Here is a 115,343-nt window from a genome sequence, read left to right as displayed (position 1 = left end):
ATCCGGCTGTGGGGGTAGCGCTGCCAGCCATCACGGGGGGTGAGAAAATGTTCGCTATCTACCTCGGTAGCAGGGATGGCAAGGCCAGCCGCCCAGTTTTTCAACTGGCTGGCGAGGCGCCACTCGTCCGGGCTCTGCCAGGCAAAGCTGTCGGCCTGATGCGCCGCGATTTGGGCTGCCAGCAGGCTGGGCAAGTCGGGCCAGCGGGCGCTCTCATCAAGGGTCAGGTAACAGACGCGGTGGCCCGCCTTGCCAAGGGCCGCCGTGAAGGTGCGCATGGCGGCAAAGAAGGCCAGCACCTTCTGACGGTGGTGGCGGCAGTAGTCGGTCTCCTGACGCAGCTCCGCCATCAGATAGCAGATTGCCGGATCCGGGGTGCGAAACCAGCTGTGACCGGCATTCAGCTGATCGCCGAGAATCAGGCGCAGCTCCATCACACTGGCTCCCCGTTATGTTGGCAGCTGCAGTGACGAGCGTGTCGACAGCGCTCGCTGCAGTAGCGAACCGCCTCCCAACTGCGCGCCCACTTGCGCCGCCAGTTGAAGGGGCGTTGGCAGACGGGGCAGATCTTCTCGGGCAGATGGGGTTTGCGATGCATGATGGCTTCCGGCCTTGGCTGATGGGGGATGTGGCGTGTGGGTAGGGAGAATAACGAACCGGGGGAGCTGGCGGATCAACCTCACTGCCAGTTTGCCGCGCAGATGCGCACTTTGTGAGCGGGCGCACAGCCTGTCAGAGCATCTCTTGTTTGCAAATTAACCAGCCGTTAACGTGGCGAGGCTGCCGTTGGCAGCACCCATCAATGGATCTTGTTGGCCATCGACTGTCTACAACCGATATGGAGGGGAGTGATGCCAATCATGACAGCTACGCCCCGGGCAGCTTGCCTGCTCGCCCACTGGTATACCCGGGATCCCATTCTCACCTTCGACTTTCCTCACCGCTGATTGGCGGCACCCGCCGTTTGAATTTGTCAGCCGGACGACCCTGATCGCCCCGGCCTCTTTGCCAATCCCGATTTCAAACACACTGGCCTTGCGCCGGTGAGGAGTCTTTTATGCGTCGTATACCCGAGCCGTTTCGTATCAAGATGGTCGAGCCCATAAAACAGACCACTGGCGCCGAGCGTCGTGCTGCCCTCGAGGCCGCTGGCTGGAACCCCTTCCTGCTGCTGGCCGAAGATGTCTATATCGATCTGCTGACTGACAGCGGTACCGGTGCCATGTCCGATCGTCAGTGGGCCGGCATCATGATGGGGGATGAGGCCTATGCGGGCAGCCGCAACTTCGTCGAGCTGGAGCGCACGGTACGCGACATTTTTGGTTACCGGCATGTGATGCCCACCCACCAGGGGCGCGGGGCCGAGCAGATCCTCTTCCCCGAGCTGGTCAAACGCTGCAAGGGCAAGGCACCTGTCTTTATCTCCAACTACCACTTCGACACCACCAAGGCCCACGTGGAGTTGGCTGGCGCACGGGCCATCAACCTGCTCACTCCGAAAGCCCTCGATACCACGGCCCCTTATGCCTGGAAGGGGGATTTTGATCTTCCTCGCCTGAGCGATACCATCGAGACCCTGGGGGCCGACAACGTGGCCGGTGTCATCATCACGGTGACCTGCAACAGCGCCGGTGGTCAGCCGGTCTCCATGACCAATATGGAGGCGGTCTCGGCGCTGGCCCGTCGTCACCAGATTCCGGTGGTGATCGACGCCGCCCGTTTTGCCGAGAACGCCTGGTTTATCAAGGAGCGGGATCCGGCCTATGCCAAGCACAGCATCAAGGAGATAGTGCGCCAGATGTTTGCACTGGGGGACATCTTCACCATGTCGGCCAAGAAGGATGGGCTGGTCAATATCGGTGGGCTCTGTTGTTTCAAAGAGGATCTCGACCTGTTCCGCGCGGTGCAGGTGCGCTGCGTGGCGATGGAGGGGTTTGTCACTTATGGCGGCCTCGCCGGGCGGGATATGGCGGCGCTTGCCATCGGCCTGCGGGAGGGGATGGATGAGGAGTATCTCACCTACCGCATCAGTCAGGTGGCCTATCTCGGCGAGCGTCTGGCCGAGGCGGGCATCCCCATCCAGACCCCCACCGGCGGCCATGCGGTCTTTGTGGATGCCAAAAAGCTGCTGCCCCATATTCCGGCCGAGCAGTTCCCGGCCCATGCGCTCGCCTGCGAGCTCTATCTGGAAGGGGGCGTGCGCGGGGTGGAGATTGGCTCCCTGCTGCTCGGGCGCGATCCCGCCACCGGCAAGCAGGAGGCGGCGGACTTCGAGCTTTTGCGTCTCACCATTCCGCGCCGGGTCTACACCCGGGATCACATGGACTATGTGGCCGACTGCCTGATCGCAGTGAAAGCGCGGGCCAGCGACATTCGCGGGCTCACTTTTGACTACGAGCCGCCGCTGCTGCGCCACTTCACGGCGCGGCTGAAACCTGTCTGATCAGCAACCGGTCAGACTGGGTGATCAACCGCGCTAAGCCCTGAGGATCACCGGTCGCTCCCGGTTAAACGGCCAAGTAAAAAGCCCCCGCACCAAGGTGCGGGGGCTTTCGTTTATCGACGCAAAGCAGGGGTCAGACCGCCTGATACTCCAGCTCGACGGAGCCCAGTGCCTTGAGGGTGGACTGGGCGGAGTCACGCTGGCTGATCTGGCCGTTTTTGTTCTCCAGCAGCACGGCGCGGCGGATGGTGGCGAGATCTTCGCCATTAAGCACTGCATGGGCGCAGGCCATCTGCATCGGCGGCAGGCTGGGGTTGAAGGCGGCGTTCTCGGCGTAGCGGCCAGAGAAGATGCGGCCATCGGCAAACTGCAGCGCCACCGCGGCATAGCCCTGACTGTAGGGGGCGTAGCTTTGACGGGCGGCGGCCAGCGCGGCCTGCCACAGCGGGTCTTCGCTTTGAAGCTGAAGCTCTGCGTGATCCTGCGGGCTCATCAGCGCATCCGTGATGTCGAGATCCGCCGGGCCAAACGAGTGGGGCAGGAAGGATTGCAGGGCGCTCAAGTCATCGGGCAGAGAGACTTTCAGGATCTTGGCGGTGCTCAGCTCGTTCATGAACTGACGGCAGTGGCCACAGGGGGTGTAGTTGACGGTGATTTCAGAGATCCCGGTCTCGCCACCCAGCCAGGCGTTAGAGATGGCGGACTGCTCGGCGTGGACCGAGTGGTACAGACCTTGTCCTGCAAACTCCATGTTGGCACCGAAGTACCAGGTGCCACTCAGGCCGCAGGCGATAGCACCGACATAAAACTTGGAGATGGGGGCTACCGAGCAGGCGGCGGCCAGTGGCAACAGGGCGAGGCGCAGAGCGCGATCATCGAGACCTGTGGCGGCTTTCAGGGTGGCGACTTGCTCCGGCGTGAAGCGGGCGTTGAAGTCGGCACTATCCAGCATGGGCTGCACGGCTGCTTTGAGCGGGGCAGAGAGGGTATCGAATGGCTTGGCAAAACGGGGATGCATAGTGTGTCCTCAAAGGCCAATTGGGCGGCCATTGTAGGGAGCAAGCTCGGGTAAATGTGTGAGCAGGCTCACGCCCTGACGGGCAAACGGAGGGGGATGGTAATGGAAACGTTTGTCTTGTGCAAATTGTGCGGCAGGTCGCACCCCGAGAGGCCAGCAGGCCCCCCGGAATAGTCAACAGGTGGTCAATGGGGTGATCAGATCAGCCAGTGATAGATGGCAAACAGCAGCGGCGCGACGGCAGCGGTGAGGATCCCGCACACCACCATGGCGAGCGATGCAAAGGCCCCCTGGGTGATCCCCTTCTCGGCGGAAGTAGCTGTGCCGATGGCGTGGGCACAGGCCCCCATCGCGAGCCCTTGCGCTTCCGGATCGGTCACTTTGAACAGTTTGAGCAGCGGGTAGCCGATCAGGGCACCGACAATCCCCACCACCACTACCACGGCGGCCGCAATGGCGGGAATGCCGCCAATGGACTGGCTGACGCTCATGGCGAGTGGGGTGGTGATGGATTTGGTGGCAAGGGAGGCGAGCAGCGCCGGATCTGTGCCCATAAAATGACCGATCAGCAGGGTTGTGCACACCGAGATCAAGACGGAGGCGAGGGTACAGATTAGGATGGGCTTGAGCTTGGCCTGGATCTGGCGCGCCTGTTGATAGAGCGGCAGCGCCAGCGCCACTACTGCGGGCTCCAGCAGCATGGTAATGGGGCTGCTGCCGCGCTCGTACTGCTCAAGGGGCAGATCAAACCAGAGCAGCAGGCCGATGATCACCGCGGTCGGCAACAGCACAGGGTTGATGATGGGCCAGGGCCGGCGGCGATAGAGGGCACGGGTGGCGAAATAGAGCGCCAGGGTCAGGGGAATGGCTAGCCAGAAGATCATTTGTTCATCCTCTGGTAGAGCCGGCCGACGGTGGCGAGGATCAGTACGATCCCGAGCACGATGCAGAGCATGATGACGCCGAAGGATTGGCGCAGGGGCTCAAGCCAGGCCACCAGTCCGACCGCAACCGGCACGAACAGTACGCCCATGTGGCGCAGCAGCAAGCCTGCCCCCAGCTCGACCCAGTGCAGCTTGATCAGTTGCAGGGAGAGCAGCACGAACAACAGCAGCATGCCGATGATGCTGCCGGGAAAGGCAAACGGCAGGATGGCTGCCACGGATTTGCCTGCCAGCAGGCAGGCGACGATGACCATAAAGTCACGAAAGTACAGCAAGGCGCGTTGCGCGATCACGTGAACCTCATCGACTGGGAAGAAAAATCGCAGTTTACCAGAGAGGCCGGGTCTCGGCATTAAAACAATAACAACTGAAATCAGTTCGTTTGAAGCTGATTTGTATGCAGATTATCTGTTGAACATCGTCTGATAGAACCCTTTTTCGAACTACAAGGAGTAGTGATGACATCCCTCTTGTCCAGAGTTCGCCAGCTGGCGAACGATAATGCGTTGCCACCCCAGCTGCTGCAAACCCGTCAGTGGGACGGGCCCCTGTGCCGGGTGCGACTCGACAACACCGGCGCTGATGCCACATCAGTTGACCGCTGGGTGCTGTTTGACGGCAAGCTTGGCCTGCCGGTGGAGAGCGCCATCTATGGCGAAGGATTCCAGATGCTGGCCCAGACCATGGGTAGCTGGCAATCACCACAACATGTCGGCCGTTGCCCCGATGCCAGCGTCTATCGCATCACCGATGACAATGGCTATCACACCATTCACAACCTGCTGCTGGTGGAGCATGGCAAGGGGTGGCTGCTGCTCGCCTTTGCCAGCTGCCACCGTTTTGGTGGGGAGTTTCGCCTCTACCCCGATGGTCGCTTGCAGATCCTGATGGATTGCGAAGGGCGGGAACTCGCGGCCGGTGAGCACTGGCAGAGCGAGGCACTGATCTGCCTCGAAGGGGCGGAGCGCGAGGATCTGCTGGCTGAGTTGGCACGGTTGATCGAGGCTGAGCACGGCTCGCTGATCGGCAAGGTGAGTGATCGCCCGAGCGGTTGGTGCTCCTGGTATCACTACTACGCCGAGGTGAGCGCTGCCGATATTCGCGAGAACCTGCAGGTCCGTGCCGAGCGTTTCCCGGCCCTGCGATATGTGCAGATCGACGACGGCTATCAGGCCAAGATGGGCGACTGGCTTACTCCATCGGCCAAGTTCGAGCAAGGTGTAGCCTCACTGGCTGCGGAGATCAAACAGGCTGGCTGCGAGCCCGCCCTCTGGGTCGCTCCCTTTATCGCAGAGCCCGGTTCGCGGGTGTTTCAGGAGCACCCAGACTGGTTTGTGAAGGGGGATGACGGCCTGCCGCTCCCTTCCGAGCGGGTCACCTATGGCGGTTGGCGCTGCACTCCCTGGTATGTGCTGGACGGTACCCACCCTGAGGTGCAGGCGCACCTTGAACAGGTGTTCCGAACCCTGCGCGAGCAGTGGGGCATCCACTACTTCAAGCTCGATGCCAACTTCTGGGGCGCAATCCACGGTGGCCGTTTCCACGATCCGGCCGCCACTCGGGTTGAAGCCTATCGACGCGGTATGGCGGCCATCCTGCGTGGTGCTGGTGAAGGTGCTTTCCTGCTCGGTTGCAACGCCCCCATCTGGCCAAGCCTTGGGTTGGTGCACGGCATGCGGGTGAGTGATGACGTGGAACGCAATGGCCACCGCTATCGCCAGATCGCCCGCGAGGCCTTCTGCCGCGCCTGGCAGAACGACAAACTCTGGGCCCTCGACCCCGACTGCATTTGCCTGCGGGATCTGCCAAGCCAGCAGGCAAGCAAGGCGGATTACAGCTTCCATCTGGCAGCGCTGGTGGCGAGCGGTGGCATGATGCTGGCCGGTGATCGACTGCAAGATCTCGATGAGGAGCAAGCGGCGCAACTGCGCAAGCTGCTTGAGCTTTGTGCGTCCCGTGCACCCTCTGCCCGTTTCGAGTCGATGGACTTTGCCTGCGGCGAAGTAAGCCTGCCCGAGGGCGGCACTCTACTTTGCCTGTTCAACTGGGAGGGGCAACCACAGGAGTTTCTGCTGCCGGAAGGGGGAACCGATTTTTGGCAGGGGCAGGCTGTCGGTACGGCCATGACCCTGCAAGTGGGCGAGGGGCGGGTGATCCACTACACCTGATCACAGCGTCACCATAAACAATTCAGGCTCCATAACGGAGCCTGAATTGTTTCAATCAGCAGTTATCAGCCACGTTTTTCAGTAACGCCACTCAAAACCGACGGCGTATTTGGCTGAGCCATAGCCCGGGATATCACTGCCGGAGGCGATCGCCTTGAGGGTCAGCAACGGGGTGATGGGCACCCCCAGACCAAAACCGATGGCCAGTTGATCATTGGGGTTCCCCATCAGATCGACCCGCATCACCCGATAGAGGGACATGTCCTCGCTCAGGTGCATATAGGCTTGCGATGCGCGGTTATAGACCTGACCAAACACCTCCAGCTGGAAACCTGACTGGGCGCTGATGGCCAGCGGTACCCCGACAAACTTGTAGAGATGGGAGCCGTTGAAGTAGCTGTTGGTGATCAGGGGAGTGAAATCAGTCTGCTGATAAAGGGTGTTGAAGTTCTGTTCTACGATGCGATAGGTCTGCTCGGGCAGGCGAGCAAGATAGTCCGGCACATCGAACCGGTATGCGGCGTTGGCTGCCAGCGGCAGCAGTGCCAGTAATCCGAGCAGTGCGTGGTGACGAGGCATCAGCAAATGGCTTCCGTTCGGCCAAAGAGATCTCTTGCTTGGGAGACATCCGCTCAGGATGTTGCAAGATATTGGTTTTTGGGGAAATCCCCTTCGTCATTATGACCTGAAGAAGGGGACGGGCGGGAAGGATTTATTGTGAAACTACTCACAACTCATAAATCTTCCAGATAGTGATAGAGACTCTTTAGAATCGCAAAGTTCCGTTCGTTACTCTGGTTCTGCTCGGCCAGCGCCTCGAGACGGGGCACATAGTCCGGCAGACGGCGGCTGAAGTAGTCGCTGCAGTGCAGGCGCCAGCGTTTCTGCTCCGCTTCGCTCAAGGTGTGCGGCCAGTTGCGGGCGCGATAGCGGAACAGCATCTCCGGCAGCCGGGTGTCGGTAAAGGCGAACTCCCGTTCACCTAGCAGATCCGCGGGGGTGGCACGCACCAGATCCATGGTGGACTTGTCGCCATGGCCAAAGAATCCTGCGTAGAGCTGGGTATCGGGGTCGCTCTCATTGCTGCCGGCGAACTCTTGATTGAACACTTCCACCAGTTTTTCCCGCACCTCGGGGTGGGCGCGCAGCAGATCCAGGCTCTTGCGGCACTGCTCCCGATTGATGCCGAGCTCGTCGGCCCGTTCCGCCGTCAGGGTGGCGGCCGGCGCCAGCACCGGGCACTTGTTGATGTGCACCAGTTTCACCGGAATGCCCGCCAGATCCCCCAGCTCCTCTTTTTTGGTATAGAGGCGCTCGCGGATCTCCTCACTGGAGAGTTCAATGAGCGGGGTGGGGTCACGGGTCAGATCCACCATGATCACCGCGTTCTGGTTGGTGGGGTGCCAGGCAAGTGGCGAGACCCAGCTTGCACAACCCTGCCAGGGAGAGAACATGCCGGAGACATGCACCAGCGGCTTCATGGTCACCACGTCAATCAGCGCCTTCACCTTGTTCTTGTTGCGAAGGTCAAAGAGGTAACCAAACAGCTTGGGTTGGGCTTTTTTCACCAGCTTGGCCATCTCGATGGTGGCCAGCACGTCCGAGAGTGCATCGTGGGCATTGGCGTGGGCCACGCCGTTGGCGACCGTCAGCTTCTCCAGCCGGAAACTCGGCTTGCCCTCATCATCAAAGGCCCACTCGATCCCCTCCGGGCGCAGGGCATAGCAGGCCCGCAGCATGTCGAGGATGTCCCAGCGGGAGTTGCCGTTTTGCCACGCGTAGCCATAGGGGTCATAGAAGTTGCGATAGAGGGTGTAGCGGGTCACTTCATCATCGAAGCGGATGCTGTTGTAGCCAAGCACACAGGTATTCGGCGTGGCGAATTGCTCGTGGATCTGGCGAATGAAATCCGCCTCGCACAGCCCATCCTTCATCGCCTTTTGTGGCGTGATACCGGTAATCAGGCACGCCTCCGGATCCGGCAGATAGTCCGCTGGCGGCTTGCAATAAATCACCAGCGGCTCGCCAATGATGTTGAAATCCGCATCGGTACGAATACCGGCAAACTGCGACGGCCTGTCCTTGGCGGGGCTGATGCCGAAGGTCTCGTAGTCGTGGAAATAGAATGTTAGCTCATTGCCCGGTTGTGCTGTTTTGCTCATGTTGCTCGAGATGAGGTATCCGATGACGGCGGCTAGCGCCTGGGTGGGCGGTGCCAGGCACCACAATTGTGTGCATGGTAAACCATAGCGCAGGCAGAACGAAGGGCGAGCCGTGCAGGTGGCGGTTTATTGGGCGGTTGTTCCCGATATCTTATGCACTTCTGTCTTGCTCACCGGGACTATACGACCAATTTATCTCGTAGGATGCGATGATTTTTTATGACATCAGAATGTTAGCCTGGTCCCATATCCGCTGGTTATAAGGGGTATAACCAGCGTGTGATAGCGGGAGCCTTTAGACTGCAGGCCTCAAAACAGCAATTTTGCAGGTGGTGCAGTTATGGTGATTACTCAGGGTCCACAGTTCAACGGCAAGGCATCCAAGCGGATGCATGTGATGGCCAAACCTATCGGGGCCGTGTGTAACATCGACTGTACCTACTGCTACTACCTCAGCAAGCAGGATCTGCTGGAATACAAGAAGGGGTTTTCGCCCCAGATGGACGAGCAGACCCTTGAGACCTATATCCGCCAATATATCGAGGGGCAGAATACCCCCGAGATCATCTTCTCCTGGCAGGGGGGCGAGCCGACGTTGCTTGGGCTCGACTATTTTCGCAAAGTGGTTGAGTTGCAGCGCAAATACCAGCCGCAAGGGGTGGTGATCGCCAACGACCTGCAGACCAACGGCATCCTGCTCAACGATGAGTGGTGTGAATTTCTGGCCGCCAACAACTTTCTCATCGGTTTGAGCATCGATGGCCCCGAGCTGCTGCACAACGCCTATCGGGTCAACCGAGCCGGGCGCGGTACCTTCAATCAGGTGATGACGGCGGTGGCGTTGCTGCATAAATACAAGGTGAAGTTTGCCACCCTGACCAGCGTCAACAACCTCACCAGCAAGAATGCGCTGGAGGTTTATCGCTTCCTGCGTGATGAGGTGAAGTCGCCCCAGATGCAGTTTATCCCCATCGTCGAGCAGAAAAGTTTTCGCACCACCGCGCCCCAGACTTGGCAACCGCAGGAGCAACTCAAGCAGGGGGACAAGCGCCTCAATCCCTGGCACAAAAATTCGGTGGTCGAGCCCTGGTGCGTCTCGGCCGAGGGGTGGGGGGATTTTCTCATCACCATTTTCGATGAGTGGGTGCAGCGGGATCTGGGACGGGTCTTCGTGCAATATTTCGAGGCGAGTGTCGAGACCTGGATGGGACGCAAGAATCCCCTCTGTACCTTGGGGGAGATCTGCGGCAAGGGGCTGGCGATGGAGCCCAACGGCGATGTGTTTGCCTGTGACCACTATGTCTATCCCAAGTACAAGATCGGCAATATCCACCATCAGCCGCTCAGTGAGCTGGCGTATTCGCCCGCCCAGCAAGCCTTCGGCTTTGCCAAATCGCGCAGCCTGGCCCGCCAGTGCCAGCAGTGTGACTACCAGTTTGCCTGCTATGGGGAGTGCCCGAAGAACCGCTTTATTCGCACTCACGAAGGAGAGGCAGGTCTGAATTACCTCTGTGCCGGTTGGTACAAGTTTTTCAGCCATATCGATCAGTCGATGGCCTATATCCTGCGCCGTGCCGGTTACCCTGTGGCCCATGGCAAGTATCGTGATGCGGGGATGAATAACGGCGTCATGACACATGGTCAGAGGAAATAAGCGATGCAGAGCATGTTGAGTCGCTGCGAGTTCCGTCACGCCCGCTACGGCACCATGGGCGCCTTGTGGCTGGCCCTTGGCATGACCCTGTCTGGCGCAGCGCTGGCGGTAGCCAGCCCTGAGCCGCCGGTCACCACATCAGCGAATGGGGCACCCACCGCATCCGTGGCAGTCACTGCGCCCTCAGCCGCCCAGATCCAGCAGTGGGCCTACCGTGCGCAGGATATCTCCCTGCCAGCGGTGGAGCGGGCCGATGCCCTGCGTCAGCTGGCGTCTTATCCGAACCAGAACAGTCTGGTGGCGGTGGCCAGAACTCTGCGCGACGAGAGTGAGCTGGTGCGAGAAGCTGCGGTCGTGGCTGCTGACCCTTATCAGTTTGCGCACCGCTGGCGGCTGCTCTCACCGCTGTTGGCTGACAGCAGTGCCGAGGTTCGCCGTGCCGCTACCCTCAATCTGGTGCGCGATTATGGCGCCATGAATGAGGGGCAACTGAGCGCCATTGGCCAGCCGCTGGCGGAGGTGAGCGAGTATCTCGCCCGGCAGCAGGACCCTGCGCAGCAGCTGTTGCAGGCAGATCTCTATCGCTGGACCCGGCAGTGGGACAAGGCGCAGGCAAGCTACGAACAACTGCTGGCCAATCAGCCCGATAATCCCCTGATCTGGCTTGGTCTCTCTGACAACTTGCGGGCCCAGCAACGGGATGCCGAGGCGCTGGCCTTGCTCAACAAGGGGATCCTTGTGCTGCCGCAGAATGCCAACCTCCATTACGCCAAGGCGCTGACCCAAGTGCGCCTCGATCAGAAGAGCGAAGCGGCAGTCACCATGGCACGGGCGGCGGAGCTCGCTGGCAATAACAGCTACTTCTGGTATCTCAACGGGGTGCTGCAAGAGCCGCTGGATCTCGAGAAAGCCATCGGCTCGTTCGAGCTTGCCTACCGGATCTCCGGCGCGCCGGAGCAGCTCTATGCGTTGTGCGATATCTACCTTCGCCACGCTCACCCCAAGAGCGACGCCTGCATGAGTGAACTTGGCAAGATAGCGCCCCCCGAGGTGCTGGCCGAGCTCAATAGCAAGCGTGCGAGCAAGACGAGCACGCCGCCGGTTTCCGCTGGCCAGTAATGGCTGCCACTTCTCTTACTGCACAGGTCAGGTTATGACGATCATACCGTTCAAATGCGCAATTCCATTGCTGGTGACCACCCTGTTGGTAGCTGGCTGCACCCTCTCGGTCAAACAGGGCAACCAGCCGCTCCATCCGCTGCGACAGAAGGTTGAAGCGGACATGGTGCTGGTGGAAGGGGGCCGTTTTGAGATGGGCTCCAACGACCCTAGCGCCAAAGCGAGCGAAGGGCCGCAGCATACGGTCTCGCTCAACAGCTTCTACATGGCAAAATTCGAGGTGACCCAGGCTCTGTTCGAGGCGGTGATGGGCCCCTCCATCAGCTATTTCCAGGCGCCGGATGTACCGGTCAACAACCTCAGCTGGCAACAGGCCAATCTGTTTGTGACAAGGCTCAATGAGCTGACCGGTGCTCACTACCGCCTGCCCACCGAAGCTGAGTGGGAGTATGCAGCCAGGGGGGGCAAGCTGAGTAAAGGCTATCGTTACAGCGGCTCCGATCAGATTGACGAAGTGGCTTGGTACAGCGGCAACGCCAAGAATCGCGCCTATCCGGTGGGGCTGAAAAAGCCCAACGAGCTGGGGCTATACGACATGACCGGCAATGTGGGGGAGTTTGTGGCTGATGCCTATGAAGAGACCTTCTATCGCCATAGTCCTCAAGAGAACCCGAACAATGCCCAGGAGAGCAAGAGCCACCTCGCCCATAAGTCGGTGCGAGGCGGCAGCTACGCCTATGAGGCTGAATTATCTGAAAATTTCCGGCGTGATTTTGCCAGCCAGTCGGTGATGATGGCTGACATGGGATTGCGACTGGTGCGTGATGCCCGTTAGGGCTGATCGATGGAGGTGGCCAGCCCCAGCTCGCTGACCACCTCGAACAGCTGCTGGCGCAGCCAGCGGTGGCCCGCCTCGGTGGTCCGGCTGGGGTGCCAGATGGCTGACAGGCTGAATACTGATTCCTCGAAGGGGAAGGGGAGTACCCGCACATCATACATGCTGGCAAAGGTATTTATGATGGAGGTGGGCAAAACCCCGATGATCTCGCTGCACGCAATGATGGGCAGCATCTCCATGGCGGTTGGCACCCGTACCACGATATTGCGGTTGGCCATTTGCGGCAGGTGCTCGGCGGTGATCATGCTGCCTCTGACCTGCCACTGGGCCAACGCCACATGCTCCTCGGTAAAATAGGCCTCCACCGTCAAGTCGCTGCCCAGTCTCGGGTGGTTGCTGGCACACACCACCTTCACCTGCTCGCCATAGAGCACCTCGCTCTTGAGCATGCTGCGCCCGCTCTGGGTCATGTCGATGATGAGATCATAACGCTGCATCCGCAGGTCACTCTCCATATCCTCGGTAAAGAGGGGATGCACCTCGAGCGAAATACCCGGAGCGTGTGCCCGGATCTTGCACAGCAGCGCCGGAACCAGTTGGGCGCTGACCAGTCTGACACAGGCGATGGAGAAGACTCGCTGGGAAGTGCGTGGATTGAAGGTGCGCGATGTAGATAGGGTCGAGCTGAAGTTTTTCAGCGCGGCCGCCATCGCCGGATAGATGTCGATGGCAAACGAGGTGGGCTCCATCCCCACGACCTTGCGATTAAACAGAGGATCACCGTAGATCTCCCGCAGTCGCTTGAGGGCCTTGCTGACGGCGGGTTGGCTGATCTCCATGCGTGTCGCCGCCCGGGAGAGGCTGCGCTCTTCATAGATGGCGACAAAGATCGGGATCAGGTTCAGCTCGGTACTCTGATGTCTAACAAGAGAGGCCTCGTTACATGTTTGTGGAAAAATCACACTGCCTTGGCACTGTCGGGTAGCCGGAGGGGAGAACCTGCTACGCCAGTCAGGTGGCGTGGCAGCCAGCTGGTATCCCACTTTGGCAGTGTAATGAAGTGGGTAAAGTGGGACAACCAGTGCAGGACTGGTTGCTGCGTGGTGCACTTTATTTATCTGTTTGCGTTGCTGGATGATTGACCTGCTGAGGTCGGTTTGCCAGTCAGGGGGGTCAGTTCCGGCAGGGCCGCTTGCCAGCCGATAATGTGGCCCAACCGTGAACGGATGTTGCCAAGACTGGCGCCCCGTTGCCTTTGCAGGCGCACCAGCAGGCGCCAGCCCATCCTGAGCGCATCAGCCCGATCAAGGGGATCTTGCTGGAATACAACCTGTTGTTGCTGCCAAGCCGGATCGGAACTGACACGGCTAAGTTCCAGCCAACCCCTCTTGGCCCGCAGATAGCGATAGGCCAGTACCCGCACCGCCCCCCACTGCCTGCTCCAGATGGCGGCCCCATATTGCCAGCCGAGCGGGCGAGGGTGGTGACGGTAGTAACGGGCTATAGCCAGGAGCGCCAGCACCAGCAGGGCTACACCACCGGCTACTCCAAGCAACCGATGCCAGTAGGCCGCCAGCCAGGAGGCGGGAGTGTGGCGCACTTGCAGGGTCTGCCCGGGGAGTGTCAGGGTCTGCAGCTGGCCAGTCTGGCTGTTCCACCAGGCAAGCTCCAGCGCGGGTAGGGTCAACTCACCACCGCGCTGCACGATATAGGTAGTCTGATCTTCCCGTGTCGAGAGGTACTCCCCCCGATCTTGGGTATCGTTCAGTCGGGCTTGCGCCGGATAGGCCTGTACCCGCCCATCGCTTGCAAGCGGAGTGATCAGCGGCGGGATCAGTACCGAGAGGGTATCCTGCCCGCTGGCGGTCACGGTGCGGGTGATAGCATCCCCTACCCGCAGCTCGCCGTCAGCATGGTCATCCGCAGAGCGCTGCCAACGCTGACTCAGGGTGAGATTGCTGGCGCTCAGCCAACGCCCGCCGACCGTCAGGGCTGGGTCGGGCAGAGCGGCGGCAAAACGCTGAGGGTGGGTGGTGAGAGTGATCTGCCGGGAGCCCCCTTCAGGGCGCGCCACGGTGGCCCGCACCGTGATGGCGGGGATCTCGAACTGGCCGGATTGCTGGGGATAGAGCGTCAGCTCCCAGCGCTGGTGCGACCAGGTCTCGCCATCGCGGCGCTGGGTGAAGTTGGTCGCCAGCTCGCTGCGCTGCTTGACCATGACCCCCGGCAGCTCGAACTGGCCGATGCGGGTACCCGCGGTAAACCAGCGGTTGGTGGCCAGCTCCAGATAGAGGGTGATCTGTTGGTTGACGGCATAGGGGCGCTTCTCCTCCCCCTGATCTTTCAGCCAGCTCTTGAGGGTCACCTGAGTGGCGTCAGTCGCATCAGCAGCCAGTGCTTCGACCGTGAGCAGCACGGCCCCGAGCAGGGTAGCAGTCACCATATATCTGCACAGCCAGTGGCGGAGTTTATTGTGCCGGTTGCACATGGGGAGGCTCCTTGTGGGTGGCAGAACGAGGACGGGCGGTTGCGCCCGTTTGCTGCGCGTGTAGCTGGAGGCGGAATTTGGCTTGCAGGAAGTCACCGGGATCAGACTCCACCCGGCGCAGCCACTTTTCGGCCTGCGCCGGATTGGCCAGGATCTGATCTGCGGTCAGGGTTTCGCGCGCCATCAGGGATGAAGCCACGGTCTCTTCCGCCCCGTCGGCACTGCGTGGCTCATCATCGGGCAGTTCACTGGAGTGATCAGGTCCATCCGGCGTGCCGGTCTGGCTCTGACTGGCGCGGTTGATCTCGTCAACAATCCCGCTCATCACCTGATAGTTATGGGCGGCTGATTGGCGCACGTTCGGGTCGCTGGCCTCGTCAGCCAGTTGTCGGAACAGCCGGCGGGCGGCCAGATACTCACGCTGTCTGGCGAGGGCATTGCCGGCATAGAGCAGAGCCTGTTCGGAGTCGGCTTGCAGGAATGCTGACTGAGCCAGCGTAAACTCGGCGCCATAGTAGTAGGCCACCCCCTTGTAGAAGGGATCTTCATAGTGTTTAGCCGCCTCCAGATAGTCCCCCTGCTGGAAGTACCACTGCCCCTGCTGATCCGGGGTGAGCCAGAGGTTGAACCACTGCTGTTTCAGCTCCTTTGCCCAGTGATTGATCGCAGGCGCTGTCGGCTCTGCGGGCGCCAGCGAGAAGGTGGTGGCCTGCGCAGGCGTCGTCTGTAACAGGGAGAGACCGATGGCTACCACCAGACCCCACTGCACCAGCCAGCCTTTGCGAAACCAGAGCAGCAGCAGGGCGACGACCGGAAAGAGCAGGTAGTAACCCATGTCCTGCCAGGGCATCAGGGAGTCGTTGTGGATCAAAAAGTTGCGTTCAATCCCCCGGTTGATGCGCTCTACATCGCCATTATCCACCGTCATGGTGAGCAGGGTGCCATCGCTGTCACTGGCCAGTCGCCGTAGTGAGGCAAGCTCCAGCGGGCGTTTGCCACTCAGGGCCGGGTCGCCAGCGGCCAGGATCAGCAACTGACGGGATTGACCACGGAAATAGTCAGCCAAGGGGGCGATGGCGGCGGGGCTGATGCCATCACTCACCAGCAAAACGGTGCTGCCGGTCTCATCGGCCAGAAGTTCGGTGAGCAGCGGGATCACCTGTTCGGTGCGCTTGCCCGCTTTAGGCATGATCTCGGGACGGATGGCGGCGAGGATAGGGTCATAGACGGCATTGTCACGGGTCAGCGGCATGGCGGTGTGGGCCGAGCCGGCAAAGACCACCAGCCCGTTGCGCCCGCCATCGCGGGTCGCCAGTAGATCGCTGATCTTCTGCTTGGCCCGCGTCAATCGGTTGGGGGCGATATCCGTTTCCAGCATGGAGTCGCTGTTATCGAGCAGGATCAGCAGGGCGCCCTGATCTTCGCCAAAGGGGGAGGGCTCACGGCTCCAGGTCGGCCCTGCACAGATCAGGATGGCCAGCCCCATCAACAGTCCCAGCACCTTGAGGGGCAGGTTCTTTTTCCAGCCGGTGTCCCCCAGCGTCAGCGCCTCGCGCAGATGGGGCGGCAGCCGCTGTTGCCAGCTGTTTGCTTCATCCATGCGCCAGCGCAGCAGCAGGATGGCGACAAGGGGGAGCAAGGCCAGCAGCCACCAGGGGCGTAGAAAGTGGGCATTCAGCCAGAGCTGTTGCCAGTAGAGAGGATCCATCATGGCGTGTCTCCTGAGAGAGCAGTGCGCAGGTGGTCGCGCCTGAGGGTCAACAGGGAAAAGAGGGTGAGATAGAGGCCAACGCTGACGGCGATGAGGTAATGGTGCAGGCTTTCGCGGGTCTGAAAGCGGGTGCTTTCGTAGCGTTGTGGCTCCAGCTCACCGATCACCTGATAGGCGCGCGTCAGCTGCGCCTCATCAAGAGCCTGAAACAACTGGCCGCCGGTCAGGGTCGCCAACTGTTTCAGGGTATCGAGATCGAGTGCCTGTTCGCCGACGGTTGCCGGATCCCCCATGGCGATAGTATGCAGCCGCACACCGTTGACCGCGGCTACCCGGGCCGCATCCCGCGGGGTGACAAAACTGCCGGTGTCGTTACCATCGGTAAGGATGATGGCGACTTTCTCCCGCTTGGCGCTGTTCTGGTCTTGTTGCCCGTGGCGATCACTGTTGTTGAACACTTTGATTGCCAGGCCGATGGCATCCCCCAGATGGGTACTCTGGCCTGCCATGGCGACATCGGTCTCCTGCAGCAGGGTTTGCCAGGTGTCGAGATCGGCGGTAAACGGCGCCTGGAGAAAGGCGGCATCCCCAAACAGGATGAGCCCGAGTCGATCTCCTTTACGCGTTGCAGCAAATTGTTTAAGCACCTCTTTGGCGGCGTCGAGCCGACTGAGGGACTTGCCGGGGTCGGGGGAGAAGTCGGTCTCGGCCATGGAGCCGGAGAGATCCAGCACTATCATCACATCCCGCCCGAACCGCTCGCGCACCTGAGGCGGGCCATAGATGGTGGGCTTGGCCAGTGCCAGCACTGCCAACAGCCAAACGGTGATCAGGGCGATCCGCTGCCACCAGCTGGCAGTCAGCTGGGTTGCCCCCTCACGCGGCGGTTCATCCAGCAGATAGATCAGCAGGTCGAAGAAGGGCACCTTGATGGCACTCTGCCGGGTGCGATAGGCCGGAATAAGGCGAAACACCAGCAACGGCAGGGGCAGCAGCCAGAAACAGTGGGGGTGGGCAAACTCGAGACCTGCATCAAGCATGATGAGCCTCCGTCGCCAACGAGGCTGTTTGTATTGGAGTCTGGTGGTGGGCAAGCCAGTCGTTGCAGAGGGAAACGAGGCAGAGCTGATCACTGACGCTTGACACCACCTGATCACAGACCAGCGATACCAGCCAGCGCTCCCCCAGTTCGGTCGCGAAACGGGGCTGCCTATCAGCCATGGCATTGTCAAGGGTCTGCAGCAACGCCATGCCAAACAGCTTGCCGTGCCGGGGATCTAGGTGGGTCAACACCTGCTTGATCAGCTGAAACAGCGCCAGACTGGCCCCGGCATCAGACCAGTTGATCGTGCGCAGGGCCGCCTGCGCTTCACGGCGGTAACGCTGTTGCCACCAGCGCTGTGCCCGGTGATAGAGCCAGAGCAGCGCCAGCGCCCCCAGGCTCAGCGCCAGCAGCAGCCAGCCTGCAGTTTGCGGTTGCCAGCTGATGGTGGGTGGTACGGTCACGTCCTGCAATTCGCGCAGCATATAGGTGCCGGGCAGCTTGTGGTTCATCAGTGATCTCCTCCCAATGCGGTAATGAGGCGGGCGAGGTGGTGGCCACCGGTGTCGAGGGTAATAAGCGGCAATCCCTTGAAGGCCATCAGTCGCAGCAGTTGCTCTTTTTTCAGTTGCTGCTGGCGGGCTAGCCCCTGATCCAGCACAGGGATCTGGTGGGGAGCAATATTGAGCTGGTACTGGCCATCGCCGACTACCCAGCTGGCGCCAGCGGCTGTGGTCGACAGGGTCGACTCGAGGGGATCGGCGATGTGCAGTGCCAGCACATCGTTGTGCTGCTGCAAGTAACCGAGGAGGGTCAGGTCGGCCTCGGTGACGCCTGCCCAGTCGCTAAGAAAGATCAGGGTGGTATTTTTCAACTTGAGGCGGCCCAGCATCGCCAGCAGGGGGGCCAGACCGGTCGCCTCGCTGTCGCGGCTGATGGCCGAGAGAGCATGATTGGCGGCACAGAGCTGGCGCAGTCCTGCCAACCAGTGGCCACGGGTGCGCTGGCCGTGCAGCCACGCCACGCCATCGCAGTGCAAAATGGCGAGCCCGACCCGATCGCTCTCTTTGAGTACTTGCCAGCCGAGCAGGGCGGCGACTTCGGCGGCCACCACCGACTTCATCACCTCCACCGAGGAGAAGAACATGCAACTGCGCTGATCAACGCAGAGGATCACGTGACGATCTTTCTCTTCGCTATAACTGCGCACATGGGGGCGGCCGGTGCGCAGGGTCACTTTCCAGTCCAGGGTGCGAATATCATCCCCTTGCTGATAGTGGCGCAGCTCTTCAAAGTTGAGCCCACGGCCGCGAAAGCGTGACGAGTGGCGGCCGCACAGCAGGTTGCCGCTGTTTAGTCGGGGCAGCAGTGAAAACTGGCCGACCAACCCCTGAAGCCGGACCAGTGTCAGGTAGTCGCAGTGGATGCGGGGGTCACCACTGGGCGGTTGCCCGCCCTGTGTCAGCCTGTCATGGGATAAGGAGCGAGGTGTCATGGTATCGCTTACCCGATGACGACGTGATCGAGCAGAGTCATCACCACCTGCTGGTGATCCACCCCATCTGCCAGCGCGTCATAGCTGAGGGTAAAGCGGTGGCCAAGCACGCTGGGCACCATGGCGCGCACATCGTCGGGCAGCACGTGGTTGCGCCCTTGCAGCCAGGCATAGGCGCGGGCGCACTTGTCCAGAGCAATGGATGCGCGGGGGCTGGCGCCGACCGCAATCCACTGTTGCAGCCCGGTGGCCGGGTAGCGATCGGGGTGTCGGGTCGCCATGACCAGCGCAATGATGTAGTGCTCCACCAGCAGTGAGACCGTCATGGCCGAGAGCTCTGATCTGGCCTGCAAGATGAGTTCAGGGGAGAGGGGGGCGAACCCCTCGTTCTGCTGGCGGGTACCGCGCTCTTCGGCCCGCACCAGCCGAATGATGGCAAGCTCTGCCTCATCATCGGGGTAGGCGACCGAGACCTTGAGGGCAAAACGATCCATCTGGGCTTCTGGCAGCGGGTAGGTCCCCTCCTGCTCGATGGGGTTCTGGGTGGCCAGCACCATAAAGAGCTCGGGCAAGCGATGGCTCTTGTCACCGACGGTGACGGTGCCTTCGGCCATCGCCTCCAGCAGCGCCGCTTGTACCTTGGCGGGGGCGCGGTTCACTTCATCGGCCAGTACGATGCTGTTGAAGATGGGGCCTGGCTGGAAACGCAACTGGTGGGCTCCTTCATGCTCCTGATACATCTCGGTGCCGGTTACATCCGAGGGGAGCAGATCGGGGGTGAACTGAATGCGGCCGAAGCTGGTATTGAGGGCTTCAGCCAGCGCCTTGACCGAGCGGGTCTTGGCGGTGCCGGGCAAACCTTCGAGCAGCACGTGGCTATTGGTCAGCAAGCCGATGACCAGGGCGCGGATCACATGGGACTGGCCAACCACACTGTGACCAACCTGTTCGATGAGTTGCGAGATCTGTTGTTGCAAGGGGTTCATAGGGTTTTCCACAGGGTACATTTAACGAGACAGAGATAGGGCTAGGAGGGGGCCAACGGATTTTCAATTTCCAGCTGGCACGGGGCGAGCCGGCTGGAAATTGAAAACGCCCACCAGAGAGTGATGGGCGTTGGAGTCACCGCCTTACTTGATGGTGGCGACTTTTTGCTTGAGTGCATCCAGCTCTGCCAGTTTGCCCTTGAGCATCAGGCTCTGGGAGCTAATGCTGGCCGGGTTCATCTGGAAGCTCTGCTGCATCGGGTAGTTGGGTAGAGTGTCGAAGAACTCTTTCAGGATCCCCTGTGCAGGTACGAACAGCCACATGTTGTCTGCCATCCAGCGCAGATACATGCCTGACTCATGCGGTGCCTTCTCGAACGGATCTGCGCGCAGGTTGATGATCTGCGGCCAGTTCGGAGTCACACGCGCCGCGTCGGTGATGTTGCCCTCCATAGTGGCAAAGTTCAGTTTGAAGTCATTCCAGCGCACGGCGTTGAGTTCGCCGTTTGAGGAGAAGTAGAGCATGGAGTTGCGCGGGGAGGTGCCGGCTTTACCGGAGAGATACGGCATGAAGTTGTAACCGTCCAGTTTCACCCGCCACTGTTTGCCGTTGGCCTTGTAGCCCTTGGCCAGCTTCTCTTTCACATCCGGTACACCGGCTGCGGCCAACAGCGTCGGCATCCAGTCCTGATGGGCCATCATGGCGTTGACCTTGGTGCCTGGCTTGATCACGCCTGGCCAGCGAACCAGTTGCGGAACCCGCATCCCGCCTTCCCATGTGGTGCCTTTTTCGCCGTAGAATGGGGTGGTGCCGCCATCCGGCCAGCTGACGGTCTCGGCGCCGTTGTCAGTGGTGTAGATCACGATGGTGTTGTCGGCGACCCCCAGCTCGTCCAGTTTGTCGAGCAGGATCCCCACCTGATCATCGTGCTCCAGCATGCCATCGGCATAGATGCTGACGCCGGATTTACCCTGATACTTCTCTTGCAGACGGGTCCAGACGTGCATACGGGTGGCGTTGTGCCAGATGAAGAAGGGCTTCTTGGCCTTGACTGCTTTCTCCATGAACGCCAGCGAAGACTCGAGGAACTCTTCGTCAGCATGCTCCATGCGCTTGCGGGTCATGGGGCCGGTATCTTCAATCTTGCCGTCGGCAGAAGATTTGATGACGCCGCGTGGGCCGAACTTCTTCTTGAACTCCGGATCTTTCGGGTAGTAGTAGGTTTCCGGTTCTTCTTCTGCGTTCAGGTGATAGAGGTTGCCGAAGAACTCGTCGAAGCCGTGCTTGGTCGGCAGGTGCTGGTTCTGATCGCCCAAATGGTTTTTGCCGAACTGAGCCGTCATGTAACCCTGCTCTTTGAGCAGATCACCGATGGTAGGGGCCCAATCCGGAATGCCGTGGGTGGATCCGGGCATGCCGATGGTCAGCAGACCGGTACGGAATGGCTCTTCACCGGTAATGAAGGCGGCGCGGCCAGCGGTGCAGGATTGCTGACCGTAGTGATCGGTAAAGAGGGCCCCTTCATTGGCGATCCTGTCCAGGTTCGGGGTCTGGTAGCCCATCATCCCCTGGTTGTAGGCACTGATGTTCCAGTAGCCGATGTCATCGCCCATGATGGCAAGAATATTGGGCTTGGCGGTTGCTGTGGCACTACCAGCGGTGGCCATTAAGGCAAGGCTCATGGCTATTTTGTTTATTTGAATGGCCATTATTGGCTCCACTCCTAATCTGATGTGAATTGGTACACAAAATGGGCGATGAAAGCAGCGTGCGTTTAACGCGGTGGAAATATCATCCCGTGCAGGCTGTTGGAGGGGATGGAATACCCGGATGGGCACATTCCCCTTTATCGCTGTCGTTATGACCTGCAAAGAGTGATATGACCTGAATAGCCCGAGTTAACCGCAGCTTGGAAATCAGCTTTCAACAGTTTCACTCTATAAATCCCGTTTATCCTTGTCGCCTTATAGCGAATATAACCGCTGGTTATCCGATATTTTCTCTCCAACCCTTTGGTCGCAGGCTATCGGGTGGGCTCGAGCGAGCATGGGAAGCGGTGTCCAGAAAGCGTGAGGTGTCTACCGTTATCGATGGCGACAAGGCGAATAAATGGGTGATGGAGTTCACAGTTTTGTTAATTAATTTGGGGATGGTGGTAGTTATGGGCGTTGTGGTGTGCCTTTATTCAAAATTCTTACTGGCAAACCGAGCACTCTTTAATTCTGATTAAGTCATAATTAAGTAAAGTTGGGGTGTTGATTGTTTCGCTCAGATATGAGTTTTTAAAATTGCTCACAATCTCTACGCGAGATTTAAAAAGTCTGCTCGCATATTTTTGAACGGATGAATATAACTTGAATGGGAGTGGCCAAATAAATCCAGCAGTGATCTTTGTCTTTTCAAGGTGCCAGGGTCATAAATGCCTATAAAAACAAGGTAAAAGGCTCGGCTATTGACTAAGTTGATAGAAGGCGAAGCATAAAACAGCGCCAGTTTGATACGACAACATTGCATGGGACCCGGATCATGGACAGAGCGCAGGGCGCAGCCCCCTTTTCGTTGCAAGTGGATCTAAGGCAGGTGGTGTATGCCCTGTCAGCCTCGCTGGATCTGGTGGGCATTGGCGATGTGGCCCACGGTAAACGGGTCGGGATTATGGCTGCCGAGTGCAGCCGGGAGCTGGGGATGAGTGAGGCCGAACGCTGTCTGCTGTTCGAGTTTGGGGTGCTGCATGATATCGGTGTCTCCTCGACCATCACCCATCACCATCTGGTCAGCGAGTTCGATTGGGAGTCCTCCCAGCGCCACTGCGAGGTGGGATATCAGCTGCTCAAGGATTTCCGTTTGCTGGCCCCACTGGCCCTGCCTATCCGTTATCACCACACCCACTGGCACCTGCTGCGCGAGATGGCCGATGTGGACCCCAATGTAGCCCGTCAGGCCAACCTTATCTTTCTGGTGGATCGCTGCGATGCGTTGGCGGCGCCCTACTATGGCGATGGTTCATTGTTGATGCATACCAACGAGATCCGCGCACGCCTGCAGGATTTCCGTGACGAGTTCTTTGCCCCCGAGCTGGTGGATGCCTTCCTCAAGGCGTCTCGCTCTGAGGCATTCTGGCTGCAGCTGGAAGCGCGCTCCATCAATGATTACATGCTGGAGATGCTGCAGGTGCGGGAGCCTTTCCTGACCTTCAACGGGGAGCTAAAAGCGCTGGCGCAGATATTCTCCGGTATTGTCGACGCCAAAAGTCCATTCACGATGACGCATTCACTCGGTGTGAGCAGGTTGTCTCGTGCGTTGGCAGAATTGATGGGAGTCAGTGCCATCCATTGTGACATGCTGGAGATCGCCGGTTTGCTGCATGATCTGGGCAAGCTCAGGGTGCCGGACGAGATCCTCGACAAGCCTGCCAGCCTGACGAAAGAGGAGCGGGCCATCATCAATACCCACAGCTTCGAGACTTACCAGATCCTGCGCCACATCGAAGGGTTTGAGGAGATTGCCTGCTGGGCGGCCTATCACCATGAGGAGCCTGACGGGGAGGGCTATCCGTTCCACCTGCCGGCATCCGCCATGGCGCTCGAAGCGCGGATCCTGCGGGTCGCCGATATTTTTCAGGCCATGGTGCAGGACAGACCTTATCGGCCCGGCCTGCCTGCCCGTGACGCATTGACCTTTATGCAGCAACTGGCGGATCAGGGGCGGGTCGATCCCGCTGTGGTGGCGGTGCTGGCCGATCACCTGCCGCAGATGATGATGGCAGCCATTCCGGATCGCGAGCCGGATCATGCCATCAATTGAGGGAGAGGCTGGCCGCTGACTCATACCGCCGCGAGCCAGCTATGCTTGGAACAAGCCGAGCATGGTGCCGGTACCGGCGCACAAGACGCCAGCTTGATGGACTACCTTAGGGGAGCAGATATGGAATCGCTAAAAGCCAAGGATTATATGCAGAGCAGACCCATCACCTTCACTGCCGACATGATGGTGCAAGCTGCGGTCGAGAAATTTCTGAACAGTCATCAGCTCGGTGGCCCGGTGGTGGATGGGCAGGGCCATCTGATTGGCTGGATCTCCGAGCAGGATTGCATCGCAGTGCTGCTTAAGGAGGCCTATCACTGCGAACAGGTGGCGCAGGTCAAGGATGTGATGCGCAAGGAGGTGTTGTCGGTGGGACCCGATACCAGCATTTTGAGCCTGGCGGAGATGATGATGGGGCAAAAGCCGAAGATCTATCCGGTAGTGGAGGAGGGACGCCTGCTTGGTGTCATCAATCGCCACAACGTCATGCAGGCCATTCACGCCCAGCTCACCACCTGTTTTGTCCATCACACCCACGGTTAACCCTGTTTTCCTCTCTCCCAAGGCAAGTTTCGGCTTGCCTTGGCTATTTCATATGCTGCCATTTATTCATGTTATGCCATCTTACAATGGTTGTTTTGTCATGTTTGAGGAGCGGCCAATCTCTCTGTCTTCCCATATATAACGCTACGTTAAGGCTTGCACCGCCCCCGCTCGCTCTTTAGGATCGCTCCCAGCTTATCGATATGGCCCCTATGGGCACCTATTTAAGGAATTCGTACCTTGTCTCTCTCTATCGAGGCGCTGCGCCGCCGTCTCTCTGCCTGCATGAATCTCGACGCCCGCCGCCTTTCCAGCCGTCTGCACGGGGTCAAGAAGCTGCCTGAAGGCAAACAGGCCGCCGTGCTGGAGACCATCGCCGCTGATTTGGCCGCCGCCGAAGTGCGCTATCAAACCCGTCTGGCCGGAGTACCCAAGGTCACCTATCCGGACAACCTGCCGGTCAGCCAGAAGCAGGCTGAGATCGCCAAGGCCATTCAAGAGCATCAAGTGGTGATCATCGCAGGGGAAACAGGCTCGGGCAAAACCACCCAGATCCCCAAGATCTGTCTGGCGCTCGGGCGCGGGGTGAAGGGCTTTATCGGCCACACCCAGCCACGCCGTTTGGCAGCCCGCACCGTGGCGGCCCGTATTGCCGAGGAGATGGAGTCCGAACTCGGCCACTACGTGGGTTATAAGGTGCGCTTTACTGATCAGGTGAGCGAGCAGACCCACATCAAGCTGATGACCGACGGTATTCTGCTGGCGGAGATCCAGAACGACCGGATGCTCACCCAGTACGACACCATCATCATTGACGAGGCCCACGAGCGCAGCCTCAATATCGACTTCATCCTGGGCTATCTCAAGCAACTGCTGCCCAAGCGCCCGGATCTCAAGGTGATCATCACCTCGGCCACTATCGACCCGCAACGTTTCTCCCGCCATTTCAACAAGGCGCCGGTGATCGAGGTCTCCGGCCGCACTTACCCGGTGGAGGTGCGCTACCGTCCACTCACCAGTGACAAGAGTGAAGGGCTGGAAGAGCGCGACGAACTGCAGGGCATCTTCGATGCGGTGGAAGAGCTGGCCCGCGAGGGGCTTGGGGACATCCTTATCTTCATGAACGGCGAGCGGGAGATCCGCGATACCGCCGATGCCTTGCGCAAGCTCAATCTGCGCGATACCGAGGTGCTGCCGCTCTATGCCCGCCTCTCCAACGCCGAGCAGAACAAGGTGTTCCAGCAACATGCCGGGCGGCGTATCGTGCTCGCCACCAACGTGGCGGAGACGTCGCTGACGGTGCCGGGCATTCGCTACGTCATCGATCCGGGCACCGCCCGTATCAGCCGCTACTCCTGGCGTACCAAGGTGCAGCGCCTGCCCATCGAGCCGGTCTCCCAGGCCAGCGCCAACCAGCGTAAAGGGCGTTGCGGCCGGGTGGCAGACGGTATCTGTATCCGCCTCTACTCGGAGGAGGATTTCAATAGCCGTCCCGCCTTTACCGACCCCGAGATCCTGCGCACCAACCTGGCATCGGTTATCCTGCAGATGCTGGCGCTCGGCCTTGGCAACATGGAGGCTTTCCCCTTCGTCGAGCCACCCGAGTCCCGCCATATCAAGGATGGTCTGACTCTCTTGAAAGAGCTGGAGGCGGTGCGCGAGCTGCCCGCCACCGGCGATCGCGAAGCCAAGTTGCAGCTGACCGAGACTGGTCGCCAGCTCTCGCGCATCCCCCTTGATCCGCGTCTGGCGAAGATGGTGATCAGCGCAGCGCAGACTGGCTGCCTGAGCGAGGTGATGGTGATCACCGCAGCCCTCAGCATTCAGGATCCCCGTGAGCGGCCCATGGAGAAGAAGCAGGCCGCCGACGAGCAGCACAGACGCTTTGAGGACAAGGATTCCGACTTCCTTGCCTTCGTCAATCTGTGGAATTACCTGAAAGAGCAGCAGGATGCCCTTGGCAGCAACCCGTTCCGCCGCATGTGCCAGAAGGAGTTTCTCTCCTACCTGCGGGTGCGCGAATGGCAGGACATTCACTTCCAGCTGCGTCAGACGGTCAAGGAGCTTGGTTTTAAAGCCAACCATGAACCTGCAGATTTCAAGACGGTGCACTGCGCGCTGCTGACCGGCCTCTTGAGCCATATCGGCAACAAGGATCTGGAAAAGCCGGAGTTTCTCGGTGCCCGCAACGGCCGTTTCCACCTATTCCCGGCCTCGGGTCTGTTCAAGAAGCCGCCCAAGTGGGTGATGGCCGCAGAATTGGTGGAAACCTCGCGTCTCTACGCCCGCATCAATGCCAAGATTGAACCCGAGTGGGTGGAGCCGCTGGCAGGCCACCTCATCAAGCTGCACCACAGCGACCCTCACTGGTCGAAGAAAAACGGCGCCGTAATGGCCAAGGAGAAGGTGACCCTCTATGGTCTGACCCTGGTCAACGAGCGCACCATCAACTTCAGCCGTATCGATCCGGCGCTGTGCCGCGAGCTGTTTATACGCCGCGCGCTGGTGGAGGGGGATTTCGAGACCCGTCACCGTTTCTTCAGCGACAATCGCAAGCTCCTGGCCGAGGTGGAGGCGCTGGAGCACAAGTCCCGTCGGCGCGACATCCTGGTGGATGATGAGGACTTGTTCCGCTTCTACGATGCCCGTTTGCCGGAGGAGGTGATCTCTGCCCGTCACTTCGACAAGTGGTGGAGAGAGGCGCAAAAGCGGGATCCCGAGCTGCTCAACTTCGAGAAAGAGATGCTGATGAAGGGGGATGCGGCCCACATCAGCGATCTCGACTACCCCAACTTCTGGCAGCAGGGGCGCCTCAAGCTCAAGCTGACCTATCAGTTCGAGCCGGGGGAGGCCGCCGATGGCGTGACCCTGCATATTCCGCTGCCGCTCCTGAATCAGGTGGAGGTGAAGGGGTTCGAGTGGCTGATCCCGGGGCTGCGCCACGAGCTGTTGGTGGCCCTTATCAAGTCGATGCCCAAGCCGATGCGCAAGAACTTTGTGCCGGCGCCGAACTATGCCGATGCGCTGCTTGCCAGCATCAACCCCGAGCAGGGGCCGCTCTTGGACGAGATGGAGCGTCAACTGCGCCGCATGACCGGCGTCACCGTACCTCGCGAATCCTGGGACTGGAATGCGGTGCCCGATCACCTGAAACTCACCTTCCGGGTGGTGGACGACAAGCACAAGAAGGTGGCTGAAGGGAAAGATCTGGAAGCCTTGAAAGAGTCGCTGCGTGGCAAGGTGCAGGAGACCCTGTCGCAAGTGGCGGATGATGACATCGAGCAGTCCGGTCTCACCCTGTGGAGCTTTGGCGAGCTGCCCCAGGAGTACAGCCAGAAGCGCGGCGGCTTCGAGGTGAAAGCCTATCCGGCGTTGGTGGACGAGAAGGACTCGGTTGCTATTCAGCTGGTGGAGAGCCCTGTGGTGCAGCAGCAGCTGATGTGGGCCGGTCAGCGCCGGCTGGTGCTGCTCAACGTGCCATCTCCCATCAAGTATCTGCAGGAGAAGCTGCCCAACAAGGCCAAGCTCGGGCTCTATTTCAACCCGTTTGGCAAGGTGGCGGAGCTGATTGACGACTGTATCGCCTGTGGCTGCGACAAGCTGATCGAGCAGCATGGCGGGCTGGCTTGGGACGAGGCCGGTTTCGAGGCGCTCAAGGAGTTTATCCGCGCCGAGCTCAACGATGCGGTAGTGGAGGTGGCCAAGCAGGTGGAAGCCGTGCTGACCCTCTCCCATGAGATCAAGAAGCGGCTCAAGGGGAAGATGCAGCTCGACACCGCTTTTGCCATGTCGGATATCCAGCAGCAGCTCGGCAATCTTATTCACAAAGGTTTTGTCACCGAGACCGGCTGGCAGCGGTTGCCTGATTTGCTGCGCTATCTGCGGGCCATCGAGCGTCGCCTGGAGAAGCTTGCCATCGATCCCAACCGGGATCGGGTCTACATGCTCAAGGTGCACAGTGTGGAGTCGGAGTACAAGGCGCTGCTGGCCAAGATCCCCAAATCCCAGCTTGTTCCCACCGAGGTGGCCAATATCCGCTGGATGATCGAGGAGCTGCGGGTGTCGTTCTTTGCCCAGAATCTGGGGACCCCTTATCCGGTCTCAGATAAACGTGTGCTTAACGCCATTGCTCAGTGCTAAGCTGCTATCTAACTGTTTTAACAGCATGATAGCGGGTGCTGAGAAGGGGTTGCCGGTCAGGTAGCCCCTTCAAACCGCAAGTCAGGGAGGCAAGGATGCTGGGGATCTGGTTGAGTGTGGCGCAGGTGGTGATCAGCGGTTATCAACCCATCGCGGAACAAACCTGGGTGCAGTTGAACCCGGAATATTACCCGCTGGCGCGCACGCCGCCAGCGATGTTTGTGGCCTGGCGTGGCAATCAGTTTCCGCCGCTGGCCCAAAAGCAAAAGCACGGTCGCTGGCAGATCCTCTTTCCAGCCCGGCTGGTCCCCCCTTTCGATCTGTTCGAGGGGGAGGCGCAGCTCTCCAAAACCTATCTGGCAAGGCTGCGGCGCATCGACGAGGTGGCTTACGGGGTCGCCCCCGGGCAGGCTGTTGCGGCTGGTGCAATCGTGCAGCAGGGGAGTGGGTCCCCTGCTTATCACGCGCAACCTGTCGCGCCCTTTATTGCCGAGTTCCGCACACCCCAAGACGCGTTCGGTGGTGTTGATATGCCCAGCGACCCCGACGAGAGCGAACCTCTGCTCGCTCAGCTGGGGGTGACCTTTCGCACAGCGGGGATGAGTGGTGCCCAAGGATATGAGGGAGTAGCGAGCGCCGATATGGCGCTCGCCAGCCACACGGCTAGCTTATCCGCAGGCAGTGACGCCATTCTTACCCTCTCGGCTCCTGCGGCCGGCGGTCCACAAACCGTGTGTCATCAGGTCGCCGCAGGGGAGACCCTGTGGCGTATAGCGAATCAGTTATCCAGCGCCCGGGGAGCAGATACCTACAGCTATTTGCTGGCGCTGGTGGCAGAGAACCAGCCGCGGCTTGGCAAGAGCATTCGGGTCAGAACGGGGGAGGGACTCTACTGCCCGCGCGCCGAGACCCTGGCGCGGTTTGATGCCCTGAGCCCAGCCCAGCGTCAGCAGCAGTTCGCCCGGTTGGAGCAGGGGCGCTAAATGCAGAGTCGGTACCTTGTATCCGAATTCGGCCCGTGGTAGTATTCGCGCTCGTTTTGCGAGGTGCTGACCGGTCGCAGTTAGCACCATAAATTCATCCAAAAGAGATACATACTATGTCTTTCGTATTCCAAGCTGAAGTCCGTTCTGACCTGGGGAAAGGTGCGAGCCGCCGCCTGCGTCAAGCTGACCAAGTTCCTGCCATCGTTTACGGTGCAGGCAAAGAAGCCCTGTCCATCACTGTTGACCACAAGAAAATGATCCTGGCTCAAGAGAAGCCGGAATTCTATGAGTCTGTACTGACTCTGGTTATCAACGGTGAAGAAGTTAACGTAAAAGTGAAAGCTATCCAGCGTCACCCGGTACGTTACAAGCTGATCCACCTGGACTTCGTTCGCGTTTAATAGCGAACTGTCAGGTTGAAGAAAAGCCACTCTCAGGAGTGGCTTTTTGCTATCTGGCATCTTGTGAGCGGGCTGAAAGAGCTACCTGGTCAGCCCAGCAAGGCTGGTTATCCCAGCTGGCTAAGGGCTTGTTGGCAACGCTGCTCGGCGGCATCAAGCTCCAGCAGTACCATCCTGATATCTTCCATCTGCTGTTGCAGTGTCTCCCGTTTTTCCTCAACCAGTCCCAGCATGGTCTGTAACTGGGTGCGGCTGCTCTTGTCGGCATCATAGAGATCAAACAGCTCGCGGATCTCGGCGAGGCTGAATCCGAGCCGCTTGCCGCGCAGGGTGAGCTTGAGGCGAACCCGATCCTGCTTGCTGTAAATGCGGGTTTGTCCCTCTCGGGCGGGATTGAGCAACCCCTGATCCTCGTAGAAACGGATACTGCGCGTCGTAATATCAAATTCCCGGGCCAGCTCACTGATGCTGAAGCGCCGTCCTTCATCCTTGTTGTTCATACAGACTTCTTGGCGAACTAAATCCTGTCTGCACCTTACCTAAACGTAAACTGCACTGCAACTCTTGTTCCATCGCGTCAGAACCCCTATGTTATGGCCATGTAACAAACAGAGGCAGGCAAATGGATATTGCAATTGTGGCGGCAAAACGGACTCCGATGGGGGCGTTTCAGGGGGCATTGGCAGAGGTAACTGCGCCTGAGTTGGGAGCTTGTGCCATCGAGGCGGCACTGCAGCAAAGCGGGCTGCGTCCGGAGCAGGTCGATGAAGTGTTTATGGGCAATGTGCTGGCGGCGGGCGTGGGGCAAGCGCCAGCTCGGCAGGCGTTGTTGAAAGCAGGGTTGCCAGATAGTGTGCCTGCTACCACGGTCAACAAGGTGTGCGGTTCTGGCATGAAAGCAGTGATGCTGGCGGCGGATACCATCCGCCTTGGTGACAACAGGGTGGTGGTCGCGGGGGGGATGGAGAGTATGAGCCGTGCCCCCTATCTGCTGGATAATGCTCGCAGCGGCTTTCGGATGGGGCATCAAAAGGTGCTGGACCACCTATTCCTCGACGGTTTGCAAGATGCCTATGATGGCCAGCTGATGGGGATACATGCCCAGCGCAGCGCCGATCAGGCCGGTTTGACCCGCAGTGCCATGGATGAGTTTGCTCTTGCGTCGTTGCAGCGGGCCCGCGATGCGCAGCAAGCCGGCGCGTTTGCATCCGAGCTGGCAAGTGTCTATCGCGGTGAGCGCTTGTTGCTGGCCGAAGACGAGCAGCCCGGCAAGGGCAGACCGGAGAAGATCCCGACCCTGAAGCCTGCGTTTGGCAAGGAAGGCTCTATTACAGCGGCCAATTCAAGCTCCATTTCGGATGGTGCGGCGGCGCTGATATTGATGGATGGCGCCACGGCGCAAGCCTGGCAGGTACCAGTGCTGGCACGGATCGTCGGTTATCAGAGCCATGCAGCATTGCCCGCCGAGTTTACCTCTGCGCCCATTGGCGCCATTTCACGCTTGCTGGCGCGTCTTGCATGGTCGGTGGAAGAGGTGGATCTGTTCGAGATCAACGAGGCCTTCGCCATGGTCACCATGCTGGCCATGAGCGGGGTCGGCATCCCTCATCACAAGGTCAATGTGCATGGAGGGGCCTGTGCACTCGGTCATCCGCTGGGGGCGAGTGGCGCACGCATTCTGGTGACGCTGATCGCCGCGCTGCGGCAACGGGGTTTGCGGCGAGGCGTAGCCGCGCTCTGTATCGGGGGCGGGGAGGCGACCGCTATCGCGGTCGAGGTGAATGACGAGACGAATTAATTGGTGGCTTCCATCGCCAGCAGTTGTTCCGTGACCCAGGTGGTGGCGGCCAGATAGAGGTGACTCACCTTATCCTCGCTCAGCCCCAGGCGGGCTGTTCTGGCCGTTACCCGTGACCAGTTGGCGCTCTCGTAATCTTCACAAAACGCGAGGTAGAAACCGAGATTGCCTTTTCGCTCCAGCAGCGCCAGCCGAATATCGTCGATAAGAGGGATAGTGCCGAGCAGCTTGTCCATCGGCTGCTCCATCAGTACATCCAGCAGGGAGAAGAGACCAGTGATAAAGGCCTGTTGTGCCTGCTGGCTCGGGGCGTGGGCGTGGGCCAGCAGTTCACAGAATCGGGCTCGGATCATCGACATCTGGTAGAGCTCGGCGCTCTTGCCCTTGCCGGCGCTGGTCGCGGCTACCAGCGAGACAAAGCGCTTTAGCTGGGTGTTGCCCAGATAGATGGCAGCCTGGCGAAATGACGAAATAGGGTTGGTGTGACCTTTGAGATGGTTGACATAGCGCAACAGCTTGAGGGAGAGGGAGATATCCTGACCGAGCAGCTGCTCAATCTTGTTGATATCAGGCTCTGCCTCGTTGACCACGTTGAGCAACTGCATCACCACGACTTGCGCCGGCTCCATGGTGGCTTGCTTGACCATCTCGGGTCGACTGAAGAAAAAACCCTGGAACAGCTGGATCCCCAGCTGTTTGACCCGCTCGAACTCCGCCTTGTCCTCTACTTTTTCTGCCAGATAGGTGAGCCCTAGCGTCTGATGCCGCTGGATAAACACTTTGATCTGCATCAGGGGGGTGGCACGAAGATCAAACTTGATGATGTGGATAAAGGGGAGGAAGCGCTCCCAATCCGGTGACATGGTGAAGTCATCGAGTGCCAGTTGATATCCCAGCTTGTGCAGCTGTTTCACCTTTTCCAGCAGGGCATCATCCGGTGGGGAATCTTCCAGGATCTCAATCACCACTTTTTCGGGCGGTAGGCACTCTGCCAATCCCTCCAGCAGCAGTGAGTGGGGAAAATTGATAAAGCAGGGGCGGCCTCCCAACAGCTGATCGATATTTTGTTGGAGGAACTGTTCGACCACCAGGCGTGACGTCGCCTGCTGGGAGGAGATACTCGGGAAGACATTATTCAGACTATCGCGAAAGAGCAGCTCATAGGCATGAGTTTTGAGGTCTCTGTCGAGGATCGGCTGTCTTGCTACGTAGGAATACATGCCTTGCTCCAGTAAAGGTACTGGGTTGATTTTATGGTGTTGCAGAACACTATGCCAGTGTTCACCTTATTGAGTAAGGCAATAATTGGCATAGCGTTTTTTGCAGGGAAGGAATTTAGAAGAGATAGCTCAATTGTGCACCAGCCAGCCAGGCATCCCCTTCAGAAGTGCCGTCAAAATTGGACTGGTAGTGGGCCGGAACGCCGTTGGGCAGGCGAACAGATTGCGTGAAGGATTCATGTACCCCCACTTTTTTGCCATCGATCAGGGTGACGCCCACATCGACCGAGAGCGCCTTGCTGTACTGATATCCCACTCCCAGGCTGTACCAGATGCGATCCGAGTCGGGGATGGAAATGGTGCGATTAGCCGCAGGGACCGGGCTCTCATCGTAGGCAATGCCGGAGCGCAGTTGCCACTTGGGCGCCACTTGATAGGTCATGCCGAGCGCATAGCGCCAGCTGTCTTGCCAGTTTTCATCCTTGATGTGCATCGGCCCCTGATGATCCAGACTGGCATCCAGACCGACAAACTTGCTCCAGTTAGTCCAGTTGACGCTGCCATGGAGCGCGAGCTTGTCTGTGAGCTGCTGGAGGAGGGCAAGTTCGGCGGTGGCAGGCAGTGGCAGCACCAGATTGCCGGTATCTTTGAACGTCTGTCCCTGGTCATCTACCCCGACGGCATCCCCCTTGAGCTTGAGATCGACCCCGTTGCGATAGGTGAGACCCACGCGGGTCCGCTCACTTGGAGTGAGCAGCACACCGATATTCCAGCCAAGCTCGTTACCAGTGCCTTCGAGATGCTTGGCGATCTTGTCTTGGTGGGGGAAAGTGCCACCTACTTCCCCCTCGCCACGAATAAGGGAAAGTCCCATGCCTGCGGAGAAGAAGGGGGTGAACTGATAGGCCAGGGCCGTGCCGAGTTCGACCGTCTTGATATCGGACACATTGCCAAAGTGGCCGGCGCTGTACCCTTTTGGCATCTCGATCCCGAGCCCGTATTGGGAGGAGAGGGAGAGCCCCAGGCTGAGCAGTTCATTCAGAGGGGTGACGAGATAAAGGTTGGGCACCCAGGCATCGCCCGCTACGTCGCTGGCGTCGGCGGACTTGTTGCCGATGGGCAGGCTACCCACTGGGGTCACGAACTTATCGCTCACACGCCCTTCGATATCGACCTGGGGGCGAATATAGATGAAGCCGCCGGAGAAGGCGGTCTCTTTGAAGCGGGTAATGGCACCCGGGTTGCGGCCCAATACGGAGGCGTTGTCGGCAATGGCGGCTTCACCGGCAAATGCGCGGCCGAGGCCGGTGGCAGATTGCTCGGCTAGCTGGAATCCGGCGGCATGGGTTTGACCCGCGAGCACCAACAGGGCGATGGCGGACGGTTTGATGATGGGATGCATGGCAAAATCCTTGCTGTTACCCGAAGGTTCAATCGGTCATATGAATGGAGACAGGATTTTATATGGTATGACCAGTAAGGCAACGGTAATGGCCAGTATCTGGATAAAACAAGATTAAATGCTGGGATGATGCACTCTAATAGCTTGATTAAAAAAGAAAAATAAACACATGTGTGCTACATGTGTGCGCTGAAATGGCTATTTCGGACAAAAAAAGAGCGCCTGACGGCGCTCTTTCAATTTTATCAATAATCAGAACTTCATGTTGAACTGGGCAGAAGCCAGGAAGGCGTTGCCGTGGGAAGTACCTTGCCAGCGGTTCAAACTGTCATGGTTTGGCAGGCCTTCATTGACATCGACTTCTTTGCCGTCCAGATAGGCCATACCAAAGTCAACGCTCATATCGGTATTGATATGGTAGGTAGCACCGGCGCTGTACCAAATACGGTCTGAGTCCGGAATACTCAAACTACGGTATTCAGCTTCAATCGGGGTGTTGTCATAGGCAAAGCCCAGACGAGCTTCCCAAGCTGGATTGATATACCAGGTACCGCCGATGGAGTAGCGAGTGGAGTCTTTAAATTTCTCGGGTTTATTGAGACATACGCCTGGTTGGCCTGGGGTATTACAGCCTGAGCTGGTCGCCTTTAATTCTTGGAACGCACTCCAGTCAGTCCAGTTGACGGAGTAGTGAACGGCGAATTGCTGATTCAAACGGTGATAACCGGCAAACTCGGCCTGAGCAGGGAGATCCAGTTTCAGATTGCCATCAACAGTGCGGTTCCCTGAAGTGAGCCCTTTGAAATCACCATCAAAGCTCATATCGACCTGTGAACGGTAGGTCAGAGCAAAGCGATGGTTCTCATTGACTTCGTACAGAGTGCCAACGTTCCAGCCAAAGCCCCAAGTGTCCCCCTTAAGATGAGCGACATTGGTATCTTTGGGCAAAGCTGTGCCAGTGTAACCCGCAAAACGGTTAAGTTCTGCGGCACCGTAAACGGCGTTGATACCAGCACCGACACTGAAGTGTTCGTTGACACGATAGGCAATGTTCGGGTTGATATTGAAGGTCATCAACTCGGTATTACCTGCGCCAGCACCGGCAGGGAAGGTTTCTGAGTATTCGGTGGAGAGGCCGTAGTTGGAGAAGAGGCCAATACCCCAAGCCCACTGGTCATTCAGCGGCTGAATAAAGTAAGCAGCAGGAACAAAGGCTGCCGGAGCAATGCCTGACTCGCTTGCATCGGTTAATTTGGCAAGTTTGTTCCCGTTTGCATCAACCCGATTTATTGCACCATCCACATCCACATCCGGTTTGATGTAGGTGCCGGAGACAGAAACTGCCATCTTGTCGAAGGTGGTCATGGCAGCCGGGTTACGGGCCAGAACGGAGGCGTTGTCGGCGATAGCCGCTTCACCGGCATAGGCGCGACCCAGACCGGAGGCCGAGTGCTCGTTCAACTGGAATGCCGCGGCATAGACTTGACCGGTGGCCAGCGCGATGGTGGCGGCAATCAGGCTCTTTTTGAAAATTGTTGTCGTCATGGTGTTCTCTCTTGTAGGCAGATTTTTTTGCCGATATTGGCTGCACGTTCAATGCAAACCTCGACAAAATCCGTTTTTATTTCAGCTTCTTCCCAATCAATTCTGGCGTGATTCTATGGATCTGGTAGGAGGTAAGAAATCAGACCAGTGACAGCAGAATACATAAAAGTGATCGATGTGTTAATCATTTGTTTTAACTTGCTGTTTAATTCATCATTTTGAGGGTGTAAAGGTGGATTATTGACCTGGATTGCCGATCTCCGTCACAAAAATAATTTTGTCAATTTTTCGAAATCTTGAGGCAAATGAGTGACAAAGGGGAGTAATCAGGGGGGGAACAGGCAGCGGCTCGTGACCGCCGCCTGCTATTGAGGATGGATCTGAGGTTGTTAACCGGCGATGTTAAATGTCCCACTGCAGACGTGACTGCAGGGCGTTGGCAACGGGGGCAAGTGGCTCTTTCATCTCGCCAATCAGTACCATATTGGCGCCTTTGAGCTGGACTATCTCCCCTTTGAGGGTGCCATCTTCAAAGGTGGCCTGTTGCAGGGTTAATGGAACATGTTTGGGCACTAAAAAGAGGGTGACAGGCCCCATCTTTCCCTGGATCACCATGTGCAAGGCAGGTCCCTGATAAAACGAGCAGTGATTGACATAGGTCACCTTGAGCCCATCCATCCCGCTTAAGGTGGCGCCATACTTCTCCATCTTGGCATTGATGTTATGCAGATTGACCTGCTCATCGACACCTTCAATAAAGGGTTCTTCGCCATAGACATGAGCCATCGCCACCTGTGCGAGGGAGAGGGCCGCAGGAGCCGTTTCTGGCAGCGTGATCCAGCGGGTGCTCATTCCCAGCAGGAAGGCGACCGATGCAGCCAGGGCGATCTGGCGCCAGGATGTTGATGTCCGGATCTTGACTGGCGCCGTGCCAAGGGGGCGGGATGGCGGCAAATCATCTGGCGCGTCACTGTCTTGCTGCATGGCTTGCCTGAGCAGGATCCGCTCGGCCAGTCCGGCAGGAACCTCTACCTGCATGGCGCGCTTGAGGGTTCTGTCGAACTGCTTCATCTCGTCGAGATAGTTCCGATTGGCCTGGCTGGCTTCAGCGGTTTTGAGAAAGTCCGGTTGTTGATCGTTGGGCTGGATCATGGCGTTGCGGCGAAATTCGAGTTCATCCATGTCCGTGTCCTCTTGCTTGGTTCTTCTGCTCCATCGCCTCCTTGATCTGGTTGCGGGCGCGAAACAGGCGGGTCATGACGGTGTTCTTGTTGAGGCCGAGCATCTCGGCAATCTCCTCACCACTGAATCCTCCTACGACTTGCAGCAGCAGTGGCTCCTGATACTCCTCGGGCAACCGGGCGATGTGACGGTGCAACCACTCGTTCTCCATCTCCTGTTCGCTGTGCAGCGCATCGTGCTGGTGCTGAGGGTGATCGTCGAGATCCACCAGCTCCAGCTGTTTGCGTTCAAAGCGGCGGGCGTTCTCCCGTCTGAGGATGGTGATCAGCCACCCTTTGGCCGCCTTGTCATCCTGCAGGGTGTCGATAGCCTTCCAGGCACGCAGGAAGGTCTCTTGCACCAGATCTTCCGCCACGTTGGGATCCCGGGTCAGCCAGTAGGCATACCGGTAGAGATCGCCATGCAGCGCATGAACCAGTGCTTCAAATTTGGTTTGTTTGTCAGCCATGGGATCAGAGACCGGCGAAGTGGCCGGATCATTTCCACCAATATGCTGCTGAGCACGTTTTTTTCTAAAAAACAGCAGTGCCATAGGGCAATCCTTGTCAGGGGGCGTGGCGGCGGGAGCGGGAACTCCCGTGCGCCAGCAGGTAAATCAGGTACGCAATACCGGCGGTTTCATCAGCCCTGAGGGTACGCGCCAGAGCGCACCACTCGATGGGCGGGCCAGAAAAGAGTCGTGCAAAACAGGCTCGCTCGAGTGCGGCGAGCGCATTGCCGAGCCGATTATGCCCAGCGTCGGGCAACTGGCCTAATTGATAATAGGAGACCTGCCAGCGCAAGGTCGCCCATCGGATCAGTGCCTTGCGACTGGCATCCGGCTGGTGTTGGGCAAGGGCACGTTGCAGTTGATAGAAGGCTCGCCAGCGGGGCCAGTGGCGCCATAGCGTACGCAGCGCCACGGCCAGCACGACCCACCAAAGGCTCTCTCGCAGTGCCATCTGTGATGTCTGCTGATCAGGTTGCCGATTTGTCGTTGCCTGAAACGTCAGCGTGATGGCAGGGAGGCTGGCCTGCTCAATCCGGCCGCTTTGGGTATTAAACCAGGGCAGATCAATGGGGGGTAGCTGATAGTCGCCGCTCTGCTCCGCGACCAGAGTCTGGCGCCACTGTCGCTCAAACAGCAGCTTGCCATCTCGGTAACGCTCCTGCTGTTGCTCGCCATCGGGATGTGCCTGTATGCCGTTTGGCAGTTGATGGGTCATCAGGGGGGCAAGCTGGATCTGGCCGCTGTCACCATTTTCCATGGTCAGGGTGAGGATACGGATCAGCGGTTCACCCACTTCCCCCGTGGAGGCCGGTTCAAGCCGTTGACTCAGGGTCAGCCGGGTGGCCACCGGCGTGGCGGGGGCCTTGTCGACCCTTACCTCGAGCGGTGCCGCGCGGGCCGAGAGTTTTTGGGGCTTGCCTCCTTTCTGCGTGAGCTGCCCCTGCAAGCGGGGCGAGTCGAGATGCCAGAGCCCAGGCGCTTTTGCCTGAACGAGCCAGCTGCGGGTGAGCCTGCCGGGCAGACCAGCCTGAGCGGGGGCGATCCACTCGTCGCTACCGAGGCGACGGATGGTGAAGTGGGCAGAGCTGAGCTCGCTCAGCGCCGGGTTTTGCATACTGGTAGGCAGCCAAAGAGTCAGGCGGTAGATCAATGGCTGGCCGGGATAGAGTGGGCCCTGATGATCAAGGCTGGCCTGTATCTCGAGGGGCGAGGGGGCTGCGGGTTGCGGCAGCGAGGCAGTTTTCGCCTCTCTCAATGGCAGGGTGAGCGAGGGGGTAAACTCATTTCCCAGCTTGAGCGGGGCAATCACCACCTCGGTATTTGCAGGTGAACCGCTCTGGTGCAGCGGGATCTGCCAGCGAGTCAGTTGTTGTACCGGGGTGGTGACCCGGCTCATGGTCACTCTGCCTACTGCAAACTGGCGCAGTAGGGGGGTGATCTCCAGTTCGTTGCTCTGGCGCTCGCCATCCGCTTCGATGATCAGCAGCCAATCGCTGGGGGCGGCCCCTGGCAGCACTTCTACCCGGGGGGGCAAGGCCCAGCAAAGTGGACTCGCGAGTGCGAGCAACAGTCCCCATCCTGCCCGCGTCACCAGGGCTCCTCCACCTTGATCAGACCCCGGCGCAGCGCCTCTTTACGCAGTCGCTGCTCCAGCAGCAACACCGGGGGGGAGGGTGGCAGGGGCATTGCCATCACCTGCTGTTCAGCCGATGGCTTGGGTTGCTTGCTGTTGCTGGTATCGGGAGCCGCCGCCGCTGCGCCCTGTAACAGAGAGAGGTTATAGAGCGCATCTTCATGGCCGGGTTCAAGCGCCAGAGCGGCCAGATAGGCCTCTTTGGCTGTGGCAAACTCCCCCAGTTGCAGCAGGGCATTGCCGCGGTTGTAGTGGGCGGTGGCGCTCGTCGCTTCCTGATAGGCTGCGATGGCTGGCCGGTAGGCACCAGCCCGATACCAGGCGTTGCCGCGCCAGACTGGATCGTTGAAGGTGCGGGCAGCCCGCTGAAAATCCCCCTCTTGATAAGCCTGCATCGCTTGTAGATCTCCCTTCTCTGCTGCTTGCAGATCTTGCGGCGCAAGCAGCTGAATTCCCACCATCAGCGCCACCATCAACCGGGCGCCGACTCTGGCCAGCAAGGCGAGCGGTAACAAGGGGATTAGCAACCAGGGGCCAAGATCCAGTGGCGCCGGGGTGAGGGCCGAGGTCGTGGTGGGGAGGGGAGCAAAGTGGGGGGCGTTTCTGCCAAGCCACTGCAGCTCACCGCCGAGGCGATTGGCCAGTGCGGCAATGGCCTGACTATCGGGGGTGGGCAACTGCGCGGGCATGCGGGTGGCAAACCCCAACTCACTGGCCGGAATGGCGGGCATGGGGGCCGGTTGACCGCTGCTGGCAAGCAGAATATCGAGGCGTGCCGACTGGGTGTCGCGGCAAAGAAGGCGTTGCTGACAGGGCCACAGGGCGGCGATTTGGGTCATCTGATTCTGGGTGAGGTCGTCGGTGATCAGCAGCAGACGGGCTTGTTCTCCAGGGGCCAGCTGCTTCATGGCAAGTTCCACCGCCCGTGCCGGGTTGCTGCCCTGCAACGGCATGATATCGGGGCGCAAGTCGGGCAGCAGCAGCGAAAGGGCCTGATGATCCCGGGTGGGCGGCATGGCGAGGTAGGCATCGCCTGCGTAGAGGATCAGCGCAATGCGTTCACCCTTGGCGTGGCGCAGCAGCTGCTGCAACTGCCATCTGACCCGGGTCGCCCGATCCGGTTTGAGGTCGGTGGCGGTCATCGAGCGTGACAAGTCGAGCAGCCAGATATCGAGCGGCGCCGCAGGCTGCTGTTGCAGCTCGCCGCGCAGTGCGGGGCCACTCAGGGCCAAAATCACGGGCAGGGCTGCCAGCCAGAGCCAGGGGCGCTGAGGACGGGAGGTTGGCAGCAGATAAGCCTGCATCGCAGGTGCGAGCAGCGGGGGCTGGCGACGCTGGCGCCACCCTTGCCAGAGCCAGGGGATGAGTGCGATCAGCCACAGGGGGCGGAGCAAGATCAGATCCATCTGCGTGCACCTCGTGTCAGCCAGCTACGCACCATGCGAAACTCCAGCCTGCCGTGCCCTGACGGCAGAAGCAGCAAGCCACAAAGCAGTGCCAACGGCCAGGGGTAGAGCTCGATCACCGGCTGGTACTGGGCAATCGGCATGGGGGCAGGTTCAAGGGCATTGAGAGTCGCGTTGATGGCATCGAGATCGCTTTGGGTGCTTGCCCGAAAGTAACGCCCTTGGCCTGTCTGTGCCAGCTCTTTCAGGAGCGGCTCGTCCAGTTCGCTGCTGGGATCGGCCTGACCGCTGCCCGCCTCATCGTAGGGTTGGATAAAGGTATCGGGATCGGCCCCGACCCCCAGCGTGTAGATCCTTATTCCCTGTGCCGCGGCGAGTTTGGCCTCCTGCAGCGGGTCGGCATTGCCTGCGGTATTGCGGCCATCAGTGACCAGCAGCAGGGCGGTGGGGCGACCCGGATCCCCATGCTGACGTGCCAGCTGGATTGCTTCGCCAAGGGCGGTGGTTCGGCCGACCAGATCAAAATCGAGCTCGTCGCTCAAGGTCAACAACGCAGGGATCTCCTGAGTGAGGGGAGAGAGCAGATAGGCGTGATCGGCAAAGACGATGAGGCCCACCCTGTCTCCGGCCCGTTTGGCGAGCAGCGCCTTGATCTGCTGGCGCACCGCAGTCAGCCGTGCTTGCTGCTCGCCGTTATCGAGCATATCAGGGGTGCGCATGCTGTCTGACAGATCCACCGCCAGCAGCAGATCCCGACTCCCTTCATATTGGATAACCGGTTCCCCCCACCACTGGGGGCGGCAGAGGGCGAGAATAAGAGCGCACCAGAGCAGCATGGTGCGCCAGAGCGGCAATCCGGCCTGAGGGCGCAGCAGCGCAAACCCGGGATGAGCCAGATAACCGCGGCGCAGGGGTGGCAAGCCGAAGCGCACCAGCAAGGGCAGCACCATCGCCAGCGCAAACCAGGGCCAGGCCAGGATCATGGCTGCCTCCGCGCGGCTTTACGCTTCAAGCGGGGATAGCGTTGCAAGAAGAGGCTCTTACCCCAGCGGCGATAATGTTGCCGAAGCTGTTCGCTCTGCTCGCGAGTCGGGTTCTGGCTGCCATAGAGCCAACTGCTCCAGTGAGACGAGAACTGGCTGAAATCGCTGCCGCCGTGACGATCGACGAAGGCGAGCCACGCCTCTCCCTGCAGCTGGCGCGCCTCGGGCCAGCGTTGCAGTGCTTCATGACGCAGGGCCTCCTGTATGCGTGCCACCAGTAGTGCCGGATCTCCCTCCAGCTGACGACACCAGCGGCGGTAACGTATCACCCTGCGGGCAATCAGGACGATCAGCAGCAGCAATAACCCTGCGATCAATAGCCACAATAGCGCCTGCACTCTGGGGTCAAGACTCTGTTCAATCAGATCCGGCCCCGGGTGGATGTCTCGCATCAGGGCGGCCAGCGGCGGAGTGATGGCCTCGGAGGCGGGACTGGCGCTGTCGAGTTCGGCGGGCGAGCTCATCCCTGATGACATAACCCCTCCTGCCACTGCTGTTGCAGCGTCTGGCTGTTATCGAGCAGATAGAGGCGCTGCACCAATGGCAACAGCTGCCGCCTGCCGTGGGCCAGCTGCTGCTCGGCGGCTTGCCGGTAGCGGCGGGAGAAACCGGCATGGCCCCCATCCAGCCAGCCCTGATAGTGTTGCCCTGGCCGATCAATGGCCACCGGCAGCTGGCCATCAGGGGGAAGGGCAGCCTCGAGGGGGTCACGGATCTGCCAATAGTGAATATCGTGGTACCGCGAGAGCAGTTGCAACTGCTGACAGAGCGCCGACTCACAGGGTCTGTGATCGGTGATGATCGTCAGCTTGGCTCCGTGAGGCAGCTTCACGCCGGACAAGGTATCGGCCAGTGAGTGAGAAAGCGCCCGGCGGGCCAGTCCTTGCTGATAGTTATGGCAGAGGGATTCGAGCAGGGGCAGCACGCTGCCGCGCTGGCTCTGGTGATGGGGGATAAGCCCGTGGCAGATCAGGGTGTTGTGCTGCTTCCCCCCTTGCCAGATCAGGGCGGCCGCCAGCTCGCACCCCAGTCGTGCCTTGAGCTGCAGCGTGGAGCCGAAATACATGGCGGGAGAGAGATCGAGCAGCAGCCAGTGCGCCTGATCGAGCTCCTCGCTATAGAGGCGGGTATAGGGACGACCGAGGCGTGCGGTCACTCGCCAGTCGATATGGCGTACCTCGTCACCAGCCTGATAGGCGCGCAGCTCTCGAAACGTGAGTCCGGGAGATCGGCCCGGTTTGCCGCGTTCGCTGCTGCTTCTGCCAGCGTGAGGTGGCTTCTTGGCCTTGGCCCAGAGCCGGATATTGAGCAGCCGTGGCAGCGACAGGGCGATATCGGGATGCAGACCGGGTTCTAGGGGCATGGCACCTGATCCAGCAGTTGGGCGATCAGGATATCGTTATCCAGATTGTCGGCCAGTGCCTGATAGCTGGGGATAAGGCGGTGGCGCAGCACCGGATAGGCTTGCAGCTGAATATCTTCCGGCAGCACATAATCTCTTCCGGCAAGCCAGGCTCGGGCGCGGGCGGAGCGAGCCAGCCCCAGCGTAGCCCGAGGGCTGGCCCCCACGGCAATCAATGGCTCGAGGGCAGGGCAAAGGCCGCTGCCCGGGCGGGTAGCGCAGACCAGCTCCACCAGATAGTGCTCCAGTCTGCTTTGCATGGTGACCGCCAGCACTTCGCTGCGAGCACCTTGCAAGGTGGTCTGACTCAGGGTCACTGGCGCTGCGCCAAGCTGTTCGCCGCTGGCGTTGAGCTGCAAGATGGCGAGCTCCATGGTGGGACTCGGGTAATCCACCATCAGCTTGAGCAAAAAGCGGTCTAGCTGGGCTTCCGGCAGGGGATAGGTACCCTCCTGCTCGATGGGGTTCTGGGTGGCGGCGACCATAAAGAGAGGCGGCAGTCGCCAGCTCTTTTTGCCTACGGTGATCTGATGTTCGGCCATGGCCTCCAGCAGCGCTGATTGCACCTTGGCCGGTGCCCGGTTGATCTCGTCCGCCAGCACCAGATGGTTGAAGAGGGGGCCGGGTTGGAATACAAAACTGGCATCCTGCGGGTGAAACACCTCGCTGCCGGTGAGATCGGCAGGCAGAAGGTCGGGGGTGAACTGGATACGGGCAAAGCGTCCTTCGACGGCGCCAGCGAGCGCCTTGACGGCGCGGGTTTTGGCCAGCCCGGGAGCCCCTTCGATTAACACATGTCCTTCACATAACAGGGCAATCAGGAGCCCTTCTATTAGCTCCTCCTGCCCCAGGATCTGACTGCCAAGATAGTCCCTAAGCGCTCTGAACTCGGCCGCTGCCATGCGATAAACCCGTTGTTTTTATGGAAGTTGATCTTTTTATACTCCAGTTGCTCCCCAAGGGCGAGCAAAGGGGGCTTGCCGTGCTTAATTTAGTTTCAATCAGCTGTATGAAACTTGTGATTGGATTGTTAAGATGTGGCGCAATGAGGTCAGACCTCTGCCTTTTAAACCAAGGAGCCAGGATGAAACAGCCATTGAAACTGACGACTCGCCAGGGCGAACGGATTGCCGTCGTGGCGGGGCTGCGTACCCCCTTTGCCAAGCAGGCTACCGCCTTTCATGGCGTGCCTGCAGTCGATCTCGGCAAACTGGTGGTGAGCGAGATGCTCGCCCGTACCGATCTCGATCCCAAGCTTATCGACCAGCTGGTGTTTGGTCAGGTGGTTCAGATGCCGGAAGCCCCCAACATTGCCCGCGAGATCGTGCTCGGTACCGGCATGAGCGTCAATACCGATGCCTATAGCGTCTCCCGCGCTTGCGCCACCAGTTTTCAGGCGGTGGCCAACGTCACCGAATCCATCATGGCCGGTACCGTAGACATCGCCATCGCCGGCGGCGCTGACTCCTCTTCCGTGCTGCCCATCGGGGTGAGCAAGAAGCTGGCCCGCGCCCTGGTGGATCTCAACAAGGCGCGCAATCTGCAGCAGCGCTTCAATATTCTGCGGACATTGAGGGTCAAGGATCTGCTGCCGGTACCGCCTGCCGTGGCGGAATATTCGACCGGTCTCTCCATGGGACAGACCGCTGAGCAGATGGCCAAGAGCCACCAGATCAGCCGCGAGGCGCAAGATGCGCTGGCTCATCGCTCCCACACCCTGGCCGCGCAGGCTTGGGCTGATGGCAAGCTCAGCGGCGAGGTGTTTACCGCTCATGTACCGCCTTACAAGTCACCGCTGGAGCGGGACAACAATATCCGTGAAAGCTCGGATCTCGCGAGCTACGCCAAGCTCAAGCCGGTGTTTGACCGGGTTCATGGCACAGTGACGGCGGCCAACGCCACCCCGCTCACTGACGGCGCTGCCGCCGTGTTGCTGATGCGGGAAGGTCGGGCGAAAGAGCTGGGCCTCGAGCCGCTTGGTTATATCCGCAGCTTCGCCTTCTCGGCCATCGATGTCTGGCAAGACATGCTGATGGGGCCCTCCTACGCCACGCCGCTGGCGCTGGACAGAGCCGGTATCACGCTCAGCGATCTGACCCTGATCGACATGCACGAAGCCTTTGCCGCCCAGACTCTGGCCAACCTCAAGATGTTTGCCAGCCACGAGTTTGCCCGTGAAAAGCTGGGCCGCGAACAGGCTATCGGCGAGGTGGACATGGAGAAGTTCAATGTCCTCGGCGGTTCGCTGGCCTATGGCCACCCCTTTGCCGCGACCGGTGCGCGGATGATCACCCAGACCCTGCACGAGCTGCGTCGTCGCGGCGGGGGATTGGGGCTCAACACCGCCTGCGCGGCGGGTGGATTGGGCGTGGCTATGGTGTTGGAGGTTGAATGATGAGCGCTAAGACTTTTTCCCTGGATGTTCGTAAAGATGGCATCGGCATCCTCACCATGGATGTGCCGGGCGAGAGCATGAATACCCTCAAGGCCGCCTTTGTCGAGGAGATCCGCTCCGTACTGGACGAGGTAAAACGCAACAAGGATTTGATCGGGCTGGTGATCACCTCCGGCAAAAAGGACTCCTTCATCGCTGGCGCTGACATCACCATGCTGGCCGCCTGTACCAGTGCCAAGGATGCCGAGACCCTGTCTCGGGAAGGGCAGGAGATTTTCGCCGAGATCGAGGGGCTGACCATTCCGGTGATCGCCGCCATTCATGGCCCCTGCCTCGGTGGCGGGTTGGAGCTGGCGCTGGCCTGTCATGGCCGGGTGGTGACCGATCATGGCAAATCTGTGCTGGGATTGCCGGAAGTTCAGCTCGGTCTGCTGCCGGGCTCTGGCGGTACCCAGCGTCTGCCGCGCCTCATCGGGGTGGCCAAGGCGCTGGATCTGATGCTGACCGGCAAGCAGGTCCGGGCCAAACAGGCCAAAAAATTGGGGCTGGTGGACGATGTGGTGCCGCCGTCAATCTTGCTGGATGCTGCCATCAAGCTGGCCAAGAAGGGCAAACCGCGCCATCAGTTGAAGCGTGATCTGCAGGGCAAGGTGCTGGAGACCAACAAGCTGGGCCGCAAGGTGCTGTTCGATCAGGCCAGCAAGGGGGTGAAAGCCAAGACCCGTGGCAACTACCCGGCGCCGGAGCGGATCCTGGATGTTGTGCGCATCGGCGTGGAGGAGGGAATGAAAGCCGGTCTGGCCGCTGAATCCCGCCACTTTGGCGAGCTGGTGATGACTGCCGAGTCTGCCGCTCTGCGTTCCATCTTCTTTGCCACCACCGAGATGAAGAAAGAGGTCACCTATCAGGGGGCCGAGCCGCGCAAGGTGGGCCACGCGGCCGTGCTGGGCGGTGGTCTGATGGGGGGCGGCATAGCATTCGTCACTGCCACCAAGGCGGGCGTGCCGGTGCGGATCAAGGATGTGGCAAGCGCCGGGATCGGCAATGCCCTGCGCTACAGCTACGACATTCTGGCCAAGAAGCTCAAGCGTCGTCACATTCTGCGCAGCGAGCTGGAAAAACAGATGAGCCTGCTGACCGGTACCCTCGACTACTCCGGTTTCCACCGGGTGGACATGGTGGTTGAGGCGGTGTTTGAAGATCTCAATCTCAAACACCAGATGGTGAAGGACGTGGAGCGTGAGTGCGGTGAGCACACAGTGTTTGCCTCCAACACCTCCTCCCTGCCCATCAACCAGATTGCGGCAGAGGCGGCGCACCCAGAGCGAGTCGTGGGGCTGCACTACTTCAGCCCGGTGGACAAGATGCCGCTGGCGGAGATCATCCCCCACGCTGGCACCAGTGCCGAGACGGTCGCTACCACCCTGGCTTTTGCCCGTGCCCAGGGCAAAACGCCCATCGTGGTGAAGGACGAAGCCGGTTTCTACGTCAATCGCATCCTGGCCCCCTATATGAATGAAGCGGCGCGATTGGTGCTGGAAGGGGAGCCAGTGGAAGTTCTGGATAGCGCCCTGCTCGACTTTGGCTTCCCGGTTGGCCCCATCACCTTGCTGGACGAGGTGGGGATCGATGTAGGGGCCAAGATCTCCCCCATTCTCGAGAAAGAGCTGGGCGGCGAGCAGTTCCAGGCGCCCAAGGCGTTCGACAAACTGCTGCAAAATGATCGCAAGGGGCGCAAGAACGGCAAGGGCTTCTATCTCTATGGCAAGGCAGCACCGCGTAACAAGCTGACCGGCAAAGAGGGCAAGAAGACGGTGGATGAAAGCGTCTATGGCGTGCTCGGCATCAAGCCTTCTGCCAAGCTGGCCCGTAAGGAGATCGCCGAGCGCTGCGTGCTGCTGATGCTCAACGAAGCGGCCATGGCGCTGGATAGCGGAGTGGTGGCGTCGGCCCGTGATGGCGATATCGGCGCCATCTTCGGCATCGGTTTCCCGCCTTTCCTTGGCGGCCCGTTCCGCTACATGGACACCTTAGGAATTGATCATCTGGTTGGCCGTCTGGAGTATTATCAGAAGCGCCATGGCGATCGGTTTGCCCCCTGTGCCCGCCTCAAGGCAATGGCCGCAGAGCAGCAGACTTTCTACTGATAACCGCTGCAGATTGACCGCAAGACAACGAGGCCCGCACCCCATGCGGGCCTCTTTCTATGTTGTGGTTTGTTCGGGTTATTCAGGTGGTGCTGTGATGATGCAGGCAGAGGCGAAGGCCGAAAAAATGGCCCACCGAAGTGGGCCATTTGCGAGGTGGTAAGCTTAGATACCTGGCTTGCGCTCCGGGCAGCGGCCAATGATATCTGCGGGTAGATCGCCGTTATCCTGCTCCAGCACCACGTCGAATCCCCACAGCTGATGCAGGTGTTTGAGCACCTCGTGGCGTGAGTCACCAAGAGGGATGCGGTTGTGGGGAACATAGCGCAAGGTAAGGGAGCGATCCCCTTTTACTGCCACGTTATAGACCTGAATATTGGGCTCCAAATTGCTCAGGTTGTACTGGGCTGACAGGGTATTGCGCACCTGACGGTACCCCTCGTCATTGTGGATAGCGGAGACCTTCAGATAGTTCTTCAGATCGTCGTCATCAATGGCGAACAGCTTCATATCCCGCATCACTTTCGGGCTTAAGAACTGGCTGATAAAGCTCTCGTCCTTGAAGTTCTGCATGGCAAAGTGGAGGGTTTCGACCCAGTTGCTGCCGGCATAGTCGGGGAACCAGTATCTATCTTCTTCGGTCGGGTTCTCGCAGATGCGGCGCAGGTCAGTAAACATGGCAAACCCCAGCGCATAGGGGTTGAGCCCCGAGTAGTAGCGGCTGTTGTAGGCCGGTTGATAGACCACGTTGGTGTGGCTGTGCAACACCTCCATCATGAAGCGATCGCTCAGCTTGCCCTCGTCATAGAGGTGATTGAGGATGGTGTAGTGCCAGAAGGTGGCCCACCCCTCGTTCATCACCTGAGTCTGCTTTTGTGGATAGAAATACTGGCTTATCTTGCGCACGATGCGTACCACTTCCCGCTGCCAAGGCTCCAGCAAGGGGGCATTCTTCTCGATGAAGTAGAGAATGTTCTCCTGGGGCTCGGCGGGGTAGCGCCTGTCCTCCACACCCGCGGCTTTATGCTGCTTGGGCAGGGTTCGCCACAGCTCGTTGACCTGAGTCTGCAGATAATCTTCCCGCGCCTTCTGACGCCGCTTCTCCTCGGCCATCGAGATCTTCTGGGGACGCTTGTAGCGATCCACCCCGAAGTTCATCAGGGCATGGCAGGAGTCGAGCAGCTGCTCCACTGCCTCGATGCCATGCTTCTCTTCACACTGGGTGATGTAGTTCTTGGCGAACAGCAGGTAGTCGATGATGGAAGAGGCATCGGTCCAGGCCTTGAACAGGTAGTTGTTCTTGAAGAAGGAGTTGTGACCGTAGCAGGCGTGTGCCATCACCAGCGCCTGCATCGGCATGGTGTTCTCCTCCATCAGGTAGGCGATGCAGGGATCGGAGTTGATGACGATCTCGTAGGCCAGCCCCATCTGGCCGCGCTTGTAGTTGCGCTCGGTATGGATAAAGCGCTTGCCGAACGACCAGTGTTGATAGCCGATGGGCATGCCGACGCTGGAGTAGGCATCCATCATCTGTTCGGCGGTGATCACCTCGATCTGGTTGGGGTAGGTATCCAGCTTGTAGAAACGGGCGACCCGGGCGATCTCCTGGTGATAGGTCTCCAGCAGATCGAAGTTCCAGTCTGGTCCGTCATCTAGTGGCGCTACACGTTTTTCTGTTTCGATCATGTGACCTCCTCACGCCGCTTGTTTCTTGAACAGCTCGCGGAACACCGGATAGATATCCTCGACCTTGCGAATGTGCTCCATTGCAAAGTGGGGGAACTGGCTGGCTACCGACTCATATTCGTGCCACAGGGTCTGGTGGGCACGGGTGGTGATCTCGATGTAGGAGTAGTACCGCACCCTTGGCATGATGTCCCGCGCCAGAATTTCACGGCACTGCGGTGAGTCATCAGCCCAGTTGTCACCATCCGATGCCTGCGCCGCATAGATGTTCCACTGGTTGGCGGGATAACGCTCATTGATGATGTCATTCATCATCTTGAGGGCGCTGGAGACGATGGTGCCGCCTGTCTCCTGGGAGTAGAAGAACTCGTGCTCGTCCACCTCCTTGGCCTGGGTATGGTGGCGGATGTAAACAACCTCAACGTTCTTGTAGGTCCGGCTGAGGAACAGATAGAGCAGGATATAGAAACGCTTGGCCATCTCCTTGGTGGCCTGATCCATGGAGCCCGAGACGTCCATCAGGCAGAACATCACCGCCTGGCTGGAGGGGACGGGCCGTTTGACGAAGTTGTTGAACTTGAGATCGAAGGTGTCGATAAAGGGCACCGCGTCGATCCGCCGTTTCAGCTCCCTGATCTCCTTCTCGAGCAGGGCGATTTCGGCAAAGTGCTCGTTGGGATCGTTGGCCAGCAGAGCCAGCCGATCTTCCAGTTCATGCAGTTGGCGTTTCTTGCCCGCTTGCAGCGCCATGCGCCGCGCCAGCGAATTTTGCAGGGAACGCACCACGTTGATGTTGGCGGGCACCCCGTTTGAGGTGTAGCCCGCCCGATAGGTTTTCACCTCCATCAGCTGATTGAGCTGGGTTTTCTGCAGCCTGGGTAGCTCCAGATCTTCAAACAGCAGATCGAGATACTCATCCTTGGAGATCTGGAACACGAAATCATCGGCACCTTCACCCTGATTGGATGCTTGTCCCTCGCCGGAACCCTGTCCACCGCCCCCTCCTTTGGGGCGGTCAATCTTGTCGCCGGAGACGAACTGGTCATTGCCGGGATGCACCATCTCCCGTTTACCGCCGTGCCCCTGATGAAAATGGGGCTCGCCGATATCCTTGGTCGGGATGCTGATGCTCTCGCCCTTGTCTACGTCCTGAATGCTGCGCTTGGAGACAGCATCCGAGACCGCTTGTTTTATCTGCTTCTTGTAGCGGCGGATGAAGCGCTGCCGATTGACAGCGCTTTTGTTTTTGCCGTTGAGCCTGCGGTCGATAAAATGCGCCATAACTCCCCCTTGAACAGTCAGGGTCAGGATGACTTGCGTACCCTGAGATACCATTCGGAGAGCAGTCGCACCTGTTTACGGGTGTAGCCTTTCTCCATCATCCGTTCGACAAAGTTATCGTGCTTCTTCTGCTCCTCGGCCGAGGTTTTGCTGTTGAAGGAGATAACCGGCAGCAGCTCTTCCGTGTTGGAGAACATCTTCTTCTCGATCACGGTGCGCAGCTTCTCGTAACTGGTCCAGTTGGGGTTACGGCCTGCATTGTTGGCCCGGGCACGCAGCACGAAGTTGACGATTTCGTTACGGAAATCCTTCGGGTTGCTGATCCCGGCGGGTTTTTCAATTTTCTCCAGCTCGCTGTTGAGGGACGCTCTGTCAAACAGCTGGCCGGTTTCGGGGTCACGGTACTCCTGATCCTGGATCCAGAAGTCGGCGTAGGTGACGTAGCGATCGAAGATGTTCTGACCGTACTCGGAGTAGGACTCGAGATAGGCGGTCTGGATCTCCTTGCCGATGAACTCCACATAACGCGGAGTCAGATAACCCTTGATGAACTCAAGGTAGCGATCGTGCAGCTCTTGCGGGAACTGCTCGCGCTCGATCTGCTGCTCCAGCACATAGAAGAGATGCACCGGGTTGGCGGCCACTTCCGCGTGGTCGAAGTTGAAGACGCGGGAGAGGATCTTGAACGCAAAGCGAGTAGAGAGACCATTCATCCCCTCGTCCACACCTGCGTAGTCGCGATACTCCTGATAGCTCTTCGCTTTGGGATCGGTGTCTTTCAGGCTTTCGCCATCATAGACCCGCATCTTGGAGTAGATGCTGGAGTTTTCCGGCTCTTTCAGCCGTGACAGTACCGAGAACTGGCCCAGCAGCTCGAGGGTGCCCGGAGCGCATTTGGCCTCGGTCAGCTCGCTGTTGATCAGCAGCTTCTCGTAGATCTTCACCTCCTCCGACACCCGCAGGCAGTAAGGCACCTTGACGATGTAGACCCGGTCGAGGAAGGCCTCGTTGTTCTTGTTGTTGCGGAACTGCTGCCACTCGGATTCGTTGGAGTGGGCCAGCAGAATGCCGTCAAAGGGGAGGGCGGAGAGCCCTTCGGTACCGTTGTAGTTACCCTCCTGGGTCGCTGTCAGCAGCGGGTGCAGCACCTTGATGGGGGCTTTGAACATCTCGACAAACTCCATCACCCCCTGGTTCGCTTTACACAGCGCGCCTGAGTAGGAGTAGGCATCGGCGTCATCCTGGGCGAAGTGCTCCAGCATGCGGATGTCTACCTTGCCGACCAGTGAGGAGATATCCTGGTTGTTGTCATCACCCGGTTCCGTTTTGGCAATGGCAATCTGATCGAGAATGGAGGGGTTGACCTTCTCCACCTTGAACTTGGTGATGTCGCCGCCAAACTCGTGCAGGCGTTTGGCCACCCAGGGGGACATGATGGGACGCAGGTAACGGCGCGGGATGCCGTACTCTTTCTCCAGGATCTCCCCATCCTCTTCGATATCGAACAGGCAGAAGGGGTGATCATTGACTGGTGAGCCCTTGATGCGATAGATGGGCACCCTCTGCATCAGGGATTTGAGTTTCTCTGCCAGCGAGGATTTACCGCCGCCAACGGGGCCCAGCAGATAGAGGATCTGTTTCTTCTCCTCCAGCCCCTGGGCGGAGTGTTTGAGGTAGGAGACGATCTGTTCGATGGCCTCTTCCATCCCGTAGAAATCCTTGAAGGCGGGATAGCGTGCCACGACGCGGTTGGAGAAGAGTCGGCTCAGTCTGGGGTTGGCTGAGGTGTCTACCATCTCCGGCTCACCAATGGCGGTCAGCAGACGTTCGGCTGCGGAGGCGTAGCAGGCTTTGTCCTGCTTACACATATCCAGGAACTCCTGGATGGTATATTCCTCTTCTCTCGCTTTTTCATATCGCTGTTGGTAATGCTCGAATATGCCCATAACTTTGCCCTCGTTATAGTCGCTTACCCTGAAAAAAGTGGATGACTGCTTTTGTGTTGTGCGCTTTTAAAGCCTAGTCAACAGACTCCAGTAATCCATCACGGTTGATAGGTTAAATTCTGAAGAAACCTGCCCGATCCTTGTGCGGGGAGGGTCAGTCAACAACACCGCTATGTTACTGACTGTTAAATTATTTTTGCCACGATAGTGAGGTAAATGTCAAAGACATAAAAAATAAATGTTTATGGGAAACAGGGAACTTATTGCGAAAAGATTAAGGAGTTTGACGAAAGGCAATGGGGCTGCGGGTTGGCGGGGTTATGGATGAGAATGTCATTACGTGAACGTCAACGTAAATCACTTTGTTTGGAGTTTTAGCTCTAATTTTTACATTGACGCTACATTTTGAGTGCCCTAGATTGGCGAGGTGTGAGCAGCAAGATGCTTTAGCAAGAGAGTTGACTGTTGCCTCACCAAGCTCTGTTTAAGCACGTTTCCGTTGGCTTGACCCTCGCAACCGCGAGGGTCTTCTTTTTCTGTGTCTGTAAACGCTTGTTTCTGCTGGTGGCTATTGACGCCGCCAGCACTCATCTATCAAGGGTAGGCTTGTTGCACTGCCGCGAGGACGCGGGCAAACGGGTGGGCGGCCAACTGGCCTGCGCCTGCCAGCGATTTGGCCTTGACCCGGCTGGTCAGCGGTGTGGCGATACCACACAAAAAACGGGCCAGAACACGAGCATCCACCGAACCTGTCTTGGCAATGAGCGGATCGCACCAGGCGCGGATCCCCGCCTCGTTTGGCATGGTCAGTTGGGGCAGGGGAGGAAGATGTGCCACCTCGCCGCGACAAACCGAACAGTGGCCACAATGAACCGGCGCCACCTCATCGGCAAAATAGCGTGCGAGGCGGTGACTCAGGCACTCATCCGAGGTGAAAAAGTCGAGCATGGCTTGCAGTCTGGCCAGCTCGCTCTGCTCTTTTTGCAGGAACAGGGCATGCAGGGCATTTGCTTCCTGCTCGTTGTCCCATTCCTGACGGGTGATCCGGTAGACCTCGGTCATCTGCTTGCTTTCAAGCTCGATCCAGCCTTGCTGCTGCAGGTAGTCGAGCGCCGCAACCGCCCGCTGTCGCTCCCCCTGATAGCCCTGCCAGAGGGCGTCAAAGTCCATGGTGCACCAACTGCGGGCTTGCGGGGCACAGGCGAACAGCTGCTCCAGAAACTGGCGGCGTTCCGGATTGAAGCGGCTCACTATCTCGCCTTTATCCAGCACAAACTTGAAGCGGTAATCTGCGTAGTAGCTGTAGGCCGGGGTGATGATGCCCGCCATCTCCAGATAGACCAGCAGGGTTTTAAGGGGCAACTGGCGTATATTGGTGTCGTTGGATAGGCGCAGCAGGGTGAATTCCCACTCGTTCCCGCTCTGCTTGATGATGGCAAGGAGCTGGAGGATGGCACTCAAATCCGGCGTATCGCCGTAGACGAAGTTCTCCAGCACCGGCAGCTGGCTCTGGTTGGCCAGCACAATACAGTGCGATGGCTGGCCATCCCGTCCGGCGCGGCCAATCTCCTGGCTGTAGTTCTCGATGGATTTGGGCAGATCGTAGTGAATGACTCGCCGGATATCCGCTTTGTCGATCCCCATGCCAAAGGCGATGGTAGCGACGATGCAAGCCACCTTGCCCGCCATGAAGTCGTGCTGGATCTGGCTGCGCAGCGCCGAGTCGAGTCCGGCATGATAGGCACGGGCGTTGATCCCTTCTCTAACGAGTTGCTCGGCACAGGCTTCGGCGGTGTGTTGCAAGGTGACGTAGACGATGGTGGGGGCCGCCGGATCGTTGGCCAACTCCTGCGCGAGCCAGCCATCCCGCGCGTCGGGCGCCAGGGGAATGACCGCCAGATCAAGATTGGGGCGGTAGAAACCGGTGACCACGACCCCCTCTGGCGCGATGCCGAATTTGGTCTGCATATCCTGAATCACCGCCGGCGTGGCGGTAGCGGTCAGCAGCAATACCTGCGGGATCTTCAGGTCATGGCGATAGCTCGGCAGCTTGAGGTAGTCGGGGCGAAAGTTGTGGCCCCACTCCGAGATACAGTGCGCCTCATCGACGACCAGCAACGAGAGCGGCACTTGCTGGATAAAGCGGCGAAAGCGCTCGTTCTTGAGGCGCTCCACCGAGATCATCAGGATCTTGAGCTGGCCATCCAGCGCCTGCTGCATCACTCGTCGGCTCTCCTCCGGGTTCTGGCTAGAGTCGAGGGTAGCGGCGCTTATTCCCTTGCTTTTAAGGAAGGCGAGTTGATCGTGCATCAGCGCCAGCAGCGGCGATATAACCAGGGTCAGGTGAGGCAGGGCGAGGGCAGGCAGTTGATAACAGAGCGACTTGCCGGAGCCGGTGGGAAAGATGGCGGCGGCACTCTGACCAACCAGCACCCGGCTGATCACCGCCTCCTGACCAGGTCTGAGTGCGGAGAAACCAAAATATTGGTTGAGCAGGGATGGGATCATGGCAAGGCTCCGCGGCAAATGGGGGATGATAGCACAGCGACGCCGGTCACGGATGACACAGGAATGGTCGTGAGGGCAAGGGTAGAGAGTGTCGATAAAACGTACAAAAATGGGTGGTTGCGCTGTGGTTAAGGTTTTGTTGCGGTTTTTTGTGATGGAAACGGGATATTTTTTGGTGAGTCTCTGGAAAAAAAAGATGGCGAATGGGATATTCCGTCATGCAATCCGGTGACTGGCGGATCGGCCCGACAGAAGGCTGGCCACAGACACCACATTCGGGCGACAGGGGTCTCCCGATGAGTGGTTGCAGACAGGACTCATGATTCATGCACTACGGTGCTTAGGGACTTTTTTGATGACACAACAACACCCCCTCCTTCGGCTGGTCAATAGCACCAGTCTGGTCAGCCAGATCCTGGTTGGTCTGGTATTCGGTATCTTGCTGGCACTGTTTGCGCCCGAGTGGGCGAAAACGGCAGGTCTGCTTGGCAGTCTGTTCGTTGGTGCACTGAAAGCGGTAGCTCCGCTGCTGGTATTCGTACTGGTGATGGCGGCCATCATTGGTCACAAGCAGGGTCAGAAGACCAATATTCGCCCGCTGCTGGCGCTCTACCTGTTTGGTACTTTCTCTGCGGCCGTGGTCGCGGTGATTGCCAGCTTCCTGTTCCCCTCCAACCTCCATCTGGTGGCCAATACTGCCGAGATCACCCCGCCCGGCGGGATCACCGAGGTACTGCAGACCCTGCTGTTCAACGTGGTGACCAACCCGGTCAAGGCGTTGATGGATGCCAACTATATCGGGATCCTTGCGTGGGCCATCGGTCTGGGTATCGCCATGCGCCATGCCAACGAGAGCACCAAGGCGCTGATCACTGACCTGTCTCACGGTGTCTCCGCCATCGTGAAAGCGGTGATCCGCTGTGCTCCGCTCGGGATCCTGGGTCTGGTTGCCTCCACTCTGGCAGAGACCGGCTTCGATGCCCTGTTTGGCTATGCTCAACTGCTGGTGGTGCTGATCGGCTGCATGCTGTTTATCGCCTTTGTGGTCAACCCATTGATCGTCTTCTGGAAGATCAAGCGCAACCCCTATCCGCTGGTGCTGACCTGCCTCAAAGAGAGCGGCGTGACCGCCTTCTTTACCCGCAGCTCTGCCGCCAACATTCCGGTCAACATGGCGCTGTGTGAAAAACTGCGCCTGCCCAAAGATACCTACGCTGTCTCCATCCCGCTGGGTGCCACCATCAACATGGCAGGTGCGGCCATCACCATCACTGTGCTGGCCATGGCGGCGGTACATACCCTGGGGATGGAAGTGGACCTGGCAACGGCCATTCTGCTCTCCGTGGTCGCCACCATCAGTGCCTGTGGCGCCTCCGGTGTGGCGGGCGGCTCCTTGCTGCTGATCCCGCTGGCCTGCAGCCTGTTTGGCATCAGCAATGACATCGCCATGCAGGTGGTAGCCGTCGGCTTTATCATCGGCGTGCTGCAGGATTCTGCCGAGACAGCGCTGAACAGCTCCACCGACGTGTTGTTCACCGCCGCAGCTTGCATGGCCGAAGATGAAACCCTGCTGGAACCTTCCGCGCTGCCCAGCAGCGAGGCGTGAGCCGGTAGCTCGATTTTTCGATTCAGCCCCTCTCTGTGAGGGGCTTTTTATATCAGCGGGCCTAAATGTGTTGAGGAGAGGAGTGCGCAAGAAAACATTCATTTTGATGAAATGTTTGGTTACAAATAGCCGACAGACAGTGCGGGTGCTGCCCCGTTAAAATAGCTGCGGAATAATAAGGTTCAGGCTAAAAAACGAGATTAAATAATGAAAAAAACTACGCTTTCGTGGGCAATTATTGGTGCATTAGGTTTGGTTGGTTGCGGTGGTGGTGGCGGAGATAGTGGTGGTGGTACCACGCCACCGGAGCCGCAACCGAGGGCGCTGCCGGTGGCTGGCGTCTATCTCCCCGTCCTGATGGACGCTCAGGGGCAGTTAATCAACCGTCCGGTCAACGACAGTTATCGTGCGGTCGGTCTTGTCTATCCGGCGTCCACAGAGGGTACGGGTTGGGCGATGAACATTGCTGAGAAAAGAAGTGCCACAGTCAGCACTTATACCTTCCCTCAAGGCTTCTCTTCTCTGAATAAAGGTGAGGGTTACCCACTGACGTTGTCGTTGCTGGTGAACAAAAGCCAACCCAGTACCTTCGACTCGGCTGAGCAAAAGTCCAATACCAATGTCGATGGGTTGGTCAAGGTGGCGTCTGTGCCAGATACGGCGGGAAGCAGCCAGTCACTCTGGGTACTCGATTATCGACCCGTCAAAGCCAAAATCGATTCAGCGCTCACTATTCAGAATTGGGGCGGCCAAGTGGCATTGCAGCCGATGGTCACTGCGCCTATCAACGCGGACTCTTGGTACAACCTTGGGGAGAGCGCACTGTTTCAGGATTTCAAAACCGAGCGCAGCAACAATGGCTCGGGAGTCAAGCTGACCATCCAGTTTATAGAGGGGTGTACTGTCAGCGGTGAGACAGAGGCCAACACTCCAGGTCTGAACAAGCTGACGCTGACTGGCTGGAAGGAGTGCAGCTTCAATACTTTGACAGGGCCTGCTGATATCAAAGACGGAAAAATTTATGAGGGGCTTTGGGAAACAAAGATGCGTGATTTTGCCAATCGTAACGCCAGTGTCACTGCTTATCTGGCTATGAAGCCGGGTAACAGCAATGGCCAGAAAGATACGCTGATGATCGGCATTCCTGAAATCACCGGTATCACGCCATTCCTGTTGGAAGTACAGCCACTCTAAGCCAGAGATTGTCAGTGTTCCGCAAGAGATGTCAGTCGCTTACCCGACTGGCATTTTTGTTGGTCGAGGTTCGGTGCGAAGCCCTGAAACATCATGATGTGGTTGCCGGATAAGGGTTGTTTCCTTGGTTGTTGTGTGAGTTCAGGTGCTGTGGCTGCAATAACTGCGTGATGAGTGGCAAGACTATTCAGGACGGGACAACGCAATAAAAAAAGCCAGCCGAGTGTTCGGCTGGCTTTTTGCTATCAGCGGCAGGTAGGGGATTAACCGACCAGCTGATAGAGGATGGCGGAGATGGCGATCATGCCCATGGTTGCAACGAAGACGTTGCTGATATGGCCCTGATATTTCGCCATAGCCGGTACGCGCTTGATGGCGTACATCGGCATGATGAACAGGATGGTAGCGATGATCGGGCCGCCCAAGGATTCAATCATGCCCAGGATGGAGGGGTTGGCAATGGCAGTACCCCACAGGGTCAGGATGAAGAAGGCGATGATGAACATCTCGACTTTCTTGGCGTTCGGCTCTTTGCCGGACTTGCGCATGTTCTGCACGATCATCCCCTTCAGACCTTCACGGGCACCCAGATAGTGGCCGAAGAAGGAGGAGACGATGGCGACGAACGCAACCAGCGGACCGAAGTAGGAGATGATGGGGCTGGCATGCTGGTTGGCCAGATAGGAGAGCACGGCGATGTTCTGAGCCTTGGCTTCCGCCAGCTGGGCCGGAGTCAGGCTCATGACGCAGGAGAAGACGAAGAACATCACGAAGCCCAGCAGCACCATGGCGGTACGCTTGAGGATGGCATCGGCTTTCTCGACAGCCTGATCACCGTGGTCGCGGCGCTGGGCCAGAGAGAAGCTGGAGATGGCCGGGCTGTGGTTGAAGGAGAAAACCAGTACCGGGATGGTCAGCCACAGGGTAGTGGCGAAATCCTTGGCAGAGGGCACTTGCTCCAGCGCGGCACCGGTCCAGTCCGGAATGAGGTACAAAGAGATACCGGCCAGAATGGCGATCAGCGGATAAACCAGCAGCTCGGTCACTTTCAGCATCAGCTTTTCACCGGCCAGCATCACCGACATCATGCCCATGATCAGCACGATGGAGAGGATCCAGCGCGGTGGGGCACTCATCTGCAGCTGATTGACCATAAAGCTTTCCACGGTGTTGGTGATACCCACGCCATAGATCAGCACGATGGGGTAGATGGCGAAGAAGTAGAGCAGGGTGATTAATTTACCGGCACCCACGCCAAAGTGCTCTTCCACCACTTCGGTGATGTCTGCATTTGGCTTTTTGGAGGAGAGCACGAAGCGGGCCAGACCACGGTGGGCAAGATAGGTCATGGGACCTACCAGCAGCGCCATGACGACCAGCGGCCAGAAACCGCCCATACCCGCGTTGATCGGCAGGAACAGGATCCCCGCGCCAACCGCGGTCCCGAACAGACTGATGACCCAGGTAGAGTCGCGTTTTTCCCAACGAGTGGTTTGAGTAGAGCGGATCCCTTGCTCTGTTGACGCCGCAACTCCCTGCGTGCCAGTGACTGTGTTTGACATCTATCTCACCCCGAATGTGTGGTTCTTATTAAGTCGGCGCAAGGATACGGTTTTTCTAATCAAAAATGTTGATCAAATTCATCTTTACGGCACGAAAAACCGCACTTTCTTATGGAAATGTGATCAAAACAAGAAAAATTCAATTATTGTTTATCAATTAGCACGTTATTTTAGTGTTAATGATTAAATCTTGCTCAGCCAAATGTAGGTAAATTGTTATTTTGCGAGATGCTGGGCTAGTTGGTTGATCATGCTGGCGGTAGCCCCCCAGATAAAGTGCTGTTGCCAGGGGATCCAGTAGATGGTGTGCGCTTTCCCCCCTCTGGAAAGGGTCAGGGGGATGTGGTTGCGCCGATCCAGCAGATGGGTCAGCGGCACTTCAAAGGCGTGATCCACCTCATCCGGACTCAGGATGAGGGGATAGTTGCCATCGAGCAGCCCCAGCACCGGCAGCACCTCGAATCGTGACACGGTATTGAGCGGGTTGAGGGTGCCGATCACTTCAATCAGTCGGGCCGGAATGCCGAGCTCCTCTTCGGTCTCCCGCAGCGCCGTGGCAATCAGGTTTTCGTCGCCGGGATCCTGTCGCCCGCCGGGGAAGCTGATCTGCCCCCCATGATGACGCAGCCGTGGGCTGCGCCGGGTCAATAACACGCTGAGCCCCTCATCGCGCATCACCACCGGGATCAACACTGCCGCCGGACTTAGCCCGCCGATGGCGAGGCGATGGGCCGGGGCGGGTCGCTGCAACTGGAAGCGGGTCAGCAGTTCGTGGCGATCCATGGCGGGGAGCTCTCCTGTGCGTTGGCCAGACAGTGGGGAGGGTTACAGCGCCGACAGCGGCGGTAGGATGCGGGCGACCTTGTCATAAGTCTCCTGATATTCGCTGTCGGCGTCGGAGTCGGCGATGATGCCGCCACCGGCCCAGCAGTGCAGACGACCCGCTTCGGCGATCAAAGTGCGAATGCAGATGCTGGTATCCATCCGGCCGTGCTGGCTGAGATAGCCGATGCTGCCGCAATAGGCGTTGCGGCGCTGGGGCTCCAGCTCTTCGATGATCTCCATGGCGCGGATCTTGGGGGCGCCGGTGATGGAGCCACCCGGGAAACAGGCGCGCAGCAGATCGACTCCTTGCCAGCGTGCATCCAGCTCACCGTGGATGGTGGAGACCAGATGATGTACCGCTGGAAACGACTCCACCGCAAAGAGATGAGGCACGCTGACCGAGCCAGGCCGGCTGACCCGACCTATATCGTTGCGCAGCAGATCAACGATCATCAGATTCTCTGATCTGTCCTTGTCGGCCTGTGCCAGCTCCAGCGCGACTTGCTGATCGGTGGCCGGATCGGGGTGGCGAGGGCGAGTGCCTTTGATGGGTTTGGTTTCGATATGACGGCCATCGAGCAGCAGGAACCGTTCGGGAGAGAGGCTCAACAGTGCGCTATCCGGCAAGCGGATAAAGGCAGAGAAGGGGGCCTTGTTGGCGGTTGCCAGCAGGCAATAGGCCTGCCACTCATCCCCCTGATAGGGGGCGCTGAAACGCTGGGTCAGGTTGATCTGGTAGCAATCCCCTGCGGCAAGGTATTCCTGAATGCGGGCAAACTTCTCGCCATACTCGGCGCGGCTCATATTGCTCTGCCACTCCCCCTGCAAGGCAAAAGCGGGGAGCGGGGCGGCCTGTTGTTGCTCAAGCCAGGCCAGCCGCTTGGCAAGGCCCGCTTCATCCCCCCAGTGCACCAGTTGCCAGTCGCCGGTTGCCACATTGCGCAGCAGCGCCCAGTCGTAGATACCCACCGCCATGTCTGGCACTGCGATATCGGCGGCGGCCTGCACTGGCAGTCGCTCGAAGCGGCGGCCGAGATCATAGCCAAACAGGCCGAGGGCGCCGCCAATAAAGGGTAGGTGAGTGGCACACAGATCCAGCTCCCCCAGCAGCTGTTGCTGGGTATGGGCCAGCAGGGCGAGGGGATCTTCGTGGTGTTTGCTGATATTCGCTCCGACACGCAGAGTGGTCACCTCGCCACGGGTTTCGAGGGTCGCCAGCGGATCGGCAGTGATGATATCAAAGCCGTTATCGGCACCGAGTGGCCCCGCCGATTCCAGCAACATGGCCCACGGCTGATGTTGCAGGTGGGCAAAAAGCTGATGGAGTTCAGCACTATGGTCTAGATGATGGATATGAAGTGTTGGCGTCATTTTATGTTACACAGGCAACAGTTTGGTTCCCGAACCCTAGTCGGTGCTGGTGGGCAAGCGTATCATAGGTGTCGGTGACTTAAGAAAAAACTGCCGTGTCGTTCGTTTTTTGCTGGTTGATAGTTTTTAGCCAGCACGTCAGCACGGCCCATCATATGGAAGCCCTTGCCCTGCTCCGTGGCAGAGACAAGGACCAGTGAGGATGATATGAGCATTATAAAAAAACAGGATTTCATCGATTCTATCGCAGATGCCCTCCAGTACATCTCCTATTACCACCCGTTGGATTTTGTTCAGGCTGCCAAAGCGGCGTATGACCGTGAGGCCAACCCGGCCGCCAAAGATGCGCTGGCCCAGATCCTGATCAACTCCCGCATGTCCGCCGAAGGTCATCGTCCGCTCTGCCAGGACACCGGCATCGTGACCTGTTTTGTCAAAATTGGCATGCAAGTCCAGTGGGACAGCGACATGACGGTGCAGGAGATGGTGGACGAAGGGACCCGTCGTGCCTACACGAATCCTGACAACCCGCTGCGCGCCTCCGTGCTGGCCGATCCGGCTGGCAGTCGCAAAAACACCAAAGACAACGCCCCTGCCGTGGTGCATATCGACATGATCCCCGGCAACAAGGTGGAAGTGAGCATCGCGGCCAAAGGCGGCGGCTCCGAGAACAAATCCAAGATGGTGATGCTCAACCCCTCTGACGATATCGTCGAGTGGGTGCTGAAAACCGTGCCGACCATGGGCGCAGGCTGGTGCCCACCCGGCATGCTGGGCATCGGCATCGGCGGTACCGCCGAGAAAGCGGCGGTACTGGCCAAAGAGGCCCTGATGGAGCACATCGACATTCAGGAGCTGATCGCCCGTGGCCCGCAAACCACTGAAGAGAAGCTGCGGGTCGAGCTCTACGACAAGGTCAACAAGCTGGGGATCGGTGCCCAGGGGTTGGGCGGCCTCACTACCGTGCTGGATGTGAAGGTGAAATCTGCGCCGACTCACGCCGCTTCCAAGCCGGTGGTGATGATCCCCAACTGCGCCGCCACCCGCCACGTTCACTTCGAGCTGGATGGTTCAGGCCCTGCCGAACTGACTCCGCCGAAACTGAGTGACTGGCCGGAGATCACCCGTGAAGCGGGTGGCAACGTGCGCCGCGTCAACGTCGATGGCATCACCAAGGCCGAGCTGGCCAGCTGGAAGAGCGGTGATACCGTGCTGCTCTCCGGCAAGATCCTCACCGGTCGCGACGCCGCCCACAAGCGTATCGCCGACATGCTGAAAAATGGCGAAGGGCTGCCGGAAGGGGTCGATTTCACCAACCGCTTTATCTATTACGTTGGCCCGGTCGATGCGGTGCGCGACGAAGTGGTCGGCCCGGCAGGCCCCACCACCTCCACCCGTATGGACAAGTTCACCGACATGATGCTGGGTGAAACCGGCCTTATCGGCATGATCGGCAAATCCGAGCGGGGCCCGAAAACCGTCGAGAGCATCAAGCAGCACAAGGCCGTCTATCTGATGGCGGTGGGCGGCGCCGCCTATCTGGTGGCCAAGGCCATCAAGAAGGCGCGCGTGGTGGCTTTTGCCGATCTCGGCATGGAAGCGATCTACGAGTTTGAAGTGGAAGATATGCCGGTGACCGTTGCGGTCGATTCCGAAGGCAACAATATCCACGAAACCGGCCCGGCCTACTGGTCTGCCAAGATTGCCGAGCTGGATGGCAAGCTCTCCTCCTGAGTAACCGTTTCCGCTGCCGGTTAACGGTATCGGCCCTGTAAAGAAGGCGCGTCCATCCGGATGCGCCTTTTTGCTTTGGCTGGCCTGTTATGGGCTCAAGTTGGCCGTTTGCGGCAAGCGGGTATAAAAAAGGATGGCGTGACGCCATCCTTTTTCGTTGTGCATGTGCTCTGGTAGTAGACAGCAGAGCAATCGCCCTTGGCTTTAGGCCTTTTTCAGGTAGGCCGCAACCAGAACGATCTGCACGCCGTTGACCTTGCCTTCGATATGAAGCGGGTTGTTGGTCAGACGGATGCCCTTGACCAGGGTGCCGCGCTTGGCGGTAAAACCGGCGCCTTTCACGTCCAGATCCTTGATCAGGGTAACGGAGTCGCCCTCTTGCAGCACGGCGCCGTTGGAGTCAACGGTCGGTACGCTGTCATCATCTTCGTCAGCAATACCAGCTTCAGCCCAGGCCTTGGCTTCGTCTTCCATGTACATCATGTCCAGCAGATCCTGAGCCCACACCTCACCCTTGCCGGAGAGCGCTTTGAGCTGGCGCCATGCCATCACCTGCACCGCAGGCACCTGGCTCCACATGCTGTCACTCAGGCAACGCCAGTGGTTGACCACCAGGGTATCCGGTTGTTCCAGCTGACCACGGCAGGTGTCACAGATAGCAACGCTGTGATCATCGTCGCTGGCGGGGGAGTGAGGCACCACGAAGGCGGTCAGCGCCTGCTCGGCGCTGCACAGTTCACACTTGGCGCCCGCGCGCGCTTGCAGAATGGCGTTGATGGTCATGTTGTTGGTCCCATAGCTAGTGTAAAGCGACCCGCGTTGGGCGGGGCGCGTGAAAGAGGGGGCGGAATATAGCATAAAACCCCGCACTTTGTCAGGTCTGCCCTGGGTCACAGGGTTGGCGGTGCTGTTGTGCGGCACAGATCGTCAGGTATTGAGAGTGCAATTTGAAGCGGGATCGCTAGAATGAGCCTCCTTTTTGACTGCAAGGCAGGGGCATTCGTGCTTGCTCAATGTTTTCAACACCTGGATCGACTGCTCACCCGCTACAAACGCTGGTGGCAGTATCAGCCATATCATCATCTGACCATGGCCTTTACCGATGAGGCGCCCGAACTGGCGGCGTTGCTCAATGGGCTGACGCTCGTCCAGTTGGCAGAGCTCGATGCGGATATGGATGCCCTCAGCACGCTACTTGCCCCCTGGATTGCCGAGGGAGCCGAGCTGCAGCAACTTAGCCAACTTGCCCCGTTTACCCCGGAGCCCATCACCTGCAGCAAGGAGATGGCACTGCATATGCCGGGGCGCAAGCAGGCCCAGATCGAGTCGTTCACCGCCTGTTTGCCGGCCCATCAGGGGCCCTATCTGGAGTGGTGTGCCGGTAAGGGCCACCTTGGGCGGCTGGTATCACTTCATCGACAGGCTCCGATCCTCAGTCTGGAGTTGCAAGAGCAGCTTTGTGACGAAGGTCGGCTGCTGGCCGAGCGAGATGGCGCCAATATGACCTTTACCTGCGCCGATGCCTTTGCCCCCGAGTCGGCGGCGCTGATCGCCCCCGAACATCACGCTATGGCACTCCATGCCTGCGGCGAGCTTCACACCCATCTGCTGGAGCGGGTGGCCGAGCGCAGTGCCCGCGGAGTGACCATCTCTCCCTGTTGTTACCACCTGATCCGTACCAGCCACTATCGCCCGCTGTCGGCCGCGGCCAATGCCAGCGAGCTGGTGTTGAGCAAGGCGGATCTCAAGTTGCCGCTACAGGAGACGGTCACCGGCGGTGCGCGGATCGCCCGCCTGCGCGAGCAGGAAGTGGTGTGGCGACTCGGGTTTGACTGCCTGCAGCGTCAGGTGCGCGGGGTGGATGAGTATCTGCCGGTGCCCAATATGCAAAAGAGCCTGCTGACCGGCACCTTCGAGGCATTCTGCGTTTGGGCTGCTGAACGCAAAGGGATTGTGCTGCCCGCCGGGCTCGACTATTCCGCCTGGCTGGAACACGGGGAGCGCCGCTTTGGTGATGTCGCCCGCATGGAGCTGGTGCGCCACCTGTTTCGCCGTCCCCTCGAGATCTGGCTGGCGCTGGATCGCGCGCTCTTTTTGCAAGAGCAGGGCTATCGGGTCGAAGTGGGGGAGTTCTGTGTCAAACCCATGACCCCGCGCAATATCCTGATCCGTGCCGTGCGTGCCTGACATCCGGCTATTTTGAGCATTTTTCTTGAACATTGATGATGGCTGACAGGTTGAGCCTGTCAGCCATTTTTTTCATCACGAACAATGACCGTATGGCAGGCCACCTGGCCGTCTCAACTGTTCTAAAAATGGGCGAAAGATCACGCTCTGGCGTTTTCGTTTGGCTTCTTTTTCTTTGTTTCAGTTGCACTGAATATCACAAGGTGAAATGGCTCACAAATTCTGCTTGTTTCTTAATTCTCATCGTGAATTTAGTTGTTGAAACACCTACTCTTGGAACGCATTAATTCAAACAAGGACGATAAACATGTTCAAACCCAAGCGTTGTGCCTGGCTGATCGCTGCCGCCTGCGCATTGCCAAGCTATGCCGCAATGAGTGCAGCCATGAATATTCAACCCGATCCGCAAAATGCGGGAGGATATGTGATTGCGGCCCCGGATCTGGCCGCCATGGAAAAAGCCAAGACGGCTAATCCCATGTATGCAATATGGGCCAAGGCATTGGCGACCCGGTCAAATAAAATCGTTGATGCCATTGAACCGGGTCTGGCAAGCAATCCTGACAACGTAAAACGGGTTGAACGGGTATTTCCCCAATCTGAATGGGAATATTTAACCCAGATGGCAGCGCCGGAATATACTTATGTCCGCTTCTTGCGAGCCATCGGTAAATTCCCTGCGTTCTGTGGCGAATATACTGACGGGCGTGATTCTGATGCGATCTGTAAAAAATCCATCGTGACCGCCTTTGCCCACTTCTCTCAGGAGACCGGTGGCCATATTGCCAAGGAGAACGTCTCCGATAACCCGCTGGGGCTGGAGGAGTGGCAACAGGCGCTGGTGCATGTGCGGGAGATGGGCTGGTCAGAGGGACAGACCGGCTATACCACCGGCTGTGGCCAGAACGACTGGCAGAACAAGAAGTGGCCCTGTAGTACCGGACAAGGTTACTTTGGCCGCGGCGCCAAGCAGCTTTCTTACCACTTCAACTACGGTGCCTTCTCCGAGGCGATGTTTGATGGCGATGCCTCCGTGCTGCTCAACAACCCGGGGCTGGTGGCGGACTCCTGGCTTAACCTCGCTTCTGCCATCTGGTTTTTCCTCACCCCGCAGGCCCCGAAACCGGCCATGCTGCACGTGATTGATCGTACCTGGGTACCCTCCAAACGGGAAGCTGACGCCGGTATCGGCTATGGCTTTGGCACAACCATCAACGTCATCAACGGCGGCATCGAGTGTGGCGAGCAGAACAAGGACAAGGGGCAGCCGGTCAACCGTATTCGCTACTGGGAAGGGCTGGCCAACCACTACCAGATCCCGATCAAGGCTGATGAGAAGAACACCTGCTGGCAGCAGACTCCCTATGGCAGTCTCAATCTTAACGGCGCCACCGACGTGCTCTACACCAACTGGGATGGCAACTGGAAGTACTATCCGGATCGCCCGGGCGGTTACTCCTTTGAGTGCGAGCTGGTGGGCTTCCAGACCGCTTATTCTGCATTGGTGCCGGGTGATTACGAGAAGTGCGTGACCAACTTCTACGGCTCCCACGCCAACTGGCCGAAAGTGCGTATCGTGGACAAACTGACTCCACCGCCGGTCGATCCGAGCGAACCCCCCATCGGTGGCAACCCGGCCTGGGAAGCGACCAAGGTCTACACCGCTGGCAGCAAGGTGAGCTACAAGGGCGCCGTCTATCAGGCCAAATGGTGGACGCAAGGGGATGATCCCGCCAAAGGCGGCCCCTGGGCGTTGGTGACGACCCAATAAAGAGACAGTCCATCCATTGATTGATAAGGAGAGGGGGCTTAGCCCCCTTGTAATATATTTTTGCGTTGGGGGAGATATGTGGCAGAGATTAAAAAGAGATCCATCAATCTGGAGGGGGAACTGTATTTGTCAGCCAACTTTCTTTCCCATTTAAAGTGATGTAAACGGCCCGCATCAAATTTATTGATGGCTGGATTTAATGTTTCACCCTTGCTGCTTAGTAATATTCAAAAAACATTGTGTGATGTTTTGCTAAACGATGGGTTCGAAGAGCACACCCATGACGCTATCCTTCTCGTATTTATGATGAGGGTGTTTATTCTTCCCATCTATCAACTCATGGTATCACCCGGCTCGCTATTTATTTCTCAGAATGAGAAATGAACATATTAGATGTAAAAGTCATGTGTATCCATTTGTTTACGGATGAGTGTGCGTAGTTCTGCAGATTATTTTCACTGGGAGCTAGGTAATATTGCTCGATTTAAAATAATTGTTAAGGTGCGCAGATGAATGGGGATTGTCGTCTCGTTATCCGAATGGGAAGTCGCATGCGGTTTAATCACTAAGCAGATAGCAGGAAAGAGGAGTGCAACATGGAACTGGTGGTGATCCGCCATGGCGAGACGCAGGCCAATGCGGAAGGGCGTTATCAGGGCGCGCTGGATATCGGGCTCAATGACGATGGCGTGCGCCAGCTCTCTTGTCTGGCTGAGAAGGTGGTTGTGGCACAGCAGCCGTTCGATCGGCTGTTGGCATCCCCTCTGCTGCGAACAAGGGAGAGTGCTGCCATCTTGTCTCGTCAGCTGGGATTGCCTGTGGAGCTTGTGCCTGCCTTTCGTGAGCGGGATGTCGGCCTGTTCGCAGGTAGAGGCAAGAACACGCTATCCCGAGCTGTGGGCGCGCAATATCACCCGGCGCTGGGCTGAATCTCCACCCGGTGGTGAAACCATTGATGAGGTGATTGCCCGGGTCTCGCAGGGACTAACAGAACTTGCTTCGACCATGCACGGGGAGCGGATATTGCTGGTGGCGCATGGTGTGGCCGCCAAGGTGATCCGTGCCGTAACGATTGCCGGATTTGATGACTTCTTCGAGTGGCAATTGCCCAACGGCGGTATGCTGTCGGTGAGGCTCTCTCTGGCTGATGGCGGCCCACTGCGCTTTAGCCGTCCCCTTGATGGTTGTGATTGAAAAGTGCACCAAAAGCAGAATGAAAAAAGCAGCGCTACCGAAGAGAGTAGCCTGCTTTTTGTGTACGTTGTGGTTGGTTATCTCTGCAGGCACTGGTTAGCAGTGTCACCAGAGGGAAGGGCGTGCGCCATCAGATTGGCTCCGGTTCCTCTTTGCGGCAGCAGTTGCGCCCCTGCTTTTTGGCCAGATAGAGGGCGGTGTCGGCTCGTCTGACCATCTTCTCTACAGTGTCATGGCTGCTCTTGCTGGCGCTGATCCCGATACTGATGGTGAGGGTGATCTCAAGAGCCCCCTCCAGTGCATGGTGCTGGGATTCGATGGCTAACCTGATCCGCTCGGCGCTGGCCCAGGCGAGCTCGAGAGAGGTTTCCGGCAGCAGCACGATAAACTCTTCGCCACCCCAGCGACCCAGCATGTCCACCTCCCGCAGCTGTTTGCTGATCCGTTTCACCAGACTTAGGATCGCCAAATCCCCCTGCTGATGGCCAAAGGTATCGTTGACTTCCTTGAAGTGGTCGATATCGATCAGCAGCAGGCTCATGGTATGGCCAAAACGCTGGCAGCGTTGCATCTCGGCGTTGACCAGCTCGTTGAAGCGGCGCCGGTTGGCAATGCCGGTCAGGGGATCAGTGGTGGCGGCAACCTTCAACTCCTCCACCAGTCGGGCTCGCTCCGAGATATCCCGCAAGATGGCGGTCATCTCGGTGGTCGGGCCCAGATTGATCTTGGCGATGGTCACCTCCAGCGGAAATTCGCTGCCGTCTCGGCGCAGACCCATCACCGAAGCGCGGGCATGCATCGGGCGCGAATTGATGGGGGAGCTGCTGAAGGCTTTGAAATAGGTCTCGTGATTGGCGCGAAAACGCTGTGGCAGCAGGGTTTCCAGCCGCTTGCCGAGATAGCTTTCGTCGATCCCGAACATCTCGCAGGCGGCGGTATTGATAAGCTCGATGCGTGATTCGCTGCTGACACTGATGATGCCGTCATAGGCGGAGTTGACCACCGCTTCGAAGCGACGGCGACTGGTGGTGAGCGCCTCTTCCAGCTGCTTTTTGGCAGTGATATCGATGGCGGTCACGATGATCCGGTTGATCCGTGCCTGCTCGGGGATGATCGGGGAGAGAATAAAGCGCCACCAACTGGTGCGCGAGAGGCTGTCGATAGGCAGCTCGCTCTCGAGCCCGGTCTGCATGCGCACACACTCGTGCATTGGCGGCTCGATGGTATTGGTGATGTAGCGGGGAAACATCTCGCTCAGCTGTTTGCCAATGCTGCCAAGGACATCCAGCTCGAACGCCTTGGCAAAGGTATCGTTGGCAGAGACCAGCACAAAGTGATCATCCTTGTCGAGGCTGAACACCGCCACGGCGGCGCCGATGGCGTCGAGAGATGACTTTATGTCGGCATGGGAACCCTGTGTAAACATGCGACCTCCACGGCGAATAACATATTGATATTCAGTATAGTGTGGTCGTTTGGCTAACTACTCTTCGATATCCAGCAACACCAGAATGGCGCTGTCGCCGCCCCATTCGCGGGGGGCCTGATGGAAGGCGCGCACATTGGGGTGCTGGGCCAGCCAGCTGGGAATGCGCTGCTTGAGAATATGTTTGCCGATGCCGTGCATCACCGAGGCGACGTGAATGTTCTCTTTTTGGCAGAGGGTGAGCAGGGCGGCCAGCTCCTGTTTTGCCTGCTGCTGGTTCATGCCGTGCAGATCGAGATAGATCTCCGGCGGATAAATGCCCCGCTTGAGCTTTTTCAGCTCAAATTTTGACACATCTTCCCGCACGTAACGGGTCGGCCCATCATCGTCGAGATGGGGCTGATACTCATCGCTGAAATAGTGGTCAACCCCAAGCTTTTCGCGGGTTTCGCGCAATTCGCGTTTCTGCTTGACCGGGCGTAACTCGGCCCTTATGGTATCTTGCTTGATTTTCCGGGTACCTTTTATCGCATCGCGGAACAGCAGGGTTTCCTCGTCTGTCGGTGAGGGCGTTTTTTTCATCAGATGCTCATGTATTAGGTATGCGTCTTGCCCGCAACGTAAACGGGGCTCGGGCCGGATATTACTCGACTTGGAGGTGGATTTGGACAAGATATTTATCGATGAGGTGGTTGCCGAGATGCACACCATCCAGGACATGTTGCGTTGGGCCATGAGTCGTTTCAACGACGCCGGGATTTTTTACGGTCATGGAACCGACAACGCCTGGGATGAAGCTGTGCAGCTGGTACTGCCCGCGTTACATCTGCCACCGGATGTAGACCCGGCCATGCGCCACTCCCGTCTGACTAGCAGCGAGCGTCACCGTATCGCCGAGCTGATTATCCGCCGGGTACAGGAGCGAGTACCGGCCGCCTACCTGACCAACAAGGCCTGGTATGCCGGTTGGGAGTTCTACGTGGACGAGCGGGTGCTCATTCCCCGTTCCCCCATTGCCGAGATGGTGGCCAACCGTTTCGCACCCTTCCTCAAACATGAACCGACCCGGATCATGGACTTGTGCACCGGCTCAGGTTGCATCGCCATCATCATGGCCCACGAGTTCCCGGAAGCGGAAGTGGATGCCATCGACATCAGCATCGATGCGCTGAACGTGGCTGAACGCAACATCAACGATCACGGGCTGGAGCAGCAGGTCATTCCTATCCGCTCCGATCTGTTCCGCGATCTGCCGGCGGGCGACAAGTACGATCTCATCGTCTCCAACCCGCCCTATGTGGACTCCGAAGATATGTCGGATCTGCCGGACGAGTTCCGTCACGAGCCCGAGCTGGCGCTGGCGTCCGGCTCCGATGGTCTCAAGCTGACCAAGCGTCTGCTGGCCCATGCGGCCGATTTCCTCAAGGATAACGGCGTGCTGGTGGTCGAAGTGGGCAACAGCATGATCCATCTGGAAGCCCAGTTCCCCGAGATCCCCTTTACCTGGGTTGAATTCGAAAACGGCGGTCACGGCGTCTTTGTAATGACCCGTGACGAGCTGGTGCAGTATCAGGATCATTTCGCCATCTACAAGAACTGAGCAGGAGCGCGCATGGCAGGGAACAGTTTTGGTCAACTCTTTCGGGTCACTACCTTTGGCGAAAGTCACGGCCTGGCGCTGGGCGCCGTGGTCGATGGTTGCCCGCCGGGGCTTGAGATAAGCGAGGCGGATCTGCAGGGGGATCTGGATCGGCGAAAGCCGGGCACTTCTCGCTACACCACGCCGCGCCGTGAGCCGGACGAGGTGAAGATCCTCTCCGGGGTGTTCGAGGGCAAGACCACCGGCACCTCCATCGGGCTGCTCATCGAGAATACCGATCAGCGCTCCAAGGATTACTCCGACATCAAGGATCTGTTCCGGCCGGGTCACGCTGACTACACCTACCACCAGAAGTATGGTCAGCGGGACTATCGCGGCGGTGGTCGCTCCTCGGCACGCGAGACCGCGATGCGGGTGGCGGCAGGAGCCATTGCCAAGAAGTACCTCAAACAGGTGCATGGCATCGAGATCACCGGTTTTCTCTCCCAGCTCGGCCCCATCAAGGCGGAAGGCTTTGACGCGGCGCAGATTGAGCAGAATCCCTTCTTTTTCCCCGATGCGGGCAAGCTGGAAGAACTGGATCAATACATGCGTGACCTGAAAAAAGAGGGCAACAGTATCGGTGCCAAGGTGCAGGTCATTGCGCGCAATGTGCCTGTGGGCCTGGGTGAGCCGGTATTTGATCGCCTCGACGCCGACATTGCCCACGCAATGATGGGCATCAATGCGGTGAAAGGGGTGGAGATCGGTGACGGCTTTGCGGTAGTGGAGCAAAAAGGCTCCGAGCATCGCGACGAGATGACCCCGGCGGGCTTTGCCAGCAACCATGCGGGCGGCATTCTGGGCGGTATTTCGTCAGGTCAGGATATCGTGGTGAGCATGGCGCTCAAGCCCACCTCCAGCATCACGGTGCCAGGCAAGACCATCAATACCGAAGGTGAAGCCATCGAGATGATCACCAAGGGTCGTCACGATCCTTGTGTCGGCATTCGCGCCGTGCCCATCGCCGAAGCCATGCTGGCACTGGTATTGATGGATCACCTGCTGCGCCATCGCGCCCAGAACCAGGGGGTGTTGACCCATACCCCTCAGCTGCGCTGATCGCTGTTGCTGCTTATCGACTGATCGCTCCCTGTTCAGGGTGCTGGTTCGTCAACCAAATCAAAGGCGACCTTCGGGTCGCCTTTGTTCTTATGCTCTGCGGTACTTCTATCACTCGTCGGTTATCAAGAGTGATCAGCGTCCTGCGGATCGGCATCGAGACGGCAGTTGGGGGAGAGAACTTCCCATGGTGTTTGGGCATAGCGTGAATGGCCTCGTTGACCTTGAGGAGCTGCTCTTCGCTCATGCTGTTTTTGGCAAACATCAGGCTGACCGGCTGATGGTGCAGCAACAGCTGACAACTGATAAACCCCTCGGCGCCCAATTGGGAGAGCCGATAGCGTGCATATTGCCACTCCATAATGATGCCATCGAGACGGCGGGCCAGCAGCAGTTCGATTAGTCGATCATCGGCATTGTACTCGGTCGCCCCCTTGAGGGCAGGACACTCGTCCATTTGATGAATGGGGCGAGTACCGCGCAGTTTGCCAATTTTGAGATCCTTGTTGTGGCACAGTTTGGACAAGGTATCGAGCTTTCCCCAGCGATCCTGATGGCCTGGAATCGGGTTATTACTCAACAGCACATAGGCGCTCTGGCGATAGGGTGCAGAGAAGCGGGCATACTTCTGCCGCTCCGGTAGTGGTAGTGCGGCCATCGCCACATCCAGCTGATCGTGCTCCACCAGATGGAGTGCCCGCGCCCAGGGGATCTCACGAAATTTGGGGGCAAAGCCCGCCTGGGTGAGGATCTGGCGAGTCAGGCTGACATCCAGCCCGTCCAGCTCACCCCTGTTGTTGATTTGACTGAAGGGGGGCCAGTGGCTCCAGGCCACGGTCAGGGTCTGACTGGCCTGCAGGGAAGGGGTCAGCAAAAGCAGCAGCAGGCAGAGCTTGGCCTGCCAGTTGCCGTGGGGACGATATTGCGTGCTCATAGCTTAACCTCGTTATTCTGCTTTTTGTTCTCTGCTATCCCGTGCGCCTGCGACCCGCGCATCACGATGGCGGGACAGGTAATAAGTTGTCAGTTAATAGTGTGGTGCGTGCTTCACTGGTCAACGGGATTATTCGGTGGAGAGCAGAGGGCTTTTCTGTGCGTGCTGGGAGGAGCATCACATTTTTCTCGTTTATCCGGCACAACTCCGTTAGACTGCGCCCCTATTCTTTCCCCTTTGCTCTGCTCCCCGGGGAAATCGTTGTGTTCTCAACAGGCCCGAGTCTGGCGAGATGGCATCGGCTCAGCAGAGGAGCCCCATCCCGGATTGTCGGCGCCCCTATCCCTAGCAGGTAACTATGAGTTTTACTTCCCTCGGTCTGGCCGAACCCTTGTTGCGTGCCGTTGCCGAACAAGGCTACGACACCCCGTCTCCCATTCAGCAACAAGCGATCCCCGCCGTTCTGGCTGGCCGCGATCTGATGGCGGCGGCCCAAACAGGGACCGGCAAGACCGCAGGCTTTACCCTGCCGATGCTGCAACGTCTGATGGAGAGCAAGCGCAAGGTCTCTCCGAACCGCGTCCGTGCGCTGGTACTGACCCCGACGCGCGAGCTGGCCGCCCAGGTGGGCGAGAGCGTGCGCAACTATGGCAAGCATCTGCCCCTGCGCAGCCACGTGGTATTCGGTGGCGTGAGCATCAACCCGCAGATGATGGCGACTCGCCGTGGTCTGGACGTGCTGGTGGCCTGTCCGGGCCGTCTGATCGATCTCTACAACCAGAACGCCGTCAAGTTTGACGAGGTGGAGATCCTGGTACTAGACGAAGCGGATCGCATGCTCGACATGGGCTTTATCCGCGACATCCGCCGCATCCTGACCCTGCTGCCGAAGAAGCGCCAGAACCTGCTCTTCTCCGCCACCTTCGCCGATGAAATTCGCGAGCTGGCCACTGGCCTGCTGGACAACCCGGCTGTCATTGAAGTTGCCCCGCGCAACAGCACTGCCGAGCGTATCGAGCAGCTGGTGCATCCGTGCGACAAGGCCAACAAGATCGCGCTGCTGAGTCATCTGGTCACCAGCAACAACTGGCAGCAGGTACTGGTGTTCACCCGTACCAAGCACATGGCCAATCGCGTTGCCGAGACTCTCGACAAGAACGGCGTCAGCGCCGCCGCCATTCACGGTAACAAGAGCCAGGGTGCCCGTACTCGCGCGCTGGCCGGTTTCAAGGATGGTAGCGTCAAGGTGCTGGTGGCGACCGACATCGCCGCCCGTGGTCTGGACATCGACAAGTTGCCGCAAGTGGTCAACTTCGAATTGCCCAACGTGGCGGAAGATTACGTGCACCGCATCGGTCGTACCGGCCGTGCCGGTGCTGCCGGTCACGCCATCTCGCTGGTGGCTGCAGATGAAGGGAAGCTTATCAAGGCGATCGAGCGTCTGACCAAGCAGAACATTCCGTGCGAGCTGGTGGCCGGTTTTGAAGCTTCCCGCGAGACCCTCGACAACATCGCCCGTGGTATCGGCGCGCCGCTGCGCAAAGAGCCCCGGGATCCGAGCGAGCAGCGCCGTGCACCGCGTCCGCAAGGTCAAGGTCAGCGTCAGGGGGCCGGTCGTTCCGCCTCCAATGGCAATGCGGGTGGTACACGTACCGGTAACGGTGGCAAGCCCAAGCCGCAAGGTGGTCAGCGTCCGGCTGATGGCGCTGGCAAACCGGCTCAGGCCCGTCGTCCACGTCGCTCTACCCACAACCAGTAAGCGGCTCGGGAGCTTGACTCCCCAGCTGTGCGGTTGACTGAAAAAGCCCTGCCAATCTGGCAGGGCTTTTTGTTTTTTCAGCCATGTAATCGGCACTGTGTGGTGCTGCGAGAACAGCGCTAGATGGCGGAGAGGTACTGCTTTTGCATTGCCAGCCAGCGGCCGTTATTGATAAACGCCAGCTGTACCTTGAGCAGGGCTGCAATTTCCGCTCGGTGCTTTTTATCGAGGTAGAGAAAGACCTGCTCTTTGGTGATCTTCTGCCAGGGGAACGCCAGTGCAGGTTGAGAGGCGGGGCGCATCTTGATGAGCCAGTCCACTTTGCCTCGATGCAGTTGGGCAAGCCCTTGCTTCTCATCGTTCAACCAGATGACCTGATAGTTGCCGAGGAAGCGCTCGCACCACTGGATGCCACGCAGGCAGCCAATCACGGTACCCTCGGCAGGGGGCCAGCTCGGGTTATCCCGTGGCTGACCATAAATCGCCGCCTCCGAGATGGGGGCACCGATCTGCAGCAAGTGGGGATAGGTCTGATCAAAGCCCTTGATCCGGGCCATATCGCCATCGACGGCATGGTCTGCCTCAATCAATTTTTCGCAGCGGGCATAGGTGCAGGGGATCAACTGAAAGTCGATGCCGGCTCGGCCAAACCAGTCATGAATAAAAGGGCGCAATATCGCAGTGTGCTCGACCGCTGCCGCCAGCTTTAGCGGGGTTGCGTGGGCAACGTGAGTCAGCCCGACAAGCAGTAACCAGCCAATCCACTTCATATCGAACTCCTGAATCGGGCTTGTTTAAGCAGAACTGTTGCGACTATCTGTGCAGTGAAGAATAGCCGATTGGGATGGCTGCCAGACCGCTTCGCCAGCAATTCGTGACGGCCGGGTCAGGGGTGCAGGGCAGTGATCAGGATATGGACGGTGCTCACCAGGATCACAGTGAAGGTCAGCCCCATTCCCACCACCCGATAACGGAAGTTCTCCGGCGTGCGGCTCATGCCAAAGGCGTGGCAGAGACGGCCAAGCAGCAAGGCACTCCCCAGCAAATGAACCAGCCAGGGGGCATGGCTGCCGGCTTCGATGAAATAGATCAGCAGCAGGGCGAGGGGGACATACTCGGCAAAGTTGGCGTGTACCCGCATGGCGCGCAACATGGCGGGGTCATCCCCATGCCCCAGCGCCACCTTGCGGCTATGGCGGGTGCGAATGGTACGAATGCTCAGCAACACAAACAACAGGGCGAGCAGGGCCGCGTAAACAGGCAGTATGGTCATGGTATCTGGCTCCTTGTGTGATGATAACGAGTGGCTGGTGTTCAGAGACGCGATATTGCTCGGCATCTCAATGGCTTGCCTTGAGGGTAGCAGCAAACTGCCTTAGCACGACCGTCATCCACTCACTCGCCATCTGCCAAGCGCAGGCGCAAACAAACAGCCCTGCCGAAGTGGCAGGGCTGTATTTTGACCGTGTTGATGGTGGGCTGCGCCCCGTCATTACCCCTCGTAAGGGAGGGAGGAGTGGTGCAGCACGATGCGCACCTTGCCATCATCCCCCTTCTTGAAACCCCAGGTCTTGTCGACAGTGGTCTCCTTGTTATCTCGATCTACCAGATGTACCTTGCCCATGGTCAGCGCCATGTCGCCGTTGATATAGACGGCGGCATTGTCATAGCGATAGCTCTGCCAGTTTTTCAGGGCGAACCCTTTGTCGGTGGGGTAGGCGCTGTTGTTGCCGACAAAGTAGGCCAGCGCCCCCTCGCGGTTGGTGCGAAAGGTCTGCTCGCCACCGGCAAGAGTGGGTTTGAACAGCACCGGCCCCTGCTGGTAGCCATAAGCGCTGTCGAGCACCGACTCGGCAGTCGCCTTGGCGCGCTCAATCCCACCGGCGCGATAGTCATCGCTGATCTTGATAAGCGCCGTGCCCCAACTATCCTGCGCGGCCTTGATCTCCGCCTCGGTAATATTGTTGTTGGCGATTTCGGCGGCGCTAAGTGCGCCGCTGGCGGCAAGCAGGATGAGGGCAAGGGTGCTCTTCTTGAGGTGCAACATCATTGTTTTCAAACTCCTGAACGCGATAAACGAGCGGGCAGTGTAGCGAAGGGGCATGAACGGTTTTTGAACTGATTATTCAGGGTTGGGTAGTAAAAAGGTCGGTATATAGCTGAAGGTTTGGGTGTTTGTTTGGTAAGGGGCGCTCTCTTAATTAATGGCGGATGCCTGTATCCAACTTGATTTCTTTTCCAACAAAAAGCCCCGCCAAGTTAATTGGCGGGGCTTTGCTATTTGGGGCATTCAGTATCGGGGATTACAGCGCTGGCAGCATTCCAAGGCTGACGCTGATCTGGACGCCGACGATCAGCACGCCCATGGCGGCGGCCACTCCTAGCGCCACTACGCCACCCGGGGCACGGTAGTGGTGGGCGGGCGCCTGCTTGCGGCTCTGCCATACCAGCGCCACCGGCAGCAGCACCGCGAGGATCGCCAGCGCAATGGCAGCGTATCCTAGGGCCATGATAAAGCCCTGCGGGAAGTAGAGGGCAAACAGCAATGGCGGCACAAAGGTGATGAGGCCGGTCTGGGTGCGGCCCTGCCAGTTGTCCTTGCGGCGGGTCACCTTGGCCATAAAGTCGAACAGCCCCAGTGTCACCCCGAGGAAGGAGGTGGCGAGAGCCAGATCGGCAAACAGGTGCATCGCCTGATTAAACGCAGGCCAGCTCACCAGCTTGCCGACGTTGGCCAGCAGGCTGTCCAGCGCGCCGCCGGTTTGCAGCAGGGCTTGCTGGCCGAGCAGACCGAGGATCGCCACCTGCCACAGCACGTAGAGGATCAGCGGCAGGGCTGAGCCCCAGACAAAGACCCGACGCAACTGCTTGGGGCAGTCACCGAGGTAAAGCATCACGCTCGGAATGGAGCCGTGAAAGCCAAACGAGGTGAAGATGACCGGCAGGCCCGCCAGCAACAGGCCCTGACCCAGCGGCATCGAGAGCAGATGCTGTCCTTCGGTGCGGGGCAGCAGCAACGCCAGCACCACCACCATGATCACCAGTTTGACAGTGAACATCAGCCGGTTGAGGTAATCCACCGAGCGGGTGCCGACACAGACCATGCCGCCAAACAGCAGGGTAAAGGCCCATGCCGCCTGCTCTTGGCTGAGGGTCATGCCGGCATCGACCAGCGCCTGTGCCAGCAGGCTGCTGCCGCCGCTGATGTAGGCGGAGGCCAGCGAGTAGAACAGCATCAGGATACAGAAGGAGGCGATGCGCTTGCCCCAGGGGCCGAGCAGATGATCCGCCAGCTGGTGCAGGTACCACTTGCCGGTGTTGAGGCTTGCCTCTACTTGCAGCATGGCGGTGAAGGCCATCAGGGCCCAGAGGCCGACCATCAACATCAGGGTGGCGGGGCCGCCGAGGGAGGAGGAGGCCAACGGCAGGGCCAGCATGCCCGCACCTATGGTGGTGCCGGCAATCAACAGGGTACAACCCAGAGTTTTGGTATTCATGTTATCCATCCGAACGTAGCGGTGTCAGTGCAAATAGGCGATGTCAGCATTGACGTCAACAAGAGGGGGCCAATTGGCGTTATCAGAAGGTGCCTCCGGGATAGGGTCGGAGGCTAGCAATATCGGAACGGGAACATCTGTACCTAAAACCTGTCAGTTGTAAAAGATGGTTGCCACGTTAGCGGATCAAAATAGCGGAAACAACCCCTTTTATACGGATCTTGTGCTGGCTTGTGGCAACAAGTGGAAATAAATGATGACAGTGATGGCTAATTGCAGAAAAAAGCACCGAAAAAATGACTGGCAGGGGCTCATTGATACAGAGCAGCCAAGTGGCAACAGTACGGATAAGGGAGCGAGGAGGGGGGCGTTGAGTTGTGCGGCGAACAGGGTGTGGAGGCCGGTTGTTTAGTCGGCCAGACGGTAGAGAAAGCCAAGCGGGCCGGTAGGGGGAAACAATAAGGCTGCCAATCCTGGCAGCCTTATTGTCATCTGCTTTCTTTACCTACCCATTGATAGCAAATCGGGTCTGCTTCGGTCAGGTTAGCGGCGGCGCTTGAGGGTGCGGCTCACATAGTGCAGCCCGCTCTGGTAGTCACCGTTCACCGCCTTGAGCGCCAGCTCCAGCGCCTGGCTGGCCAGGGCATCGTGCTGCTGGGGCAGGGAGTTGATGCCAAAGGGGAGGAAGTCGAGCAGCCGATCGTCCCCGAAGGTGGCCATGGCAAGCTGGCTCATATCGATCTCTTGTTCCAATAGATAGTCCAGCACCCCCTCCATCAGGATATAGGAGGTAGTGATCAGTGCCTCGGGCAACTGGCCCAGCTGCTGGTGCAGATCTTTGATCAGGCGATACCCCTCAAGGCGGGAGAAGTGATCTCCCTCGCACAGGTGGCGAGCCGTGCTGTGACTGGCGACCGCCTGCTCGAAACCTGCTTTGCGCTCCTGACTAATCGTGAGTGCCGGCAGCGCGGTGAGCAAGGCGATATGACACAGAGTCGGGGTGAGCAGGGAGCTGGTGAGATCAAAGCTCGCTTTCTCGTTTTCACTGGCGACGGTGACGAACTTGTCGGCGGCCATCGCCCGGTCGATGGCGAGGATCTGACTGCCTTGCGCCTGCAATTTGCCGTAGAAGGGGTCGTCCGGCGGCAGGCAGCTGGCCACCAGCAGGGCATCCACATGGCGGCTCACCAGCATCTGGGCCAGCTCTTTTTCGGTGGCGGGATCATCTTCCGAGCAGACGATGAGAAGCTGATATCCCTGCGCCCGCGCCCCCTGTTCCAGCCGCTTGGCCAGCTTGGCGTAACTGGCGTTCTCAAGGTCGGGCAGGATAAAGCCGAGGGTCTTGGTCTGGCCGCCACGCAGGGAGGCGGCGCGGCTGTCCGGCTGATAGTTATGGGCGGTGACAACGGCCATCACCTTGTCGCGGGTGGCCTGACTGATGCGGTATTGATCGGCCTTGCCATTGATCACATAGCTTGCCGTGGTGCGCGAGACACCGGCGAGGGCGGCGATTTCATCCAGTTTCATCATATTGGCTCTGTTTGAGTTGCAAGGCCCACGGTCACTGCCGGGTGAGGGCACCGAAAAGTGTGCGCGGGATCATATCATTGAAAAGCACTCTTTGTGGGTACTTGATCAATTCGCTGAAACGATTCAGTCTGAGTGTAAGTGAAAGGATTCAGCCTGTCAGCAACGAAGAGACCCAGTGGCCTGAAAATCAGGCACCGATCACAGACAACCGCGATCGGGTCTATTGTCAGCTGGCGAGTTACTCGAATGTTCAATTGTGATCTACCGGCGCGGCCGGAACCTGATGGAGAGTCTCTATGTTGAAGTTGGCGCGAGAGCAGATCTTGCTGGGGCAGACGGCGGTGACCAAGTCGGACGCCATTGCCCTGCTGGCAGGCAAACTGACCGAAGCCGGTCTGGTGGAAGCGGGCTATGTGGATGGGATGCTGGCCCGCGAGGCGCAACACGCCACCTACCTTGGCAGCGGCATCGCCATTCCCCACGGCACCACCGACACCCGCCATCTGGTGAAGAGCACCGGCGTCATGGTGGCCCAGTTCCCTCACGGCATCGAGTGGGATGAGGGGCAGATTGCCTACGTCGCCATCGGGATTGCAGCCAAGTCTGATGAGCATCTGGGCATTTTGCGTCAGCTCACCCATGTGCTGGGTGATGAGCAGGCGGCAGCCCAGCTCAAAGAGGCCACCGATGCCGACACCATCATCAATATCCTGACCGGCGCCACTGCCGCCAAAGAGGTGCAATACCTGACCCTGGCCGACTTCCCGGCCGATGATCGCGACCAGCTGTTGCTGGGGGCCGCCGCCCGCGCCAAATCCGCCGGTTGGGGCGATGCCGCCATGGTAAGCGCGCTGCTGGCAAGCGAACCGGCCTATCTGGGCGAGGGCATCTGGCTGGCCCGCGCCAATGTTCAGCAAACAGCATCGGCCCAGACCGGCTGGGTACTGGCCACCCCGAGCAGCGAACTTCGCGCAGGGGAGCTGCCGGTCAGTGCCATGCTGCTGCTGTGCGCTGCAGATAGCGGCCATCTGCCGCAGCTGGAGAATCTGGCCAAACTGGCGGCTGCCGGTCAGCTGGCGACGCTGGCGGGCGGCGAGGGACTGGCCATGTTGCAAGCGGGCCCCGCGAGCGGTCTTTCCGAAACCTTCACCATCATCAACCCCCACGGCCTGCACGCTCGTCCCGGTGCCATGCTGGTCAAGGTGGCCAAAGAGTTTGCATCCGATATCCGGGTTGCCAATCTGGATGGCAGCGGCGAGGCGGTCTCCGCCAAGAGCCTGATGAAGGTGATCGGCCTTGGCGTCAAGTGCGGTCACCGTCTGGCATTTCGCGCCGAAGGGGCAGATGCCGAAGCGGCCCTCAAGGGGATCGGTGAGGCCATCGCCGCAGGTCTCGGCGAGGGGGCGCATTGATGAAGATTGTTACCATCACCCTCAATCCGGCCCTTGATCTCACTACTCGCCTCGAGGCAATGAGCCTGGGCGAGGTCAATCTGGTGAGCGAGGCCAACCTGCGTGCGGCGGGCAAGGGGATCAACGTTGCCATGGTGCTCAAGGATTTGGGCCGCGAGGTAGGCGTCACCGGCTGGCTGGGCGCTGACAATGAGCAGAGCTTTGTCTCCCTGTTTGCAGAGCGGGCGCTGGATGATCACTTTGTCCGTGTCGCGGGCAGCACCCGCATCAACGTCAAGATCTCCGAGCAATCCGGTCGGGTCACCGATCTCAACCTGCCGGGGCTCACCATCCAGCAAGGGGAGGTGAGCGAGCTGGAGCAGACCATCGACCAATTGGCTGCGCATGCAGAGTGGTTCGTGCTGGCGGGCAGCCTGCCCAAAGGGGTGGCCCCCGATTACTGCGCCCATCTGATCCGCTTGCTCAAGGCCAAGGGCAAGCAGGTGATCTTTGATTGCAGCGGTGCAGCCTTAAGCGAAGGGATCAAGTCGGCGCCGACCTTGGTCAAACCCAATCTGGAGGAGCTGAGCCAGTGGGCAGGCCGCCCCATCGAGACCCTGAGCGAGCAGGCCGAGTGTGCCCGCGCGCTGCAGGCAAGCGGCATCCCCAACGTGGTGATCTCCAACGGCGCCGACGGACTGATCTGGTTTGCCACAGATGCCGTCTGGCAGGCCATTCCGCCGCGGATGCAGGTGGTCAGCACGGTCGGTGCTGGCGATTCCCTGGTGGCCGGTCTTGCCCATGGTCTGAGCCTTGGCTGGACGCCGGAGCAGACCCTGCGGCTGGCCACCGCCGTCTCGGCCTTGGCGGTCAGTCAGGTGGCGGTCGGCTTTGACGATATCAATGTGCTCAACCCTTTACTTGAACAGGTGCGCGTAGAGCGTCTGGATGCGCTGGCACCGGTTCAGTGCAATACCCCCTCAATGGAAAACTCAGGAGATGCCCAATGAAAGCAATCTTGGTTACGGCTTGCCCGGCGGGCATTGCCACCAGCTTTCTCGCTGCAAAACGGATAGAACAGCAGGCCAAACTGGCTGGCTGGGAACTCACCCTCGACGTCGGCTCCAGCGTGCAACCGCGCCAGATCCCCTCAAAAGAGCAGATTGCCGCCGCCGATTTGGTGCTGGTTGTCGCCAGTGCCCCGGTGGATCTCGCTGCCTATGATGGCAAGCGGGTCTATCAGGGCAGCATGGATCTCGCCCTGCAGGATCCGGCTGCCTTGCTGGAAGCAGCCGCCAGCGGCGCCTGCCTCTATCGCCATCAAGCCGCGCCTGCTGCCGCCAAATCGGCCGCCGCTGGCAAGCGCATCGTGGCAGTGACAGCGTGCCCGACTGGCGTTGCCCACACCTTTATGTCGGCAGAAGCGCTGGAGACCATGGCCAAACAGCTGGGTTATCAGATCCGCGTCGAGACCCAAGGCTCGGTCGGTGCCCAGAATGCCCTGACCGCCGAGGAGATTGCCGCTGCCGATCTGGTGTTCCTCGCCACCGATATCGAAGTGGACATGGCGCGTTTTGACGGTAAGCCGGTCTATCGCACCAGCACCGGCGCTGCGCTGAAGAAAACCCGCGCCGAGCTGGACAAGGCTTGGAGTGAGGCGAAAACCTATCGCCACAGCGGTGCCAGCCAGCCCAAGAAAGAGGAAAAAGCCGGCCCCTACAAGCACCTGCTGACCGGTGTCTCCTTTATGTTGCCGATGGTGGTCGCGGGCGGTCTTATCATCGCGCTCTCGTTCGTGTTCGGTATCGAAGCGTTCAAGGTGGAAGGCACCCTGGCTGCTGCCCTGATGAAGATCGGTGGTGGCTCCGCTTTCGCCCTGATGATCCCGGTGCTGGCCGGTTACATTGCCTACTCCATCGCTGACCGCCCGGGTCTCGCTCCCGGCATGATCGGCGGCATGCTGGCAAGCTCGCTGGGCGCCGGTTTCCTTGGCGGTATCGTGGCCGGTTTCCTGGCCGGTTACAGCGCCAAGTACCTGAGCGACAAGGTGCGCCTGCCGACTACCCTGGAAGCGCTCAAGCCCATCCTGATCATTCCGCTGTTTGCCAGCCTCTTTACCGGCCTGGTGATGATCTACGTGGTGGGTGGCCCGGTGGCCGGCATCATGAATGCCATGACCACCTTCCTCAACAACATGGGCTCTGCCAACGCGGTGCTGCTGGGTGTCATCATCGGCGCCATGATGTGCTTCGATATGGGCGGCCCGGTCAACAAGGCAGCCTACGCCTTCGGTGTCGGCCTGCTGGCCTCCAAAACCTACGCCCCGATGGCAGCGGTGATGGCTGCTGGTATGGTGCCGGCACTGGGGATGGGGATCGCGACCTTCTTGGCCCGCACCAAGTTCATCAAGGCGGAGCAGGAAGCGGGCAAAGCCTCCTTCGTGCTGGGCCTGTGCTTTATCTCCGAGGGGGCAATCCCGTTTGCCGCCAAGGATCCGATGCGGGTCATCCCGGCCTGCATGGTCGGCGGTGCCCTGACCGGTGCGCTCTCCATGCTGTTCGGCTGTGAGCTGATGGCACCCCACGGCGGTCTGTTCGTGCTCTTTATCCCGCATGCCATCAGCAACGTCATGATGTATATCGTGGCGATTGCGGCAGGCTCGCTGCTGACCGGTGTCTCCTACGCCATGCTCAAACGCGGCGAAGAGCAAGCCAAACTGGCCACGGCATAAGCCTTGCCACCCGGCAACACGTCATAACCAAGAGCGGCCTGCGTGCCGCTTTTTGTTTTGCCGGTGATATAGGTGAGTTGTGAGGTGGGGATTGCAGGTAGGCTGAGTTTAAAAATCCCAGCCGGGTTGTGTTTGCGGTTCATTGAGCGCGCCTTCCTGTGCCTTGCGCCGCGCAGCCTCAACCCGCGCCTTGCGGTTGCGGCACAGGCGCATCACCTCTTGTTGCTGGGCAGGGGTCATGGTGAGCCAGTTGAAACGCTCTTCGCGATTGCGCAGGCACCCCTTGCAGTAGCCTTTGTTGTTCACTTCGCAGACCCCGATGCAGGGGCTCTGCAGCGGGAATATTTCGAGCTGTTCCATCCATCACCTCGCACATCCTGTCACCTTGTTATAACCCAGCGGACCCCCTTTGGAGAAATCCTGCTTCAAGTGATTGATGTCGTTTGCTTTCCCCCTGCAAATTTGGCATCTTCCCCGCCGAGCATGGCTCTTGGCGTTATATGAGGACATATGAACAAACACGCGTACTGGCTGACCGCCGCAGTGCTGGGACTGGCCGGTTGTGCGGGCAACTCTGACAAAGCAGAAGTGCCCAAAAAACAGACCGACAACAGATGCTTTCTTAACTGCGAGGTGCCGGAAAATCTGGGCAAGCAGTATCTGGACGGGACCTTGCCAGAGGATCTGGTGAGGGTGGAGCGGGTCAATAGCCGTGCGCGTGCCGACTACAGCAAGTTTGGCCCGCAAAGCAGACTGGTATTGGAGCGCTCCGGCAAAATGACCCGCCGTTATGGCGAGCTCTATCACCAGCTCTCCCGCTGGGTGGCGGGCGGCGGCAATCCTGCCGACATCACCCGTTACGGTATCAGCCTGGCTCAGCTGGGCGGCGCCGATCGCATGGGTAACGTGCTGTTTACCGGTTACTACTCGCCGGTGCTGGAAGTGCGCCACCGCCCTGATGCCAAGTACAAATATCCCATCTATGCCATGCCCAAATGTGGCGGCCGTTGTCCGACCCGGGCCGAGATCCATCAGGGAGCGCTGGCCAACCGAGGGCTGGAGCTGGGTTACAGCAAATCCCTTATCGATAACTTCCTGATGGATGTGCAGGGCTCGGGCTTTGTCCACTACGGGGATGACGGTCGGCTGCAATATCTGGGCTACAGCGGCAAGAACGGCCACGGTTACGTCAGTATCGGCCGGGTACTGATCGACCGCGGTGAAGTGCCCAAAGAGCAGATGTCGATGAAGGCCATCAAGGAGTGGGCCAACCGCCAGCCGGAGGAGAGCGTCAAGGAGCTGGTGGAGCAGAACCCCTCCTATGTCTTCTTCGAGCGTCGACCCACCAATGACGTGATCGGCGCCGCCGGTATCCCGCTGCTGCCGCTGGCGGCCGTTGCTGCCGACAAGACCCTGTTGCCGATGGGGACGCCGATCCTCGCTGAAGTCCCTTTGCTCGATAAAGAGGGCAACTGGACCGGCAAGCACCAGCTGCGGCTGTTGATTGCGCTGGATGTGGGCGGGGCGGTGAAGAAGGGCCACCTCGATCTCTACCACGGTATGGGTGAGAAGGCCGGTGTCGCGGCCGGTCACTACAAGCACTTTGGCCGGGTCTGGAAGCTGGGCCTGCACCACGGGCCGACCGCTGCCCCCTGGTTGTAATCCTCTGAGGGGGTGGGCGTCTGTCATCGGGCGCCCGAGCAATGTGAAGAGACAAAAAAAGCCGCCGGATTGCTCCGGCGGCTTTCTATTTTGTGAGAGTGGCAGCTGGTGGCTGCGTCAGCTTTTCTGGATATCCAGCCGGATAGCGCCGACCGGTTTGCAGCAGCAGGGGAGGCACTCCCCCTGGGCGACAAATGCCAAGGGCACCGCAGGATAGTGCACCTTGCCAGCCATCAGCGGAGTGCGGCAGGCGCCGCAATAGCCGCTGCGACACTGGAACTCCACATGATGACCGTGGCGCTCCAGGGTCTCCAACACGCTTTCGCCGGGATGGGCGTGCAGCACGGCACCATCCCGGGTATGTACCCGTGGTGCCACGACCGCCTGCTGTTCAGCAGCTGCGTGCGGGGCAGGGGGCAGCGTGTTGGTGGCGTCACTCACAGCTCGAAATCACCCAGGTCGTCGGCATTGACTTCGCTGTCGATCTGACCGACCAGATAGGAGCTGACCTCTACCTCTTGCGGGGCGACCTGCACGTTGTCGGATGACAGCCAGGTGTTGATCCAGGGGATCGGGTTTTGCTTGGTGCCGGCAAAGGCTGGCTGCAGGCCGACTGCGCTCATGCGCAGGTTGGTGATGTACTCCACATACTGGCAGAGGATATCCTTGTTCAGGCCGATCATGGAGCCGTCCTGGAACAGGTACTCGGCCCACTCTTTCTCCTGAATGGCCGCTTCCTTGAAGATCTCGAAGCAGGCCTGTTCGCACTCGGCGGCGATCTCGGCCATCTCCGGGTCATCCTGGCCGGTGCGCATCAGGTTCAGCATGTGCTGGGTGCCGGTGAGGTGCAGCGCTTCGTCGCGGGCGATCATCTTGATGATCTTGGCGTTGCCTTCCATCAGTTCACGCTCGGCGAAGGCAAAGGAGCAGGCGAAGCTGACGTAGAAGCGAATTGCCTCCAGCGCGTTGACGCTCATCAGGCACAGATAGAGCTTCTTCTTGAGCTCGCGCAAGGTGATGGTCACTTCGCGGCCCGCGACGGTGTGGGTCCCTTCACCGTGCAGGTTGTAGAGGGCGGTCGCTTCGATCAGGTCGTCGTAGAAGTGGCTGATGGAGCCAGCGCGCTTCAAGATCTGCTCATTGGTCACGATGTCGTCGAACACCTGGGCGGGGGTGTTGACGATATTGCGGATGATGTGGGTGTAGGAGCGAGAGTGGATGGTCTCGGAGAAGGCCCAGGTCTCAATCCAGGTTTCCAGCTCCGGAATGGAGACCAGCGGCAGCAGGGCCACGTTGGGGCTGCGGCCCTGAATGGAGTCCAGCAGAGTCTGGTACTTCAGGTTGGAGATGAAGATGTGCTGCTCGTGAGGCGGCAGGGCCTGATAGTCGATGCGGTCACGGGAGACATCCACCTCTTCCGGGCGCCAGAAGAAGGAGAGCTGCTTCTCGATCAGCCGCTCGAACACTTCGTGCTTTTGTTGATCATAACGGGCTACGTTGACCGATTGGCCAAAAAACATCGGCTCTTTGAGCTGGTCGTTTTGGGTTTGGCAGAAAGTTGAATAGGCCATGGTTACCAGAATATGTGAATAGAGAAAACAGGAGAGCGGGAGCTTCATGCTCCCGCCCGGTTATCAGTTCTTGTCGTGACTTAGATTTTGCAAGCCCCGCCAGCGCAACCGTCATCTTGCAGATCGGTCTGGGCATCGTCTGCACCATCACGGGTGTTGTGATAGTACAGGGTCTTGAGGCCGTATTTGTAGGCGGTCAGCAAGTCCTTGAGCAGCTGTTTCATCGGGACCTTGTTGCCTTCGAAACGGGCAGGGTCGTAGTTGGTGTTGGCGGAGATCGCCTGATCCACAAACTTCTGCATGATACCGACCAGCTGCAGGTAACCGTCAACGCTCGGTTGCTTCCAGAGCAATTCGTATTGATCTTTCAGGCGATCATACTCGGGCACCACCTGTTTGAGAATGCCGTCTTTGGAGGCCTTGACCGACACCAGGCCGCGCGGCGGCTCGATGCCGTTGGTGGCGTTGGAGATCTGGCTGGAGGTCTCGCTCGGCATCAGGGCGGTCAGGGTGGAGTTACGCAAGCCCACGGACTTGATCTCTTCACGCAGACTTTCCCAATCCAGATGCAGCGGCTCGTTGCACAGCGCATCCAGATCCTTCTTGTAGGTGTCGATGGGCAGGATGCCCTGAGCATAGGTGGTCTCGCCAAACAGCGGGCAGGGGCCGAACTCGCGTGCCAGCTGCACGGAGGCTTTCAGCAGGTAGTACTGGATCGCCTCGAAGGTGCGGTGAGTCAGGGCCAGACCTGAGCCGTCAGAGTAGCGGGCACCGTTCTTGGCAAGGTAGTAGGCGTAGTTGATGACGCCGATCCCCAGAGTACGACGACCCATGCTGCCCTTCTTGGCGGCGGCAATCGGGTAGTCCTGATAGTCGAGCAGGGCATCGAGGGCACGCACGGCCAGATCGGCCATCTCTTCCAGATCTTCCAGCTTCTCGATGGCACCCAGGTTGAAGGCGGAAAGGGTGCACAGGGCGATCTCGCCACTCTCGTCGTCGATGTTGTTGAGCGGCTTGGTCGGCAGCGCAATTTCGAGGCAGAGGTTGGACTGGCGTACCGGCGCCACGCTCGGGTCGAACGGGCTGTGGGTGTTGCAGTGATCGACGTTCTGGATATAGATGCGACCGGTACCGGCACGCTCTTGCATCATCAGGGAGAAAAGGTCTACCGCTTTCAGGGTCTTCTTGCGAATGGCCGGATCCTGCTCGTACTTGACGTAGAGCTCTTCGAACTTGTCCTGATCCGCGAAGAACGCATCGTACAGACCCGGCGCATCGGACGGGGAGAACAGGGTGATGTCACCGCCCTTGATGAGGCGCTGGTACATCAGCTTGTTGATCTGCACGCCGTAGTCCATGTGACGGACACGGTTCTCTTCCACGCCGCGGTTGTTCTTCAAAACCAGCAGGCTTTCCACTTCGGTGTGCCACAGTGGGTAGAACAGGGTGGCCGCACCGCCGCGCACGCCGCCCTGGGAGCAGCACTTCACGGCAGTCTGGAAGTATTTGTAGAAGGGGATGCAACCGGTGTGGAACGCCTCGCCGCCACGGATGGGGCTGCCCAGACCGCGGATGCGACCAGCGTTGATGCCGATACCGGCGCGCTGGGAGACGTAACGCACGATGGAGCTGGCGGTGGCGTTGATGGAGTCCAGGCTGTCGTCGCACTCGATCAGTACGCAGGAGCTGAACTGACGGGTCGGGGTGCGCACGCCGCTCATGATCGGGGTCGGCAGGGAGATCTTGAAGGTAGAGACCGCATCATAGAAGCGCTTGATGTAGTCCAGACGGGTATCTTTCGGGTACTTGGAGAAGAGGCAGGCCGCTACCAGGATGTAGAGGAACTGCGGGCTCTCGTAGATCTCGCCGGTGACACGGTTTTGTACCAGATACTTGCCTTCCAGCTGCTTGACCGCCGCGTAGGAGAAGTTCATGTCGCGCCAGTGATCCATGTGCGCGTTCAGCTCTTCGAATTCAGCCTGGGTGTAGTCTTCCAGCAGGTGCTTGTCGTACTTGCCCATGTCCACCAGACGAGCCACGTGCTGGTAGAGGTGGGGCGGTTCGAACTGGCCGTAGGCCTTCTTGCGCAGGTGGAAGATGGCCAGACGGGCTGCCATGTACTGGTAGTCTGGGGTCTGCTCGGAGATGAGGTCAGCCGTCGCCTTGATGATGGTTTCGTGAATGTCGGCGGTACGGATACCGTCATAGAACTGGATGTGGGATTTGAGCTCTACCTGGGAGACCGACACGTTGTCGAGCCCTTCGGCGGCCCAGTCCAGCACGCGGTGAATTTTATCCAGATCGATGGGTTCTTTGTGTCCGTTACGCTTCGTCACAAACAAGTTCATTGGCTGATGACCTTCAGTTGATTCCCGAAAAACCATCGCACAATGGCGCCACCCAGGCCCCGGCGGTGTGCGGGAGTTGGGTAGAGATTGTGCGATGAATCACAAGATGTAGTGTTATTTTAAGTTCGAGCTACAAGATAGTGAGGTCGGCCCGCCATTGCAATGTGTGGATAAGTGACGAGCTGTGGATAAATTGTGAGTCTTGCCCCATCAGTTAGTGACCGCTCACAGTGAGCGGGTTTTCATTCGTCCGCTTCGCTAAATGCAAGTCTCCCGATCGAAGATGGAAAATTTAAATAACTTTTTTTGCTTGCGAAACGGGGGGCTTTTTACTAGCAAACGGCGGCTGATTATCCCTTATGCAACAAGGGTCAAAAGCTGTCCAGTTGTCGCAGCCGCGGGCTCAGCGTGGCAAGGGCTTTGCATTAGACGATGGTGGTTTGTGGCCGTTTTGTGACGGTTTCGAGCTTGTCAAATAGGTATCCAACAGGCAGAAAGCTGCCTTTATTATCCATGAATAGACGAGTGATGGTGGCGCAGGACGCAGGAGCGTAAAGGAAAAGATGCAAGGGGCGGAGAGTCTCTTCGCCCCGTTATCGCATATCAGCCGGTAAGGCTGCGCGTTACGCTTTGGCCGTCAACTCATAGCGCAGCCAGTGGTGCAGGGCTTGCACGGTATCAAAGTGCAGATCAGCGCCCCACTGGGCGGGATCTTCCTCATCATTGAGATAGCCCCAGCCAGCGACCGCGGTGCGCATGCCGGCGTTGCGGCCCGCTTCGATATCCCGCACATGATCCCCCACATAGAGGCAGTGAGCCGCCTCGACCCCCAGCTTCCCACAAGCAAAGAACATGGGGGCGGGGTCGGGCTTGCGTACCGGCAGGGTGTCGGCGCTGACGGTGACGCCGCAACTGGCAAGCTGTGGCAGGGCTGCCAGCAGTGGCTCGGTGAGAAAGCCCGGCTTGTTGGTGACGATGCCCCAGGGGAGCTGTTTCTCGTCGAGCCACTCGATAAGATCCACCATTCCCTCATAGGGACGGGTACCGACGCAGAGATTGGCCGCGTAGTAGTCGAGCAAGGCATTGCGCAGGCGCGTGGCCCCCAGCTCTTCAAGCAGTTCGTCGCCGAGGCCCGCTTTCAGCAGCCCGAGCGCCCCGTGGGAGGTGGTCTGACGAATAATGTCGTCAGAGAGCGGCGCAAAGCCTTCGCTGATCAGCACGTGGTTGACGGCGGCACCCAGATCCGGGGCTGTGTCGAGCAGGGTGCCATCCAGATCGAACAGCACACAGCCAAGGGGCTGCGGGTGAGAGGCGCTCATCAACCGTGCTCCGGGCGGACAAACTCCACCATATAGTTGACGTCGACATTCTTGCCGAGCTTGAAACTGTTGGAGAGCGGTGCATAGTGCACCCCGCTCATATCCCGCACCAGCAGGCCAGCTGCTTCACCCATGCGACACAGTTCGGCCGGGGTGATGAATTTTTTGTGATCGTGGGTACCCTTGGGCACCATCTTCATCAGGTATTCGGCCCCGATGATCATCATCAGATAGGATTTGGGGTTGCGGTTGATGGTGGAGACGAACACCCGGCCGCCCGGGCGCACCAGGGTGGCGATGGCGCGCAGCACGGAGGCGGGGTCCGGCACATGCTCCAGCATCTCCATGCAGGTGACCACATCATACTGGCCCGGCACTTCGGCGGCATGGGCTTCGGCAGTGATCTGGCGATATTCGAGCTCGACACCCTGCTCAAGGGCGTGCAGGCGGGCGACGCCGAGGGGTTCCTTGCCCATGTCGATGCCGGTGACCCTGGCGCCACGGCGGGCCATGCTCTCGGAGAGAATGCCGCCACCGCAGCCGATATCGAGCATGCGCTTGCCAAACAGACCGCCACTTTTGTCGGTGATCCAGTCAAGGCGTACCGGATTGATTTGATGCAGGGGTTTGAATTCACCTTCCATGTCCCACCAGCGGGAGGCGATGGCTTCAAACTTGGCGATTTCTGTCAGATCGACATTGGCATCACTGTTCATTTTTCGAAGATCCTGTGGCAGGGCGCCCGCTTCTGAGTCATGGGCGCAATCTATTGTCCTGGCGGGCATTATAACGGACGGACTTTGTCACACCAGCCCGATCTGATACCCGATTTGTGGCTTAAGGTATTTGGCTCAGTGTGTTACTATGTCGCGCTGTTTAAGCCAAAGAACAACTAATTAGGGATAAGGCTTTCTATGAGCGATCTGGCCAGAGAGATCACGCCGGTCAACATCGAAGAAGAGCTCAAGAGTTCCTATCTTGATTACGCCATGAGCGTGATCGTAGGACGAGCTCTGCCGGATGTGCGTGATGGCTTGAAACCGGTTCACCGCCGCGTTCTGTTTGCTATGAACGAGTTGGGGAACGACTGGAACAAGCCCTATAAAAAATCGGCCCGTGTGGTCGGTGACGTAATCGGTAAATATCACCCGCACGGCGATATCGCTGTGTATGACACCATTGTCCGGATGGCGCAGGATTTCTCCATGCGTTACATGCTGGTCGATGGTCAGGGCAACTTCGGTTCAGTCGACGGCGACAGCGCCGCGGCGATGCGTTATACCGAAGTGCGGATGGCCCGCATCTCCCACGAGCTGCTGGCCGATCTGGACAAAGAGACCGTGGACTGGGTGCCGAACTATGACGGCACCGAGATGATCCCGGCGGTCATGCCCACCAAGGTTCCCAATCTGCTGGTCAACGGCTCCTCCGGTATTGCTGTGGGCATGGCGACCAACATTCCGCCTCACAACCTCACCGAGATTGTCAATGGCTGTCTGGCGCTGATCGAAAATGGCGACCTCACCATTGATGAGCTGATGACCTACATCACCGGCCCGGATTTTCCCACCGGCGGCATTATCAACGGTCGTTCCGGCATCGTGCAGGCGTACCGTACCGGTCGTGGCTCCATCTATGTGCGGGCCAAAGCTGAAGTGGAAGTGGACGAGAAGACCAGTCGCGAGACCATCATCGTTCACGAGATCCCCTATCAGGTGAACAAGGCTCGACTGATTGAAAAGATCGCCGAGCTGGTCAAAGAGAAGAAGATCGAGGGCATCAGTGCCCTGCGCGATGAGTCTGACAAAGACGGCATGCGCATCGTTATCGAGATCAAGCGCGGCGAGTCCGGCGAGATTGTGCTGAACAATCTCTACAAGCACACCCAGATGCAGACCACGTTCGGCATCAACATGGTGGCGCTCGATAACAACCAGCCCAAGGTGATGAACCTTAAAGAGATCCTGGATGCGTTCCTGCTGCACCGCCGTGAAGTGGTGACTCGCCGGACCGTGTTTGAACTGCGCAAGGCGCGGGATCGGGCGCACATTTTGGAAGGTCTGGCGGTTGCGCTGGCCAACATTGATCCCATCATCGAGCTGATCCGCCACAGCGCGACCCCGGCCGACGCGAAAGCGGGCCTGGTTGCCAAGGGCTGGGAACTCGGCAACGTGGCTGCCATGCTGGAAAAAGCGGGCGACGATGCGGCACGGCCAGAGTGGCTGGAGCCCGAGTTCGGTATCCGTGAAGGTCAATATTTCCTGACCGAACAGCAAGCCCAGGCCATCCTTGACCTGCGTCTGCACAAGCTGACCGGCCTCGAGCACGAGAAGATCCTGGAAGAGTACCAGTCTCTGCTGGATCTGATTGCCGAGTTGCTGCACATCCTGGCGAGCCCGGCTCGTCTGATGGAAGTGATCCGCGATGAACTGCTGGCTGTGCGTGAGCAGTATGGCGACGAGCGTCGTACCGAAATCAGCATGTCCAGTGCCGAGATCAACATCGAAGATCTGATCACTCCGGAAGACGTGGTGGTTACCCTGTCTCACCAGGGCTATGTGAAGTATCAGCCGCTCTCCGACTACGAGGCCCAGCGCCGCGGTGGTCGTGGCAAGTCGGCCACCCGGATCAAGGAAGAGGACTTTGTGGAGCGTCTGCTGGTGGCCAACACCCACGACACCATTTTGTGCTTCTCCACCCGTGGCAAGGTCTACTGGCTCAAGGTTTACCAGCTGCCGGAAGCCTCCCGTGGTGCCCGTGGTCGTCCGATCATCAACCTGCTGCCGCTGGAAGAGGGTGAGCGTATCACCGCTATCCTGCCGGTGAAGGAATATGACGCCGAGAAGTATGTCTTCTTCGCCACCGCCAACGGTACCGTGAAGAAGACCAGTCTCTCTGACTTCAGCCGTCCGCTCTCCTCCGGTATCCGCGCCATCAACCTCAAAGAGGGCGATGAGCTGATCGGGGTGGATATCACCGACGGCAGCAACGAGATCATGCTCTTCTCCGACGCGGGCAAAGTTGTTCGCTTCGCGGAAGGCAGCGGTCGCGCCGATGCCGATGTCAGCGATGACGTTGAAACCGACGACGATGCCGGCAATGACGATGATGGCAGCGACAACGGCGAAGGCACCGAAAGCAAGGGTACCTTCAAGGGTGTGCGTCCGATGGGTCGTACCGCAGCCGGTGTGCGTGGCATCAAGCTGGGCGCCGGTGACAAGGTGGTTTCCCTCATCGTTCCGCGCGGCGAAGGTGCCATCCTCACCGCCACCGAGAACGGTTACGGTAAACGGACTGCGTTGGCCGAATACCCGACCAAGAGCCGTGGTACCCAGGGCGTTATCTCCATCAAGGTGGATGAGCGCAACGGCAAGGTGATCGATGCGATCCAAGTCGAAGATACCGACCAGATCATGCTGATCACCAACGGCGGTACTCTGGTGCGTACCCGTGTTGCCGAGGTGAGTGTCATTGGCCGTAACACCGGCGGTGTCCGTCTGATCCGTACCGGTGAAGACGAGACCGTGGTGGGCCTGCAGCGCATCGCCGAGAGCGACGAAGACGAGAACGACGCTTTAGCCGTTGACGGTGAGGTATCTGAAGGTACCGATACCGCGACCGGCACTGATGCGGTCGATGCAGGGGAAGCGGGCGACGAGTAATCGTCACCTGTTACCCGAGCAACGTCTCTGATCAAAAAGAGCGACCCTGGTGGTCGCTCTTTTTATTTGTCTGCTTTTTATGACAGGCAGCTGAAAGTCGGGCAGGGGGCTGGCCTGATCACTCCTGCAGCCACATTCTGGCGCTGCGGGCGGGAATGGCGACCCGTACCCACTGACTCTGCACGTTGACTACGGCCCCTTGATCGAGCACGTCCCGATAGTTGCGATACCAGTTCATCTCGAACCTGGCGGTATCGATCCAGTACTCCTGCTCATAGTCGCACTTGTTGATGCCGACCAGCCCCTGTTTGCCCCGTTTGAACAGCACGAAGCAGTCACCGCTGCCGATCAGCTGCATGGGTTGACCCTGCACCGCATTGTGGAAGCGGATCATCCCCTTGAGATCGGCGCGCTGGTAGTAATCCTGCCAGCGCAGTCCATCCTTGACCTGGGTCTCGCCGTGATCGGAGTAGACCAGCGGCGAGCCACCATCGCGGCCGAGCAGGTAGGCATAGGCCAGCTTCTCGTCAGTCTGGCTCAGGATCTGATAGCGGAAGCCGTCGTTGGTGGGGATGTCATGGGTCACGGCAAAGGTGACGGCACGACTGCCCGGTAGCGCCTGACCATAGGCGCCCGGATCCGCCAGCAGGTTCATGCTGCCACCGTAACTGAACGCGCCGCGCAGGGAGGCAAACAGCGGAAAGTCATAGGCTCCCTGGCCGCTGCTGTCGAGGTAGGGTTTGAGGAAGTGCTCGTAATCGGCGCTGCCTGCGCCCCCTGTGGTGATCACCTCGCCAAACACGTGCATCCCCTGTTTGATTTCGGGGGTGAACACGGCATTGATCTGGTAATCGCTCATGTGCTTGACCGCATCGACCCGAAAACCCTTGATCCCCATCCCCTTGAGTGCCTTGAGATAGGCCTGTTGCTGGCTTACCACCCAGTTGTTGGGATCCAGATCCGGCAGCCCCTTGTCACCGGCACCACCACAGAGTCGCCAATACTGGACATGACCCGGATCGCTCCAGTCGCTGATGCACCCTTCCGGATGAAAATCCTGACCGGAGAGGAAGTTTTGCCCCAGATCGCCAAACAGTTTCTGGCGCTCGAAATAGGCCGGGTTGCTGGCGTAGCTTTGCAGCAGCTCGTTGCCGGGATAGTTGAGGTCTTGGCGTTTCCAGCTTTCGTTGGCCATGTGGTTGAGCACCACATCGGCATAGACGGCGATGCCACGTGCCTTCATGGCGGCGATCAGCTGCTCGAGATCCTGCTTGTTGCCAAGAGGGGAGTCGACAAGGCGCAGATCCTGCGGCTGGTAACGGGCCCACCATTCGTTGCCTGATGACTTGAGAGGCGGCGAGATGAGTACCTGTTTGTAACCGGCCGACTTGATAAGGTCGGCTTTGGCAGTCACTTCACTGTACTTCCAGTTGAAGGCGTGCAGTATGACGTCGGCGTGCGCCAAGGGGGCGATCAGGATGCCTGCGATCGCCCATATTCCCGCTGTGTGTTTCATTATTGTGTCCCTGTTTTTATAGATGCCTGAATGGGCAACCCAGCTTTGGCGGGAACAGGGTGGGTTGCAATCCACAACCTGCAGATTTGTGACCACTTTCAGGATGATTTCGCCGATTATGTGAGCTATTTCGGCTTTTCCTCGCCACCGCCAGTTGTCTTTTTACAAGTGATTTTTTTGTCATTTCCCTGTCATTCCCAGCCGTTATCCTGCCGAGCGAGTGGTGCGTTGTTGCCATCACCTTCACCGTCAGGAGCTGCATATGACCAGTTGGATCACGTGGGAAATTTGGTGGAGCCGGGTATGGGGCGAGTCAGAGGTGCCGCTGTATGAAGAGGATGAGCACGAAGTGGCTCATGAACCCTCGCGACTACCGGTTGAAATGGTGCAGCAGGGTCGGGATCAGCGCGCAGGCTAAGGTGTTAGCCCTCTCTTTACCGGGTAGCGCTTTCTTGTCGCGACAGGCTTTCCTCTCAACCTATTGGCAGGCAAGGGTTGTGCATCTGATGTATGCAGGGCGTAAAAGGGGGGATTAGAAGAGCGACAGCTGCTCCCCGGGGCGGATAAACCCATCAAGCCTGAGCTGAATATGGCGTTTGCCCAGATCAAGGCGCTTGCAGATAAGGCGAAAGCGCTGGGCCAGCAGATCGGCAAAGTGCCCCTCACCGCGCATGCGGGTACCGAAGGCGGTACTGTTGAGCCCGCCACCGCGGCTGGCTCGCAACTGATTTAAAATAGCCTCCTTCTGGCCCGGGTAGTGGGTATCGAGCCAGTCCCCAAATAGCGGCGCCAGTTCGTGGGGTAACCGCAGCAGGATGTAATCGGCGCAGCTGGCGCCTGCCTCGGCAGCCGATTTGATGATCTGCTCCAGCTCCGGCTCATTGAGCCGCGGGATCATGGGGGCGGCCAGTACTCCCACCTGCACGCCAGCGCTGGCCAGCTTCTCGATCACTTTCAAGCGGCCGGCGCCCGTGCTGGCGCGGGGCTCCAGCTGTCGCCGCAAGGCTTCATTCAAGGTCGTCACCGATACCATCACCTGACACAGTCCCTCTCTGGCCAGCTCGGTCAACAGATCGAGGTCGCGCAAGATCATGGCGCTCTTGGTAATGAGCCCGACCGGATGGCGGTGGGCCAGCATCACTTCCAGCAACTGCCGGGTGAGGCGATAGCGCTGCTCGATGGGTTGATAGGGGTCGGTATTGGCGCCAATGAAGATGGTCTGTGGCTGATAGGCAGGTTTGGCAAACTCCCGGCGCAACAGGTCGGCTGCATTGCGTTTGGCAAACAGCTTGCTCTCGAAATCAAGGCCGGGGGAGAGCTCCAGATAGGCATGGCTGGGTCTGGCATAGCAGTAGATGCAGCCATGTTCGCACCCCTGATAAGGGTTGATGGAGCGACCAAAAGGCACATCTGGCGAGCTGTTGTAGCTGATGATGCTGCGTGCATCGATCTCCCGCACCTCGGTGCCAGGCACAGAAGGAGTGAAGGTGGCATCCCAATCGGACGATTGCCAGCCGTCATCAACCGCTTCGACAAGGGGGCCGCTAAAACGGTGATCGATATTGTGGGGGCTGCCTCGTCCTGCCATGGTGTTCACCGATACTGTTTATACATACAGTCATTTTGCAGGTGCCCCGGATAAATGACAACTACTGCTGAGCGACCGGGTGCAAAAAGGGTTGTTGCAGGGATCTCTTGCTTGATTGCGGCGCTACATTTCGTTTACATAGACGAAATGAGAACTGGATCACGGAAATTATCATGAGTCCCACCACTTCCCGTTGGCTATTTATCGGTCTGATTGCGCTGGTTATCTGGCGTCTGCTTCCGCTCTCCACCGAGCAGGAGATGGCTGCTGCCAACCGTGCCTGGCGTACCGGTCACTTCGATGAGGCGACCCGGATCTGGTCGCCACTGGCCGATCAAGGCCAACCTCGGGCGCAAGCCTTGATGGGCTGGAGCCATGAAGTGGGGCAGGGGAGCGAGCAGGATATCCATCAGGCCATCAGCCTCTATCGCCAGTCGGCGCAGGCAGGGGATCCCTTCGGCCAATATCGGCTGGCAGAGCTCTATCTGCGCGGTGTCGGGGTCAAGCGAGATCTGCGCCAAGCCTTTCACTGGATGGATCAGGCTGCCCGCAATGGTGATGTCCCGGCCATGCTGAAAGTCGGCGTCCTTCATCTGATGGGGGTCAGCGGCAGGGTCGATCTGCCTCAGGCGAAACAGTGGCTCTATCAGGCGGCACAAAAGGGCAACAAGCTGGCGCTTCAGGTGCTGCAAGAGCTGGCGCTGGCCGAGGAGGGGAGCAGTGACTTTGACTTCAACTGGCAATCTCTGCTTGGTGAATAGTCGGCAGGCGACTCATTTGACTGTAGAAAATATCTGCAAATCCGATACAGCACGCCCGACTTCTGGTAGCATGGGGCCGTTTTGGCTTGGTTTGTCACGTTAGACATGTGGTTTACGTGTCAGGCCGTCTTCGCAAAGTGCTGTGGAGAACCAGAACATCACCTTTTTGAATCTCTTTTCCATCCCGCATGTGACCTTTGGTAGGGGTCACCACTGTATAAGGAAACACATAATGCCAATCATTACTCTGCCTGACGGCAGCCAACGTCAATTTGCCCACTCTGTTTCCGTCATGGATGTGGCTGCGGACATCGGTCCCGGTCTCGCCAAGGCGTGCATTGCCGGTCGGGTAAACGGTGAACTGGTTGATGCGTGCGAGCTGATCGAAGCCGATGCCTCGCTGGCCATCATCACCGCCAAAGACGAAGAAGGTCTGGACATCCTGCGCCACTCCTGCGCCCACTTGCTGGGTCATGCTATCAAGCAACTCTGGCCCCAGACCAAGATGGCCATCGGTCCTGTCATCGACAACGGCTTCTACTATGACGTTGATCTTGACCGTACCCTGACCGATGAAGATCTGGCTGCCCTGGAAGAGCGCATGCTGGCGCTGGTAGCCAAGGATTACGACGTCATCAAGAAGAAAGTCTCCTGGCAAGAAGCGCGCGATGTATTCGAGGCGCGCGGCGAGTCTTACAAAGTCGAAATCCTGGATCAGAACATTGCCCGTGATGACCAGCCAGGTCTCTATCATCACGAAGAGTACATCGACATGTGTCGCGGCCCGCATGTGCCCAACATGCGTCACTGCCACCACTTCAAGCTGCTGAAGATGTCCGGCGCCTACTGGCGCGGTGACTCCAACAACAAGATGCTGCAGCGTATTTACGGTACTGCCTGGGCTGACAAGAAGCAGCTCAAGGCCTATTTGCAGCGTCTGGAAGAGGCCGCCAAGCGCGACCACCGCAAGATCGGCAAGCAGCTCGACCTGTATCACATGCAGGAAGAAGCACCCGGTATGGTGTTCTGGCACAACGATGGCTGGACCATCTTCCGTGAGCTGGAAACCTTTATCCGCGGCAAGCTCAAAGAGTACGACTATCAGGAAGTGAAAGGTCCGTTCATGATGGACCGCGTCCTGTGGGAGCGTTCAGGTCACTGGGAGAAGTATGCCCAGGCCATGTTCACTACCCAGTCCGAAAACCGCGAGTACGCCATCAAGCCGATGAACTGCCCGGGTCACGTCCAGATCTTCAACCAGGGTCTGAAGTCCTACCGCGATCTGCCGCTGCGTATGGCCGAGTTTGGTTCCTGCCACCGCAACGAGCCGTCCGGTTCCCTGCACGGTCTGATGCGGGTGCGCGGCTTCACTCAGGATGACGCTCACATCTTCTGTACCGAAGAGCAGATCATGGAAGAGGTCTCCGGCTGTATTCGTATGGTCTATGACGTCTACGGTACCTTTGGCTTCGAGAACATCGTGGTCAAGCTCTCCACTCGTCCCGAGCAGCGTATCGGCTCCGACGAGATGTGGGATCGCGCCGAGAAAGCGCTGGCCGAAGCGCTGGAGCTCAACGGTCTGAAGTACGATCTGCAGCCGGGTGAAGGGGCATTCTACGGTCCCAAAATTGAATTTACCCTGCACGATTGCCTTGATCGTGCGTGGCAATGTGGTACCGTGCAGCTCGACTTTGCCCTGCCTGGTCGTCTGGGTGCCACTTATGTGGGCGAAAACAACGATCGCCATGTACCTGTGATGATCCACCGGGCCATCTTGGGGTCTATCGAGCGCTTCATCGGTATTCTGACTGAAGAGTACGCCGGTCTGTTCCCGACCTGGTTGGCACCGACTCAGGCTGTGGTCATGAATATCACGGATAATCAGGCCGATTATGCGGTGAAAGTAGCCAAAGCATTGAATGATGCGGGCCTTCGCGCAAAAGCGGACTTGAGAAATGAGAAGATTGGCTTTAAAATCCGCGAGCATACTTTGAAGCGAGTACCTTTCATGCTGGTCTGTGGCGATAAAGAAGTTGAAGCCGGTAAGATTGCAGTACGGACTCGTAAAGGGGCTGACCTGGGCACTTATCCTGTTGAAGAGTTCATCGCTCTGTTGACCCAGGAAGTTCAGACCCGCGGACAAAAGAAAGTGGAGGAATAAGCTATAAAAGGCGGAAAAAAACTGGGCAAGCAACCGCAAGCCCGCGCTCACCGGATCAATGAAGAGATCCGTCTGAAAGAAGTTCGTCTGACTGGTCTGGATGGTGAAGCCATTGGCATCACCTCCATTCAGGATGCTCTGAACTTGGCCGCAGAGGCCGGAGTTGATCTGGTAGAGATCAGTCCAAATGCTGAGCCGCCCGTTTGCCGGATCATGGATTACGGCAAATTCCTCTACGAAAAGAGCAAAACAACCAAAGAACAGAAGAAAAAGCAGAAAGTCGTCCAGGTTAAGGAAATCAAATTCCGTCCTGGCACTGACGAAGGCGACTATCAGGTAAAACTACGCAACCTGGTTCGCTTTCTGGAAGACGGGGACAAGGCTAAGGTCACCCTGCGCTTCCGTGGTCGTGAAATGGCCCACCAGGATCTTGGTATCAAGGTTCTGGAGCGCGTCAAGAACGATCTGGAAGAGTTGGCCGTAGTCGAGTCGTTCCCGAAAGTCGAAGGCCGTCAAGCTGTGATGGTTCTCGCACCTAAGAAGAAATCTTAAGGCCCACAAGAAATTGACTCATGGGGCAAGCCCCATGAGTTGGTTCGCCTTGCGATTTTGTTGTCACTCACAATGCGGAGTATGAAATGCCGAAGATGAAAACCAACCGGGGTGCTGCAAAGCGCTTCAAGAAGACTGGCTCGGGTCGCTTCAAGTGCAAGCACAACCACCTGCGTCACATCCTGACCAAGAAGAGCAGCAAGCGTAAGCGTCAGCTGGGGCCGAAATTCATGGTTTCTGCTGCCGACCACAAACGTGTTGTTGCTTGTCTGCCGTACGCATAAGGGGGGATGTGAAAAATGCCAAGAGTTAAACGTGGTGTGACTGCTCGAGCTCGTCACAAGAAAGTAATGAAAGCCGCCAAAGGTTACTACGGCGCCCGTTCCCGTGTTTACCGCGTAGCGGTACAAGCGGTAACTAAAGCTGGTCAGTATGCCTACCGTGACCGTCGCCAGAAAAAGCGTCAGTTCCGTCAGCTGTGGATTGCGCGTATCAACGCTGCAGCCCGTCAGAACGGTCTGTCCTACAGCCGTCTGATCAACGGTCTGAAGAAGGCTTCTATCGAGATCGATCGCAAGATCCTGTCCGATATCGCCGTTCACGACAAAATGGCTTTCACCGCCCTGGTTGAAAAAGCTAAAGCAGCTCTGGTTTAATCCAGTTCTGTTATAAACGCTAAAAGGAGGCTCAGGCCTCCTTTTTTGTATCTGTAACCATCTGTTTTGCATCACTATTTCCTTTCTCTCATCCACGTTTTGTTCGCTTTTTGCACGAGTAATAGATTTCTCTACATACAAAGCGATATGTGCGAGATGACCTGTTCTACAAATGGTTTATATGCCAACAAACTACGTGTTTGTTCTAGTATTTCAGAAGTGGCGGTGAACAAATGAGACTCGCTTGATATAACAAAATGATTTGTAGGGAGAAAAGCCCACCTTAACTATGGTCAGCGAAGGGGCTTTTTTTGTATTATTCCCCTCTTGACCTTATTTAGCCTAAAGGCTCCTGTACCGGGAGTGGTGACGAGGAAGACATGCAACAGCTTGAAGAAGTAGTCGGCCAAGCCAGAGCCGAAATTGAGGGCGTGAGCGATATCGCGACCCTCGACGAAATCCGGGTCAAATATCTGGGTAAAAAGGGCTTTTTTACCGAGCAGATGAAGGGCCTGGGTGCCTTGTCTGCCGAAGAGCGTCCCGCCGCGGGCGCCGTGATCAACCAGGCAAAACAGCAGGTTCAGGATGCGCTGAACGAGCGTCGTGAAGCGCTCGAAGTTGCCGTGCTGAACCAGAAGCTGGCCGCCGAGACCATCGATGTCAGCCTGCCGGGCCGTCGCATCGAGAATGGTGGGCTGCATCCGGTAACCCGCACCATCGAGCGTATCGAGCGCCTGTTTGGCGAGATGGGCTTCAAGGTTGCCCGTGGTCCCGAGATTGAAGATGGCTTCCACAACTTCGATGCGCTGAACATTCCGGCTCATCACCCGGCGCGTACCGATCACGATACCTTCTACTTCAATCCTGATCTGATGCTGCGTACCCACACCTCGGGCGTGCAGATCCGCACCATGGAACATCAGCAGCCGCCGATCCGCATCATTGCACCGGGCCGCGTCTATCGTAACGACTACGACATGACCCACACTCCGATGTTCCATCAGGTTGAAGGTCTGCTGGTTGACGAGCATGCCAGCTTTACCGAGCTGAAGGGCATTCTGCACGACTTCCTGCGCAACTACTTCGAGGAAGACCTGACCATTCGCTTCCGTCCTTCCTATTTCCCGTTCACCGAGCCTAGCGCTGAAGTGGACGTGATGGGCAAGAACGGCAAGTGGCTGGAAGTGCTGGGCTGCGGCATGGTTCACCCGAACGTACTGCGTTCGGTCGGCATCGATCCGGAAAAATACTCCGGCTTTGCCTTCGGCATGGGCGTTGAGCGCCTGACCATGCTGCGTTACGGGGTCAACGACCTGCGTGCCTTCTTCGAAAACGACCTGCGCTTCCTCAAGCAGTTCAAGTAAGGGCGAGAGAACATGAAATTCAGTAAATCCTGGGTGATGGAGTGGGTCCGCACCGAGTTGAGTGACAATGCACTGGCCGAGCAGATCACCATGGCCGGTCTGGAAGTGGACGCCGTGGAAGCGGTGGCTGGCCAGTTCAACAATGTGGTCGTGGGTGAAGTGGTCGAGTGCGCCCAGCATCCTGACGCCGACAAGCTGCGGGTGACCAAGGTCAACGTGGGTGAAGCCGAGCTACTGGACATCGTCTGCGGCGCGCCGAATTGCCGCCAGGGCCTCAAAGTGTGCGTGGCCAAAGTAGGGGCGACCCTGCCGGGTGATTTCACCATCAAGAAAGCCAAGCTGCGTGGCCAGCCGTCCCATGGCATGCTCTGCTCTTTCAGTGAGCTGGGTATCGACGTTGAAGCCGATGGCATCATCGAGCTGCCGGCCGATGCTCCCATTGGTACCGATATTCGTGACTACCTCAATCTGAACGACGTCTCCATCGACGTGGATCTGACTCCGAACCGTGCCGATTGCCTCGGTATCGCCGGTCTGGCCCGCGAAATCGGCGTGCTCAACAGCGTGGACGTGGTCGAGCCGACCTGGACGCCGGCTGTTGCCACCATTGATGCAACTTTCCCGATCCGGGTTGAAGCACCAGCTGATTGCCCCCGTTATCTGGGTCGCGTCATCAGGGGGCTGAACTTGCAGGCCCAGAGCCCGCTCTGGATGCAAGAGAAGCTGCGCCGTGGTGGTATCCGCTCCATCGACGCCATTGTCGACATCACCAACTACCTGCTGTTGGAATACGGTCAGCCGATGCATGCCTTCGATCTGGCTACCCTGGAAGGGGAACTGGTGGTGCGTCGTGCCCACACCGATGAGCCGATGACCCTGCTCGACGGCAACGAAGTGAAGCTCAAAGAGACCACTTTGGTGATTGCCGATGCCAAAGGTCCTGCCTGCATGGCCGGTATCTTCGGCGGCAACCGCACCGGTGTATCCGAGACCACCACCGACATCCTGCTGGAGTGCGCCTTCTTCGCGCCGCTCTCCATCACCGGTCGTGCCCGTGCTTACGGTCTGCACACCGACTCCTCCCATCGCTTCGAGCGTGGGGTTGATCCGGAGCTGCAAGCCAAGGTGATGGACAGAGCCACCCGTCTGCTGCTGGATATCTGCGGCGGTGAAGCGGGTCCGGTCATCGAGGTCAAATCCGATGCCCATCTGCCGAAAGCGGCACCCATCAAACTGCGTCGCAGCAAGCTCGACAAGGTGATCGGTATCAGCGTGGCGGATGCTCAGGTAGTCGAGATCCTGACTCGCCTCGGCATGCAAGTCACTGTGGATGCTGACGGTTGGACTGCGCTGGCACCCTCCTGGCGTTTCGATATCGCCATCGAGGAAGACCTCATCGAGGAAGTGGCTCGCATCTACGGCTACAACAACATCCCGAACCTCAAACCCGCTGCCTCCTTGGCGATGGTGGAGCAGGCAGAAGGGCAGGTGACCCTGAAGCGTGTGCGCGACCTGCTGGTTGACCGCGGCTTCCAGGAAGCGATCACCTACAGCTTCGTCGATCCCAAGACCCAGCAAACCCTGTTCCCGCAGAGCGATGCCATCGTGCTGCCGAACCCGATCTCGGTCGAGATGTCCGCCATGCGTATGTCTCTGTTCCCGGGTCTGGTGCAAGCTGTTGTTTACAACCAGAACCGTCAGCAGCCGCGCGTGCGTCTGTTTGAACAGGGTCTGCGTTTCATCAAGGATGAAAGCGCCGAGAACGGCATCCGTCAGGAGCCGATGTTGGCCGGTATCATCACTGGCAACCAGAGCGACGAGCACTGGGACATCAAAACCCGCGCAGCCGACTTCTTTGATTTGAAAGGGGATCTGGAAGCGGTGCTGGACTTGACCGCCGAAGGGGCCACCTTTACCTTCGAGCGCACCGAGCACAGCGCCCTGCACCCGGGCCAGAGCGCAGCCATCCTGCGTAATGGCGAGATCATCGGCCACATCGGTGTGATCCACCCGAGCCTCGAGAAGAAGCTGGGCCTCAAGAGCCGCGCGGTGATGTTTGAGCTGGAGCTGGACAAGCTGACCCCGGCCAAGGTGCCTGTGGCAGCCGAAGTTTCCAAGTTCCCGGCGAACCGTCGCGACATCGCCGTCGTGGTCGATCGTCAGGTTCTGGCAGGTGATGTGCTTGCGGTAATTAAAAAAGTTGGCGGAAATCAGGTAGTTGGAATAAACTTGTTTGACGTATACCAGGGTGCTGGTATGGCAGAGGACAAGAAGAGCCTGGCCATCAGTCTTGTATTGCAAGACACCCAGCGCACCCTGGAGGAGAAAGAGATTGCCGAGACCGTAGACAATGTCGTGCGGGCCCTTGGTGAAGAGTTGAATGCATCCTTGAGGGATTGATCTATGGCGCTTACCAAAGCCGACATTGCAGAGCACCTGTTCACCCAGCTCGGGATGAGCAAGCGTGAAGCCAAAGATATGGTGGAAGCCTTCTTTGAGGAAATCCGACAGGCGCTTGAGCGTGGTGAACAAGTCAAGATTTCAGGCTTCGGTAACTTTGACCTTCGTGAGAAGAATCAGCGTCCCGGACGCAACCCCAAGACGGGCGAGGATATTCCTATCAGCGCCCGCCGCGTGGTGACCTTCCGGCCTGGCCAGAAGCTCAAGGCCAGGGTAGAAAATGTTGAACCCAACGAGTGATAAAAAGCCAGGCAGATGCCTGGCTTTTGTATTCAGATGACCAAATTCCCCGTTTTTCTTCTGGGTGCCGTGCTGGCACTGCCATTGCACGCCAAGTCTTTGCAGACCACAGTGCTGCCGTTGGCGCCGGCGACCCAGGCTTATATAAATTCACTGAGTCAGCTTTCGCTCTGCTATCCTGCGACGCTTCCTCCACCGTACCTGATGGCCGAGGGGGGTCTGCTCAAGGATCGTCTCGCCCGGTTGCAGGAGCTGTTCCCGATTCCGCTTGTGCTCAAAGAGTTGCCCGATTGGCAGACATTGCGCAACGGGCTCGCAGAGGGTGACTGCGACATCATTCCCTATGTTGGAACCCGCAAGAAGGCCGTGGAGGGTATGCGGTTAAGCCGTCCGATGATGGAGACCGATGCCGCCATCCTCTACAAGGGTGAAAATCTCAAACAGGCCCGCTTTCTGGTCTACTCGGTGGCAGACTCTGCCCGCTTGCTGCACGAGCTCTATCCTCAGGCGCGCATAATTTCCCTAAAAAGCGGAGAGAAGGTCTACGACGCGCTGCAGAGCGGCAAGGGTGATGCCTATCTGGGGGACTATCTGCAACTGCGCTATCTGATGCGCGAGTTTCCTGCCGATGGTTTGCGCCTGCGCCGCCTGTTTGGTGAGGATCGGATCATCAGCTATCGCCTGATGATGCGTGATCAGCCTGAGTTGGCCAATCTGGTGGACACCCTGATCCGTCATATGCCCGCCGGTACTATCTATACCGATCTTGCTCGCTATCTTGATCAGGGATCGCTCTACGTCAACCAACCCCACTTCAGCGATACCGAGCAGGCCTGGTTATCCGGCCGCGGGCGTACCATTCGCCTGGTGGTCAATCCCGAGTTGATGCCCTATAGCGGCGTCAATGATCTGGGGGAGGCGAAAGGGTGGAGCGCGGATGTGCTGCGCTGGGTCACCCAGGAGACCGGCCTGAAATACAAGCTGGTGCCTGCCGCCAGCAAGGCGGAGGCCGTAGAAAAGCTGCGCCGTGGTGAGGCGGATATGATGGCCGGCTTGCCGGAATCCCCGACATTGACGGATCAGTTCATTTTCAGCCGGACGATCTCCACCAACCGGTTTGCCTTGATCAGCAAGCGCAAGCTGGCTGCCGATCGCATCACCCAACTCAAGCGGCAGCGTATTCTGGTGCCGGAATCCCTCTACGATCCCTCCTTGTTCGCCCTGCTCGGTGATCAGGAGTGGGTTCGCACCGACGGCATCGAGCAGGGGCTTGCCGCGATCAAACAGGGCAAGGCTGACGCCATGCTGAGCGAGCTTTATCAGCTGCAATATCCCCAGCGTACCAACTTGCTGGAAGGGCTCGATATCGAGGAGCTGGAAGATCGCTTCAGCCTTGGCTTTGCCATCAACAAGAGTCAGACCGAGCTGGCCGGGGTGATGGATCGCAACCTGATGGCACTGACCAGCACCCAGATCGACGAACTTAACCAGCGCTGGCGCCGCTTGCTCGTCGTGCAGCAGCCCGGCGTGAGCTACGCCGCCTGGTTTGGCTCCATTGCCATGGCACTGCTGATCAGCGGCATTGTCATCGGCGGGATCTGGCGTTCCCGCCAGCAACTGGCGAGGGAAGTGGCCCAGCGTCACGCCGCCGAGAAGGCGCTGGCCATCGAGAGCGAGCTGCGGGAAACCATGTTTCAGGCGTTGCCGGTGCCCGTCTATCTGCGCAATAGCCAGGGCAAGGTGATCAAATCCAATAAACAGGGGCGACGTCTGGCCCTGCGCTATTCGCAACAGTTGATGCTGCCACCGGTACAGCCCCAGAAGAGTGAAGGGGAGCTGGTGCTGGGGGATCAGGTCTTCGCCTATGCCCAGCATCCGCTGCGGCTGGACAAGCAGGCACCTGCCACCGATCTTATCGCCCTGTCGGATATCAGTGTGCTGCGTGAGCAGGCCCGTTTTCTGCGTCAGGCAGAGCGCCGCCTGCGCGCCCTGACCAATACCGTTCCCGGCGTGGTGCTGCAGTTTATGTTCGAGCGGGGACGGGTAGGGGGTATCGAGTTTATCAGCCGGGGCTGTTACGAGCTGCTGGGGCTGGCGAGCCAGCAGATCCGTCGTGAGCCCAAACGGGTGCTCATTATGTTGGAGCGCGAGGATCGCCGCCGGGTACGCCGTGAGATGTTCGCCATGTTGCAGGCTGGCAAACCCTTCGCATTCACCATGCGCTACCACCATCCGACCAAGGGTCTGCGCTGGTTGCAGCTCTATGGCCGTGGCCGCAGTCAACCGCAGGGTTGGCGAATTTATGCGGTGATGCAGGATGCCACTGCCAGGGTCGAGCAGGATCAGGCATTGCAGCACTCCCATGAGCAGGCGCAACAGGCAGTTCTGGCCAAGGGGCGCTTTCTGGCCGCCATCAGCCACGAGATCCGCACGCCGATGAACGCCATGCTCGGCTTGCTGGAGTGGCTGGCCAGCACTCCTTTGTCGAGAGAGCAGGATTCGGCGCTGGCGCGGGTGCGTCAGGCGGGGGATGAGTTGCTCGGCCTGCTCAACGATGTGCTCGACTTTAGCCGCAACGAAAACAGCAAACTCTCCCTCTCGCCGCAACCCACCGATTTTGCCGAGCTGTGCGAGCACGTGGCGGCGGTGCACTGGACCAAGGCGCGGGCCAAGGGATTGCAACTGCGCCTTAAGTTGGATCCAGCTCTGCCAGCCCTGCAGACCCTCGACCCTCACCGGGTACGGCAAGTGCTCCACAACCTGCTCTCCAATGCCATCAAGTTCAGCCTGCGTGGGGAAGTAGTGCTGTGGGCCGAGGTGGTCGCATCGACCTTGCGCTTTGGTGTGGATGATCAGGGACCGGGGATCACCGCCAAGATGCGCACCACGCTCTTTATGCCGTTCGAGCAGTTTGCCGTTGAAGGGCAGCTGCGGGCGCCGGGCACCGGTCTTGGTCTGGCGATATGCAAGCAGCTGGTCGAGCAGATGGGGGGGCTTATCGATGTCGAGGGGCGTGTCGGTGGCGGTAGCCGCTTCTATTGCGAGTTGCCGCTGAAGCGGGTGCAGCAGGAGCCGGACTGGCAGCCCAATGTGCGGCAGCTGGCACTCTCTTTACCCCACGATGAGGCGCAAGCGCTGTCGCCCTGGCTCAGTCGCTTGGGGATCGCCACCGTCAGCAACGCCGTTGATACGCTGCAAGCGGAGGTGGACGAGAAGGGGCTCTACTATTGGGCCTGGCAAGGGGAGTCCTGGGTGCCCGGGACCATCATCACTCTGCTGCAGCCACGGTTGACCCCGGATCAACCGGTGGCCGGCACCCAGCCCGGGCTCGGCATGCGGGTACTGCTGGTTGAAGATCACGATGTCAATCGCGAGCTGATCAGCCTGCAACTGGGGCAACTTGGTGCCAGCGTTATCACTGCCGCCAACGGGCAGCTGGCGCTGGAGATGCTGGCGCAGCAAGAGGTGGATTTTGTGCTGACCGATCTGCAGATGCCGGTGATGAACGGGGCCGAGCTGTGCAGGCAATTGCGCCAATCCGCCCGTTGGGCCAGTCTGCCGGTCTATGTGATCACCGCAGATCTCAGTGATCAGGCGGCAAGGGAGCTGCAATCCTGCGGTTGCGATGGCCATCTGGACAAGCCGGTCGCCCTCAAGGAGCTGGCGACCTTGCTGCGCCATATTGCCAAAGAGGGGAGCAATGTTGTCGCCCCGACACCGGTTGCCTCGCTGCTGACCGATGAACTGGCCGCCCTTTATCTGAAGGCTACCCGTGATGATTTGGCCGAACTTGAGCGCTGCAGCACAGAAGAAGATGAAGTTGGCGTGAATGCTGCTTTACACAAGTTGAAGGGGGCCGCCAGAATGGTAGGGGCGACTGCGTTGGTGGCGGTCATTGAAGAGTGGCAACAGGCGCCCCATCCGATGCTGCAAGCCAGATTGAACTGGGCACTGGATGAGTTCAGCCAGCAGTTTTCAAAGAGGGCTCAAGATGATCATCACTGATGAAGAATTACTGGCGTTGCTCGATTCGGAAGAGCATGAGGCGGCAGGATTTTGCCCCATTGTGCTTTATGCCCTCGACAGCACCGCCCATGAGTTGGCCAGCACCATGACATTGCCCTCCTATGTCACGCTGCACCGTACCCGACCGGATGCCTGCTGGCAGTGGGAAGGGTTGTTTGCGGCAGGTGCCATTGCCCTTTACGACCCCGCCGCTCATCAGCAGGCGGACTATTTCCCCCAATTGCAGCAACATGAGGGGATCTACGCTATCGGCGAGGATTGGCTGGGGGGGCTTGCCGCCAGTTACCGTAAATGGTGCAACTGGCTGGCCGCTAACAAGGTGCTGCTGCTCGAGGATCACCCGTTTCAGGGGATGCAACTGCAACAGACCATCGCCGGGTTGGGGCTCTCCTGTCAGTGGGTACAGGATGAATCGGCCTGTCTTGCGGCATTGTCGGCGGGCGACATCAGCCTGCTGGTCTGCGATCTCAGCCTAGTGGAGCAAGATGCCATCAGTCTGCTGATGAACCAGCCCCAGTTGCAGGAGGCCGGGCTGCCCATTGTGCTGCTTTCGGCCCATGAGCAGACGCTGATCGACGGTGCCCGCCGCCTGCTGCACGATGCCGGTTTCAATATTCTGGCGGCGCTGGCCAAGCCGCTTGATTGCGACGAGCTGCTCAGGTTGCTGCGTCGACTCTATCTGGGCCCGCTGCGTCAACAGCGCTTGAGCGGCCAGCGCCGCACCATCCGCCGGTGGCAGGGGGAGGTGCAGGGTCAGCTTGGGCTGCTCTCCAGTCCCGCGACCCCTCATCCGGTCTGGCTGGCGGTAACGGGTTTACCCAGCCGCTGGGAGGCGCTCAAGGATTGGTTGACGGAGCAGTCGCGCACCCCAGCCGAACTGACCCTGCTGATCCACCGTCGTGACCACCTGCTCGGCAATGCCGATCGCTTCGCGCTGGTGCTGCAAGCCAGTCTGGCTGGGAGCAAGCTGGCGCTGCTGCTAGATAACAGCCAGCATCTGCCATTCGATCTGCTGGAGCGTTTGCCGCTGCAAGCCTTGCTGCTGGGGCAGGGGATCTTGCCGGAGATGGAGTCCTTGACCGGTGACTCCCTGCTGGGGCGTTTTATGGCCCGGGTTCGGGAGCTGGGGATCGCTGTCTATCTGGATGATCCTTACAACCTGCTCGACGTCGAGGTGTGGCGAGAGCGCGGTATGACGGGGCGCTGGTAAGCCATGCCGCGCTACCTCTGCTGGCCCATGCACCGGGAGCGCCTTGGCAAAGGGCTGGAGGGCTGGCCTCATCCGGCTTCCCGGACCGCGCTGCCACTGGCGATGCAGGTCTCCGGGGTGCCTTGCCTGCTGCGCGAGCTGCATGGTGTGGCGCCTGCCCGCATGCTGGCAGCTTACGATGCATTGAGTGAAGAGAGCATCTATCTGCGCTTTATGCGTCCGAAACGGACACCGCCACCGGAACAGGTGGCCCAATTTCTCAATTACCATCCCGAGCAACAGATCTCGCTGTTGCTGACCGATCTGGCCGGTGAGCCGCTGGCTCAGGCGCAATCAATCCGCCGCCGCCTTCATCCCGATCGGGCGGAGTTCTCTTGCATTGTGGCGGATCACTTTCAGCACAAGGGGGCGGGGAGGCGCATTCTGCTGGCGCTGGCACTGCTGGCCAGGGAGGACGGGATCCGGGAGTGGACGGCGGAAGTGTTGGCCCAGAACCGGCCCATGCTGACTCTGCTCAAGCGCCTTGGTTTGCCGCTGACCCTGGTGACCGGGCGGGAGATGGTCTTTGTCAGGCTGGATCTGTCGGTACTGGATGCCTGGTTACCCGCACCGCCAGCGGCGCCGCTTAAGACCAAGGGCGAATAGTGACACTTTTTTCCCTGTGCTAAGGTCACATTTATTGTGCGGGGATAGACGGAGCAGCTTATGGCGCAGTCATATAAACATATCGTGATCCTGACCGGCGCGGGGATCTCTGCCGAGTCCGGCATCAAGACTTTTCGTGCCTGCGACGGTTTGTGGGAAGAGCACAAGGTCGAGGATGTGGCGACCCCCGAGGGGTATGCCCGGGATCCCGAACTGGTGCTGCGCTTTTACAACTCCCGCCGCAAACAGCTGCAACAGCCCCAGGTTCACCCCAATCCGGCCCACTATGCGCTGGCCCGCCTCGAGCGACTGCTGCCCGGTTCGGTTACGCTGGTCACCCAGAACATCGACAATCTGCACGAGAGCGCTGGCAGCAAGAACCTTATCCATATGCACGGGGAGCTGCTCAAGGCCCGCTGCCCCGAGTCCGGTCAGGTGATCGAGTGGCGCGGTGATCTCCATCAGGACGAGCTCTGCTCCTGCTGCCAGTTTCCTCAGCCGATGCGCCCCCATGTGGTCTGGTTTGGCGAAATGCCACTCGGGCTGGATCGCATCTACAGCGCGCTGGCCCAGTGCGATCTCTTTATCTCCATCGGTACCTCTGGCGCTGTCTATCCGGCCGCCGGGTTTGTCCATGAAGCGGGATTGAACGGGGCGCACACCATAGAGCTCAATCTCGAGCCGAGCGAGGTGGGTAGCCAGTTTGACGAAAAACGCTATGGCCCTGCCTCCCTGCTGGTGCCCGCCTATGTCGATGAGTTGCTGGAGGCGTGCGGCATTCATCAACCGAGGCAGGTCGAGGGGCACAACTGGATGGAGATGCGCGGTCCCTGAGCTACTGTGCAACGGGACAGTTGCAATGGTTCGGTGAAATCGCCACACTGGCAACCATTTAAAAAATGGGACGCAGTTGGCGCAAATTACCATGACCGCAGTAAAGCAATGGATCGCTTTTTTTCTCCTGATGCTGGCCAGTGCCAGTGCCAGTGCATCGGCCTCCATCCCCCTGATGACCCTGGTACTGCCAGATGGCCAGCAGGTGACCCTCGATGAGTCGGCCCTCTCCGCCTTGCCACAGACCGAATTCACCACCACTACCCCCTGGACTCAGGGCGCCCACCACTATCGCGGGCCTATCCTGTCAGCCGTGCTTGCGGCGCAAGGGATCCTGGATGCTCGCAAGATCGCCGTCTCGGCCCTCAACGGCTATCAGCAGGTGGTGGATCTGGCCCTGTTCGATGGCGTGCCGCTGACCCTGGTGCGTCAGGAGGACGGCAAACCGCTGACCCGGCGCAACAAGGGGCCGCTCTGGCTGCTCATCCCGTTCACCACCTATCCCAAGCTGGACGTGCCAGCCATTCACAACTGCATGGTGTGGCAGGTGACCCGCATCGAGATCGTCGACTGATGGGGCTATCCCGCCAAAATCTGCTGTTGGTTGCGGTGTCGCTGCTGTTTCTGCTCTCGTCGGGCAGCAGCCTCTATCTGCAGCATCGGCAGGAGCAGCTGGTCGATACCTTCTACCGCAATGTCCACTGGAACATCAGCCAGGTGATGCTCGAATCCCAGCGTTTTCTCTACGACCTGCAGCTCTATCGGGCTGGCAGACTGTCGATGGAGACCCTGAGCCTCGATTACGATCTGCTGTGGAACCGGCTCGACATCTTCCTCATCAGCAGTGAAACCGCCGAGATGCGCCAGCGGCACGGGCTCGGCAAAGTGTTGGCCACCCTGTTCGAGCAGATCAAGCAGCTCGAACCCCAGATGGAGGCCGGTGCGCTGCGCGAGGGGGCTGAGCTTGTCCGCTTGCAGGAGGCGATCGCCAGCCAGACCCGTCTCGTCGAACAGATAGGGGATCAGATCCTCTCCGGCCAGGAGCGGGAGCATTCGGTCAGCCAGATCCGCAACAGCCTGTTCTGGCTGCAGATCTGGCAGCTGATCCTGCTACTGACCGGTGGCGCTCTGGTCGCAGCCCTCATTCGCGCCAATCTGGCGAACCGCCGGCTTGCCCTGCTCGATCCCCTGACTCAGCTTGGCAACCGCCGTGCCCTGCAGGAGCAGCTCTCTCGCGCTCTGCATTCTGGCGAGGTGAGCGCTTTGGTGGTACTCGATCTCAAGCGCTTCAAGCAGGTCAATGATCTGCTGGGTTATCAGGTCGGTGATCGGCTGTTGCAGATGGTGGCCAACAAGCTGCAGCAGGCCCATGGCAGCCACGCTTACCGACTCGGCGGAGATGAATTTGCCGTGGTGCTGACCAAGGCGAATGATGTGCTGGAAACCGCCATTCATGAGCTGGTGGATCTGCTCCATTTCGAGTTCGTGACCCGGGAGTGCAGCTTCGATCTGGCCTGTCGGCTCGGGGTCGCCAAGGCGCAACAACAGGATGCCGCCCGGCTGCTGGATCAGGCCATCCTGGCCCTCAACCAGGCCAAGCGTAACCAAGAGGGGGCGATCAGCTGGTTTGAGCCCGCGATGCTGCAGCAGTTGCAGTTGAGTCAGCAGCAGCTTCATCAGCTGCGAGAGTGGCTGGCGGGGCGCGAGCCAGCACCGCTGCGAGTGGCATTGCAGGCGCTGACGGACGGGCAGGGCAACGACATGTGGCAATTGGCGCTTGAGTGGCGTGAGCAGGGGGCGCCCTGCCACATGCGCTGGCTGCAGGAGTGCGGCGTACTGGGGCCCGTGTTGGCCCGTGTGCTGCAAGCGCACGAGGCGCAGTATGCCGATGGCCGGGCACTGCTGGTCCCGCTCGACAACCAGGCCCAGCTGACCCATTTACTGGCCTATTTGCCGGGGGCTTCCCGTACGCCGCTGGTGTTGCAGGTACCGACGCTACAGCCGGATGGTGTCTTGCTGGCGGGATTGCGGCAGCAGGGTTGCACTCTGGCGCTCAGAGAGATTGGCAGTACCACCTCTGCACAGCTGGCAGCCGGCTGGCCTGTTCGCTACTGGCTGCCGCAGGGTGATAAAAATATCGAGTTGCTGCAGCCTCTGGCCAGACGATTGGGGCTGGTGCCACTGCAAGTGCTGGCAGCCAGGGAGACCCGGTCGCTGGCCTGAGGGCAAAAAGCGGTATTGCACCGGCAAGAGACAAAATGAAACAAG

91 protein-coding genes and 2 pseudogenes (1 of these 93 only partly in view) are annotated in these 115,343 nt (G+C 58.9%); 42 read left to right on the top strand and 51 right to left on the bottom strand.

Annotated features, from left to right (window positions below):
• A protein-coding gene (locus ACTG2W_RS03160; protein WP_440016040.1) for a cryptochrome/photolyase family protein crosses the window boundary here: on the bottom strand, window positions 1-434 show its 5' end (the start). 1,087 nt of this gene lie to the left of the window's left edge; the window shows 434 of its 1,521 coding nt (coding positions 1-434); its start codon is at window positions 432-434; its stop codon lies off the left edge, out of view.
• A complete protein-coding gene (locus ACTG2W_RS03155) occupies window positions 434-598 on the bottom strand; it encodes a DUF2256 domain-containing protein (protein ID WP_440016039.1) in 165 nt (54 codons plus the stop codon). The genes ACTG2W_RS03160 and ACTG2W_RS03155 overlap by 1 nt, the downstream gene beginning before the upstream one ends.
• A 459-nt stretch (window positions 599-1,057) precedes the next feature.
• Between ACTG2W_RS03155 and ACTG2W_RS03150 the strand changes: the two genes are divergently transcribed.
• Complete coding sequence (locus ACTG2W_RS03150; protein ID WP_440016038.1) at window positions 1,058-2,443, top strand: tryptophanase; 1,386 nt, start codon at window positions 1,058-1,060, stop codon at window positions 2,441-2,443.
• A gap of 133 nt (window positions 2,444-2,576) precedes the next feature.
• Here ACTG2W_RS03150 and cdd read toward each other — a convergent pair whose 3' ends face one another.
• The 3 genes from cdd to ACTG2W_RS03135 all read right to left on the bottom strand — a co-directional run bounded on the left by cdd (window position 2,577) and on the right by ACTG2W_RS03135 (window position 4,698).
• On the bottom strand, window positions 2,577-3,461 hold the full coding sequence (gene cdd / locus ACTG2W_RS03145) for a cytidine deaminase (RefSeq protein WP_440016037.1): 885 nt from the start codon (window positions 3,459-3,461) through the stop codon (window positions 2,577-2,579).
• Between the two features lie 197 nt (window positions 3,462-3,658).
• Window positions 3,659-4,345 carry an LrgB family protein gene (locus ACTG2W_RS03140; protein WP_440016036.1) on the bottom strand — a complete coding sequence of 229 codons (687 nt, stop codon included), beginning with the start codon at window positions 4,343-4,345 and terminating at the stop codon, window positions 3,659-3,661.
• Window positions 4,342-4,698 carry a CidA/LrgA family protein gene (locus tag ACTG2W_RS03135; RefSeq protein WP_005333279.1) on the bottom strand — a complete coding sequence of 119 codons (357 nt, stop codon included), beginning with the start codon at window positions 4,696-4,698 and terminating at the stop codon, window positions 4,342-4,344. Before ACTG2W_RS03135 ends, ACTG2W_RS03140 begins: the two co-directional genes overlap by 4 nt.
• 165 nt (window positions 4,699-4,863) lie before the next feature.
• Here ACTG2W_RS03135 and ACTG2W_RS03130 point away from each other — a divergent pair, with 165 nt between their 5' ends.
• Window positions 4,864-6,573 carry a glycoside hydrolase family 36 protein gene (locus ACTG2W_RS03130; protein WP_440016035.1) on the top strand — a complete coding sequence of 570 codons (1,710 nt, stop codon included), beginning with the start codon at window positions 4,864-4,866 and terminating at the stop codon, window positions 6,571-6,573.
• A 78-nt stretch (window positions 6,574-6,651) separates the two neighbouring features.
• On the opposite strand, the gene ACTG2W_RS03125 is transcribed toward ACTG2W_RS03130, so the two are convergent.
• Together ACTG2W_RS03125 and sbcB are read right to left on the bottom strand one after the other, a co-directional pair.
• Window positions 6,652-7,152: a hypothetical protein gene (locus ACTG2W_RS03125; protein ID WP_005360277.1), complete on the bottom strand. Its 501-nt coding sequence runs from the start codon at window positions 7,150-7,152 to the stop codon at window positions 6,652-6,654.
• A gap of 155 nt (window positions 7,153-7,307) precedes the next feature.
• Window positions 7,308-8,735: an exodeoxyribonuclease I gene (gene sbcB, locus ACTG2W_RS03120; protein WP_106843400.1), complete on the bottom strand. Its 1,428-nt coding sequence runs from the start codon at window positions 8,733-8,735 to the stop codon at window positions 7,308-7,310.
• Between the two features lie 340 nt (window positions 8,736-9,075).
• On the opposite strand from sbcB, the gene ACTG2W_RS03115 reads away from it, so the two are divergent.
• Genes ACTG2W_RS03115 through ACTG2W_RS03105 form a run of 3 tightly spaced genes read left to right on the top strand, consistent with a single transcriptional unit; the run spans window position 9,076 to window position 12,343 of the window.
• The gene (locus tag ACTG2W_RS03115) at window positions 9,076-10,389 is read left to right on the top strand and encodes an anaerobic sulfatase maturase (protein WP_106843312.1); all 1,314 of its coding nucleotides are present in this window, start codon (window positions 9,076-9,078) and stop codon (window positions 10,387-10,389) included.
• A 3-nt stretch (window positions 10,390-10,392) separates the two neighbouring features.
• Window positions 10,393-11,508 (top strand): tetratricopeptide repeat protein, encoded by a 1,116-nt coding sequence (locus tag ACTG2W_RS03110; RefSeq protein WP_106843313.1) that lies wholly within the window; start codon window positions 10,393-10,395, stop codon window positions 11,506-11,508.
• Between the two features lie 34 nt (window positions 11,509-11,542).
• Entirely contained in the window at window positions 11,543-12,343 is an 801-nt protein-coding gene (locus ACTG2W_RS03105; RefSeq protein WP_106843314.1) for a formylglycine-generating enzyme family protein, read from the top strand.
• On the opposite strand, the gene ACTG2W_RS03100 is transcribed toward ACTG2W_RS03105, so the two are convergent.
• The 8 genes from ACTG2W_RS03100 to ACTG2W_RS03065 all read right to left on the bottom strand — a co-directional run bounded on the left by ACTG2W_RS03100 (window position 12,340) and on the right by ACTG2W_RS03065 (window position 21,751).
• Window positions 12,340-13,308 (bottom strand): LysR family transcriptional regulator, encoded by a 969-nt coding sequence (locus tag ACTG2W_RS03100; RefSeq protein WP_440016034.1) that lies wholly within the window; start codon window positions 13,306-13,308, stop codon window positions 12,340-12,342. The two genes, ACTG2W_RS03105 and ACTG2W_RS03100, sit on opposite strands and share 4 nt — an antisense overlap.
• Window positions 13,309-13,460: 152 nt before the next feature.
• Window positions 13,461-14,789, bottom strand: coding sequence for a BatD family protein (locus tag ACTG2W_RS03095; RefSeq protein WP_235657004.1), 1,329 nt, complete (start codon window positions 14,787-14,789; stop codon window positions 13,461-13,463).
• Window positions 14,790-14,814: 25 nt separating this feature from the next.
• Window positions 14,815-16,545, bottom strand: coding sequence for a VWA domain-containing protein (locus ACTG2W_RS03090; protein ID WP_106843317.1), 1,731 nt, complete (start codon window positions 16,543-16,545; stop codon window positions 14,815-14,817).
• On the bottom strand, window positions 16,542-17,585 hold the full coding sequence (locus ACTG2W_RS03085) for a vWA domain-containing protein (protein ID WP_106843318.1): 1,044 nt from the start codon (window positions 17,583-17,585) through the stop codon (window positions 16,542-16,544). Before ACTG2W_RS03085 ends, ACTG2W_RS03090 begins: the two co-directional genes overlap by 4 nt.
• Window positions 17,578-18,099 carry a DUF4381 family protein gene (locus ACTG2W_RS03080; RefSeq protein ID WP_106843319.1) on the bottom strand — a complete coding sequence of 174 codons (522 nt, stop codon included), beginning with the start codon at window positions 18,097-18,099 and terminating at the stop codon, window positions 17,578-17,580. Before ACTG2W_RS03080 ends, ACTG2W_RS03085 begins: the two co-directional genes overlap by 8 nt.
• Complete coding sequence (locus tag ACTG2W_RS03075) at window positions 18,099-19,082, bottom strand: DUF58 domain-containing protein (RefSeq protein WP_106843320.1); 984 nt, start codon at window positions 19,080-19,082, stop codon at window positions 18,099-18,101. Before ACTG2W_RS03075 ends, ACTG2W_RS03080 begins: the two co-directional genes overlap by 1 nt.
• Before the next feature lie 8 nt (window positions 19,083-19,090).
• A complete protein-coding gene (locus ACTG2W_RS03070) occupies window positions 19,091-20,068 on the bottom strand; it encodes an AAA family ATPase (protein ID WP_106843321.1) in 978 nt (325 codons plus the stop codon).
• A gap of 144 nt (window positions 20,069-20,212) precedes the next feature.
• On the bottom strand, window positions 20,213-21,751 hold the full coding sequence (locus ACTG2W_RS03065) for an arylsulfatase (protein WP_235657005.1): 1,539 nt from the start codon (window positions 21,749-21,751) through the stop codon (window positions 20,213-20,215).
• An 844-nt stretch (window positions 21,752-22,595) separates the two neighbouring features.
• Between ACTG2W_RS03065 and ACTG2W_RS03060 the strand changes: the two genes are divergently transcribed.
• The 5 genes from ACTG2W_RS03060 (at window position 22,596) to rplY (ending at window position 29,943) form a co-directional block, all read left to right on the top strand.
• Window positions 22,596-23,873: an HD-GYP domain-containing protein gene (locus tag ACTG2W_RS03060; protein WP_106843323.1), complete on the top strand. Its 1,278-nt coding sequence runs from the start codon at window positions 22,596-22,598 to the stop codon at window positions 23,871-23,873.
• 120 nt (window positions 23,874-23,993) lie between these two features.
• Entirely contained in the window at window positions 23,994-24,416 is a 423-nt protein-coding gene (locus tag ACTG2W_RS03055; RefSeq protein WP_005333273.1) for a CBS domain-containing protein, read from the top strand.
• A gap of 240 nt (window positions 24,417-24,656) precedes the next feature.
• Window positions 24,657-28,556, top strand: a complete 3,900-nt coding sequence (gene hrpA, locus ACTG2W_RS03050; RefSeq protein WP_106843324.1) for an ATP-dependent RNA helicase HrpA — start codon at window positions 24,657-24,659, stop codon at window positions 28,554-28,556.
• Window positions 28,557-28,651: 95 nt separating this feature from the next.
• A complete protein-coding gene (locus ACTG2W_RS03045) occupies window positions 28,652-29,539 on the top strand; it encodes a hypothetical protein (RefSeq protein ID WP_106843325.1) in 888 nt (295 codons plus the stop codon).
• Window positions 29,540-29,655: 116 nt separating this feature from the next.
• Complete coding sequence (gene rplY, locus ACTG2W_RS03040; RefSeq protein WP_005333252.1) at window positions 29,656-29,943, top strand: 50S ribosomal protein L25; 288 nt, start codon at window positions 29,656-29,658, stop codon at window positions 29,941-29,943.
• A gap of 107 nt (window positions 29,944-30,050) precedes the next feature.
• On the opposite strand, the gene ACTG2W_RS03035 is transcribed toward rplY, so the two are convergent.
• A complete protein-coding gene (locus ACTG2W_RS03035) occupies window positions 30,051-30,443 on the bottom strand; it encodes a MerR family transcriptional regulator (RefSeq protein ID WP_005360322.1) in 393 nt (130 codons plus the stop codon).
• Window positions 30,444-30,565: 122 nt separating this feature from the next.
• Between ACTG2W_RS03035 and ACTG2W_RS03030 the strand changes: the two genes are divergently transcribed.
• Entirely contained in the window at window positions 30,566-31,741 is a 1,176-nt protein-coding gene (locus ACTG2W_RS03030) for a thiolase family protein (protein ID WP_106843326.1), read from the top strand.
• Here the strand turns inward: ACTG2W_RS03030 and ACTG2W_RS03025 are convergent.
• From ACTG2W_RS03025 to ACTG2W_RS02975, 11 genes are all read right to left on the bottom strand, one after another.
• Window positions 31,738-32,961 (bottom strand): EAL and HDOD domain-containing protein, encoded by a 1,224-nt coding sequence (locus tag ACTG2W_RS03025; protein ID WP_005333249.1) that lies wholly within the window; start codon window positions 32,959-32,961, stop codon window positions 31,738-31,740. The genes ACTG2W_RS03030 and ACTG2W_RS03025 overlap by 4 nt on opposite strands.
• Window positions 32,962-33,076: 115 nt before the next feature.
• Window positions 33,077-34,363 (bottom strand): outer membrane protein transport protein, encoded by a 1,287-nt coding sequence (locus ACTG2W_RS03020; RefSeq protein WP_270656876.1) that lies wholly within the window; start codon window positions 34,361-34,363, stop codon window positions 33,077-33,079.
• 252 nt (window positions 34,364-34,615) lie between these two features.
• Window positions 34,616-35,908: an outer membrane protein transport protein gene (locus ACTG2W_RS03015; protein ID WP_270656874.1), complete on the bottom strand. Its 1,293-nt coding sequence runs from the start codon at window positions 35,906-35,908 to the stop codon at window positions 34,616-34,618.
• Between the two features lie 402 nt (window positions 35,909-36,310).
• Complete coding sequence (locus ACTG2W_RS03010) at window positions 36,311-37,090, bottom strand: DUF3379 domain-containing protein (RefSeq protein ID WP_206899625.1); 780 nt, start codon at window positions 37,088-37,090, stop codon at window positions 36,311-36,313.
• Window positions 37,083-37,682, bottom strand: a complete 600-nt coding sequence (locus tag ACTG2W_RS03005) for a sigma-70 family RNA polymerase sigma factor (RefSeq protein WP_106843330.1) — start codon at window positions 37,680-37,682, stop codon at window positions 37,083-37,085. Before ACTG2W_RS03005 ends, ACTG2W_RS03010 begins: the two co-directional genes overlap by 8 nt.
• A gap of 13 nt (window positions 37,683-37,695) precedes the next feature.
• On the bottom strand, window positions 37,696-39,207 hold the full coding sequence (locus tag ACTG2W_RS03000) for a BatD family protein (protein ID WP_106843331.1): 1,512 nt from the start codon (window positions 39,205-39,207) through the stop codon (window positions 37,696-37,698).
• 20 nt (window positions 39,208-39,227) lie between these two features.
• On the bottom strand, window positions 39,228-40,679 hold the full coding sequence (locus tag ACTG2W_RS02995; RefSeq protein ID WP_106843332.1) for a VWA domain-containing protein: 1,452 nt from the start codon (window positions 40,677-40,679) through the stop codon (window positions 39,228-39,230).
• A complete protein-coding gene (locus ACTG2W_RS02990; RefSeq protein ID WP_440016033.1) occupies window positions 40,670-41,662 on the bottom strand; it encodes a VWA domain-containing protein in 993 nt (330 codons plus the stop codon). The genes ACTG2W_RS02995 and ACTG2W_RS02990 overlap by 10 nt, the downstream gene beginning before the upstream one ends.
• Entirely contained in the window at window positions 41,659-42,198 is a 540-nt protein-coding gene (locus ACTG2W_RS02985) for a DUF4381 domain-containing protein (protein WP_106843334.1), read from the bottom strand. Before ACTG2W_RS02985 ends, ACTG2W_RS02990 begins: the two co-directional genes overlap by 4 nt.
• Complete coding sequence (locus tag ACTG2W_RS02980) at window positions 42,183-43,085, bottom strand: DUF58 domain-containing protein (protein WP_106843335.1); 903 nt, start codon at window positions 43,083-43,085, stop codon at window positions 42,183-42,185. The genes ACTG2W_RS02985 and ACTG2W_RS02980 overlap by 16 nt, the downstream gene beginning before the upstream one ends.
• Window positions 43,076-44,026, bottom strand: coding sequence for an AAA family ATPase (locus tag ACTG2W_RS02975; protein ID WP_064337904.1), 951 nt, complete (start codon window positions 44,024-44,026; stop codon window positions 43,076-43,078). The genes ACTG2W_RS02980 and ACTG2W_RS02975 overlap by 10 nt, the downstream gene beginning before the upstream one ends.
• A 182-nt stretch (window positions 44,027-44,208) precedes the next feature.
• Here ACTG2W_RS02975 and fadI point away from each other — a divergent pair, with 182 nt between their 5' ends.
• Complete coding sequence (gene fadI, locus ACTG2W_RS02970) at window positions 44,209-45,519, top strand: acetyl-CoA C-acyltransferase FadI (RefSeq protein ID WP_106843336.1); 1,311 nt, start codon at window positions 44,209-44,211, stop codon at window positions 45,517-45,519.
• Complete coding sequence (gene fadJ, locus ACTG2W_RS02965) at window positions 45,519-47,666, top strand: fatty acid oxidation complex subunit alpha FadJ (RefSeq protein ID WP_106843401.1); 2,148 nt, start codon at window positions 45,519-45,521, stop codon at window positions 47,664-47,666. The genes fadI and fadJ overlap by 1 nt, the downstream gene beginning before the upstream one ends.
• A 165-nt stretch (window positions 47,667-47,831) precedes the next feature.
• On the opposite strand, the gene ACTG2W_RS02960 is transcribed toward fadJ, so the two are convergent.
• The 4 genes from ACTG2W_RS02960 to ACTG2W_RS02945 all read right to left on the bottom strand — a co-directional run bounded on the left by ACTG2W_RS02960 (window position 47,832) and on the right by ACTG2W_RS02945 (window position 55,087).
• A complete protein-coding gene (locus tag ACTG2W_RS02960) occupies window positions 47,832-49,352 on the bottom strand; it encodes a SpoVR family protein (RefSeq protein ID WP_106843337.1) in 1,521 nt (506 codons plus the stop codon).
• Between the two features lie 9 nt (window positions 49,353-49,361).
• Entirely contained in the window at window positions 49,362-50,633 is a 1,272-nt protein-coding gene (locus tag ACTG2W_RS02955) for a YeaH/YhbH family protein (protein WP_005351738.1), read from the bottom strand.
• A 23-nt stretch (window positions 50,634-50,656) separates the two neighbouring features.
• Window positions 50,657-52,579 (bottom strand): PrkA family serine protein kinase, encoded by a 1,923-nt coding sequence (locus ACTG2W_RS02950; protein ID WP_106843338.1) that lies wholly within the window; start codon window positions 52,577-52,579, stop codon window positions 50,657-50,659.
• A 594-nt stretch (window positions 52,580-53,173) separates the two neighbouring features.
• Window positions 53,174-55,087 carry a RecQ family ATP-dependent DNA helicase gene (locus ACTG2W_RS02945; RefSeq protein WP_440016032.1) on the bottom strand — a complete coding sequence of 638 codons (1,914 nt, stop codon included), beginning with the start codon at window positions 55,085-55,087 and terminating at the stop codon, window positions 53,174-53,176.
• A 355-nt stretch (window positions 55,088-55,442) separates the two neighbouring features.
• Between ACTG2W_RS02945 and sstT the strand changes: the two genes are divergently transcribed.
• Complete coding sequence (gene sstT, locus ACTG2W_RS02940; protein WP_106843340.1) at window positions 55,443-56,693, top strand: serine/threonine transporter SstT; 1,251 nt, start codon at window positions 55,443-55,445, stop codon at window positions 56,691-56,693.
• Between the two features lie 207 nt (window positions 56,694-56,900).
• The gene (locus tag ACTG2W_RS02935; protein ID WP_106843341.1) at window positions 56,901-57,887 is read left to right on the top strand and encodes a hypothetical protein; all 987 of its coding nucleotides are present in this window, start codon (window positions 56,901-56,903) and stop codon (window positions 57,885-57,887) included.
• A 263-nt stretch (window positions 57,888-58,150) separates the two neighbouring features.
• Here the strand turns inward: ACTG2W_RS02935 and ACTG2W_RS02930 are convergent, their stop codons facing one another.
• From ACTG2W_RS02930 to pabB, 3 genes are all read right to left on the bottom strand, one after another.
• Window positions 58,151-59,449, bottom strand: a complete 1,299-nt coding sequence (locus ACTG2W_RS02930) for a serine/threonine transporter (RefSeq protein ID WP_106843342.1) — start codon at window positions 59,447-59,449, stop codon at window positions 58,151-58,153.
• A 216-nt stretch (window positions 59,450-59,665) separates the two neighbouring features.
• Window positions 59,666-60,232, bottom strand: coding sequence for a CoA pyrophosphatase (locus ACTG2W_RS02925; RefSeq protein ID WP_005351753.1), 567 nt, complete (start codon window positions 60,230-60,232; stop codon window positions 59,666-59,668).
• Window positions 60,233-60,274: 42 nt separating this feature from the next.
• On the bottom strand, window positions 60,275-61,558 hold the full coding sequence (gene pabB, locus ACTG2W_RS02920; protein WP_235657007.1) for an aminodeoxychorismate synthase component I: 1,284 nt from the start codon (window positions 61,556-61,558) through the stop codon (window positions 60,275-60,277).
• 294 nt (window positions 61,559-61,852) lie between these two features.
• Between pabB and ACTG2W_RS02915 the strand changes: the two genes are divergently transcribed.
• Window positions 61,853-63,379 (top strand): fumarate hydratase, encoded by a 1,527-nt coding sequence (locus ACTG2W_RS02915; protein ID WP_005351759.1) that lies wholly within the window; start codon window positions 61,853-61,855, stop codon window positions 63,377-63,379.
• A 204-nt stretch (window positions 63,380-63,583) separates the two neighbouring features.
• Here the strand turns inward: ACTG2W_RS02915 and ACTG2W_RS02910 are convergent, their stop codons facing one another.
• Window positions 63,584-64,162, bottom strand: a complete 579-nt coding sequence (locus ACTG2W_RS02910; RefSeq protein ID WP_005333203.1) for a PhnA domain-containing protein — start codon at window positions 64,160-64,162, stop codon at window positions 63,584-63,586.
• A gap of 183 nt (window positions 64,163-64,345) precedes the next feature.
• On the opposite strand from ACTG2W_RS02910, the gene ACTG2W_RS02905 reads away from it, so the two are divergent.
• From ACTG2W_RS02905 to ACTG2W_RS02895, 3 genes and pseudogenes are all read left to right on the top strand, one after another.
• Window positions 64,346-65,566, top strand: a complete 1,221-nt coding sequence (locus tag ACTG2W_RS02905) for a methyltransferase (protein ID WP_106843344.1) — start codon at window positions 64,346-64,348, stop codon at window positions 65,564-65,566.
• Window positions 65,567-65,873: 307 nt separating this feature from the next.
• Window positions 65,874-67,337, top strand: coding sequence for a chitinase (locus ACTG2W_RS02900; protein WP_106843345.1), 1,464 nt, complete (start codon window positions 65,874-65,876; stop codon window positions 67,335-67,337).
• A gap of 662 nt (window positions 67,338-67,999) precedes the next feature.
• Window positions 68,000-68,531 (top strand): annotated as a pseudogene (locus tag ACTG2W_RS02895) (histidine phosphatase family protein).
• Window positions 68,532-68,661: 130 nt separating this feature from the next.
• Here the strand turns inward: ACTG2W_RS02895 and ACTG2W_RS02890 are convergent.
• Entirely contained in the window at window positions 68,662-69,957 is a 1,296-nt protein-coding gene (locus tag ACTG2W_RS02890; protein ID WP_106843346.1) for a sensor domain-containing diguanylate cyclase, read from the bottom strand.
• 57 nt (window positions 69,958-70,014) lie between these two features.
• Window positions 70,015-70,539, bottom strand: coding sequence for an endonuclease SmrB (smrB, locus tag ACTG2W_RS02885; protein WP_005333198.1), 525 nt, complete (start codon window positions 70,537-70,539; stop codon window positions 70,015-70,017).
• 82 nt (window positions 70,540-70,621) lie between these two features.
• Here smrB and prmB point away from each other — a divergent pair, with 82 nt between their 5' ends.
• Together prmB and aroC are read left to right on the top strand one after the other, a co-directional pair.
• Window positions 70,622-71,557 (top strand): 50S ribosomal protein L3 N(5)-glutamine methyltransferase, encoded by a 936-nt coding sequence (gene prmB / locus ACTG2W_RS02880; protein WP_005360393.1) that lies wholly within the window; start codon window positions 70,622-70,624, stop codon window positions 71,555-71,557.
• Between the two features lie 12 nt (window positions 71,558-71,569).
• Window positions 71,570-72,658 (top strand): chorismate synthase, encoded by a 1,089-nt coding sequence (gene aroC / locus ACTG2W_RS02875; RefSeq protein WP_058058188.1) that lies wholly within the window; start codon window positions 71,570-71,572, stop codon window positions 72,656-72,658.
• Between the two features lie 125 nt (window positions 72,659-72,783).
• On the opposite strand, the pseudogene ACTG2W_RS02870 reads toward aroC, so the two are convergent.
• Window positions 72,784-73,592 (bottom strand): annotated as a pseudogene (locus tag ACTG2W_RS02870) (substrate-binding periplasmic protein).
• A gap of 358 nt (window positions 73,593-73,950) precedes the next feature.
• Between ACTG2W_RS02870 and ACTG2W_RS02865 the strand changes: the two are divergent.
• A complete protein-coding gene (locus ACTG2W_RS02865) occupies window positions 73,951-75,351 on the top strand; it encodes a DEAD/DEAH box helicase (RefSeq protein WP_106843348.1) in 1,401 nt (466 codons plus the stop codon).
• A 119-nt stretch (window positions 75,352-75,470) separates the two neighbouring features.
• On the opposite strand, the gene ACTG2W_RS02860 is transcribed toward ACTG2W_RS02865, so the two are convergent.
• From ACTG2W_RS02860 to cra, 5 genes are all read right to left on the bottom strand, one after another.
• A complete protein-coding gene (locus ACTG2W_RS02860) occupies window positions 75,471-76,121 on the bottom strand; it encodes a hypothetical protein (RefSeq protein ID WP_106843349.1) in 651 nt (216 codons plus the stop codon).
• Window positions 76,122-76,237: 116 nt separating this feature from the next.
• On the bottom strand, window positions 76,238-76,624 hold the full coding sequence (locus ACTG2W_RS02855) for an MAPEG family protein (protein WP_106843350.1): 387 nt from the start codon (window positions 76,622-76,624) through the stop codon (window positions 76,238-76,240).
• 219 nt (window positions 76,625-76,843) lie between these two features.
• A complete protein-coding gene (locus tag ACTG2W_RS02850; protein ID WP_106843351.1) occupies window positions 76,844-77,401 on the bottom strand; it encodes a hypothetical protein in 558 nt (185 codons plus the stop codon).
• 253 nt (window positions 77,402-77,654) lie between these two features.
• Entirely contained in the window at window positions 77,655-78,848 is a 1,194-nt protein-coding gene (locus ACTG2W_RS02845) for an aromatic amino acid transport family protein (protein ID WP_106843352.1), read from the bottom strand.
• A 543-nt stretch (window positions 78,849-79,391) separates the two neighbouring features.
• Window positions 79,392-80,378 carry a catabolite repressor/activator gene (cra, locus tag ACTG2W_RS02840; RefSeq protein WP_181281606.1) on the bottom strand — a complete coding sequence of 329 codons (987 nt, stop codon included), beginning with the start codon at window positions 80,376-80,378 and terminating at the stop codon, window positions 79,392-79,394.
• Window positions 80,379-80,674: 296 nt separating this feature from the next.
• Between cra and fruB the strand changes: the two genes are divergently transcribed.
• Genes fruB through fruA form a run of 3 tightly spaced genes read left to right on the top strand, consistent with a single transcriptional unit; the run spans window position 80,675 to window position 84,500 of the window.
• Window positions 80,675-81,790 carry a fused PTS fructose transporter subunit IIA/HPr protein gene (gene fruB / locus ACTG2W_RS02835; protein ID WP_106843353.1) on the top strand — a complete coding sequence of 372 codons (1,116 nt, stop codon included), beginning with the start codon at window positions 80,675-80,677 and terminating at the stop codon, window positions 81,788-81,790.
• The gene (pfkB, locus tag ACTG2W_RS02830) at window positions 81,790-82,779 is read left to right on the top strand and encodes a 1-phosphofructokinase (RefSeq protein WP_106843354.1); all 990 of its coding nucleotides are present in this window, start codon (window positions 81,790-81,792) and stop codon (window positions 82,777-82,779) included. Before fruB ends, pfkB begins: the two co-directional genes overlap by 1 nt.
• Window positions 82,776-84,500, top strand: a complete 1,725-nt coding sequence (gene fruA, locus ACTG2W_RS02825) for a PTS fructose transporter subunit IIBC (protein WP_106843355.1) — start codon at window positions 82,776-82,778, stop codon at window positions 84,498-84,500. Before pfkB ends, fruA begins: the two co-directional genes overlap by 4 nt.
• 108 nt (window positions 84,501-84,608) lie before the next feature.
• On the opposite strand, the gene ACTG2W_RS02820 is transcribed toward fruA, so the two are convergent.
• Window positions 84,609-84,860 carry a DUF1289 domain-containing protein gene (locus tag ACTG2W_RS02820; protein WP_106843356.1) on the bottom strand — a complete coding sequence of 84 codons (252 nt, stop codon included), beginning with the start codon at window positions 84,858-84,860 and terminating at the stop codon, window positions 84,609-84,611.
• A gap of 150 nt (window positions 84,861-85,010) precedes the next feature.
• On the opposite strand from ACTG2W_RS02820, the gene mltA reads away from it, so the two are divergent.
• Window positions 85,011-86,162, top strand: a complete 1,152-nt coding sequence (gene mltA, locus ACTG2W_RS02815) for a murein transglycosylase A (protein WP_106843357.1) — start codon at window positions 85,011-85,013, stop codon at window positions 86,160-86,162.
• Between the two features lie 117 nt (window positions 86,163-86,279).
• Here the strand turns inward: mltA and yfaE are convergent, their stop codons facing one another.
• The 5 genes from yfaE to ubiG form a co-directional block, all read right to left on the bottom strand.
• Window positions 86,280-86,603, bottom strand: a complete 324-nt coding sequence (yfaE, locus tag ACTG2W_RS02810) for a class I ribonucleotide reductase maintenance protein YfaE (RefSeq protein ID WP_181281607.1) — start codon at window positions 86,601-86,603, stop codon at window positions 86,280-86,282.
• Entirely contained in the window at window positions 86,600-87,733 is a 1,134-nt protein-coding gene (gene nrdB, locus ACTG2W_RS02805) for a class Ia ribonucleoside-diphosphate reductase subunit beta (RefSeq protein ID WP_005336708.1), read from the bottom strand. Before nrdB ends, yfaE begins: the two co-directional genes overlap by 4 nt.
• Window positions 87,734-87,813: 80 nt before the next feature.
• Window positions 87,814-90,081, bottom strand: coding sequence for a class 1a ribonucleoside-diphosphate reductase subunit alpha (gene nrdA / locus ACTG2W_RS02800; protein ID WP_201937808.1), 2,268 nt, complete (start codon window positions 90,079-90,081; stop codon window positions 87,814-87,816).
• A gap of 623 nt (window positions 90,082-90,704) precedes the next feature.
• Window positions 90,705-91,400, bottom strand: coding sequence for an HAD family hydrolase (locus ACTG2W_RS02795; protein WP_128835737.1), 696 nt, complete (start codon window positions 91,398-91,400; stop codon window positions 90,705-90,707).
• Entirely contained in the window at window positions 91,400-92,116 is a 717-nt protein-coding gene (gene ubiG, locus ACTG2W_RS02790) for a bifunctional 2-polyprenyl-6-hydroxyphenol methylase/3-demethylubiquinol 3-O-methyltransferase UbiG (protein ID WP_058058173.1), read from the bottom strand. The genes ACTG2W_RS02795 and ubiG overlap by 1 nt, the downstream gene beginning before the upstream one ends.
• A 198-nt stretch (window positions 92,117-92,314) precedes the next feature.
• On the opposite strand from ubiG, the gene gyrA reads away from it, so the two are divergent.
• Window positions 92,315-95,062, top strand: a complete 2,748-nt coding sequence (gyrA, locus tag ACTG2W_RS02785; protein ID WP_043170192.1) for a DNA topoisomerase (ATP-hydrolyzing) subunit A — start codon at window positions 92,315-92,317, stop codon at window positions 95,060-95,062.
• A gap of 118 nt (window positions 95,063-95,180) precedes the next feature.
• Here the strand turns inward: gyrA and ACTG2W_RS02780 are convergent, their stop codons facing one another.
• Window positions 95,181-96,578: an alpha-amylase family protein gene (locus ACTG2W_RS02780; RefSeq protein WP_335827218.1), complete on the bottom strand. Its 1,398-nt coding sequence runs from the start codon at window positions 96,576-96,578 to the stop codon at window positions 95,181-95,183.
• Between the two features lie 262 nt (window positions 96,579-96,840).
• Between ACTG2W_RS02780 and ACTG2W_RS02775 the strand changes: the two genes are divergently transcribed.
• Window positions 96,841-96,996, top strand: a complete 156-nt coding sequence (locus tag ACTG2W_RS02775; RefSeq protein ID WP_005345370.1) for a hypothetical protein — start codon at window positions 96,841-96,843, stop codon at window positions 96,994-96,996.
• Window positions 96,997-97,110: 114 nt separating this feature from the next.
• Here the strand turns inward: ACTG2W_RS02775 and ACTG2W_RS02770 are convergent, their stop codons facing one another.
• On the bottom strand, window positions 97,111-98,166 hold the full coding sequence (locus ACTG2W_RS02770; protein WP_106843362.1) for a PA0069 family radical SAM protein: 1,056 nt from the start codon (window positions 98,164-98,166) through the stop codon (window positions 97,111-97,113).
• A 173-nt stretch (window positions 98,167-98,339) separates the two neighbouring features.
• Between ACTG2W_RS02770 and ACTG2W_RS02765 the strand changes: the two genes are divergently transcribed.
• From ACTG2W_RS02765 to ACTG2W_RS02700, 14 genes are all read left to right on the top strand, one after another.
• Entirely contained in the window at window positions 98,340-98,927 is a 588-nt protein-coding gene (locus tag ACTG2W_RS02765) for a tetratricopeptide repeat protein (RefSeq protein WP_181281609.1), read from the top strand.
• 232 nt (window positions 98,928-99,159) lie between these two features.
• Window positions 99,160-101,088: a threonine--tRNA ligase gene (thrS, locus tag ACTG2W_RS02760; protein ID WP_064336042.1), complete on the top strand. Its 1,929-nt coding sequence runs from the start codon at window positions 99,160-99,162 to the stop codon at window positions 101,086-101,088.
• A gap of 3 nt (window positions 101,089-101,091) precedes the next feature.
• Window positions 101,092-101,640, top strand: coding sequence for a translation initiation factor IF-3 (infC, locus tag ACTG2W_RS02755; RefSeq protein ID WP_026034907.1), 549 nt, complete (start codon window positions 101,092-101,094; stop codon window positions 101,638-101,640).
• Between the two features lie 86 nt (window positions 101,641-101,726).
• Window positions 101,727-101,924 (top strand): 50S ribosomal protein L35, encoded by a 198-nt coding sequence (gene rpmI, locus ACTG2W_RS02750; RefSeq protein ID WP_005336688.1) that lies wholly within the window; start codon window positions 101,727-101,729, stop codon window positions 101,922-101,924.
• 15 nt (window positions 101,925-101,939) lie between these two features.
• Window positions 101,940-102,296, top strand: a complete 357-nt coding sequence (rplT, locus tag ACTG2W_RS02745) for a 50S ribosomal protein L20 (protein ID WP_005336687.1) — start codon at window positions 101,940-101,942, stop codon at window positions 102,294-102,296.
• A gap of 380 nt (window positions 102,297-102,676) precedes the next feature.
• Window positions 102,677-103,660, top strand: a complete 984-nt coding sequence (gene pheS / locus ACTG2W_RS02740) for a phenylalanine--tRNA ligase subunit alpha (RefSeq protein ID WP_005336686.1) — start codon at window positions 102,677-102,679, stop codon at window positions 103,658-103,660.
• A 12-nt stretch (window positions 103,661-103,672) separates the two neighbouring features.
• Window positions 103,673-106,060 (top strand): phenylalanine--tRNA ligase subunit beta, encoded by a 2,388-nt coding sequence (gene pheT / locus ACTG2W_RS02735; protein ID WP_106843364.1) that lies wholly within the window; start codon window positions 103,673-103,675, stop codon window positions 106,058-106,060.
• A gap of 3 nt (window positions 106,061-106,063) precedes the next feature.
• On the top strand, window positions 106,064-106,360 hold the full coding sequence (gene ihfA, locus ACTG2W_RS02730) for an integration host factor subunit alpha (RefSeq protein WP_005300715.1): 297 nt from the start codon (window positions 106,064-106,066) through the stop codon (window positions 106,358-106,360).
• 15 nt (window positions 106,361-106,375) lie between these two features.
• Window positions 106,376-110,365, top strand: a complete 3,990-nt coding sequence (locus tag ACTG2W_RS02725; protein ID WP_106843365.1) for a response regulator — start codon at window positions 106,376-106,378, stop codon at window positions 110,363-110,365.
• Complete coding sequence (locus ACTG2W_RS02720) at window positions 110,352-111,596, top strand: response regulator (protein ID WP_106843366.1); 1,245 nt, start codon at window positions 110,352-110,354, stop codon at window positions 111,594-111,596. Before ACTG2W_RS02725 ends, ACTG2W_RS02720 begins: the two co-directional genes overlap by 14 nt.
• Window positions 111,597-111,599: 3 nt before the next feature.
• Entirely contained in the window at window positions 111,600-112,241 is a 642-nt protein-coding gene (locus ACTG2W_RS02715) for a GNAT family N-acetyltransferase (RefSeq protein ID WP_106843367.1), read from the top strand.
• 60 nt (window positions 112,242-112,301) lie between these two features.
• Complete coding sequence (cobB, locus tag ACTG2W_RS02710) at window positions 112,302-113,075, top strand: Sir2 family NAD+-dependent deacetylase (RefSeq protein ID WP_005336680.1); 774 nt, start codon at window positions 112,302-112,304, stop codon at window positions 113,073-113,075.
• 91 nt (window positions 113,076-113,166) lie between these two features.
• A complete protein-coding gene (locus ACTG2W_RS02705; RefSeq protein WP_106843404.1) occupies window positions 113,167-113,649 on the top strand; it encodes a hypothetical protein in 483 nt (160 codons plus the stop codon).
• Window positions 113,649-115,298: a GGDEF domain-containing protein gene (locus ACTG2W_RS02700; RefSeq protein ID WP_421308091.1), complete on the top strand. Its 1,650-nt coding sequence runs from the start codon at window positions 113,649-113,651 to the stop codon at window positions 115,296-115,298. The genes ACTG2W_RS02705 and ACTG2W_RS02700 overlap by 1 nt, the downstream gene beginning before the upstream one ends.
• Window positions 115,299-115,343 lie beyond the last annotated feature (45 nt).

The organism is Aeromonas sp. 96A, assembly GCF_051919165.1.
Lineage (GTDB): Bacteria > Pseudomonadota > Gammaproteobacteria > Enterobacterales > Aeromonadaceae > Aeromonas > Aeromonas veronii.
This window is presented reverse-complemented; position numbering and strand designations above follow the sequence as displayed.

Coding starts and splice junctions, on each gene's coding strand:
- ACTG2W_RS03125 (WP_005360277.1), bottom strand. CDS start 7,152: ATGCCTCGTCACCACGCACTGCTCGGATTACTGGCACTGCTGCCGCTG.
- pfkB (WP_106843354.1), top strand. CDS start 81,790: ATGAAGATTGTTACCATCACCCTCAATCCGGCCCTTGATCTCACTACT.
- ACTG2W_RS02890 (WP_106843346.1), bottom strand. CDS start 69,957: ATGTTTACACAGGGTTCCCATGCCGACATAAAGTCATCTCTCGACGCC.
- ACTG2W_RS03080 (WP_106843319.1), bottom strand. CDS start 18,099: ATGAACCACAAGCTGCCCGGCACCTATATGCTGCGCGAATTGCAGGAC.
- ACTG2W_RS02855 (WP_106843350.1), bottom strand. CDS start 76,624: ATGACCATACTGCCTGTTTACGCGGCCCTGCTCGCCCTGTTGTTTGTG.
- ACTG2W_RS02990 (WP_440016033.1), bottom strand. CDS start 41,662: ATGATCCTGGCCTGGCCCTGGTTTGCGCTGGCGATGGTGCTGCCCTTG.
- fadI (WP_106843336.1), top strand. CDS start 44,209: ATGAAACAGCCATTGAAACTGACGACTCGCCAGGGCGAACGGATTGCC.
- ACTG2W_RS02775 (WP_005345370.1), top strand. CDS start 96,841: ATGACCAGTTGGATCACGTGGGAAATTTGGTGGAGCCGGGTATGGGGC.
- cra (WP_181281606.1), bottom strand. CDS start 80,378: ATGATGAAACTGGATGAAATCGCCGCCCTCGCCGGTGTCTCGCGCACC.
- ACTG2W_RS02725 (WP_106843365.1), top strand. CDS start 106,376: ATGCCTGGCTTTTGTATTCAGATGACCAAATTCCCCGTTTTTCTTCTG.
- ACTG2W_RS03025 (WP_005333249.1), bottom strand. CDS start 32,961: ATGTATTCCTACGTAGCAAGACAGCCGATCCTCGACAGAGACCTCAAA.
- ACTG2W_RS02955 (WP_005351738.1), bottom strand. CDS start 50,633: ATGGCGCATTTTATCGACCGCAGGCTCAACGGCAAAAACAAAAGCGCT.
- ACTG2W_RS02960 (WP_106843337.1), bottom strand. CDS start 49,352: ATGATCGAAACAGAAAAACGTGTAGCGCCACTAGATGACGGACCAGAC.
- ACTG2W_RS03065 (WP_235657005.1), bottom strand. CDS start 21,751: ATGAGCCTTGCCTTAATGGCCACCGCTGGTAGTGCCACAGCAACCGCC.
- fruA (WP_106843355.1), top strand. CDS start 82,776: ATGAAAGCAATCTTGGTTACGGCTTGCCCGGCGGGCATTGCCACCAGC.
- ACTG2W_RS02900 (WP_106843345.1), top strand. CDS start 65,874: ATGTTCAAACCCAAGCGTTGTGCCTGGCTGATCGCTGCCGCCTGCGCA.
- rplY (WP_005333252.1), top strand. CDS start 29,656: ATGTCTTTCGTATTCCAAGCTGAAGTCCGTTCTGACCTGGGGAAAGGT.
- ACTG2W_RS02905 (WP_106843344.1), top strand. CDS start 64,346: ATGAGCCTCCTTTTTGACTGCAAGGCAGGGGCATTCGTGCTTGCTCAA.
- ACTG2W_RS03070 (WP_106843321.1), bottom strand. CDS start 20,068: ATGAACCCCTTGCAACAACAGATCTCGCAACTCATCGAACAGGTTGGT.
- ACTG2W_RS02700 (WP_421308091.1), top strand. CDS start 113,649: ATGGGGCTATCCCGCCAAAATCTGCTGTTGGTTGCGGTGTCGCTGCTG.
- ACTG2W_RS02985 (WP_106843334.1), bottom strand. CDS start 42,198: ATGTCATCAGGGATGAGCTCGCCCGCCGAACTCGACAGCGCCAGTCCC.
- sstT (WP_106843340.1), top strand. CDS start 55,443: ATGACACAACAACACCCCCTCCTTCGGCTGGTCAATAGCACCAGTCTG.
- thrS (WP_064336042.1), top strand. CDS start 99,160: ATGCCAATCATTACTCTGCCTGACGGCAGCCAACGTCAATTTGCCCAC.
- ACTG2W_RS02935 (WP_106843341.1), top strand. CDS start 56,901: ATGAAAAAAACTACGCTTTCGTGGGCAATTATTGGTGCATTAGGTTTG.
- ACTG2W_RS03010 (WP_206899625.1), bottom strand. CDS start 37,090: ATGGATGAACTCGAATTTCGCCGCAACGCCATGATCCAGCCCAACGAT.
- ACTG2W_RS02930 (WP_106843342.1), bottom strand. CDS start 59,449: ATGTCAAACACAGTCACTGGCACGCAGGGAGTTGCGGCGTCAACAGAG.
- ACTG2W_RS03030 (WP_106843326.1), top strand. CDS start 30,566: ATGGATATTGCAATTGTGGCGGCAAAACGGACTCCGATGGGGGCGTTT.
- ihfA (WP_005300715.1), top strand. CDS start 106,064: ATGGCGCTTACCAAAGCCGACATTGCAGAGCACCTGTTCACCCAGCTC.
- ACTG2W_RS02845 (WP_106843352.1), bottom strand. CDS start 78,848: ATGAATACCAAAACTCTGGGTTGTACCCTGTTGATTGCCGGCACCACC.
- ACTG2W_RS03130 (WP_440016035.1), top strand. CDS start 4,864: ATGACATCCCTCTTGTCCAGAGTTCGCCAGCTGGCGAACGATAATGCG.
- gyrA (WP_043170192.1), top strand. CDS start 92,315: ATGAGCGATCTGGCCAGAGAGATCACGCCGGTCAACATCGAAGAAGAG.
- ACTG2W_RS02795 (WP_128835737.1), bottom strand. CDS start 91,400: ATGAGCGCCTCTCACCCGCAGCCCCTTGGCTGTGTGCTGTTCGATCTG.
- ACTG2W_RS03140 (WP_440016036.1), bottom strand. CDS start 4,345: ATGATCTTCTGGCTAGCCATTCCCCTGACCCTGGCGCTCTATTTCGCC.
- ACTG2W_RS03155 (WP_440016039.1), bottom strand. CDS start 598: ATGCATCGCAAACCCCATCTGCCCGAGAAGATCTGCCCCGTCTGCCAA.
- pheS (WP_005336686.1), top strand. CDS start 102,677: ATGCAACAGCTTGAAGAAGTAGTCGGCCAAGCCAGAGCCGAAATTGAG.
- ACTG2W_RS03150 (WP_440016038.1), top strand. CDS start 1,058: ATGCGTCGTATACCCGAGCCGTTTCGTATCAAGATGGTCGAGCCCATA.
- ACTG2W_RS02705 (WP_106843404.1), top strand. CDS start 113,167: ATGACCGCAGTAAAGCAATGGATCGCTTTTTTTCTCCTGATGCTGGCC.
- ACTG2W_RS02910 (WP_005333203.1), bottom strand. CDS start 64,162: ATGACCATCAACGCCATTCTGCAAGCGCGCGCGGGCGCCAAGTGTGAA.
- ACTG2W_RS03045 (WP_106843325.1), top strand. CDS start 28,652: ATGCTGGGGATCTGGTTGAGTGTGGCGCAGGTGGTGATCAGCGGTTAT.
- aroC (WP_058058188.1), top strand. CDS start 71,570: ATGGCAGGGAACAGTTTTGGTCAACTCTTTCGGGTCACTACCTTTGGC.
- ACTG2W_RS02780 (WP_335827218.1), bottom strand. CDS start 96,578: ATGAAACACACAGCGGGAATATGGGCGATCGCAGGCATCCTGATCGCC.
- smrB (WP_005333198.1), bottom strand. CDS start 70,539: ATGAAAAAAACGCCCTCACCGACAGACGAGGAAACCCTGCTGTTCCGC.
- ACTG2W_RS03075 (WP_106843320.1), bottom strand. CDS start 19,082: ATGACACCTCGCTCCTTATCCCATGACAGGCTGACACAGGGCGGGCAA.
- ACTG2W_RS02770 (WP_106843362.1), bottom strand. CDS start 98,166: ATGGCAGGACGAGGCAGCCCCCACAATATCGATCACCGTTTTAGCGGC.
- ACTG2W_RS02925 (WP_005351753.1), bottom strand. CDS start 60,232: ATGGATCGCCACGAACTGCTGACCCGCTTCCAGTTGCAGCGACCCGCC.
- cdd (WP_440016037.1), bottom strand. CDS start 3,461: ATGCATCCCCGTTTTGCCAAGCCATTCGATACCCTCTCTGCCCCGCTC.
- ACTG2W_RS02715 (WP_106843367.1), top strand. CDS start 111,600: ATGCCGCGCTACCTCTGCTGGCCCATGCACCGGGAGCGCCTTGGCAAA.
- ACTG2W_RS02945 (WP_440016032.1), bottom strand. CDS start 55,087: ATGATCCCATCCCTGCTCAACCAATATTTTGGTTTCTCCGCACTCAGA.
- nrdB (WP_005336708.1), bottom strand. CDS start 87,733: ATGGCCTATTCAACTTTCTGCCAAACCCAAAACGACCAGCTCAAAGAG.
- ACTG2W_RS02950 (WP_106843338.1), bottom strand. CDS start 52,579: ATGGGCATATTCGAGCATTACCAACAGCGATATGAAAAAGCGAGAGAA.
- ACTG2W_RS03035 (WP_005360322.1), bottom strand. CDS start 30,443: ATGAACAACAAGGATGAAGGACGGCGCTTCAGCATCAGTGAGCTGGCC.
- ACTG2W_RS02995 (WP_106843332.1), bottom strand. CDS start 40,679: ATGGATCTGATCTTGCTCCGCCCCCTGTGGCTGATCGCACTCATCCCC.
- ACTG2W_RS03090 (WP_106843317.1), bottom strand. CDS start 16,545: ATGATGGATCCTCTCTACTGGCAACAGCTCTGGCTGAATGCCCACTTT.
- ACTG2W_RS03005 (WP_106843330.1), bottom strand. CDS start 37,682: ATGGCACTGCTGTTTTTTAGAAAAAAACGTGCTCAGCAGCATATTGGT.
- pabB (WP_235657007.1), bottom strand. CDS start 61,558: ATGTTGCTGGAATCGGCGGGGCCACTCGGTGCCGATAACGGCTTTGAT.
- nrdA (WP_201937808.1), bottom strand. CDS start 90,081: ATGAACTTGTTTGTGACGAAGCGTAACGGACACAAAGAACCCATCGAT.
- sbcB (WP_106843400.1), bottom strand. CDS start 8,735: ATGAGCAAAACAGCACAACCGGGCAATGAGCTAACATTCTATTTCCAC.
- ACTG2W_RS03020 (WP_270656876.1), bottom strand. CDS start 34,363: ATGCATCCCATCATCAAACCGTCCGCCATCGCCCTGTTGGTGCTCGCG.
- ACTG2W_RS02865 (WP_106843348.1), top strand. CDS start 73,951: ATGAGTTTTACTTCCCTCGGTCTGGCCGAACCCTTGTTGCGTGCCGTT.
- ACTG2W_RS03085 (WP_106843318.1), bottom strand. CDS start 17,585: ATGCTTGATGCAGGTCTCGAGTTTGCCCACCCCCACTGTTTCTGGCTG.
- cobB (WP_005336680.1), top strand. CDS start 112,302: ATGGCGCAGTCATATAAACATATCGTGATCCTGACCGGCGCGGGGATC.
- ACTG2W_RS02820 (WP_106843356.1), bottom strand. CDS start 84,860: ATGGAACAGCTCGAAATATTCCCGCTGCAGAGCCCCTGCATCGGGGTC.
- ACTG2W_RS02915 (WP_005351759.1), top strand. CDS start 61,853: ATGAGCATTATAAAAAAACAGGATTTCATCGATTCTATCGCAGATGCC.
- rpmI (WP_005336688.1), top strand. CDS start 101,727: ATGCCGAAGATGAAAACCAACCGGGGTGCTGCAAAGCGCTTCAAGAAG.
- ACTG2W_RS02850 (WP_106843351.1), bottom strand. CDS start 77,401: ATGATGTTGCACCTCAAGAAGAGCACCCTTGCCCTCATCCTGCTTGCC.
- rplT (WP_005336687.1), top strand. CDS start 101,940: ATGCCAAGAGTTAAACGTGGTGTGACTGCTCGAGCTCGTCACAAGAAA.
- ACTG2W_RS03105 (WP_106843314.1), top strand. CDS start 11,543: ATGACGATCATACCGTTCAAATGCGCAATTCCATTGCTGGTGACCACC.
- ACTG2W_RS02980 (WP_106843335.1), bottom strand. CDS start 43,085: ATGCCCCTAGAACCCGGTCTGCATCCCGATATCGCCCTGTCGCTGCCA.
- ACTG2W_RS03015 (WP_270656874.1), bottom strand. CDS start 35,908: ATGACGACAACAATTTTCAAAAAGAGCCTGATTGCCGCCACCATCGCG.
- pheT (WP_106843364.1), top strand. CDS start 103,673: ATGAAATTCAGTAAATCCTGGGTGATGGAGTGGGTCCGCACCGAGTTG.
- ACTG2W_RS03060 (WP_106843323.1), top strand. CDS start 22,596: ATGGACAGAGCGCAGGGCGCAGCCCCCTTTTCGTTGCAAGTGGATCTA.
- ACTG2W_RS02860 (WP_106843349.1), bottom strand. CDS start 76,121: ATGAAGTGGATTGGCTGGTTACTGCTTGTCGGGCTGACTCACGTTGCC.
- ACTG2W_RS02765 (WP_181281609.1), top strand. CDS start 98,340: ATGAGTCCCACCACTTCCCGTTGGCTATTTATCGGTCTGATTGCGCTG.
- ACTG2W_RS03115 (WP_106843312.1), top strand. CDS start 9,076: ATGGTGATTACTCAGGGTCCACAGTTCAACGGCAAGGCATCCAAGCGG.
- mltA (WP_106843357.1), top strand. CDS start 85,011: ATGAACAAACACGCGTACTGGCTGACCGCCGCAGTGCTGGGACTGGCC.
- ACTG2W_RS03055 (WP_005333273.1), top strand. CDS start 23,994: ATGGAATCGCTAAAAGCCAAGGATTATATGCAGAGCAGACCCATCACC.
- ACTG2W_RS02720 (WP_106843366.1), top strand. CDS start 110,352: ATGATCATCACTGATGAAGAATTACTGGCGTTGCTCGATTCGGAAGAG.
- ACTG2W_RS03110 (WP_106843313.1), top strand. CDS start 10,393: ATGCAGAGCATGTTGAGTCGCTGCGAGTTCCGTCACGCCCGCTACGGC.
- ACTG2W_RS03095 (WP_235657004.1), bottom strand. CDS start 14,789: ATGGTGACTGCTACCCTGCTCGGGGCCGTGCTGCTCACGGTCGAAGCA.
- fruB (WP_106843353.1), top strand. CDS start 80,675: ATGTTGAAGTTGGCGCGAGAGCAGATCTTGCTGGGGCAGACGGCGGTG.
- ACTG2W_RS02975 (WP_064337904.1), bottom strand. CDS start 44,026: ATGGCAGCGGCCGAGTTCAGAGCGCTTAGGGACTATCTTGGCAGTCAG.
- fadJ (WP_106843401.1), top strand. CDS start 45,519: ATGAGCGCTAAGACTTTTTCCCTGGATGTTCGTAAAGATGGCATCGGC.
- ubiG (WP_058058173.1), bottom strand. CDS start 92,116: ATGAACAGTGATGCCAATGTCGATCTGACAGAAATCGCCAAGTTTGAA.